Below are 80,948 nucleotides of genomic sequence, written 5' to 3' on the forward strand. Positions count from 1 at the left end.
TCTGCCATGAGCCAGCAGCGCCGTTTTTAAGGCAATCAACCAGAGTTGGGATATCCAAACCTGATTTTTCAGCAAGCACTAAGCCTTCAGATAAGCCATTCAACACTCCTGCAATGCAGATCTGGTTAACCATTTTCGCGCGTTGGCCTTGGCCGACTTTACCCATAAGAACTGACGACTTACCGTAAGCTTCGAACACAGGTTGAAGGTCGTTGAAAAGCGCTTGTTCGCCACCACACATGATGGTTAGCACACCATTTTCTGCGCCCGCTTGGCCACCAGATACAGGTGCATCCATAAAGCGAATACCGGCTTGCTTCGCTGCCACTTCAAGCTCTTCAGACAGAACTGCAGACGTTGTAGTGTGATCGACAAGAATCGCGTTTGGCTTCATCGCTGCCAATGCGCCTGTTTCGCTGGTTGTCATGCTGCGTACGTCGTCATCGTTGCCCACACAAACCAATACCACGTCAGCTTCCGCTACACATTCAGCCACAGATTCTGCCGCTTTACCTTGGTGTTTATCAGCCCAGTCTAGCGCTTTACTGTGAGTGCGGTTAAATACCGTTACTTCAAAACCGGCTTTGACTAGATGGCCTGCCATTGGGAAACCCATAACGCCTAGCCCGATAAAACTTACTTTCATTTCTTTCTCCTTTTATTTGACCAAACCATCGCTATGAAAAGATCGAACACTCTCAATCAGTGCATCAATAAGCAGGGTCAAAGCCTTTGGCTGATATTTTCTTTCTTTGTACACTAAATACGCTTGGCGATCACCCCGATGATACTCAGGGAGTACTTAAATCAGATTCATGTCGGGATAAGACGAACAATATAATGAAGTTCAGCGATAAATCGCGACCAGAGAACGCTTTGTCAGCCGTACATTATGGAACGATGATCAAGGAAAATCAGGTATAACGTTCATAAAAAAACCGAGCACTAGGCTCGGTTTTTTGTATTCTACATTTACTCACAAGAGCAAAGCTATCAATTATAGATTGATATTACAGCTCAGCGTTGTGGTAAACCTGCTGAACGTCATCACAGTCGTCAAGCATGTCTAAGAACTTCTGGAATTTCTCAGAATCTTCTTCAGCTACTGGCGTAGTTGTTTGAGGAACGAAAGTGATTTCCTCAACGTCTAGCGTTAGCTCTGGGAACGCAGTGTTTAGTGCAGTCTTCGTTTTGAAGAACTCAGTCGTTGGAGCGAATACAGTGATTACACCGTCTTCTAGCTCAACGTCAGTCACGTCTACGTCTTCCATCATAAGCGTTTCTAGGATGATCTCGTCATCTTCGCCTTTGAACTGGAATACAGCTTGGTGAGCGAACATGTGAGAAACAGTACCTTCAACACCGATTTTCGCGCCAGTCTTAACGAAACATTGGCGAACGTCTTGGAAAGTACGGTTGCCGTTGTCAGTTAGACAGTCAACGATTACGCTTGTGCCACCTGGGCCAAAACCTTCGTAGCGAGCTGGTTGGAAGTCTTCACCGCCGCCGCCGTTCGCTTTATCGATCGCTTTTTCGATAACGTGTGCTGGTACTTGGTCTTTCTTCGCTTTAGCAATCAGGTGCTTAAGAGGTAGGTTCATGTCTGGGTCAGAGCTGCCGTTCTTAGCCAGTACGTAAATCTCTTTACCGTATTTAGAATAAACTTTAATTTTTGCGCCTGCAGTTTTCGCCATTGAGGCCTTGCGCACTTCAAAACTTCTTCCCATCGGGATCTTCTCTCTGATTCAATTAACGGTGCAAATTCTAGCAAATTACTGTGTCATTTCAATTCTACAGCACTGCTGGGCAAGGTTTGTCTGCGTTTATGCGACACCCATTACCCGTTTGTATTTTTCTACAGACTGTTCAAACCACACCTTTTCATCTGGGTCACCTAGCTTCATTGCTTCTTCAACAATGGCTTCAGGGCCACATTTCGCTTGCTTCAGTTTCCATACAAGAAACGATGCTTGCTTATCCAGTTCGATTTTATTTTTCTCGCTGGGTGGAAGGAGTGAAAGGTTGATAGACATTGCTAGCCTTCGTCTGTAATACACTTGGCCGAGAAATATATCATAGAGCAGCCTCATAAAACCAATACTATGAGTAACAGAAAGGGTTTATGAGACCCGAAACCAAGCAAGTCACTGATGCAGGTCAAGCTAAGGGGAGTTGGGAAAAGTGTTACCGCGAGTTATTTGCCAATAAAAGGCTCACAGTAAGCCCCGGAACATTTTAAATACTGTATCAATTTATCAAATCTTTAAGCTCAACTTCCGAAAAATCTACTTTGTATTCAGTTTCAGACAAATCACCTAAATAAATTTTGCAATCTAAATTATTTGTTCTGATTGCGAGTTGAATTTTTCTCTTAATTTCGGAAGATGCTCTAGCTCCTATATAAACGCTATGAATTGCCTCAGGGGGGATTGGGTAGAGGTAGACGCTATTACCAAAATTGTCTTTATGTTCTGTCTTGAACTCATCATCCATTAGTGAAAGGAACAACCTTTCTTCCTGCTCATACGCCCAATCCAATGGCTTATGGCATAGAAGGTCAAGTTTATCACCACTGTGAACATTAAATTGCATTCGAGATTCCGAGTATTTTACAGGTGATGGCTTAGTCGGCTCTCCAAATAAAGTTGGCCTGTGGAAAAATTCGTGGCTTTCATCAAAACCAATGACGTAACCAGTCATGGCACTGGAATAATGTGACCACATCAAAAGATTTTGTTTAGTGCGAGACAAAGACAAGATACCAAACTTGTCTCCGAATAAGCCCATCAACTCAGTCCTTACTTCTGAAGAACCTAATCGATTCGTAATATGCGCCACTAATTCTTGTCTACCATTTGATAATATTTGCCAATTATCTTCAGTTTTTTCTTCATCGGCAGTCCGCTCCCATAATGAGTCTAAACGATCATTCACCTTCAATACTTCTTGCTCTCTCAAACTAGACAAATCGATTGATGGTAATGCTTCATATGGATCATTTAGAGAGTCTAACGGCGAAAATCGGATTCTTAAATCGCTTATAACATCTACTCTGTCATAGGGTAAGAACTTATAGAGCATGTGACCTCTGATGTAAGACATAAAATCAAAATACAGCCTACATATTAAAGTGATTGATGAAACATTCAAAGCAAGTTAAATAAAATCAATTAGTTAAACATCACCTCTATTGGGTTAATGGTTAAGTCTAATTACCTCTATGACTCACTGTATAAAATTATGAAATTGGAAACCTAAAAAGCTGTCAACATTCACTCTGAACGTTAGCAGCTTTTAAGTATAGAAATGAATATGGGTGTATAAACCCTACTCAGGCAACAGATAGCGCGTGCTTCTACCACCAGAACCAGATTTAACTAAGCAGCCATGCTCAATCAAAGCGTTCAAATGACGTGTTGCTGTGGCACTACTCACCTTTGCTACTTTCTGATATTGGCTGGCATTGATACCTTCTGAAAAATCACCATCGAGCATCCTATTCAGCACTTTTACTTGCTCTGCTGTAAGCTTGGTTTGGTCGATGCTGCGCCAATAGTTGGTCTTATATACAGTTTGGTCGACCTCAGCGAAAACCCCTGTAAACGTCTCGTCTAACGTATCTAAGAACCACATCAACCATTCGCTAATATCGAGTCCCCCTTTCTGGGTTCGCTCCAATATCTCGTAGTAATGCTTGCGGTTAGCGAGAATTCCCACCGACATCGCATAGAAGCGTACCGACTGCTGCTCGGCCTGTGCTAACGCCAAGTCGGTCAACAATCGAGTAATACGACCATTACCATCATCTAACGGGTGTAAGGTGATAAACCAAAGGTGAGTGATTGCGGCTCGCAATAGAGGATCGAGTGTGGCGTCGGTAAGTGAATCATTAAACCATTTGATAAATGTATCTAGCTCAGCATCAAGAATGTCTCGGCTAGGCGCTTCAAAGTGCACGGTTGGGCGGTCAATTCTTCCTGATACCACTTGCATCGGAGCGTCACCTCGTAGCTGACCTCCAACTACAGGGTTAAACATGGTGTAGCCTTGAGGAAACAGTCTATCGTGCCAATGTAAGATCCTATCAAGCGCTAGTGGCTCTGTTAGGTTCTGCACCGCATCCAACATAATTTCAGCTAGGCCATCGGTTTGTTCTGTCGTTGGAAAAGGTCGATCTTCACTGACACCGAGTTTATTGGCTAAAGAAGACCGGACCGAGAAAGCATTAAGCTTTTCTCCCTCAATCGCACTGGAATGGACTATGTTCGCTAATAAGGTGTCGAGCATGGTTTGGGATTGATCTGCCGACTGTGAGGTAATCTTGCCCAATAGAATGCCCTGATTAAGCCGTACTTCTCTTAACCTCACGCCTATTTTCTGATTATCCCAAACAAAGTTTGGCCAATTATCTTGCTGCCAAATCCACATATTACACCCCATGATGCGAAAGTATCACTTATTCAACTCATACTATGAGCTGTTTAAGGCAATTATTCAACTCACATTATGAGCCGAATAATGAGTTAATCGCATCACAGAGGTTGCAAGAGTAACTCCTAACCTACAAAACTATTCACTCACCGCGAACACATCGCAGCGTGAGGCGCAGATGAAGTCATTTTTGTGCAGGCCTTTGATTGAGTGGCTCCACCAAGTGACGGTGACTTTGCCCCACTCCAATAAGATCGAAGGATGGTGGAACTCTTCTTCTGCCAGTTCTGACACTATGTTGCTGAATGCCCATGCTTGCTTGTAGTTCTTAAACTTGAACACCTTCTCAAGCTGCGGGATGCCGTCTCTTTCGATGATCTGCCAGTCGGACAACTCCAACAGTAAAGATTGTTGTTCATCTTTACTTAGGGCAATCGCGTCGATACTGCAGGCTTCGCATTTTTGTTCATTCAACATGTGTTGGTTCCTTGGGTTCAAAAAGTGGTGGTAGTAACCCCGCGTCTATGGCGAGATCAGCTTGCTGTAATAGGTTTTCCTGACTGATTTTAAAGAGCTCAGATAGCTCGTCGATCACGTAATATTTCGGCTGCATGATGTCGATTCGATAAGGAGTTCTTAACACCGTCTGCAGATCGAACCGCTCGCGAACCGCCAAATCCCCTCCCAACGCATACATAGTTTCCGCTGGAGACGAAAGAATGCCACCGCCATAGATTTTCAGTTGTTGGCCTTCTTTTACTAAACCGAACTCAACCGTAAACCAATACAAACGGGCAAGATAAGCGCGCTGTTTAGATGTGGCGGCTTGGCCTAGTTTTCCATAATGCTCAGTGAAAGCCGCGAAATCGGCATTAGTGAGCATGGCACAATGGCCGAAAATTTCATGAAAGAAATCAGGTTCTTGTAAGTAATCGAACTCGTCTCGCGTTCTCAGAAATGTCGCAACTGGGAATTTCTTATTGGCGAGCAAATCAAAGAATCGGTCGAAATCGATCAATGCAGGCACAGGCTGAACTTGCCAACCGGTTGTTTCCATTAGCACTTTATTTATCTCTGGCAGCTGGGGAACTCTGTCTAATGGTAGATCCAGCAAGGTCAAACCGTGCAAATAAGCATCGCATGCGCGGTCATTAATCACGTCCAGTTGCCTTTTCACTAAGTCGTGCCAAATAGCGTCTTCTTCGAGGCTCCACTCAACCCATCCCTCTTGGCTCACGGGCTTAGAATGATATTGAGTCATTACACACCTCCTTTCGAATGTCTCACTTTAAGCCTATCTCCACTCCTTATAAGCGCCAATTTGCGCGATTTTTCGAAACGGGCGATCGTGTAACATTTTATTTACACAATTACGACAAACCCTTATTTTTCTGATCTTTTGACTTTGTAAAACCTAAATACCAGACTGAAATCGTTAACTTTTTGTTAAAGGTAAAGGAATGCACGAGAGCAATAAGCCAATTTGGCACCCTAGCGAGCAGCGTATCGCCGATGCCAACTTAACCCGATTTATCGATAGCCTTGAACAGTCTGGGTTAAACCTAGATAGGGACGTAAAAAGCTACACCGAACTCCATCAATGGTCTGTGGAACATCCGGAATCATTTTGGCAAAACGTATGGCAGTTTTGTGGAGTAGTCGGCTCACAAGACTCTATTAACAAGGCAGAAAGCGAGACCATCAAAGCTCAAGGTGGGAGCCGCTGGCAGCAGCCGAAATCGAATCGCGATGCGGTGTGGTTTCCGAATGCTCGAGTTAACTACGCCGAAAACTTACTGCATTCAGCAAAAACGTTGCCAAACGAGCTTGCGATTTGGTTTGAGAACGAACGTGGCGAACAACAGAGTTATACATGGGAAACCCTGTGTGAAGCTGTCTCTAGTGTTCAGCAATGGCTTGTCGATAGCGGAGTGAAACAAGGTGATATAGTTGCTGCGTATACTCCCTATCTGCCACAAACCGTGATAGCCATGCTAGCCGCCACCAGCTTAGGCGCGATTTGGACATCGACCTCGCCTGATTTTGGAGTAGAGAGTGTGATTGAGCGATTCGGACAGGTGAAACCTAAGGTGCTGTTCACCTGTGACGGTTACACCTTCAATGGCAAAACGTTCGATATGGCGGGCAAGAACCGTGAAATCATCGAACACTTAAACGAATTAAAACAGGTGTGTGAGATCGGTTATTTGAAACCGAGTAATGACTTAGAGAAGAGCGATTTAGAGAAGAGCGATTTAGAGAAGAGCGATTTAGAGAAGAAAAAAGTTGAACATGATGTGTCGATTCTAAGCTGGCACAGCATCATTAATCACTATCAGACAAAACCTCTTCGATTTACTCGTGTCGGCTTCAATGAACCGTTGTTCGTGCTCTATTCCTCCGGTACCACCGGAAAGCCAAAGTGTATTGTTCACTCGGTTGGTGGCACTACCATCAACCACCTAAAAGAGCATCAGCTTCATTGCGATATTAAACCGAGAGATCGCGTGTTCTACTACACCACTTGTGGTTGGATGATGTGGAACTGGCACGTATCTGCGCTCGCGAGCGGTGCTTGTTTGGTGATCTTTGATGGTAGCCCGGTTTATCCGCAACCCAATGTACTGTGGGACTTGGCACAGCGTGCAGACGTATCGACATTTGGCACCTCAGCCAAGTATCTAGAAGCGATTGAGAAGGCAGAACTCTCGCCGATCGACAGTCACTCTCTTCCTCACTTAAGAACACTGTGCTCGACCGGTTCTGTGCTTTATCCAGAACAGTTCGATTACGTCTACAAACACATCAAGCAAGACCTGCATTTAGCCTCAATTTCTGGAGGGACAGATATTTGTGGCTGCTTTGTTTTGGGTAACCCAATCTCGCCAGTGTATCGCGGTGAGTGCCAACAGGCCGGGCTCGGCGTCGACATCAAAGTGTTCAATTCGTCTGGCCACAAGGTTAATCATGAACGTGGCGAACTGGTGTGTACAAACTCCCTACCCAACTTCCCCGCTGGCTTTTGGAATGACACCGGAGAGCGCTATCACAGCACCTATTGGGATAGGTTCGATAATGTGTGGCATCACGGTGATGAAGTCGCACAGAGCGTGCATGGTGGCTACCTGTTCTACGGTCGAGGCGACACCACCCTCAACCCCGGTGGGGTAAGAATTGGGACTGCCGAGATCTACCAGCAAGTGAACACCATTGACGGCATCATCGATTCGATAGCAGTCGGTAAAAACATCGACCGCAATGAACAGGTATGGCTGTTTGTTCAGCTGCAGCAAGGTGTGAGTTTAGATGAAAAGTTACTGACAGCCATCAAAAGCAAACTCAAATCCTCTTGTTCGCCAAGACACGTGCCAAGCCAGATATTTGCGATCAGCGACGTGCCAAAAACACGCTCTGGCAAACTGGTGGAGTTGGCTGTGAAACAGGTGATCAATGGCAAAAATGTAGAAAACCTCGGGGCTATCGCTAACGCCGAGGTTTTGGAAGAGATAAAGAGTGTTGTTTCGCTTTAGTGTTCCTATCTCAAAAAATCCAAACTAGAAGAAAGTAAAGTAACCAGTTATCTATGCGAAACCTGACGAATATCTGAGTTGATGTCATCAATAAGCTGTCTTGCTGATTCATCTCTTTGCTTCACTAATGCAATGAACAGCAAATCAGTAATAATGTTTTGAGCTGTTCGGGATGCTATCGATGAACTTCGGTATTGGCTTTCATCAGCAATCGTATCAAAGGATAAATCCGCGATGCTTCGAAGTTTACTTTTACGAGCGGAGGTAAGAGCGATGACCTTAACACCTTGCTCCTTTGCTGTTTCTGCGGCGATTAACACATCTTTTCTTTCCCCTGAAAACGAAATAACAACTTGGACATCTTGCGGGGTAAGCGTACGGGCTATCGCTATCTGAACGTGACTGTCTTGTTCTGCTAAAGCGGTAATGCCTAATTTCAGCAATTTAAAGCTAAACTCTTTTGCCGTGAGTGCTGAGCCTCCAATACCCACGACTTGCACTCTATTGGCACCATCTAACAGTCGAATAGCTTCCGTGCAGGTATCAAGTGACAGCGCATTGGTTGTCTGGATCATCGCATCGGTTTTTTCTTGCACAAGCTTTTGAGAAATAACGCTGAATGGGTCATCGGCCAGAATATTACTGTGCAGTGGGGTGGTTTGAATGGCGTGCTTTCGACCTATATCCTCCGTCAGCGCTAACTTGAATTCACTGTAGCCTTTAAAACCAATTCGCTGCGTAAATTTCACGATACTTGATTGACTCACGTTGGTCGCTTGCGCCAGTTCTTGGCTTGTCAATGAGGCTGCCTGTTCCACATTTGATGTTATCCAATCCGCAATTTTTCTCGCATTGGCAGAGAGCTGAGTACGACGGCTGACAATTTTATTCACGACTGACACATTTCACCTCGATTATTTTAGAATAAAATATTCCCAATGAGGAATAATTAATATTCAGTTCAAACCGCCAATTAAGTCGGAATGCCTGGGATTTAGTATAAATTTATCACAATTATTCCACCTAAATCACCACTTCAGAATAACTCTAACTGTGATTTTTATCACTCAAACGGAATATTTTATTCTTTAGTATCGCCCTCAGTTTGTATTGGGTAAGAGAACAAGTAATGAAGATCGATTTGAACCGTTTGGTTACAGAGAGCCGCAATCCTGCAAGCGCAGACATTGATAAGCTATCAACAATTGACATGCTAGCCGTCATCAACAAAGAAGACCAACGTGTTGCGTTAGCCGTAGAAGAAGTCCTTCCTCACATTGCAAAAGCCGTTGACGCGATCACAAGTGCTTTTGCAAAAGGTGGCCGATTAATCTACATCGGCGCTGGCACTTCTGGGCGCTTAGGCATTTTAGATGCAAGCGAATGCCCACCGACTTATGGCACGAGCCCTGAACAAGTCATTGGCGTTATTGCTGGCGGGCACCAAGCCATCTTAAAAGCTGTAGAGAACGCGGAAGATGATCCTGCGCTCGCACAAGCAGATTTAAAATCGTTGGCGCTAACAGAGTCAGACGTAGTCGTCGGAATAGCCGCGAGCGGTCGAACTCCATATGTGTTGGGTGGCCTCACCTATGCTCGATTCATCGGAGCGACCACTGTGTCAATTTCATGTAACCCCGGATCTCCAATGGCAAATTCCGAAGACATTGCGATTACTCCAGTTGTCGGCCCTGAAGTGGTGACTGGGTCATCAAGAATGAAGGCCGGTACCGCTCAGAAATTGGTTCTCAATAAGTTGACCAGCGGCGCCATGATCCGCAGTGGGAAAGTGTTTGGAAATTTGATGGTTGATGTAGAGGCGACCAACGCCAAACTCGTCCAACGTCAAATCAACATTGTTATTGAAGCAACCGGAGTTGACAGCAAACACGCTGAATATGCGCTTAACGCTTGTAATAACAACTGCAAAACCGCAATTCTCATGATTTTGGCTGGCATCAGCGCCGAAGAAGCCTGTGCACGACTCAATAAAAGCGGTGGTTTCATCCGAACTGCACTCGCCGACGAATAATTAAATTCAGTTATAAAAGGTAATTCAAATGGCAAAAATAACGCCTACCATGATTGAAGCTTTACTGTTGGCCGTTGGCGGCAGTGGCAACATTCGTAAATGTGGGAACTGCATGACCCGCTTACGTTTAGCCCTCGTAGACATCAATCAAGCGTCTCTGGATACCATCAAGAAAACCCCAGGCGTTCTGGGTGTGGTAGAGAGTGACGAACAACTTCAGATCATTCTTGGGCCAGGTAAAGCGCAACAAGCTTCTGAGCTGATGAACAGCTTGATGCTTGAGCAGCCTGAAGCGACCGTAAAACAAACTAATGCAGAGGAAGATTTGTCTACGGTTGCGGCTGAACAAAAAAAGCAAATGAAGAGCAAGCAAACCAGTGGAGTACAGCGATTTCTTAGTAAGTTCGCTACCATCTTTACCCCCTTAATCCCTGGCTTTATCGCGGCGGGTCTGTTGCTTGGTTTTGCAACCTTACTTGAGCAGACCTACATTATCGATCAAGAACCAAGCAAGTCGCTGTTAGACCTTGTTGCCTACATGAAAGTATTTGGTACCGGCCTTTTTGCCTTTTTGAGCATTCTGATTGGCTATAACGCCCAGCAAGCCTTTGGCGGCTCTGGCGTTAACGGGGCGATTCTGGCTTCACTGTTCGTCTTGGGATATGACCCAACCGCCACGTCCGGCGTCTACTCAGGGATGAATGAGTTTTTCGGATTCTCTATCGACCCGCGTGGCAACATCATTGGGGTATTACTCGCGGCAATCACCGGTGCTTACGTAGAGAAACTGGTTCGAAAATACATGCCCGATGACCTCGATATGATCCTAACGTCTGTCGTCACGCTTCTCATTATGGGCGCGGTCACCTACTTGTTGATCATGCCGATTGGTGGCGAGTTGTTCAAAGGCATGTCTTGGTTATTCCTTAACTTAAACGACAACCCATTTGGTGCCGCTTTACTGGCTGGCCTATTTCTTATCTCTGTCGTGTTTGGTATTCACCAAGGGTTTGTTCCTGTCTATTTTGCACTTATGGAAGCGCAAGGCTTTAACTCTCTGTTCCCAATCTTGGCGATGGCGGGTGGCGGTCAGGTCGGCGCGTCAATGGCGTTGTACTTCAAAGCCCAAAAAGACTCTCTTCTTCGCACTCAAGTCAAAGGGGCTATTGTGCCTGGTTTGTTGGGTATAGGTGAGCCGCTGATTTACGGCGTCACACTTCCACGAGTAAAACCGTTTGTTACCGCTTGTATTGGCGGTGCAGCAGGCGGGTTCTTTATTGGATTGGTCTCTTACTTAGGGATGCCAGTCGGTTTAAATACAGTGTTTGGCCCATCGGGTATCGTCGCTGTGCCATTAATGACTTCCAACAGCGGTATTTTTGCAGGGATGGCGGTGTTTGTTATTGGTCTTCTTATTTCGTATGTCGTGGGTTTCTTTGCTACGTACATGTTTGGTTCCAAAAACGTTGATTTAACTTAGGTAAAAGCAGTGATGAAATTGAATAAGATCATTTTGAGTACAGTAGTATTGTCTGTTGTGGGTTGTTCGAGTGGCATGAATAAATTCAGTAATCAAGACCTAGAGCAGTACCAGCAACAACCAGAAAAATACGCTGAAAGCGTCGTAAGTACGATGAATAACAGAGAGTTAATCGGTCAAACATTGATGATGGATTTTCGCTCGTGGGGCAAAGACCCATACACCGATGAAGAGATCCCTGTAACTCGAATTAACCATGACATAAGCTCGATGATCACCGACTACCATATCGGCGGTGTAATTCTATTTCGCCAAAATCTAGTGAATTCGAATCAAATCGTCGAGTTCACTGATGCCTTGCAAGAGGCGAGCAGTAACCTACCTCTTCTCATCGCGACTGACCAAGAAGGCGGTTACGTCACTCGATTGCAGAATGGCACAGAGATGCCAGGAAACATGGCGCTAGCTGCCTCTGGTGACGCGAACAATGCTTACGTTGCTGGCAAGATTCACGGCTCAGAGCTGTCCGCTTTAGGCATTAACTACAACTTCGGCCCTGTGGTTGATGTCAATGTGAACCAGAACAACCCGATCATTGGTGTGCGCTCGTACAGCAGCAATGTTGATGTGATCAATGAAATGTCTACCGCCTACATGGATGGTATTCATGAAGCTGGCGTGATCAGTGCACTGAAGCACTTTCCTGGGCATGGCAACGTGAGCGTCGATTCACACTACGATTTACCAGAAGTCAGCTACTCACGAGAAGAGTGGGAAGCGATCGACCTCGCTCCATTTAAGTACGCGATTGAGCACGGTACCGATTCCATAATGTCAGCGCACGTGACGCTACCAAGCGTGGATGACACTATGATCCAAGCGACCTTAAGTGACAAAGAAATGCTAATCCCTGCAACGTTCTCCAAACCTATTTTGACTGGGGTTTTACGTGACAAAATTGGCTTTGATGGGCTAATTGTGACCGATGCGCTCGATATGGGGGCCATCGCTGACAACTTTGATCGCAACTACGCAGTTCACGCTTCACTTTACGCCGGTGCTGATATTGCTTTGATGCCGCTTCAAATTACCAACCGAGATGAAATCAAACAGTTGGAAAGCCTATTTGTCTACCTAGAAGACAAAATGGAAACCAATCCAGAGTTCCTTGAGCGTATGAAAGAAGCCGCAACTCGCGTTATAAAGAAAAAGCTTCAAATGGGTCTGATTTACCAAACCACAGACAAACAGTTTGCCATCGACTCAGTAGGCTCTGAAGCGAACAAACTTGAAGAGAAAAAGGTCGCTGATGCATCAATCACGCTTATTGAAAACCAAAATAATGTATTGCCTGTCGATCCAAGTGAAGCCAGCAATATCCTAGTTATTTCTGATGAAGATAGCCGCAATGCACTTGTAACCAAGTACCTGAACGTTGTGAAACAAGAGACAGGTAATCACCCAATGTTCATTAGCGAGCAGAAAGCGGCATTAATGGAAGATAACTTAAATGAAAATGAGCTTCGTAGCACCATTGTAAAGTCCGATCTGATTATCATGTCGACATACAACCTAATAGGCCACGCGGCAAATGCTCAGAAAATCGTAGATATCGCGAACGCTGAAGGCAAAAAACTGGTGATGATTTCAACGCGTAATCCTTACGACATTGCCCATGTAGACGGTGTACAAGCGAACATCGCTATTTACGGTATCACAGGGTTCGACGTGACCAACAATGACCGCAATTCACTTGAAGCAAACATTAGCTCTGGTATTCGCACCTTGTTTTTAAACCCTCAAACGGGACTGCCTCTGAACGCACCAACAGGAACTCTTCCAGTAGATGTAAAAAATGACAACGGTGACGTTATTTACCCATTCGGCCATTCAGTGAACTACCAATAATTCGTCCTAGGAATAATAAAAATGATAAATAAAAAGTCTGGAGCTACCCTACTAGCACTGCTTCTACCTAGTCTCGCGCTTGCGACTGAAGACAACGCCGTAAAAGTTGAAACGGAAGAGCTAACCCAAAACTTTACCTCTGAGTGGAACGTTGCGTCGAACATTTACATGGAAATGGAAAAGTTTGAAGGGCACAGAGACCCTGATGGCAATGCAGTGATAGACAAACTCACCCCAGTCGCACAGCTATTCATTAATAGCCCTAACTCCAAATGGAGCTATTTTCTTGAACATAAAGTGGCGCGCCGTTCGATCACTGAGGATCTAAATAACACAGATAACTCGTTTCAACGAAACCGTACTCAGATTGGTGCGACTCGTAACTTAGTTCGCAACGATGATGTGGTCTTTAATCTGAACGCTACATACCGAAAAGAATCTAACGACTCTGCACCGGGAACAGATGCTCGTGGCAGCCACAACCTGTACTGGATAATGCCTAGTGGTGAGTTTAAGATCACCGATAAACTCTCATTCTCTTACTGGGATGCGTTTTACTACTATGATCGCTTCGTAGGAGAGAACGATTACGAGTGGGAAGCGGAGCATGGTTTTGCGTATAAACACAGTGATAGTTTCACAGCAAAAGTCTACCTATACACCGATTGGACTTGGGATAACGACCAAAACAAGAACTGGGAACAAAACCAGATTCGTGGGTACTTCCCAACTAAAATTAATGACAAATGGAGCGTGATGCCTTATTTCCGCTACTTCATCAACGAGAAAATCTATGATGCGTCAAACAACTACAACGTCGTCAATGAGACAGACGACGGGCTGCGTTTAGGTTTGAATATCGACTATAAACTGAGCCCTAAATCAACGTTGTGGCTAGGTATGGCTTACGAAGAAACCAAGTGGGATGAGTCTAAGTCTGCGGGCCTAACCAGTGGTTCAGACAACAGCCAGAAATTCTATCTAGCTCAAGCGGGTTGGAAGTATAAGTGGTAACAGCTTGATTATATTTTCGATGTAACAACATACCAACCGGAGGCGCGTTCTCCGGTTGGTATACTAATGATCATGACTTCTCCCGTTTCATTGATACTAATCTGCACCAATAAAACTGCACACTCAATCAAGCGACTTTCCAATACGTGAAGATATTCGTATATTGCTAAATGAGCAATCAGGCTAGAACAGAATAGTCCAAAAACGGTTTTGGTAGCGTCAGGGAAAAGTATTTGCGTTTACATCAGTGAATCTACATGGAATCATTCGCATCCGCTTGATTCTCTGGCATCGCCTCAATAAAAGCAGGTAACTGATTGCACGCTTCGACAATTGAGTTAATCAGCGGATAAGGCGACATATCAACGCCAAAGCGCAGCGCATTATACACCTGTGGCACCAAGCAAATATCGACAATGCATGGTGAATCGGTGAGGCTATAAACTGAATCAGCGTATGTTTGACGATGCTTAGAAAGCTTCTCTTCTAATGCCGAAAAACCTTGGCTCATCCAATAGTGAAGCCAGTCTATTTTCGCCTCTTGCTCACACGACAACTCTCGCTCCAAATACTGCAACACACGAAGGTTATTGAGAGGGTGAATTTCTATCGCAATATCCTGCGCCATTGCCAACGCTTGATAGCGCAATGGTGTTTGCTCGGGAATCAACAAGGAGTCTGGGCTGCTCTCACATAAATATCTTTCATCCAAGTATTGCAAAATAGTCAGCGACTGATTGAGTTTAACTTCACCATCCACCAGCACCGGCACTAATTCACTGGCATTGAGCTCGCGATATTGTGGATCATGCTGCTCGCCGCCATTACGCACCAAATGCACCGATTTAGACTCATAGTTGAGTTGCTTTAGGTTCAATCCAATACGCACCCGATAGGCGGCCGAAGAGCGCCAGTAACCATAAAGTGTCATGTTCTGATTCATACAATGATCTCGCTCGAGCTGAATCTTTATAATATGGGCTATAACGCTCGATATTGGCTAACTTTTTGGTCAATCGCACCAAAAATGGAATCACCCGCCGTATCAAACATCTCTAGGCGAATCGAGTCGCCAAACGACATGAATTGAGTCGAAGGTTTGCCATCGCGAATCGTCTCAATCATGCGCACCTCGGCAATGCATGAATAGCCCACGCCGCCCTCGGCAATTGAGGTGCCGTGGTCAGTGCCTTGCTTATTCGATACCGTGCCTGAACCTATGATCGCGCCTGCCGATAATGGTCGAGTTTTAGCTGCATGCACAACTAGTTCGGCAAAATTGAAAGTCATATCTACACCGGCATTCGGACAACCAAAAGGCTGGTCGTTGTAGGTCGATATCAACGGTAAATGTACCTTACTGCCTTTCCATTGCTCGCCAAGCTCATCAGGTGTTACCGCAACCGGAGAGAACGCCGAAGAAGGCTTAGATTGGAAGAAGCCAAAGCCCTTGGCGAGCTCTGCCGGAATTAAGCCGCGCAGCGACACATCATTCACTAACATCAGCAGACGAATCGAATCATGCGCCTGCTTAGCACTAGCGCCCATAGGCACATCACCGGTGACAATCGCAACCTCACCTTCGAAATCGATGCCCCACTCGTCGCTGGCAAATTCGATATTGTCACAAGGGCCGATAAACGCATCTGAGCCGCCTTGATACATTAATGGATCAACCCAGAAGCTTTCTGGCATTTCAGCACCACGCGCCTTACGCACCAGTTCAACATGGTTTACATAAGCACTGCCATCCGCCCATTGATATGCGCGTGGCAGAGGTGATTCACAATACTGAGATGCAAACACTTCACTGCCAGTCACATGCCCGTTGTTTAACGAGGTGTATAACTCTTGTAACTGAGAAGCCACGCTGTCCCAGTTATCCAATGCTACCTGCATGGTTGGCGCTAGATGCATCGCATGGAAAATTTCGGTGGCAGCTACACATTGTTTAAGATCTTTACTTACGACCATCAATAGACCGTCGCGAGTGCCATTTTTCTTGGTTGCTAATTTCATCCTTGTCCCTTACTTCTTATCGTCAGCCATGGTTTGAGAACCTGTCTCTTGCAAACCCGTGTCTTGCCAACTGTAGACATATTCTTTGTTCTCAACGCTATCGAGTTCATCAGAGAACTGCAGCGCGTGGCGAGTATCGATCATCACCGCGACTTCATCAGTGAACTTTTTCTTATACGCTTGCCCTGCCTTAAAGGCTTTTGGGTGAGGCCCATGCGTGAAGCCTGCAGGGTGGAAGGTCACCATGCCCGCTTCAATGTTATCGCGGCTGAAGAAGTCACCAGCGTGATAGAAGAGTACTTCGTCGTAGTCGTCATTGTTATGGTAAAACGGCACTTTCAATGCACCTGGGTCGCTCTCAATCGGGCGTGGTACAAAGGTGCACACCACAAAGCCTGCGCCAACAAAGGTCGTGTGTGCAGACGGTGGCAAATGGTAGCGATGTGACATCAACGGTCTAATATCACGCCAATTCACTTTGACCACGGCTAAGTCGCCATGCCAGCCAATTGCATCCAATGGATTGAACGGATAGGTGATCACACTGACTTTGTCGTGGCGTTTCACCTGAACTTGGGTTTGTTCTTCGGAGTACTGAGCGCGAAACTGGTCGTTGATCGACGGGATATCAAGAACCGCCGGATCAAACACCGCGTGATTGCCGACCATGCCTTTCTCTGGCAGGGAGTAAGCCGCGTCTGTGTTCTCTATCATCAAGATGAACATCGGCTCCCTTGGCTCCAAGCGCCAATTGGTTGAGCGCGGGATCATCACGTAATCCCCTTCACTCACTTCTAAATGGCCATAGTCGCAATAGAGATCTGCCCTGCCTTGGTGAATGAACAGTAGCTCATCGCCATCGGAGTTACGTACCAAGAAATCCATCTTCTCATCCATGCGCCATACACGGATTTTGCAGTCCGCGTTATGCAAAAGATGAGGCACAGCCCAAGGGGTTATCTGGCTGGCTTTTTCCACCAGCGTAAAATCAAAAGCGCGAGGGCGTAAATCACCTTCCCACTCCGACCAACCTGTTGGGGCATGTTGGTGATGGAAGTGAGCGGCAGGGCCGAAGAAACCACTTCGACCCGCCTCTCGCTCATAGATTGCCTCTTCAGGGAAGTCGGCATGCGCTTGTTTAGAACACACCCCCTCCCGATGAGGAAACGAGATCCATTTATGCATCGTCTAATACTCCTCGACGAATCTGGTCCTCTTCAATCGATTCAAACAGCGCTTTGAAGTTACCTTCGCCAAAGCCTTCATTACCTTTACGCTGAATGATTTCAAAGAACACAGGCCCGATTACCGTCTGTGTGAAAATTTGCAGCAAGATGCCGTCTTTGGTCGGCGCACCATCAATCAGAACGCGTAGGTCACGCAACAGATCGGTATCTTCCCGGTGGCCTTTTACACGATCGTCAACTTTCTCATAGTAGGTATCTGGGGTTGGCATAAAGTCCATGCCGCGATCACGCAGGGTTTTCACCGTTTTGTAGATGTCATCCGTAGCAAGCGCGATGTGTTGGATACCTTCGCCGTTGTATTCACGAATGAACTCTTCAATTTGTGATTTGTCATCTGAAGACTCATTGATTGGAATACGGATCTTGCCACATGGTGAGGTCATGGCACGGCTCACAAGGCCTGTCAGCTTACCTTCAATGTCGAAGTAGCGAATCTCACGAAAGTTACCGATACGCTCATAAAAACCAGACCACAGATCCATATTGCCTTGTTTCACGTTGTGCGTGAGGTGATCGATCTCATAAAGGCCTACGTCGGCTTTCGCCATGCGCTCTTGCGCGTCATCATAGAATCGGAAATCAACGTCGTAGATGCTCTGCTTGCCGTAGCGATCCACAAAATAGAGCAGGCTTTCACCGATGCCGTAAATGGCAGGAATGCTAAGCTCCATCGGCCCTATTTCTGTCTTGTACTCTTCACCGCCACCCTTAAACGCTTGCTCCATTGCAGCTGTTGCTTCGTTGACACGAAACGCCATGCCACACACCGATGGGCCGTGAACTTTAGCGAACGCTTCCGCTTGGCTGTGAGGCTGTTCATTGACGATAAAATTGATATCACCTTGTCGATACAGCCAAGCCTCTTTTGAGCGATGCTTGGCGACCTCAGCAAAACCAAGTGACACAAACAGTGCTTTAAGTTGCTCAATTCCCTTGTGGTCAACGGCCGTGTATTCAACAAACTCGAATCCATCCGTGCCAAGCGGGTTGTATGTATCCACCATGAACTTTCTCCTTGTACCTATTGGTTTTGTATTACGTGTTTTTTGTCCTTAATTAAATTTGGCCCACAAGCGGAAAGATTGGAATGCATCGAAGGAAATGGGCAATAACGCTAAAAACCCGTCAAATTGTAAAATAATTGTTACACACAAACCCTCACAACAGGAAAGTGAGTGCTATCAAGGGATTGAAGAGTGGTGGTTTGATTTACAGCAAAGCAAGAGATGTTACTTAATTGTTACAAGTGATTTTTTTGGCTAAAGCAGAAAGAGATAAGTGTATGTTGAACGTAAAAAGAGCATCACAAAACAGGTGATGCTCTTTTAAAAAGCTTCATATCCCAGCGGTATTCTTATGGGACGAAGTATCAAACCTAACCCATTACTTTAATGGTTGACGGTCAAATAGAGGTTGTTTCTCTCGTGAGCACGTCATCAATTTAGGCAATCACAGAACGAGACTTTTTCAAGCGAACTGAAAGCACGGACATTAAACTGATAAGCACCAATAGCCCGGTACCGGCACCACTACGTTCAACATCTTCAGCGCTATCATCACTTCTTTCAGCAATGTCTTCACTTGTTGCTCCAGATATCGGGATAAGTTTTACAGCCACCACCCTCTCGTCACCTACTCCATCATTACAATAAGCAAAGTGTGCGGTTGAATCATAAGCCATAGAAGAGGAGCTACTTTCACTCGCAAAACATTGTATTGCCGTCCCTGAGATAACACCCGCGTCATTAATGTCGGTTGCGTCCAATATTCTAAAGTGGTTGTTGGCATCACTGTCGTCACCACCGTTAGTTAGGTCGTCTAACCACCAAGCTTGATCATTATATCTTGCACGTCTATCAGCATCGGTACCAGTGTCGTTATAAGGGAAAATGAAGCCGCGATGCCTTCTTTCATGTCCGTCTACTTCAGCGTGAGTTTCGGCGTCAACATAGCCAACGATTTCATTGTAGCTGTTGATCTCACTTGCTTTTCCCTCTGCACTGTCAAAGAAAATGTCTTCACCTAAACTTGCGAAGAATGTGGCTGTTGGCGTTGTGTCATTCGCATCAGCGACGAACATACGATTATCAGACACACGATCCGACGGATAATCACCATCTCTTTTTGCATAACCAATAACCATCATGTTTTCATTAATGTCTGTTGCGACAGAATTACTGTGAATGTATGAATCACTCACTTCTACCGTCGCATTAGCGATAAATGTAGTCGTCCAAGCATTTTCCGAAACGCTGAAATTTGACGTACTGCTTGGCCTAAACACAGCAGCCTGCATAAGAAAGTTATCTGAATCATCTAGTTCCGTATTGTAACCAACTAAAACAGGATAAGAGCTATATGTCCCTCTAGACGAAATCGTTGCAGCCCTCACACTCGCTTGTGCTGAAGCTTCATCATCGTTGTAAGAGTAATAGGTCGAACTGGTTTCCCAATCGGATACTGCAAAACGGTTTCCATCATCATTGGGACCATTCGCATCGGTTATATTCCAGACAAAAGCTCGATTAGCAAAAGCAAAGTTCTGACACTCTGGATATAAAGCAGGCTCAATATCTTCATCGATACAATTATCTAGATCCTCAGCATCACTGTCGGATGTGTACGGAGAGTCATAATCTTTGTATCCATCACTGTAATAAAAAGTCGCAACGGACGCGCTTCCGACCACATAGCTTTCCCCTCCATAACTGAAAGAGTCAAAAGCCATCGTTCTTCCCATTTGGGAGATTATATTCGCTTCGCCGTCAGCATCGCTGATCGTAATGCTGGTATCGGCTTCAGGTTGGAGAACCGTAAATTCAGTGCCTGTATCGTAGTAACCACGCTGCCTATACAACTGAATATATTGGTTGTTATAACTGTAGTAACCACTGCTGGTGTTACCAAGAACAAAACCATTCTCGTCAACTTTAGTGATCACCTTCTCCTCTGTTCCATCAACAAAGGAATAACTATAACTGCTCACATCAGGTGGGTTGCTGCCAACATCTGGGATCTCGCTTAGCGAAGAAGAATCATAAAAAGCCGTGGAATTGGTCTGATAGCTCAGCCCGTAATACGCATCACGCTCATTTTTCAAGCCTCCAATGCCCGCATCATCATCGCCATACCACAATAAAGAACTCCAAGCTTCACAAGTCGCGTAGCCAAGTTCGCTCGTGCAGTAGCTATAGATATCGTCATAATCCAAATAGTAGAACGTGTTATCGATACCAAAGGGGACCTCCTCTTTAAAGGAAAAACCTGGTTCTGCATTTTGAGCTTCCCCTGCGAATGCGTAGTCGGTGTCACCACAACTGGTACTAAAGCAATCCGTTGTACCAAGCTCTGGTTCAACTGCGACCCCATACACCGATTCAGTTTCTACTGGTGATTCATCCAAAACCACCCTATAAAGAGCAGCGTTACTATAAGAAGCAACCAACAACGTAGAAGAGACAACGACTGATTTTTTTACCATTGCCTTCATTCTACGGCTCCTAAAAAATAATCCATTTCAATACCAACGATAGCTTTCTGCCTTTATTGCTAAAGGCATTAAATTCATGAGTTCAATAGTGGACTAGGATAAAAATAGAAAATGTGGAAACTATGTAGAAACAATGGAGGTTTAAACAACCTGACTTGATGGGCTGATGATCTGATGCCCTATTAAAGTTAAACGCTAACTTTCATCTCCTAGATTTATCCATTTTCTCTGCTAATTTGATCGCTAACCTATTTGCGTCAAAGAAATACACTTATATTTGGTTACGAATAGGAATTAAATTATGAACAAAATCACGACAGCATTACTTTTACTGACATCGACATTCGCGCTTCAAGCGTGTGCTGAAAGCCGTGAAGGCCCAAGAGAAATGCCAAGCTTTGAAGAAATGGATGCAAACGGTGATGGCGAATTACAATTAGAAGAGCTCAGAGGTCCACTCGCCGATGACTTTGATAAACTAGACGCAGATGGAAGCGGTGGTCTATCGGAAGAGGAAGTTCCGCCACCACCACCAAGACGTCAATAATGGTTAGAGGGTTATCCTAAAATAGTGATAATTCAATGCGAGCTGATGGGGTATAGCACCCTGTCAGCTCGCTATTCATTTCTAACAAAAGAGTGCTTATACATGGCCTAAGATGAATAAAGAAATCAATGTCCATATTTCCCACACGATCGAGGGCTAATATTGGTTTATCTCATTTTATTGTCTTAACTCACTCTATCGTCTTAATTCACTTTAATTTCTGGAGAGAACGTGCGCATATCAATTTTCACCAAACTGTTTGTTTCAATACTAATGGTGTGCGTGACCATGCTCTTTGTACTGACCTATTTTATTAACTCCAGTTTTCAAAGAGGGCTCCAAGATTTCACAAATAATAATGAGATTGCCCTAGCTCAAGAACTCGCCAATAACTTAAAGCAATATTACTCACCTTCCGAAAAATGGAGGCGGCTAGAGCGTGAACCACATTTAATCGCCAGTAGCATTGGCGGCCCCTCACGACCACATCCTCGTGACAGACACCCATCGCCACCACCATTAAGAGAGCCGGAAGCGCCAGGCCTTCAACCTATTTGGCAACGACTCAACATTTTAGATCAAGACGGGCGAGCCATAATTGGACCGCCTGAAAACCTACATCACCTTGAAGATGGTCAGCATCAAGCGCTAGTCGAAATAACACTGGATGATCAAGTTATTGGGTATATCTCCATCGTCCAGATGGATGAAATATCAGGGCCTTTAGCAGAAAGCTTTTTCAAACAACAAACGACGCATGTAAGCACTATCGCATCGATTACCGTGTTGCTTTCATTCCTTATCTCTTTGTTTCTTGTTAGGCGATTTTTGAAACCATTGCGTGCTTTGTCGAAAGGTGCCAAATCTATCGAAAATGGCGATCTCGATTTCTACATTAAAAAAAGCGGCAATGATGAATTGTCCGATCTCATCGGAATATTCAACGGTGTTGTCGAGACACTAAGAAAACAGAAAACACTTAGAGAACAGTGGTTATCAGATATTTCACATGAACTTAGAACGCCTATCACCGTGCTTAGAAGTGAACTAGAGGCGCTACAAGACGGTATTCGATCACCTGAACCAAAATACATCGACTCGTTACATCAACAAATCATCACGTTGGGTCAACTCGTTGAGGATCTTCACCAACTCTCCCTGTATGACATCGGATTTAACCTCAATGTTAAAAACAACGTTGATATACATAAACTGATTGATTCTGTGATCGTTCAAAACTCGATCCGTTTAGAACAAAAAAACATCACATTAACAAAGCACTATGACCATTCAGCCCCACTGTTTACCTCGTGTGATGAGAGATTACTGACACAACTGTTTGTGAATCTGTTGGAAAATAGCGCACGATACACTAGCGATAATGGGCATGTATCGATAGATGTTACCGACATTAGTGATAGTATTATTATCAACGTTGAAGACAGTGATCCAGGTGTACCTGATGCATCACTTCCGCGTTTGTTTGAGAGGCTTTACCGCGTTGATAAATCGCGCAGTCGCTCAAGTGGCGGTTCTGGGCTTGGCTTATCTATCTGTAAAAATATCGTTGAAGCGCACCAAGGACACATTACTGCCGACCACTCAGAATTGGGTGGACTACGAATCATCATAGCGTTACCAAAGGAAATAAAATCGTGATTTTAGTCGTCGAAGATGAGCCTGCATTAGCAAGTGTACTGTGTGAGTACTTAGAGCACTCTGGCCTTGAAAGTCATCATATTATCGATGGTAACCTTGTCATTGACTGGGTAAAGCAAGCATCGCCTAAACTCATTATTCTCGACCTCATGCTACCCAATCGAGACGGGTTGGATATTTATCGAGAGCTGAGAACGTTCAGTGACATCCCAGTGGTTATGGCGACAGCCAAGGTCGAAGAGATTGATCGACTCGTTGGGCTTGAACTGGGTGCAGATGATTATATATGTAAGCCGTACAGCCCGAGAGAAGTGGTTGTGAGGGTGAAAAATATTTTGCGCCGTTCCAACAAGCCCCAAGCCACGTCAGCAACGAACGCCATTGATATTGATGAATTGAGTATGACCGCTGTCCTATGTGGTATTAAGCTAAGTTTAACGCCAGCTGAGTTTCGGCTTTTGCACCTTCTCTATCAAAATGTTGGCCGCATTTATAGTCGCGATCAATTGATTGATAAAATCTACGACGATAGAAGAGTGGTCAGTGATCGCACTATCGATAGCCATATTAAAAACTTACGCAAAAAAATGGTCTCGATAAATGAAAAATGTGACTACATCAAATCCATTTACGGGATAGGTTACAAACTAGAAATAGAATAATACGAATCAAAAAGCCGCTTTCATCAGCGGCTTTTTTCGTTCTAAAGCGAACATAATTCAAAGATGGGATCAGCGTTAATCCCAGTTGAGAATCGACCAATTCGGTTGATCGGCTAACGCTTTCAAACGCGGACATGGGTTTACTAGGTAAGCAAAATCAGCGTGTTCACACAAAGGTAAGTCGTTGATTGAATCGGTATAAAAGTGAATGTCTGAGTAGTTAGTTTCTTGATTGTCTAACCACTCTTTCAAACGCGTCACTTTGCCTTCACGGTAGCTTGGAACGCCTGATATTTGAGACGTGAAACGACCTTGGTTTTCAATCAAATCAATACCGAGGGCGTTCTCGATACCAATCTTGCGGCCGACCGCTTCTACTAGGAAAGTGACGCTGGCTGAGATGATCAACATGTCGATATCATCATTCTCAAGCTGCTCAATCAAAGGTTTCGACTGTTTGAACTGCTTAGGCAAAATATGCTGTTCAACACACTCTTCCACCAATGCGGTGACTTGCTCTGTTGGCATATCGGCCAAAGGCTGCATGGAAAACGTGAGGTAATCTTCCATGTTCAGTTTGCCTTCCGAATACAAGCCCATTAAGCGCTTATCTTCTTCAATAAAGTTGGGCGCTGTGGCAATGCCCTTTTCAACCAAGAACTCATTCCAGAGCATCGCTGCATCGGCATTGATCAGCGTTTCATCCATATCAAATACATACAAAGGTTTGAACATCTTAGGCTCTCACTGGTTGAATTTCGTTAAGGTTAAACAGGAGTTCAAGTTGGCTGCCGTTTGCCAACAGTCGTTCAGAGGAACGGTTCAATAGATCGACGGTTAATTCACATTCATCGACATCTACCTGGTAGCGAATCACGTTGCCCAAGAGCTGGTGGTTACGAATGGTGCCCGTTTTCGGCGCAGAGATATGTTCGCCATATTGTCGGCCTTGCTCTTTCACGTAGATAGATTCAGGTCGAATCGCCACTTTCCATTCTGTTTCAATATTGAAAAGTTGCTTGGCTTTGTTCGCTTGCACCAGATTGTAGTGTCCCATGAACCCAGCCACAAATTCATTGGCAGGTTGAGTGTAGATCTCTTCGGGTGTCCCCGCTTGTACGATCTCGCCTTTGTTCATCAAGAAGATACGGTCAGACATGATCATCGCTTCTTCCTGATCATGAGTCACGAAGATCGTGGTCAGATTCATCTCTTTTTGAATGTCTCGGATCTGTTGGCGTAGGTGTTTACGGATCTTCGCATCCAGCGCCGAAAGCGGCTCATCAAGTAGCAGAATACGCGGCTTCACTACCAAGGCTCTTGCCAAGGCGACACGCTGACGCTGACCGCCCGATAACTGATGCGGGTAGAACTTCTCTTTGCCCGTTAATTCCACCAGCCCAATCACTTTCGCGACTTCACGTTTAATCTCGTCAGCAGCAAGCTTTTTCATCTTGAGGCCAAACGCAATATTGCCTTCAACCGTCATGTTCGGGAACAGCGCATAAGATTGAAACACCATGCCGATGCCACGTTGTTGCGGCACTTGGTGAGTAATCTCTTCACCGTTGACCCAGATCTCGCCACCATCAACAGGATTCAGGCCAGCCAAGCTGCGCAGTAGAGTCGATTTACCACAGCCACTTGGGCCAAGCAGAGTAATGAATTCGCCCTTCTCGATGGAAAATTCAATATCTTCAAACACCGTGTTGTCACCAAAGCTCTTGGTGAGGTTTTTTGCATTTACATAGCTCATTATTTTGTTCCCTGGCTGAAACGACTTGCCAACCAAGTCAGTAAGAAAATAAACAGGAAGTACGTCATCACAAGGGCTGACGTGAAGTGGCCGCTGGTTTGACGCATGTTGTATAGGTAGATTTGCAGTGTCTCGTAACGTGTACCCACCAAGATATTGGCAAACACGAACTCGCCCAATAGGAACGAGAACGACAAGAACAGCGACGCCATTAAGCCTTTCTTAAGGTTTGGCAGAATAATCAACAAGAACGCCTTGGTGGTGCTTGCACCGAGCAGGTGTGCCGCGTCCATCAAATCGTGCAGGTTAATCGCTTCAAAGCTGTTGGCAATCGCGCGATACATGAATGGCAACGCGATGGTGAAGTAAGTACCAATCAAGATCCACGGTGTGCCTATCAAGGAAATTTCACTATCGGCATATAGCTGAAGCAAGCCAACCGACGACACCACGGGTGGCACAGCGAATGGCAATAAGATCAGGATATTCATCACCTTGTCGAGTTTCGGGAAATAGTAAAACACCACGAAAATCGCAGGCAAGACCAACACCACACTCAATGACAGTGCTGCCACACAGATAAACAGTGAACGACCAAAAGCTTGTAAGAAGCGAGGATCGGTCAGCAGGTTGATATACCAATCTAACGTGAAGCCATCCGGCAGGATCGTTGCGCCCCAACGAGAAGAGATCGAGTAAATAAAGGTCGCTAAGATCGGGATCATCATGATGCCGACAATCGAATAGACAACCGTTTTATGAAAACGAGTATTGACGGTGTTCATTACTTTCTCTTCCCTGCGTAGCTTTTGCTGATCAGCCATTGGTTAATCACGGTGATGAAGGCCAGCATCGCCATCAGAATCACTGAAATTGCCGCAGCTAGGTTTGGTTCTAAGAACAAGTCGCCCGATACCAAGCTCGCGATACGAATCGTAATCACGTTGTAGTTGCCCGAGGTCAACGCATACACACTTGCGTAGGCGCCAATCGCGTTAGCAATCAAGATGATAAAGGTGCCGAACAAAGCCGGAGATAACACAGGCAGCGCGATTTTGGTCCAGTATTGCCAAGTTTTCGCGCCAAGCAGTGCCGAAGCGGCTTGCCAGTCGTCACTCAGAGCATCAAACGCTGGATAGAGCAACAACACCGCCAATGGGATCTGGAAGTAGATGTAAATCGCCAGCAAGCCCCACTTGCCGTAAAGGTCGAAATCACCCAGCAATCCATACTGCTTGAGCAATAAGGTAATCGCACCATTGGTGCCCAAGATGATGATGAATGCGAACGACAGAGGCACACCAGAGAAGTTGCTGCTCATATTGGTAAACGCGATCACCGCATCGCGGATTTTAGAATCAACACGGCGCAATGAAGAGACCAACAGAGTTGCAATCGCCAAGCCAACAATGCTCGACCAAATCGACAACCATAAACTGTTGCCAAAAGCCTGCATCATGAAAGCAGAATCGAATATTTCAGAATAGTTTTCGAGAGAGAGTTCGTCGTCATAGAAGAAGCTGTTGATCAGCACCCAAACCATAGGTGCCAGTTGGAAAAGATAGAAAAACAGCGCGAAAGGCGCAAGCCACAAAGCGGGCTTGAAGCGTTGAAACAAAGATTTGGTTTTGGGTTTAAGCGCAGAGCCATCGCTCTGCATGATTACAGAACTGCTCATAGGGCCAACAATTCCTGAGTGTAAGATTTATCGTGTTCAAGGTTGAGTAACTGACAAACGCTGCCGCAGATGTCGGTCTGTTTCACTGAACATTCTTGGTGTGTGAACTTATCACCAATCACAAAGAAAGGTACTTCGCGCTCTTCAGGCAAAATGCCACCATGAGACAGGTCATTGTTCATGCCATGGTCACTGGTGATGATCACTTGATAACCATCGTCTACCCATTTCTCAAGGTAGTTCGACAGGTAGATATCCGCGCCACGTGCACTATTGCGATACTGGCGAGAGTCCAGCCCATGCTTATGTCCCATGTCGTCAATGTTCATTGGGTGAATCAGCAAAAAATCAGGCTGATGAGTGACGCGCAGGTGCTCAGCATCCAAGAACAAGGCTTCATCTGGGTAGTGGTCCCAGTGGTAGAAACAACCGTGTTGGATGTTCATGGTTTCATCGTTGGTGAAACGGTCACGTACTGCATCAAATGGCGCTCGGTTATATAACTCGCTCACCCAATGGTAAGCCGCAGCTGCCGTCACTTTGTTCTGCGACTTCGCCAAGCTAAATACCGACTCGTGATTCGACAAACGCACGATTTGGTTGTTGACGATGCCACTCTCAACAGGGCGAACACCGGTCAGGATGCACTCATACAGTGGACGTGACATAGATGGCAGCTCACACTGCACAGGGTAAAGCGTGGCGCGCAGCTTGTTTTTTTGCGTGCTCTGCGAAGTGCTCTGTTTATTACGCAAATCGCCCTGTTTCTCATACATATCACTTTGCTCTAGAAGACCGTTCAGGTAGCCCATGCAATCACGGGCTACCTGATAGTTCAGTCCATCTAGAACAACAAGGATAACCTTATTGCTCATGGTCTATTCTCTATTGCTTGTTTCTAAAAGCCACCTACTGAAGGTGGCGTGTTAAGCGGGGTTATTGCTGGTGAATCAATACGCTTTCTTGCCATTGACGTGGCAGGCGACGTGCTGATTTTTCCCATGCTGAGAAGTCAGTCACTGGGTGAACATTGCTGTATTGCTCGTTTGAGATCAGCTTGTCTTGAACTGATTGAGGTAGCGTAATGTTGCTACGGATTGGACGTGCGTAACCTTCTGCTAGGTTGATTTGGCCTTGGTCGCTGAAGATGTATTCACGAGCCAACTTCGCCGCGTTCGGGTTTTGTGCGTATTTATTAATGATGGTGGTGTAACCAGAAATCACTGAGCCATCTTGTGGAATGCTGACGGTAAAGCGCTCACGGTCAATCTTGTCGCGGTAGTTCAGTGCGTTGAAGTCCCACATGATTGCCACTTCCACTTCGCCTTTTTCAAGGTTAGCGATGCTTGGGTCGGTGTAAGACAGACGGCCTTGCTTCGCTAATTCACCAAAGAATTTAATCGCTGGTTTTAGGTTCGACTCGTCACCGCCATTAGCAAATGCAGCCGCTAAAATCGCGTTGTTTGCTTGCGCTGCTACGCCTACGTCACCGACTGTGACTTTGTAGTCACCTTCTAGTAAGTCACTCCAAGTTTTCGGCGCATCTTCAACAAGGTTGTTGTTGGAAATGAAAGAGATGGTGCCAGTGTAAGCCAGAGCCCAGTGACCATCTTTGTCTTTTGCCCAGTCTGGAATGTCATTCCAAGTGGTTGGTTTGTATGGCTGAGTGACGTTTTTCTTCACTGCCACACGTGCAAATGCGAAACCCACATCACCAATATCAGCGGTTGCGTTTTTCTTCTCTGCTTCAAATTTCGAGATCTCCTGAGCCGAGCTCATATCGGTATCCTGATGCTTCAAACCGTAGTTTGCTTTCAGGTCAGTCCATGTGCCTTTCCAGTTTGCCCAACTGTCTGGCATACCCACACTGTAAACTGCACCCTCTTTTTGAGCGGCTTCAATCAGTGACTCAAGATCAGCATCCTTCGCCATCGCTGGCATTGAAAGTGTTGCCGTTATTAGCGTTGCGCCGATTAATTTTGCAGGTGAACCGATTAATTTAGCTGGCGATACAGTTGAACGGCTAAGCAAAGTTTTCATTGTCTCTATCCTTCTGGACTAGGTCAGTAAGTTCGTTTTGTATGCTATAGCCGGAATGTGACGGTTTGCCGTAAGTTATTTGACAGTTCGAGTGCATTTACGTGGCAGTTATATTTCACTCATATGACAATAAGCCATTGTTTACTGTCACATTCCTGTTAACTCCATGGTTTACCTTATTAAGCACACGAACTTATGGACTAGATCAGTAATGAGAACATTGGGCACCGGGCAATCAGGGACACAGTTAGGAAGAATTAAGGCGAGTATTCGAGAGCAGCTTCAATCAGGTATCTTCATTGAAGGGCAAAAACTGCCATCCGAAAGAAACCTTAGCGAGCTGTTTTCCACCACACGAATCACGCTCAAAGATGCATTGGTGTCATTAGAAACCGAAGGTCTGATATACAGAGAAGAGCGTCGAGGCTGGTATGTGTCACCCGAACGAATTCGCTACAACCCGCTGTCTCGCTCTCACTTTCATCAAATGATTCGCGAACAACATCGTATTGCAGAAACAAGGCTGCTGAGCACCCGCACAGAGATGGCCGCGGGCGATTACGCCAAAGCATTAGAGATAGAACAGATAACGCCGATACACGTGATTGAGCGACTACGCTTTATTGATGGCCGAGCGGTGCTGTTTGTTGAAAACGTCTTAAAAGCGCCGTTGTTTGAGAAGGTGTTGTCAGAAAACCTCACCATGTCGCTGACAGGCATCTACCGAGAAAAATACGGCTACGAGACCCAACGCTCGCGTTTTGATGTAATTCCAACTTCTGCCCCTGCTCATGTCGCCAAGGCGCTGAATTTGGCTGAGGGGCAGCCTGTTCTTAAGATCTGTCGAGTGAACTACAAACAAGATGGCGAGTTGATGGACTGCGAACTGGAATACTGGCGACCAGACTCAGTAGTGATCCACATTGATAGCATTGGCTAGTACCACATCCTCTTAATGCGGTAGCAACACAAATACAAAAACTCCGACTGATTCAGTCGGAGTTTTTTAACAATCAAACATTAAGGTGCGCGAATCATCTAACTCATGAATCAAGCTTGAGGAACTTCCTTACCCTTGTTGAATCTGGGTTAGTGAAGAACTTCTCAGGGTTGGATTTCTCAATCAAGATGCCCTTCTCAAGGAATACCACCTGATCCGACACCTGACGCGCGAATTCCATCTCATGAGTCACCACCACCATGGTGTAACCCTCTTGCGATAGCTTCTTCATTACCAGTAACACCTCTTCGACCAATTCAGGGTCGAGCGCGGAGGTTGGCTCATCAAACAGCAATACATCCGGTTCCATCGCGAGAGCTCTGGCAATCGCGACACGTTGCTTTTGCCCACCCGATAACATGCTTGGGTAACTCTCTAGTTTGTGTGACATCCCAACCTTGTCGAGTTGCTTACGAGCCATCTCCTCGGCGTCTGATTTCGCTATCTTCTTAACATGAACCAGCGCTTCCATGACGTTTTGCAACACGGTGAGATGCGGCCATAAGTTGAAGCTTTGGAAAACCATTCCAAGACGCTCTCGAAGTTTCGCCAACTCTTTGTATTTGAGTGGCTTACCCGTTTCAGAGTTGATACCAATACGCTCATCACCCATAAAAATCGTGCCGCGCTCTGGCTGCTCTAACCAGTTCATGCAACGCAGTAGCGTCGATTTCCCCGAACCTGACGAGCCGAGAATACTCACCACATCGCCTTTGTTGATGTTGAGGTTGATGTCTCGCAGTACTTCGATGCCATCAAACTGTTTCGACAGGTTTTCAACCTTGATGATCGTCTCTCGTTCTTCCAATAGTGGCTCGCACTCAATCACTTCCAAATTCACGCCCAAAGAAGGGTTAATCGGTGCTTCCGTTTCAATAATCTCTGATTGTTTAAGCATGGCTAAGTCCTCTAAGTTCAACTTTGGTTTGGATTCGTTTGGTGATGGTTTCAAGTGCAATACTCACAACCCAGTAGAGCGCGATAGCAATGATGAACGCATTCAATGGGATGAAGTAGGTCGATTGAATGCTGTTGGCGGCCGCGGTAATTTCTGCGACGGTGATGATGCTAAGAAACGCAGTGTCTTTTAAGCAGATGATGAGTTGGTTAGTGATCAGAGGAACCGACTTACACAACACGTTGGGTGTGATGACTCGTGTGAAGGTTTTGAGTTTAGAAAAGCCATAAGCGTGCGCCGCTTCGATGTAACCAGGCTCTAATCCTTTACGAACACCTCGGAAAATCTCACAAAAATAGGTACCGTGATAGAGACTTAGCGCGATGATTCCCGCTGTAATCGCATCGAGTCGAATACCAACCTGCGGCAACCCGTAATAGAGCAGGTACGCTAAGATAAGAAACGGCAAGGTGCGCATCATGCCTATCAAACTATTGATGGTGTACTTCACACCAAGTTTTGAGTTTTCGAGGCAATACAACAAACCGATGCCAATGATGAAACTCAAGATTGAAGACGAAACAAAAAGATAAAATGTGGTCACAAACCCTGAAGCAAACAGCTCTTTTTGTTGCCAGATAATATTCCATTCTTCCATATTTACTCCTTAAACTTACCCGCTCAATAACGCATCACAAGCAGGTAAATGGTGTTTCTGACCAAGTAGCCATGACGGCTAAACTGTGGTTGTTGTTGATAGCTGTGACTGAGGTAGATTACTGATAGCCACACTTACTACTGCAGATAAGTAGCTCGGTTTTCAGCCACCGCTTGCAACTTCACCAACACGCCAATAATCAACATGTAAATGGCACCGGCACATAGAATCGGCCCAAGTGGTTCATAGGTAACCGCAGAGATTCGATTGGTGACACGAGTTAGGTCGACGATGCCGATCACCGCAATCGCTGGGCTGCCTTTGATTAAGAACGACATCTCATTGACTAGCGCTGGTAGGCTCATGATCACCATTTGCGGGAACATGATGCGGCGAAAATAAGTGATACGTCTCATACCAATGGCTTCTGCCGCTTCCATTTGTCCTTTTGAAAAGTTAAGAAAGGCATTGCGCCAAATCTCTGCATTGAATGCCGATGTATTGAGTGTGAGAGCTAAAATAGCAGAAACGTGTTTATCTAAATTGATGCCAAATGACGGAAAAGAAAGGAAAATAAACAGAGCCAGTGTCACCAAAGGCGTTGCTCGTGCCCAGCTGACATAGATACCCAACATTTGATCCACAAACGGGATTTTCATCATTCTAACTAAGGCAATCATTAGGCCGATGACGACACCTAATACAATCGATACTGCCGATATCCATGCCGTTGCCCACGCGCCCTGTAGCAACTGTTCCCAAGCGTAATAATCCATAAACGACCTCTTTGATCAGCGACTTCTTTCGATAGATTGTGCGCCAATGACTCATGGGTTAAACCGCTTTGAACCCATTGGCATGGACACAAACAGCCGTTAACTGTTTGTGTCAGCGCATGCTTATCCATCTATTGGACTGCTGTTAGCTTGTGATACTGCTCAACGGAAGTGATGGCCTCTGAAGGCAGTTGGTCGAACGACTCACCGAACCACTTCTTCTGCAACTCCGCCATTTTTCCTGTTTGCTCTAGGTGCAGGAAAAACTCCGTTAGGTATGCCAAAAGCTCAGGGTTCTCTTTAGGAACAGGCCAGCTCACGAAACCAGGACCAGACACCGCCTCGCCTTTTTTGAATACCTTTGACTTGGATTTCACTACCTCGTTAACTGAAACCACACTGTTGATCACATAGTCTATTCGGCCGATTGCCAAGTCGGAATACGCTTCTGGGTAGGATTGATACTGCACCACTTTACCCAAAGATTTGCCTTGTGCTTCGAGCATCACTTCGAGCTCTGGAAGCCTTTCTAGCAAAGCACTGCCCGCTTGTAAGCCCACTGTTTTTCCATCTAAATCGGCTACCGTATTAATATCTTCCGCGTCAGCTCTGGTTAAGAAGTAATGCTGCGCTGAAGCGATAGGTGGAGTGAAATCAAAGGCCTTCAAGCGAGCATCGGTAATGATCGCGCCAGTTAACGCCACATCATATTGACCCGCAGATACCGAAGCGAGTAGTCCTGTCCAAGGTAAGATCTCTTGTTCGATATCGAACTTCGAATATTCACGTAACTCATCAAGCAAATCTTTGTTAATCCCCGCAGGCTTACCGCGGTCGATATAGTTGAATGGAGAGTAGTTATCTTCTGTCGCCACTTTCATGAAGCCTTGCTTTTCGATGGCTGCAAGCTCCGATGCTTGTGCGACTCCAAAACAACCCAGTACAACGGTCGCTGCCGCTGTTGAAACCCATGCCTTCATCGTCATTCCCTGTTTCATACGCTTTCCTTATCGAGATTATTTGCCTGCCTTTACTTTATGAACGGAATGCATCGAAGACGTAGAGCCAATTTAATTTTCAGGTTGGGACAGAACGATTTTCTAGTTTGGGACAACGTAATTTTCGGGGTTGAGAGAGAGCAAAACACACTCTTAAAACATCAATATGAACTCTGGCGCATTTCTTGCTCTTTTATACAAATTGGACTGAGGTTCACTGAGAATAAGGACTGTATCTCATGGCGATAAATCACAATTGTTTCATCGAGTTTGATTCCAAAAGAAGCCTGCAAGAACAAGTACGTAGCTATTTGGTGACGGCGATATTGAATGGTATTTTTCCGGCTGAACAAGCGCTTCCGTCTTGTCGTAAGCTGTCTAGCCAATTGGGTGTTTCACGCAATACTGTCTCGTTGGTGTACGACAGTTTGCTCGACGATGGCTACCTCATCAGTAAGCCTCGCAGTGGTTATTACCTTTCAGAAAAGTATGAAAACCCGAGTGATACTATCGACGCGAGTTTGGATCATTTTGAATCAGCCGACAGCGACAATGCACCGGATTGGAGCAAACGCGTTAAGCTGCAATTGGGCCAATACCCACGCATCGTCAAACCCTCGCATTGGAGTTGTTACCAATACCCATTTATTTTTGGCCAACCCTCTATCAATGACTTCCCATTAGCTCAATGGCGAGAAGCGACAAGAAAGGTCACCTCAGACCCACATGATCACCGCTGGCTTTGCGACAAGGTCGATAAAGACGTCGACATGCTGGTCGAACAGATACGCACAAGGGTGCTCCCACAGCGCGGTATTCATGCCCAAAGTGATGAGGTCCTCATAACCTTAGGTTCGCAGAATGCGCTGTATTTGATTTCGACTTTGCTCATGAACCATCAGAGTCGAGTCGGAGTCGAGAACCCCGGCTACAAAGAAGCGAATCACATCTTCAATCTCTCTGGCGCGCAGTTACACCCGCATCAAGTGGATGAACAAGGATTGAGATTAAATGAGCACTCTTCACTGTGTGATCACTTCTATGTCACGCCTAGCCATCAAGCTCCAACCGGCGTCACCATGAGTGATGAGCGTCGAACTCAGTTACTTGAAATGGCCAAAGCCAATGACGCGGTAATTATCGAAGATGACTATGACGCCGAGTGCAACGTGGAGTGGAATCCTAAACCCGCGCTAAAAGCCAATGACAAGGAAGGGAGAGTCATCTACGTCAGCAGCTTCTCTAAGCTATTAGCACCCGGCTTGAGATTAGGCTACATCGTGGCACCTGAAGAGTTGATCTACGATCTTAGAATACTGCGTCGCTTGATGTATCGACACGCGCCAAGCCGTGTTCAGATGGAAGTAGCGCACTTTATTGAACAAGGCTACTACGACAGCTTTGTGAGGCGCTTTAGAGAAAACACTCGCCAGCGCTGGAAGCTGATCAACGATGCTGTCTTGAAGTACTTACCTGACTGCAAGCGACTGGCTCAAAGCGAGCAGGCCAACTCTCTGTGGCTACAAACGCCCAGCCACATCAATAGCCAGCGTTTAGCTTCACGAGCCGCCCAAAAGGGCATATTGATTGAGACAGGCTATTCACACTTTATGACGAATACCGAAACGGAATCGGGCTGTGAAGCATTGTCAGAATATGACCCCAATTCCTATTTTCGATTGGGCTTTCACGCCATCGACAAAGACTTGATCGCCCCCGGCATCAAAGAGCTGTCAGAGGTAATGAAGAGCTAGCATCACAAAGGGTTATGTAGACGTTGTTATTCAAGACAATGACGTAAAAAAGAGCATCAATCGATGCTCTTTTTCGACTATACCTAACCAATTGGAAGCTAGACACTCAAAAGCCAAGCACTCAGGAAAAATAAGCACTTTGAAAAGAACGGGGAATCCTTTGCCAAAGTGCCTGTGTTTCTGTGTCAGCTATATTTTGAAGAATTAAGAAGCAAGTTCAAACAACACTTCATCAATGATCTTAACGCCTTTCTTTATCTCGCTTGGCTGAATAACCAAAGGTGGCGCAACGTGAATGCGGTTATTCACAATGAAGGTCAACAGGCCTCGCTTGGTCAATTGCGCTTTCAATTGCCCCATTTTTTCATTGCTCAAAGGTGTTTTACTTTCACGATCTTCCACCAGCTCTACAGCCCAGAACATCCCTTTGCCGCGCACATCACCAATCATAGGGTGCAACTCTTGAAGGCTCAGTAGAAGCGGCCCTAAAACGCTGTTACCGACGTTATCAGCGTGTGTGACAATGCCCTCTTGCTCCATCACATCGAGCGTTGCAACGATAGAAGCCATCGCCAAAGGGTGACCTGAGTACGTTAAGCCGCCCATAAAGAAGTTTGACTTAAAGTACTCAACGATCGGTTCGCTGACCACCACGCCACCAGCCGGCACATAACCCGAGTTCACCCCTTTCGCGAAAGTAATCAGATCCGGCACTACATTAAAGTGCTCAAACGCAAACCACTTACCCGTTCGACCAAAACCGACCATGACTTCATCAAAGATCAATTGAATACCGTATTTAGTTGCAAGCTCACGCACGCCAATAAGGTAGCCTTTCGGTGGAATTAGGAAGCCAGCCGTTCCCGGAATCGTCTCTAGGATAATCGCCGCAATCGCCGTTGGTCCTTCGCATTCAATCACTCGCTCTAAATGCTGCAGGGCACGCTCACTCTCTTCTGCCTCAGTCGCCGCATTGAACTCGCTTCGATAGAGAAATGGATTGAAGAAGTGAACGTGCCCACGGCTATACTCGTTTGGAATTCGACGAAAGTCCCCCGTCGCAGCAATCGCAGTACCTGTATTGCCATGGTAAGAACGGTAAGCAGATAGCACCTTGTCGCGCCCTGTGAATTGTCGCGCCATGCGAATCGCGTTTTCGTTGGCGTCTGCGCCTGCATTGGTAAAGAACACCTTCTTAAACGAGCTTGGCGCTTTCGACAAGATGCGCTTGGCCGCCAAACCGCGAGTGAGGTTGGCGGTCGCAGGGGCAACGGTTACCAATGAGTTCGCTTGATCTTTAATCGCTTTGATCACTTGTGGATGCTGATGACCAATGTTGGTGTTAACCAGTTGGCTACTAAAATCAAGGTACTCTTTACCTTCGTAGTCCCACATTTTGCATCCTTGCCCACCCGCAATGGCGATAGGCTCCGCTGCTTCTTGAATCGACCAAGAATGAAATACGCTCTTGTCGAGGTCGATAATATCTTGGTTCACAAGCTGTTCTGTTGATACTTCCATTTCATCGTCTCCATTAACAACACTAGATTCACAGCCGCTCGTGCTTGGCTCGTCTTCGAGAATGAAAGACACAAAACACGACATTGAAAAGGCTGCGCTATCGGATGGAATAATCTTCATCCCAAACAGGGCGGAGGTCATAGTGTCAGTTTCAACAAAACATTGGGCCAGTACATCAGCCCAAGTCTCATCCCCGATCCAACAAACAGCCTGACCCAATCCAATCGTCGATCTGGCTCTATTCAAAACTCTTAGGTGTGAATAGATTGAAAGGCAGACGAGACAGGCCTCATCGAACGCTAATTAACGCAGCAGCAATATCAAAAGCAAAGAGGTGAGCAAGAGTGGAATTAGGATTAGCGATGACATTGATTCTGTTTGCAGGAGTAGTTCGAGGCTATTCAGGATTTGGGTTTGCGATTATCGTAGTGCTTTCCCTCAGCTTTATTGTTCCACCATTGCAAGCGGTAACCATCGCTATCTTGTTGGACTTTTTAAGTGCCTTTCCTCTGCTCAAGCGAAGTAAAACCACCATCAATATCCGGCTTATTGCGCCGCTGTGTATTGGCATGTTGGTTGCGGTGCCTTTCTCGCTGTATTTCATTAGCACGATATCGGAATCAGGCTTGAAGGCCTTTATCGCGATGATGTCTTTGGTCGCTGGCACGCTGATTATTTTGGACTTACGCCTCACTTGGTTGCACCAACGACACGCGTTTTGGGCGGGAGCCATTTCGGGGTTTAGCATGACCACCGCTTCTTCAGGAGGTCCGCCATTAGTGACGTATTTGATGAACCTGACCATTAAAACCAGTGAACAGAGAGCCACCGCGATTGTGTTTTTTCTGCTGAGTTCAGCGATTTCACTGATCGGCTTCATATGGATTGGCGCATTTAACCAAGAATCGTTCATCACAGGTTTATGGCTATTACCGGCAGCTTTGATTGGCAATGTACTAGGGCAAAAACTGTATCTATCAGTACCGAACTTGTCTGCAAAAACAACGACCGCGCCGATTTTGATCGGCATGGCACTACTTATGTTAATTTCAAATTAGAAGGATGTATTTATGGATAAGATAGCGTTCATTACAGGGGCAACCTCTGGTTTCGGCAAAGCGGCAGCAAAACGTTTCGCAGAAGATAACTGGTCGTTAGTGTTGTCTGGTCGTCGAATCGAAAGGCTACTCGACCTAAAGGAAGAATTAACGGTGCCTGTGCATGTAATTCAACTCGACGTTCGAGACGCAGACGCCGTAAAACAAGCCATTGATTCATTACCCGCTGAATTTTCATCGATTACCGCATTGGTCAATAATGCTGGGTTAGCTTTGGCACCAGAAGGCGCGCCTGATGTGGACTTGAAAGACTGGCACACTATGATCGATACCAATGTCAAAGGCTTGGTTAATGTTACTCATGCGCTGTTGCCTACGTTAATTAAAAAAGGCGCAGGAAGCTCAATCATCAATGTTGGGTCAATCGCCGGACAGTGGCCTTACCCAGGAAGCCATGTGTATGGTGCCAGCAAAGCGTTCGTAAAGCAGTTCAGTTACAACCTACGTTGTGACTTACAAGGCACAGGGGTACGAGTGACTGACCTCTCCCCTGGTATTGCAGAAACGGAATTTACTCTTGTAAGAACTAAAGGTAACCAGACGGCTTCAGACAACCTTTACCAAGGCACTACACCGTTGTCAGCAGAGGATATTGCCGAGCAGATGTTTTATATCGCAACCTTGCCAGATCACATCAACATTAACCGAGTCGAAGTGATGCCGACACGTCAAGCATGGTCTGCGTTCGCAATCGATAGAGATTAAGTTCAAACCGACACATACAAAAAAGGTGGTCTTTTCAGGCCACCTTTATCATTTCTTTCACACGATACTTCAAATATAACCAACGGCATAAAAGACTATGTCTAATTCGCCTCATTACTCTTTTAATAAAAGTAAGATTAGAGATACTCAACTAAACAATTTGCTGCTCATGTTCTTTGTTTGATTCCGTCTCTTTCGACAAGAAACTCGCTACGATCTCTCTCAGTTTGCCTTGGTTAACCGGTTTAGGTAAAAACTCATCCATGCCTACATCGAAGCACAAATGCTTGTCTCGCTGCACGACGTTGGCCGTCAGCGCAATGATTGGAATATGCTTTGCAGCCCCTTCTTCGAGCGCTCGGATCTGCTTGGTCGCTTCGAAGCCATCGAGAACCGGCATCTGACAATCCATAAAAATCATCTCGTATTCGTTGACTTTGAATTTCTCGACACCAATTTCACCGTTGTCGGCAATATCAACCTCAAAGCCAAGCTTCTTGAGCATCATCTTGGCGACTTGTTGGTTTACTCGCGAGTCTTCAACAACTAAAACTGTACCACTAAATTCTCCGGCAACTGCGACAGGTTTTGACTCTGCTTGAATTGGAGCTTGTTTATCGGCTGGTGTGGCGTTTACAGAGACAATGGGAGCATCTTTAACAACCGCTGCAGGTTTACTTAACGGCACAGGTTCATTGTCTTTAAACGCAACCTCTCCTCTGTTCGGATAGGTAAAGACTGAAGTATCAGCCGCTCTCGCGAGTACCTCACTGATGGTCCATTTAAGCTGATTATCTTGGTAAGGACGCGCAATGTAGGCAACAAAACCGACTTGTTTAGCACGAGCTTCATCTTGCTTTCTAGGGTCAGCAGAGATCATCACTAACTTGGGACACTCGCTACCAAAGCGTTCAACTAAGCTTCTCGCCAGTTGAAAGCCATCAACGGACGGCATTACTTTGTCTATCAGAACGAGATCATAAGGTGATGACTTAGCCACAGACTCTGAAACCAACTCTAACGCTTGATTTGCCGTTTCACAGCACTCAGACTTAACGCCAAAGGATTGAAGCTGTGTAGACGTTATACACATGTTCAGCTGGCTATCATCCACAAGCAGAACCGAAACCTTATTGAAATCGATATTGCTTTCATCGGCTTCTAAACACGGGTCAAAGTCAGCCGTAAAATAGAAGGTACTGCCTTTACCTTCAACACTGGTGAGTTCAAGCTTGCTGCCCATCAATGTCACTATCTTCTCGCATATTGTTAGACCAAGCCCTGTGCCTCCATAAATACGTGTGGTACTGCCGTCGGCTTGTTGAAACTTATCGAACACCGATTTCTGTTTGTCTTCTGCAATACCGATACCGCTGTCGACAACCTCGAACCTCACTCTGAGTTTTTGCTCAGGCTCAACCACCTCTTCCAAACGAAGCGAGAGCGTGACGTGGCCATGCTCGGTAAATTTAATCGCGTTGCCTACTAAGTTATTTAGGACTTGTCTTAGTTGTGTACCGTCGCCAATCACCATGGTTGGGATCTTAGGGTCGATCGCTAATTGGAATCGAAGCCCTTTCTGCTCCGCTTTCACTCGGAAGGTTGATTCAACGTCGGCCGCAATGCCCATCATTTTCATCGGCTCTTGCTGAAGCTCTAGTCGCCCCGCTTCGATCTTCGAGTAATCGAGAATGTCATTGATTAAGTCGAGCAAAGTAAGCGAAGAGGTGTTGAGCATGTTGATGTACTCTTTTTGCTCTTTCGGCATATCCATTTCAGAGAGCAAAGACGACAGCCCGATAATCCCATTCATTGGGGTACGGATTTCGTGACTCATATTGGCAAGGAATTCACTTTTATTGCGGTTGGCCACCTCAGCAATGTCTTTGGCTTTTTCCAGCTCTTGATATTGTTGACGAATACGTTCTACCGATCGGTTATAGCTACTCTCTAGAGTCGATATCTCATCTTTGTAAGTAGAGTGAGTTGGCGTTATAAAGCGCGGTTTGTTGTCTTCGACCTGTTGTTGGTTGATTTGGGAAGACATAGTCATCAAACGTTTTACGACAAGACGATAGACGATGGTTAAACATACGAGAGACAACAAGAAGATTTTAACGGCTTCGAAGGCGAGCAACAATAACACTCGTTCTTCAAAGTCATCTAGGATCATGCTCAAGTCTGATTGCACCGTGAGCGTCGCCAACGGGAAGTCTGTGCCGCCCATCTGGTGCACCATTTCCCAAGACTGAGAATAAGATTGGCCTTCGGTCTTTTGACCTAACTCTAGAATTTTTTCATCGGGACTTTCGATAAGAAGGTAACTGACCGAAGGGAGGCGAGAGATGCCTTCGGCTTGCACAAACAATTGCTCTCGATCTTCAACCCACAAACTTGCCGTTAAACCAGAAAGGTAGCCAGCCTTGACCTGCTCGATCTGAGAGCTGATAAAAGAAACTCGACTTTGGTACTCTACATACAACCCGAGACCTGTCACTATAACTGTGAATAAGGTACTGATCGCTATTATCATCCCGATCAACTGTCGGGAGAGTCCAACGTAGCGTTTTCCTTTTGTCAACATACACAAATTACCATTATTGTTATCCTAGCAAACTACAATTACTCAACTAGTATAATAGTAGTCATTCATCAAATAACTAGGGAAGGTTATGAAAAAACATCTTATCGTTGCATCCATAGTCAGTTTGTTTTCAAGCAGTTATGCTTCTGCAAACGAACCTCTTCACTACTACATTATTGCGAGCCAAGCGCAACCTTTTCAAATCGAAACTGACGGGGCATCTCACAGAGGAATTGTTTCAGATATTGTGGAAGCCGTGTTTGATGACAGCCGATATGAGATCAACTACCACACCTACCCTTTTAATCGAATGATCGACAAGCTCGATGCGAGAGAGAATCCAAACTGGGTTACCTATGGCAGCCCTAGTTGGGGGAATATTCAATCTGCGAACCTATCTGAAGACCCGATTTACAATGTAAAACACGTATTACTCAGCAGCGGTAAAAAGCCATTTGAGTTCAATACAATCGATGATCTCGATGGGAAAGCCGTGGTATTGCTGAAAGGATTTGAGTATCCGAACTTGGAACCTTATATCCAACAGGGCAAGCTCAACGAGATTCGAGTAAAAGATTACACTGCTGCGTTTCGTGTCCTGAACCGAGCACCTGGCGACACCGTGTTTGTGGAAATGGAATCACGAATCAAATACAACCTAAACGAGCAAAAACTGAGTATTGATGATTACCAGATGCATGAGTTTGGTTCTGTCATCAATAACTACCCTATCCATTTGGCGTTTGACCCTGAGATGGATCCTAAGCTGCAAAGCTTCATCAACCAACGCCTAGACCAAATGAAAGACGATGGACAGCTTGACGACATCGTACAGAGTTACTTATAGCACCAGCGTAACGTAGAACTTATCAACGGATAGCTTAGTCACGTACGTTAACTCTCGTTGATGCCTGACTCTCTAAAACCGAAAAGGCCGCCCTGCTTCATACTAGATAGCAGGGCGGCCTTTTAAATGCGTCTAAGGGGTAATCATAAGCATGCCGCTATCTGAATCGACGAATCAGTGCGAAGCAATCAAATGCAGTTGCTGAGTGCGAAGCTGGTGACGCACTACCATCAGAATCTTACCCAAATGGTTCTCGCCGGTTCCATCGCCACCATCGCCCCAGAAGTGGTCTTTGTGCGAATGTTCTTTGATCACCGAATCTCCGGTGTTGGTAAGAAACAGCGCAAACTGTGGATTCTGTCTGAACTTCTCCGTCACAATAAACTGCATCACTTCAACACGAATGTCATACCAATCGTCGCGAACTTGGTCTTCGTAGTCACGACTTAAAGAGAACGCTTCGGCAGGTGTACTGGCTTCCAAAATGATATTGCGTAGCGCTTCGGAGGCAAACTTCATCGCTTGATAATAATGTTCGCTGGTTGCCCAAACTTGATCACCCACCTTGATAGGACAAGCGGCAAAATTTGACAGGTATCCGTTCGGATCTTCGGGTTCGTAAAACAGCACTTCTTTAGCTTGAGCCACAGAATTAGACATAGCCTTCTCCTTACCAACGACATCGCATATTTTTGCTTTAACTTTAAAATTAGTGGCGTTGAATATGACTGTCAAACAACTTAGCTCAAGAGTATGCCATGTGCGTGTTTTTCATCTGAAAAGCGTAATATCAAAAGGGTTAGGCTAAACAGAACAGTGAGCCAAAGAATCAAGGAGTTGATTAAATCTGGATAGGAAGCATGAAAAAACACTTATAAATCAAAGGGTGACGTTGTGCCACCCTTCTAAATGCAATGGGGATTATTAGTGAATAAGACCTAGCTCCCTCGCTTCTTCCAGACTCAAACCGCTTTCTCTAATTTCTCTTATAGTCTCGATACGACGACGAGCTTCAGCAGACTTCATTTTCTTTTCTGGTTTGAAAGATACTTCTTCTTCAGCATCCCACTTGTTTGCAATATTTGTCATTTCATCATGGTTGATAGAATTAATGGACATGTTTTCCTCCGAAAAGCACCATGTAATGGACAGGTAATCTGTAGCAAATGCTTTTTCGCTTGTTAAGAAATTCTGTACTGAAGTGTGATGATTCCGACGCTTCACAAAGCTAATTAATAAATGCCTCATTTAAACTTTGCCAAAGCCATTTTCTGCAATTATATTTAAAAGATTCCCCATAAGAAATGTGGTTTGATCCAACTCTCATTTTCCCCTCTTTCAATGCAATCAAATCCGTTAGCTTTCACATAGGCTAAGGCGAGATTTTCGGCTTAGCCGGAGAATCAGGCTGCGGGAAAAGCACCTGCGCACGATTGATGACCAAGGTTTACCCTGCGACAGAGGGAGAGATACTGTTCAAAGGCAGAGACATCTCTACGCTGAAAAGCCGTAAAGATATCTTGGATTATCGCAGCCGTGTGCAAATGGTGTTTCAAGACCCCTTTGGTTCACTTAATCCCACTCACACCATTGAGCACCATTTAACGCGCCCACTTAAGATCCATAAACAGGTAGCCACTAAACAGGCTCTCACAGAACGCCTCAAAGAGTTATTAACGCTGGTGGAGTTACCCATCGAAACGCTCGCCAAATACCCGCACGAGCTCAGTGGAGGCCAAAGACAGAGGGTTAACCTAGCCAGAGCACTGGCCGTTGGCGCTGAGGTTATTCTTGCTGACGAACCCACCTCGATGTTGGACGTTTCGATTCGACTTGGCGTGTTGAACCTGATGCAAAAAATGAAGCAAGAGTTGGGGATTGGCTTTTTGTACATAACCCACGATCTTGCCACAGCACATTACATCGCAGAAGAGACAGCGGTTATGTACAAAGGACAGATCGTCGACTGGGGATCAACCCAGTCGATCTTAACCAATCCACGACACCCGTACACTAAGTTGTTGATCTCTGCCGTACCAGATCCCGATCTGCCATTTGGCGAACTCGTCAAAAATGAGCCAAACTATTCAATAGACGCTGATCGTATTCGAGAGCAGAGCAGTGAAATACAGCATGAAATCAAACAAGTTTCTGATAATCACTTTGTAAAACAGTGGGATAACGTTGCATGAATGAACTAGACACTTGGTTAGAGCGGATCGGAGATTGGTACAAAGACCGAAAGCATGATCAAGTGGACCGGTTAGAACCTTTGATCTTAACGCCTCCAGATGCGCTCTGGGGGCCATTGATCACGGATGAGCAGAGCAAAGGCATCGCATGTTGGCTAGACGGATGCCTGAGAATCTTTACTTTCTATCGCCACCTCGCGGATTCATCGAATCCGGAGTTGGCTTCGCAGGAGGCCAGCAGCTCAAGCCATCAAGATAAAGCCTACCAATACCTAATGTTTGCCTACAGTAAGCTGCAAGCGGTGTCATGTGACCCAAAATCAGAAGCAGGATTGCAAGAGTGGTGTACACAGCGGCTACAACACTTGTGTGTATTGGCTTTGGAGTTTACGAACCAACAGCAAGAACCACGTTGGAAAGCAGAGTCTGAAAAATTGATCGAGTCGCATGTACGCTTTATGGCAACCCATCCCCGAAACGATGATCAAGGCATTATTCAACGCCATCTCCACTGATCAAGCCCTTCTCGATCAAGCATCAAATCAGAATCTCACCAGAGCTAGATCCGTAGAAAGCATGATCGAGCCTTGATCATGCTTCGGCGTTTAACTCTGTAAGCTATTGAATTTTAATGATTGACTGAATTTTAGGCAAAAAAAAGCGAGTCCCTTGGGAACTCGCAAAAATCTATTCAGTATGATGTAACAAAATATGAGCCAATCTATTAATCACAAGAAAGGACAAAGGTTGTCTATTCGGGATAAATAATAATCAACTAGATGCGCTACTTTGTCATCACTTTGTCAGCGTTAGGTGCGATTTTAATCAGCACCTAATGTGTTCAAAACTATCCATTCAGCGACGGTAAAACAGGCTTATCGCGATAGGATAATGACTAGTGGCCAATCGCCATTTCATCGAGCGCAAGGAACACGTTTTCGTCTAAATGACCTTCATGAACTTGTTTACACACTTTACGACGCACCGCTAAACCAGAGATCAAACGTTCAATGGACAGATGTCGATTGCTGGTGCTATCTCGGTCGTTATATAGCTCAATCAAGCGACTCAGTGTTTCGTATGGGATAACGTCCTCCCCTACTCTCAACCAATCAAGCTTCTCAATGAGCTCTGAGCACTCTTCTTTGATTGAGGCATGTGAGTGCCCTGTCATAGCAGATAAAGCCGTTATGCTGCGTTCTAGAGCCTCTGCAGAGGTATATTTAGAGAGAGTAATCATGATCTCGTCAGCGTTGATCTCAACAGAGTGTTTACGCTGCTTAACTCGACGTCCCAATTTGCCTCTTGGCGACGGTGCTTTACGCTGAATGGGTTCAAACTCACCATCGATAATCTCAGACAGCTCTTCCAGTTTCTGCTTAGACACCATTTCGTTACGAAGTGGGTTCGGCAGCGTTGGTGCCATATTACGCTTACCTGCGTTAGTGGTACGCGCTCTTGAGTAACGTAATACTTCTTCCACATTACATTTGATATCTACCTGATAATCGGTCGTTTTCCCTTTTTCGATCAACGCGGTGATCGTCAAGTGATAACCCCATAGATTAACCAGGAAGGTATCTTCTTGATCCCCGACTTCACCCAATTTTCTGAGCTCGCGGATCAGATCCATCGAGAAACGACGCCAATCGATGTTACGCGCCAATTTCTGGTTGAGCTCACTGAGCAACATGCTATCTGAATGGCGACGTGCCATGCGGCTTCTAAAGTACGAATACATTTGGAAGACCAAGGTATGTTGCTTCAGGATTTCTGGCGGAAATAGGAAGAAATAGTCACGCGTCAGCAGCTCTTCGTAGAACGAAGGCTCCCAAACCAGGATGTATAGGTTCGGTTTAATGCGAATTTCGCCGTCAGAGCCTTCTGTAGGCGCTTCTTCCGATGCGGTAATGGTTCTAGCTAAGAATCGGAAACGATCACTCTTAAAGCCTTCTGGCATGTTCTCACTAAGCCAACGGCCTGTAAGCTCGTGCAGTTGGAAATCCGTGAATTCGATACGATCAATACTGTCGCGGATAGAATCACGTGCAGGGCCGCTGTCTTTCTTGCCACGTAAAGACAAAATATCAGTGATGTAGAGTGGTGTTTTGTTTGGCGTGTGTTTCGCGTCTAGATGGTAATCATCTTGGTGATGATCATGATATTGAACGGTGAGAGTGAATAACGCGAATAGCGTCATCAGATCGTCAACGGTCATGATATTTTTAGAAGATCGTGTCTCGATCACAGCGCGAGTGCCAGAGATCGAAACCATGGATTTCTGGTAGCTCTTACGAGTTCTAGGTGGCGCTAACGCTTGATCAATAATCCCCGCCCAATTGGTTGGCGAAACAATGAATTGATCCGCTTCATCTTTCATCGTTGGTGGGGTATTCAACCCATGTTCATTCAGTAAGCGCTTGTTTACTTTGGTTTGAGCTAGGGCTTTAGAGCGCTTTTGCTTTTCATTTTGCTTCACGCTTTCTGTCACTAAGCTGGTGGCACCCAGCACCGATATCAATTGGTTTGGGTTCACAAAGCGATGCAACATGGTTTTACCAGCAAGGCCTTCTTCAAAGCGAACGGGGATTTGTTTGAACAATCCGATATTAACTGCAGCTCTCAGCCTTTGCTGTAAGGCTGCGCGAGTGACTTGACCATCGGTTGATTCAATAATCTCAGTGGTGGAAACGTACCCGTCTTTACTGCTAAACCCACGAAGTGAAATTAGGTTAAGAAGCTCAACTATGCTTTTGGTGACACCTTTGAAGTGTTGATATTGTTCTATCCATTCAACGGCTGTTTCAGATACCTCAAATAAATGACCATCTTTGTGGCTTCGTGCCTTAATTAACAATTTCTCTTCTGGTTTCATTTTTGATCCGTATCACACTAACCGTAATTTCACTATAGTTCCTGAATGATAAAGAAAGAATGATCATAAATAAAGAGAATTTATTGGCTTTTAAATAACTGATCTTTTTGATTAATATGATCTTAAATGATTAAGTGATCTAATGATCTGGACGTAACTTTGCTTATAAGTGGCTGAATTTAAATAATTAAAATAAATCGCCTTGGAAAGCATGATCATAAAGGTTCCGAAACTATGATCATTAAACTTAAGAAAGCATGATCACAGAACATCAGAACGATGATCATTAAGTCATTGTAAGCATGATCATTATTGGTTCGAAAGCATGATCATTATACTTATACAGCTTATCCACAGATCGGAATTCAACATCGGTTTCTAAGTCGCTTTTGACTTGTCTAAGTGGACACTTGTGGTGGCCAATCTATCGGAACAATGATCAAGAGAGCATACTTTTTTATCGTTCCTACCCTATTGAGTGCAAAATTTAGTCTGTATCCGCTGGAAATGGATTGCTTTGATGTATTTAGAGCGGGTGGGTCTTAACTAGGAAGCATGATCATGAAATTGTCATGTTTGTGTATTCTTGGTCTGTGTCGATTGAATTTTCAATCATTGAGCCCTTATAGGCGTTGAATCCCCATTCCAAAGGCATTTGTCCGTAACTTAGTTCATAAATTACATGCTTCCGGAACTATGTTTACTTGATCATTTTTCCGGAGGTTGATCATTTTCAATGTGCAGTTGCTCGGATCAATATTGCTCAGTTTACGCCTTGATCATGCTTCATAATTTGGCGTTATCAATTATCTTACACTGGATGTGCTCCATGATCATTCTTCCGGTTAGGTTCCAATCCTCTGTTGTTTTTTGACACCCCATCTTCTCTTCTGTTTTGAATTTTTTGGTCATTGAGTGTTTTTTAATTTTTATTGGATTGAAAATCTATAAATTCGAATGCAAATCACACCAACCGTAATCTACGGTTGTATTTCAATCGTTCCGAAGGTTTTTCTTTGAAATTCCATTTACATTGTAAATAAGTGATGCTGTAACATTTAAAATGTAGACCAGAAATAGCATGGTGTTATACATGATAGAAACAGTCATTTTTGTGTTTGTCTAAGGCGATGTTTCATCAAATTGTAAAAACGCGGTCTATTTTATGTGATTTTACTCATAAATGTATGTTCATGTTTTTGTTGTGTTTGTTGTTAATCGCTGTACAATTTGTACTTAGTTAATCATTACGGAAACTGGCAATGAAAAGAGAACAAACGATTGATAAGCTCTATCAGCTAGCCGAACAAACTCAACAAGTTCAGGCTGACCGAATTGAGATTATTTTGGAAGAGCGAAGTGATGAACATTTCCCTCCAATGTCTAAAGCTATGATGGAGACTCGTTCTGGTTTAACGCGTCGTAAGCTCGATGAAGCGATCACTAAACTTGAAGCTGATGGCCATCAGTTCACAAAGAACAACGCTAATCATTACTCGATTTCATTGACAGAAGCTCACATGTTGATGGACGCGGCAGAAGTGCCGAAGTTCCATGAACGTAAGCAGCACGCTGACAATAAGCCATGGATTATCAACGTACAAAACCAGAAGGGTGGTACGGGTAAATCAATGACAGCAGTTCACTTAGCCGCTTGTTTGTCTCTGAATTTGGATAAGCGCTACCGTATCTGTCTGATTGACTTGGACCCACAGGGCTCTTTGCGTCTGTTCCTAAATCCACAAATTAGTGGGGCAGAGCACGACAGCATCTATTCTGCCGTCGATATCATGTTGGACAATGTGCCTGAAGACCAAGATGTCGATCTAGAGTTTCTTCGTAAGAACGTACTATTGCCAACTCAGTATCCAAACCTGAAGACAATTTCTGCTTTCCCAGAAGATGCGATGTTTAACGCTGAAGCGTGGCAAAGCCTTTCACAAGATCAGTCACTTGATATTGTTCGTCTGTTAAAAGAGAAGCTTATCGACAAAATCGCCGATGATTTCGATGTGATTATGATTGATACCGGCCCGCACGTTGACCCTCTAGTATGGAATGCAATGTACGCGTCGAACGCACTTCTGATTCCATGTGCAGCTAAGCGTTTGGATTGGGCTTCAACGGTTAACTTCTTCCAGCACTTACCAACGGTTTACGAAATGTTCCCGGATGATTGGAAAGGTCTCGAGTTTGTTCGTCTAATGCCAACCATGTTTGAAGACGACAACAAGAAACAGGTGTCAGTTCTGACGGAAATGAACTACCTGTTGAATGACCAAGTAATGATGGCAACCATTCCAAGAAGCCGTGCTTTTGAAACCTGTGCTGACACTTACAGCACGGTTTTCGATCTAACGGTGAGCGACTTTGAGGGCGGTAAGAAAACTCTAGCTGTTGCTCAAGACGCAGTACAAAAAAGTGCTCTAGAATTAGAGCGCGTATTACATAGCAACTGGCCTTCACTTAATCAGGGATAACAACAATGGCAATTAAAACATCTGACTTAAATGCAAAGCTATTTGGTAAAGCAAACAAACGTCGCGTAGCAACACCACAAGAAGCGCAAACAGCGGCAAAAGAACAGGCTCAAGTGATCGAGCTTTCTGTTGCTGGCGAAGATCTGGTTTCATTTGAATTGGTTCGAATTCCTGCGGCTGAAGTGGCAACTCGAACGGTTGTTTTTGAAGAGAACGCTCGTGAGCAATCTTTCTTAAATGAGCACGCGCTTTCTGATGTTCTTACAACATTGAAAGAACGTGGTCAGCAATACCCTGCGGTCGGTCGTAAGAACAAAGACGGTAAGATTGAAGTTCTTGATGGTAGCCGTCGTCGTATGTCATGTATTTTGGCTGACAAAGAGTTCCTAATCTATGTTGCTGAAAACATTAACGGCGAACACGCTAAGTTCCTATCAGACGTAGCTAACGCTCATAAACCGCTTTCTCTTTACGAGAAGGGCAAAGAGATGCAAGCGAAGCTGGACAAAGGCGAAGCTGAAGACCAGAAAGCACTGGCAAAAATGTTCCAGTGCAGTGAAGCTTTGGTGAGTGGTGCATTGAAAGCAGCCGCTTTGCCACTTGAATTGCTACAAGCTTACCCAAATGTGAGCGACCTTGGTCGTCCAACTATTGTTAAACTGCACAAGCAGTTTGGTGGATTGACGAGTGAACAGCAGCAAACACTGCTGACTAAGTGTGATGCTTCTGAAGGTTTTGTATGGCAGCGTAGCGAAGCTCAAGGCGTAACTCGTCTAACCAAAGACGTGACCGAAACATTGGAAGGTTGGATTCTTGAATTGGCGCCAGCGCCAGCGAAGAAAGCTTCTCCAAAAGTTGAGCTTATTAAGGGCCGCGTATCATACAGCCGCAAGGGTTCAAACTTGGCGTTGAACCTTAAGAAAGTTGATGACGCAACAATGGAAGAAATCCTCGCCTTCGTACAATCGAAGCTCGACTAAGTCGACGACTTTTCATTACTCCTCTAAAGCCGCTTTATGCGGCTTTTTATTTGGCTGTGATAAACTGTGTTTAGATGAATCTGGACGCTAACTATGACAAACCCAACCAACACTTTTCTACATACACTTTCTAATATTGCTCAGCATAACGATCACCGTTACGGCGTGGTCTTTGATGGCGATTTTGATTGGCAAAACTCTGCTGTTTTTACCTTCCTTCAAGATTCAAACACTCCGAGCATCTTCCAGGTTGGCGGTACGCCATTTGAAGGTGTGATTCATGCTCCAGTCAAAAAAGGCCAACAACTGCTTGGTCGTGAGTGCCAAGTTCTTGTTTGTGATTTTAGAGAGCAGTTCGATGCGAATGGTTTTAGTGCCGCGTTGGGTTCGTTAGTTGGTGGTGGGTTGTTGTTGGTGTTGCCGCCAAAAGTTAATGCCTCTGAAGATAGTGAAAGCTTTGGCCAACGTTGGTTAAAACGTCATTTCGATAAACTGATTTCTGTTTCACAACACAATGAAGCCGGCGATGTAGTTCAAGCAACTCACGCTCTTCCTCAGATGCAAAGCGCCCAAAACGGATTGGATAAATTTGAACAGCAAAACACGGCTGTTGAATTAGTCAAAAAAGTGGTGTCTGGACATCGTAAACGTCCTTTGATTCTCACTGCGGATAGAGGGCGTGGTAAAAGCTCGACATTGGGTATTGCCGCAGCGCAGCTGTTAGTTGAGCGTCACGGTTTTAATATTATTGTTACTGCACCTTCAGTGAAAGCGGTAGAGCCGGTATTTTCTCATGCTGGCCAAGGGTTGGAATCTTGCGAAGTGGTAAACGCTACTCACATTCGTCATCAAGGTGGCAGTTTAAGATTCGTCGCAACAGATGAATTACTTAAATCTAAGCCTGATTGCGATCTGTTATTGGTTGACGAAGCAGCTGCAATTCCAATTCCGATGCTTAAATCCATGGTCGACATCTATCACCGTATGGTCTTTTCAACCACGGTACATGGTTACGAAGGCAGTGGGCGAGGGTTCGGTATTAAGTTTGAGTCTTGGCTTTCTGAGCATCGTCCGGGGTGGAAAGGCTTTAAGCTCGAACAACCGATTCGTTGGAATAACAAAGATCCGCTAGAGGATTGGTTGTTTGATTGCTTTCTACTTGGTAATGACGCATCAGTCACTGAATCGGCGGTTGATGAACTCGATGGCTTTTCTGCTGACGCAATCAAAAAATTAAACTTAGTCGAGTTATCAAAAGCAGAATGCTTGGCTAATCCTGAGCAGCTACAACAATGTTTTTCTCTTCTTGTGGATGCGCACTATCAGACCTCGCCTAATGACTTAATGCAGTTTCTCAACAATCCAGCAATCCGTTTATACGCCGCTTGGCAGCAAGGTGAATGTTTAGGTTGTATGTTGGTGACGGAAGAGGGTGGTTTGGACAGCGAGTTGATTACTCAAATTCAACTTGGAAAACGCAGGCCTCAAGGTCACCTTGCTCCAGTATTACTGGCAAACCAACTTGGCTGTACTCATGCGGCGAGCAGTCGTTGCCTTCGAGTGATGCGCATTGCCGTTTCAGCGCGTCATCAAGGTTTGGGTATTGGCCGTTGGATGTTGGCTCAGTTATCACAGCAAACCAGCCAAGCAGATTATCTGGCGACAAGCTTTGGCGCGACCAGCGAATTGATTTCTTTTTGGCGGCGTAGTGAATTTGAAGCTGTGCACATCGGCCACCAGCGAGATCAGGCAAGTGGCTGTCACTCGGTTCTGATGGTTAAGGCGCTTAACTCAAACTCTCAAGGCTGGATAAACCAAGTTCAAAATCATTTCGAGCGTATCTACTGTTTTCTTGTTTCAGGTTCTTTGGTTTCACTTGAAACCGATATGGTGCGAGATCTGCTGCCAAAGAGTGTCCAAACCGTTAGCGAGTTTGAAACTCAGTTAGTTAGAAATTACGTGAACGGTGGCAACAGTTATGATGCGATCAGCTTCAGCGTACTGAACTTGATTCTACTCAGTAACGATCGAAACGTAGGTATTTCTGACTTACTCATCGCAAAGGTTGTTCAGCAGAAAGAGTGGGAGGCTTGTGTCGAACAGTTTAATCTGGTTGGTCGTAAACAAGCAGAGATTCAGTTTCGTAAAGATGTCGATGCTCTGTTAGCAAATTTACAGTGTAAATAGGCTAGCCATCATTTAAATAGACTGACCGCTACAAATTAGATTTACAGTGTAAATTAGAATCTTGGATTTACACTGTAAACTGAAGCTCCATATTCAAATCCGTTTTTACCCTGATTATCTGTTACATCACTTCTGTTTCATCTCTCCACTACAGCCTTTAATCTTCTAAAGCTATTCGCCTTTACTATCTAGCCCTACATCGAATCAACATTCAATCGCACGAAATATTCTGAAAAAATTTTCCTATGTATTTGTAAAGGCGAAGCAGATCATAAAATGTGTAAGTCTTATTTATGAGTCATGTTTGCAGAATCGAAAGTAAGTGATGTGACGCTGATTATTCTAATAATGTGATACTCAGCGCAGAATGAATTATATAGACTGAATAACAACTGAGTCATTAGGGATACTCAATTCGAATGTGGGATAACATCGTTACATTGTCGGAAGACAAGCAACAAGTAATGGCATGTCTGCCAACCGGGACTGTGGTTGACGCAAGCTTTGATAACAAGACGCTGCCACCAACCTTGGAAGCTTTGAATGCATCAAACTATTTTCTTTTCGAAGAAGAGGTGTTGCGTTTCGTTACTCTTGCTAAAGAAGGTAAGGGTGAAGCTTATGAAGGAATCTTGATTGCCGAAGTTCGAAATGCCACTGTTGCGGTCGAACTGTCTGATGATGAGATGTTGGCGAGTCTCGTGGTCACTGGTCCCTACAATGGACACCCGCTGCGTGGCAGCGACATCATTCAGTGTTTATCTCAAGCTCAAATAACAAAAGGAATAAATAAGTTAGCGCTCAGAAAGGTTCTGATGATGAGTAGCAAACTTAAGTCCGGTGAAAAGTTTACTCAGCCCGTAGCTAAAGGGACACAACCAGTAAAAGGTAAAGACGCTAAGTTTGCCGCTTTGGTTGAAGACATTACTCGCCAAGTCTTGAAGCCTCGCAGCAAAGACGAAGGCAAGATTGATATGCGAGACTTGGGACAAACCATTACCGTTGGTCAAAATGATCACTTAATGAAACGTACCCCCGCTACCAAAGGTATCGCTGGCTTTACCGTTCAAGGCCGAATTATCCCACCGCTTCCTGGACAAGACAGTTTAATCAAGCCTGGAAAGGGCACTTACATCTCCCCTGAAGATCCCAATTTACTACTCGCCTCACACCCTGGATTGCCCATCATTAAAGACCGAACCATCGAAGTGGATGACGCCTTATGTGTCAGCAACGTCGATGTCTCAACTGGGCACGTTAAATTTAAAGGTAATGTCTTTGTCTCTGGCAACATCGAGCCGGGGATGATCGTCAAGGCGACCGGAAGTGTTACGGTTGGTGGCTTTATCGAATCGGCCGAAGTGCAAGCTCAGGGGGATATCAAAGTCGCGAAAGGCATTATCGGCCACACGACCAAAGAGGGTGAGCCAAAAAGTTGTAAGGTATTCAGTAAAGGCTCTATCACAGCAAGCTACGCACAGAATGCCGAGCTACAAACGGCCAATGACCTTCGACTTGGTGTGCACAGTATGAGTAACGACATTCGCTGTGGTAACAACCTTATCGTGATGGACAGCTTGAAAAAACACGGCACGCTAAGCGGTGGTGAAGCCAAAGTTAGCGGAAAAGTAGAATGTGTCTTCTTAGGTGTTGAGGGAGACACCGCAACTAAGGTGCATGGTTTTGCGCGCTACGATGGTTACCGCCAAAAGATAGCTGAGCTGAAGGAAACTTATAAATACACTCAAGAGCAAACCATGGGTGTGATTCGCCAAGAGTTAGAATTTAAGAAGCGCCCGAAAGCAGAGAGAAGCGAAGAGCAAGCCCTAGAAATAGAGCAGCAACGTGAGAAGAACAACCTCGCAATTGAAAACACAAAGTCGCAGTTAGATACACTCGAAGCAGAGTTTGAAACCAATCTTGCTGAATGCACGGTAGAGGTACACGAAAAAGTGTATACCCGAGTGACGATTCAATTTGGTGATGAGACAGTCACAACCAAGCGGACCCACGGCGGAAGTGTTTTCTCATTCAACCAATACGAGATCCAATGTTCGTTTAAGATGGAGCAAGAGGATATTGCTTTGTAGACTTTTGTGCTGAACACAAAGTGACGTATTGTCTAGGTGTCGATACTGACAAATAGAAAAAGGGGAGTTGATGCTCCCCTTTTGCTTTCTACTGATAATGATTTATTTAGGTGGATTGCGCGTTTTAGCTAACCGCTCTCACTCGGCCTTGTTTAAGGTCTGAAAGAACCTGTGCTTTAGGACCATCTGCAATGATGCAGCCTTTCTCCATTACGATCACTCGATCGACAATGTCCAACATCGACGTTTTGTGTGTAATCAGAATTAACGTCTCGCTTGGTAGCAATTGGTTAAGTTGGTGTTTGATGTGCATCTCTGAACGGTTATCCATAGCACTGGTCGGCTCATCCATCAACAACACTGGCGGCCGGCCAAGGAAGGCTCTAGCAATGGCAATTGACTGACGTTGACCACCAGACAGCAAGGCACCACCTTCACCCACTTGGCGTTCCAAACCTGCAGGATCTTGTTGAGTAAACGCGGTTACCCCTGCACGGTTTGCTGCATCCATCACGTCACGGTCATCCACCAAAGGACGACCTAAAGTAATGTTGTCTCTTACTGAACCGTAGAACAGGTTACTGTCTTGCGGAACACAACCTATATTGCGTCGTACGTCGACATGATGCAGCTGCTCCATATCCGTGTCATCAATACGTACATGGCCTTCTGTGGGCTTGTAGAGGCCCATAATCAGACGTTCTAGTGTGGTTTTACCTGAACCAATACGACCAATGATTGCTACTTTCTCGCCTGGACTAATATTGAGGGTTAAGTCTCTAATTGAAGCAACGGGTGAATCTGGGTAGTGAAACGTCACTTTATCTAGCGCGATATGGCCCTGAATAATCGGACGGTGAATGTAGCGTTTACCTTCTTCTTGTTCATCAGGCATCGACATCACTTGCTCAATCAGAGTCATTGATGACTTCGCTTGGTTGTAACGAGTCGAAAGCAAAGATAACTGAACAAGAGGACCAATCGCTCGGCCGCTCAACATGGTTGCAGCGATCAAGCCACCCATCGTAAGTTCACCTTCTGCAATTAGATACACGCCAAAGATGATCATACCAACGTTAGTACTTTGCTGAACAAAGCCGGCGGTGTTTTGGATGCTGTCAGTGATGCGTCGGCTTTTGATATTCCAATTCGCCATGTGAGCAACAGCTTCTTCCCAACGGAATTGGAATTGGCTTTGCGCGCTGAACAGCTTAACCGTCTCTAACCCTGCCAAACTCTCAATCAAGTTTGCGTACTTCTGCGAAGCAAGACGAGAGCCTTCTTCAATGGTGCGGCGCAGTGGGCCTTGGATTAGCAATGCATAGACGATCAAAATGACCACGCCAGCAACGGGAACGAATACAAGGTTTCCAGCCATTAGCCAAATTAGCGCTAAGAACATCAGTGCGAACGGTAAGTCGATTAACGAGCCAATGGTTGCAGAGGTAAAGAATTCACGAATGGATTCGAACTCTTGCAAGTTTTTAGCGAAAGCACCGACGGAAGCAGGCTTCGCTTCCATACGAATCCCCAGTACTTTACTGAACAGCTTGGAGGAAATGAGAATATCGGATTTCTTACCGGCAACATCAATGAAGTAGCTTCGCATCAATTTGAGCAGCAAATCGAATAGGAACACGACAAAGATACCACTCGCTAGCACCCACAAAGTTTCAAAGGCGAGGTTAGGGACTACTTTGTCGTACACCAAGCGAGTGAACATCGGCGCGGCAATTGCGAAGATGTTGATCAGAATGGAGGCGATCAACACATCTCGGTAGATGTTTTTAGATTCCCAAATCGTGCTCCAAAACCAATGCCCTTTACGTGTTTTTAGAACCTCTGGTGAACGTTCATCATAGCGAAACTGCTTCTTTACCAAGAAGTAGCGGCCGATGAATTGTTCTTTCAGCTCTTCGACAGGAATGATGATTGGCACCATTCCGCTTTCCGCTGTAATGATTTCCGCTTCTTGCTTCTCTAAATCGATACTGTTGAGAACGCACGCCTCACCTTGTTTAAGCAGTAAAACGGCAGGCAGAATCAGGTGAGGAATCTTTTCTAAGTCGGAACGGTTTTCTTTCGCCACCAATCCTGCTCGCTCAGCAGAACGTGGGAATAGGAAAGGGGTTAGCTTTCCGTCTGATAGTGGTAGCCCATTGATCAACGCTTCGGGCGAGTTAGCTAACCCGTAATACCGGCTAACGTAGATCAGTGAGTTCAATAGTGGATCTTGCATGTGATATAACCCTTACAACTATTTATCAACAATGAAGCCTTGGAACACTTCTACGTAGTTATCAGACAGAATATCTAGCTGAGTCTGAGTTTCTATTCGAGACGCGATGGTGGTGACGCCTAGGTTGTGAGCGGTTCTAGAGATCGACGTTAAGGTGAACTTCTGTTTTTCGTCATCAAGGTTATGTGTGAACAGATAATCTAGTTTCACATAACTTGGACGGTATTCGTTGATGTAATCCAGTGATTGGAAGTTACGCCCATAGTTATCGACACCAAACACCGCTTCAGCGTTGCGAATGGTGTTACACAAGAGTGCCGTGTAGTGCGGAACGTTGATGAAGCAGTTTTCTGGAATCTCAAAGTGCAATAGGTGAGCGATTGAAGCATTCTGTTCAAGCGTCTTACCGATCCAACGGATGAAGCTTGGTTGAGATATACTGCTTGGCGAGAGATTAATAGCGACTGGGCTGGTTACTTCTTTTGCATTGAGCTTTTCAACCATCTTCTCAATAACGTATTGGTCGAGAATGTGGCTCATTTCAAGCTGTTCTAGCGCGTATAGATACTGGTTAGCACCGTAACGCACGCCATCTTTTTCAATCGCAGAGAACACCTCTTGGTGATACGTTTTACCAAAGGCATTGTTTGCAGCCTGCAAACGGAAGGTAATGAGGTCGTTGATGATCGCTTCTTCAACCAACATACGCCATTGTTGTTTGCCCATCACTGCGCCGTGATCGTCTGCGGTTACGTAGCCGTAAGCAAGTTCTCGATTCGCCTTGGCACTTGAGAGTGCGTTATCCACCAGCGACATGATTTCAGTACTGGTTTTACGCCTGTTGCTGTAGGTCACACCAAGAGCAATATGTGGATTCGCAGTGCCTGTTGGGTCTGAACCTAGGCTCTGGATACAGTTTACGATGCTGCTCGCGACAAGTTTCAGTTCGCTCTCATCAATGTTTGGCATGATGAAACCGAACTCGTCACTAGAAATACGAGCGATGGTGATATCTGGAGATGAAATTGAAGCTTGCAGCTGTTCAGCCAGTTGATGAACCAAGGCATCACCTTCTTGATAGCCCTTTTCATCGTACTCTTCACTGATAAACTCCGCTTTAAGTACCGCTAAACCACCTAAGCTCGACTCCTCTAACCATTGAGTTAACTGAGACATGTAGTAAGCACGGTTACCTAGCTGAGATACAGGGTCGATATATGCTCTTTCACGTAACTTCTGAGCTTCTTTCGCTTGGTTTTTAAATGCCAGTTCAACTTGAGTCGACATGTGGTTGATACCATCGACAACCAAGGTGAGATCTTTTGTCTTTGGACGAGCCAGAGGTTCGCCAAACTGATTCTTGGCGATCTGATCCATCTTCGTAATGATCAACGAGAGCGGGCGTAAAGCGCGCTTAAGGATCCAAGAGATAGACACCAAACCGAGCAAGAAGATCGTGCCAAATATGCTCAGTAAGCGGATGAATGCTTGCCAAAGTTGATCGTAGGCAGGGCCTGGGTGACTTACGATCTCGACCTCGGCCAATTGCATCCAGCCACTGGTGATCACGCGGCGGTCATGAACAGGCTCGAACAGGTTTAGGTTGGTAAACCACTCTGGTACGCCAGTTGGCTTTACAGGGTATGAGCGGAGAATGTCTTCACCGCTATCGAGAAAGATCAATCGAACGACTGAGTAAGAACTGCCATCAAACAGGGCGTTGATAACAGACTCCACTGCCACCTTGTCCTTTTCTTCTAGGTAAGGGGCGAGAGCCAGTCCAACAGTATTAATGGTATTACTTACCTCAGAGCGTTGCTGCTCCTCTAAGTATCCACGGGTGGTATTGAATTCGATCATAAAAACTGACGTCATCAGCAGTATGAACACTGCAACCATCCCGACCACAAGCTGTTTATATAAAGTCATTGTACCTACTCATCGTAATTGATAATGGGTTTGTTTAATTTTAGAGAGCGCTCACGTGAACGTAAGTCGTTCCATAAGCTCAATCTTGAAGATTTCCCTGCCAACTTGCCGCTGCCTGCTGCCGACTTGATCAACCAAAGGTTTTTACCGTTAAAACTGTAAATTGGTCTTAGATCTGGGCGTTTGGAACCGCGTTTAATTTCAGGGTTTAAGTTGTCCAAAATTAATGGCTCTGCACTCGGTGTTGAGTAGTAAGCTAACACCATGTGGAACTGGTTTAGTTCCAGTGCTTTTACGTACACTAATCGTAATTTCTTATCTGGGACGCCCAGTTCAAGCAAAGAGAAGTATTTTGCGATTGTGAAGTCTTCACAATCACCGGCGTTGCTGCCTAAAAATTCCAGTGGTGTTGCCCAGTAATCATTCTTTCCCCACAGTATGTTGTCATCGACAAAGTACATCTGGTTGAAGAACTGGTTCACCGACCTGAGCTTCTCTTTTTCACTTAATCCGTCGTATGACGTCATATTTGAGCGCCATGTTGCCACTCGCTTTCCGGCTCTATCGCCGTAGGTTTTGGTCACTGCATCTATCCACCGTTGGTCGCTCTTGTTGAGCGCAACAGAGGTGAAAGAGGTGAGGACCAGCAGCAATAGCGAAATCCGAGACTTCATAGCCTCTGCTCTTGTCTATTTGCTGTGTATTGAAAGGCGTTATCAAACATCAAACGTCATTACTCTTTTAATGCATTGTTTTGAGCGCTTAATAGTGGCTTCAACATGTACTCAAGCACGGTTCTTTTACCCGTGATGATATCGACAGAGGCGGTCATACCTGGAATGATTGGCAACTCTTCGTTCTGTCCAAAATTGTGTTTTTCGGTGCGCACGCGCACGATATAGAAGCTATTGCCTTCTTCATCTTGAGTGGTATCGGCACTGATGTGCTCTAACACGCCTTCTAGACCACCGTACTTAGTGAAGTCATAAGCACTGAATTTAACGATGGCAGTCAATTCTGGGCGTAGGAACGCGATATCTTGCGGGGCGATTTTCGCTTCAACCAATAGAGAGTCTTCTGTTGGTACAATCTCAACGATGTCCATACCCGGTTGGATAACCCCGCCGACAGTATTAATACCCAATGTTTTAACGGTGCCTGTTACAGGAGAAACCACCACGGTACGGTTTACTCTGTCTTCTAGGCCAACGGCAGATTCGGTCATTGCAGAGAGCTTATCTTGCGCTTGATTGAGCTTTTCTTGTTGTTCGGAGCGGAAGTTCAGTGCGGCATCAATACGGCTGAGCATGGATTCTTTGATTGCTGAGCGTAGCAGAGGGATTTTTAGCTCGCTTGAGGTCATTTCTCGGCGAGTGTCGTTCACTTGTCTTTGCAGTTTAAGTAATTCAATTCGTGGTACCACACCTTCATCGGCGAGGGGTTTGGTGATATCCAGTTCTTGGCGAGCAAACTGGTAACTCTGTTTTAGGTTGCGAACCCGCGCCTTAATCTCAACTAGGTCTTGCTGTTTCTGTTCAACTTGTTGATCAAAAACAGAAAGTTGGTTTTTTAGGTTATTGAGATCTTGACGATATTCGGCTTTTTGGCGATTAACCAGTTTAGGCTGAAGCTCGTAGAATTTTGGTGGAAAGGCGAGTTTACCGTAATCAAGCAACACGCTTTTTTTCCACTCTTCAACAGAGAACTCTTCGTTAATGACGACACTGGTTAATGAAGCGGATAGCATCAACACGTTGGCGGTTAAGTTCGCCACTTGTTGTTCACGTTCGCGGAAGTCCGAACGGAATCGAGTGTCATCGATCAACAGTAGCTGCTGACCTTTCTGAACACGTTGACCTTCTTTAACTAAGATCTCTTTAACTAAGCCACCTTCAAGGTTTTGCACCACTTGGATTTGAGAGGAAGGGATCACTTTGCCTTGGCCAACGGTAACTTTGTCGATCTCTGCCCATGCAGACCACCCAATAGCAGCAATAAAAAACAGAACGATCACCCACAACATAATTCGCGCACTGGTGGGCGTATTGAGGAGTAGTGCCGCTGTTTTATCATCGACATACTCAAGCTCGGTCTCGTTCAATTTGCTGAAATTTTTCTGACTCATAACAGTCCTTGTTCGCTAAATAAAAGTGCAAGCCTATTGAGTGTATTCTTACTTTTGATAAATGTTAAGATTTTGCTCATTTAAATCTTTGAATTTATATATTTTTTAAGACTTATCGGTTCTTGAAATCTGTTTTATCGAGTTGGTGCTTTCTTAGTTTGTCATACAGTGTTTTTCGCGATACCTGCAGCTCTTGTTGTACTTCTTTTAAACGACCTTGATGGCGATGTAGTGCCTCAATCAAGATAATTTGTTCAAAGCTATCGGTGCGTTGGTTTAACGACTGTTGTTGCTCTTCAATGCTCATATCGAGTTCATTTTGCTCATCAGTATCGCTGTCGAGCGACGGCTGCTTAATTTGAGTCAGCACTCTGAGTTCAGCATGTTGGCGAAGCTGACGAATGTTCTCCGTCCAATGCGTTGCAATGAGTCGCTGAATCTCTTTTTCTGTAATGACGGGGGGTGGCAGCTGATAGCGACTGGCCGCACCACGAGCAAAGTGTTTGAATAAAGAGCCAATATCTTCCGTTCTTTGCGCCAAGGGTAGTAAATTAAACCGGCGTAGTTCACCTGTAATTGTAGTAGGAACTACTGTAGTTGCGATAATGATACAAGTTGCATTGGTCTTGCATGAGTTTTCATGAAGTAGAGTGGGTTTTAGAGCGGCTAACCATAGCCATTGCTGCGAAGTTAACGCTTCTGTTTCATGGATATAGAGTGTTCCACCTTGATGCTTTAAGAACAGTTGCAAAACAAACTGATGGAATGTCGCTTCGTCACTGCGTGGCAAATTAAACGCCGCGACAGGGCAAAGCTCCGCGGTTTGATGACTGTGTAAATCATGGGTGTATTGTGCAGTGACCCTTTTCCCCGTCCCTAAATCACCAACAAACAATAGAAGTGGGTTAGTTTTGGTATCTAGGGTGATCAATTCTCGGCGCAATGCCTGCATTGATGGAGATTGACCAATCAGTTTTGGGCCAACCTGATTTTGCATTGCCAACTCTTTGCGCAATAGGTTGTTCTCTTCAACCAGTGCGAGTTTATCTGCGGCTTTTTTAACGGCAGTGAGTAGGGCATCGACCACAAATGGCTTTTCCAGAAAATCGTAAGCGCCGGCTTTCATTGCGGATACCGCGGTTTGCACGTCACCATGTCCGGTAAGTACGATGACCTGAAAATGAGGGTTTTGGCTCAGTAATTTTTGCGTTAATTGAATGCCATCCATCACTGGCATGTGAATATCGGTGATGACAATTCCGGCTTGCGTGGTATCTATTTTCTTTAATGCCTCAATAGCATTGGGAAAGCAGACGATATCGATGCCTTCAATGAGCATGGCTTGTTCTACGGAGTCTCGAATGGCGGGTTCATCGTCGACAAAATAGAGTTTAGGCATAGAGTGCAAAAGTCGAGTCCTTAGCTGTAGGTGAGATTAGCAGTATGTGAGATTCGTTTTCTAATCAGCGATAACAACGGCGAGTTAGCCCTTATCGTTATATAACGGGATGCTTAGCGAGAATACCATGCCTGAAGGCTCTAATCGGTTCGCGCTGATCGTGCCGTGATACGCTTCAATAATCCGTTTCGATATTGAAAGCCCTAGCCCTAAGCCTTCCGGTTTGGTGGTAAAAAACGGGTCGAACAGCTGTTCTAGCTTATCGTTCGGCATGCCAATTCCGTTATCCCAAATGATCAGCTGACAAGCGTCATGATGCAGTTGCCATTCGATGCCTATCTGTGGGCTAGCCTGTTGGTCAACGCTTTCCAGGTTTTGTTGCTCCTGCAAGATTTTGTGTTCAAGAACTTGTTGTTGCAGCGCTTGAGTCGCGTTGTGAATCAGGTTCACTAGTACTTGCTCGAGTTCGGTTGGATGAATCGCAATATTGATGTCATCTGGCACCGTGCTTAGCCTTAGCGTAATGCCTTGCTTGATCATCAGCGCACTGAGAATGCTAGTGGCGTTATTGACCGCTTGATGCAGGTTCGCCACATGATGTTCTTGTTTGGTGACCTTGCGAGTAAAGACTTTGAGTCGCGCGATGATGTCGGTAATGGTGTTGTTGAGGCCAATCATTTTCTCAAGATTGCTTTTCACTAAATCGGTTCGTTCCATTTCCAGTAGCTTTAAGCTGTTTTCACTGTAGGTTCGCAGTGCTGCAAGCGGTTGGTTGATTTCGTGGTTAATGCTAGCTGACAGCTCACCGAGTACCGCTAGTTTCGCGGTTTGTGTCAGCTCTTGTTCTGTCTGTTTCAACTTCGACTGCGACTCTTGGTATTGAAAAAGGGTTTGTTGCAGCTGCTGATTGGATTGCTTCAAGTAGTGGGTACGTTTATCAACGGTTTGCTCTAGGTTTTGGTTGAGTCGGGTCAACGCCACTTTCGCGAGATAAGTCTGGCGCCACGACCAAGCGATGAGCATCACCAAGCTGTAAATCACCACGAAGATGACATCGATCTGAAAGATTTTAATAAGTTCAGCTCTGGTCCCTTTTAGTGCGACAACTTGGTACTGGTTGTTGCTGATGGTAGCGGGGTAAAGATTAAAAGCACCAAGCTTGAATAACTGGTTGGCGGTGAGCTCTTTTCGGATTTCATTGGATTGAAGGTTGCTAGATTGATTGGCGTTGCTAGCTTCTGACTGAGATCTTGAAGAACGAAAGGCTTCGATGATCGAAATTTCGCTTTGACCGTATTGGCGTTGAAGTGCGATATCCGTTTGTTGTTGCTGAGTTAGTGGCAACAATGAATGGTAAAGCCATGGAGCTTGGCTTGATAGAAAGACCACTTGGTTAGAGTCGAGTACTACGATCTCAAAATCGTCGCTGGTTAGGATGTTTTCGAGATTTTCTAAGCTCACTTTTACGGTGATAACGCCAACAATTTCCTTGTCGATATACAGAGGTGAAGACAGAAAATAACCGCGTACGTTCGAACGAGCGCCTAGCGCGACATATTGTGTGTTGTTACCTTGAATGGCAGAAGCAAAGTAGGGACGAAACGAGAAGTTCTCACCCACAAAAGTGCGAGGCTTTTGGTAATTACTGGAAGCGACCACAGTACCGTTCGGATCGTGAATATAGATGGTGTCGGCTTGGCTTTGATTCGACCATTCAAATAGCAATTGATTGAGCTGCGCAGCGGAAATCTTGTCTGCTTGTGGTGATGAGTCAAAATAAGAGAGCAAGCGCGGGTCATGGCTGAGCAAATCCGGGATCTGTTTGAATTTATCCAATTCAGAGTCGATTTGTAGATTGGCTTTACTTGCTGCTTCATCGAGTTGCTGAGTGACGATTTTTTCTTGGAATTGCACTGCCATAAAGTGGGTTGCGGTCAGCCCTGCAGCTCCCAATAACAATGAGAATAAAACAAAGGGTGTCATTAGGTTAGGCAGTATTTTGGTCACTCGGATCTCAGCTTGTCATCGGTTTGTATAAAGATTATCAATATGATGGAGAGAGTACCGAGATCTTGTTAACACAGAGCACCTTCTGTGAGACAAAACCATGGCTTAGACTTGTGTTTCAAAGGATTACGGCGCAAAATCACAAAAAAATTTAAAGGAGCAAGCAAATGGAACTGACAGATATTCGTCGCGAATACGCTAAGGGTGGATTGAGACGTAAAGACTTGGCCGCAGACCCGATTGAGCAATTCAATTTATGGCTAGAGCAAGCCATTGAAGCGAAGTTGACGGACCCTACTGCCATGACAGTTGCTACGGTTGATGAAAATGGTCAGCCATTCCAACGCATTGTTCTGCTGAAGAATGTGGATAAAGACGGTTTCGTTTTTTACACCAACCTAGGTAGCCGTAAAGCGCACCAGCTTGAGCACAACAGCAAAATCAGTTTGCACTTTCCTTGGCATCCACTTGAGCGACAAGTTCATATTACGGGCACGGCTGAAAAGCTGACGGCTATGGAAAATATGAAGTACTTCTCGTCACGTCCAAAAGAGAGCCAATTGGCCGCGATTGCAAGTAAGCAGAGTAGCCGCATCTCAGCGCGTGGGATTTTAGAAGGTAAGTATCTAGAGCTTAAACAGAAGTTTGCCAAAGGCGAGATTCCCGTGCCTTCTTTCTGGGGTGGCTTCCGAGTTCGTGTTGATAGCATTGAGTTCTGGCAGGGTGGTGAACACCGCTTGCACGACCGTTTCTTGTTCTCTCGCCAAGACAACAGTTGGGATATTGATCGTCTAGCGCCTTAGGCTGCTTGATCGCTTAGCTGCTTAACAGATCCAAAAGTGCCGTTGATTAGACTGATCAAATCAACGGCATTTTTTTGTCTGGATTTTCAGCTGAACAGTCAATCAGTCACTGTGCAGAACAACGGAGATCTGTTTTTTGAGCAGAGTTTCTGGGATCACTGAGCCCAATCCTGAATCCAACGCATACTCAATCAATTGGCTTTTACTGCGTGCATCAAACTTCTGTTTCAATCTAGCGACATGACCTTCGACCGTTTTGATTGAAATGTTTAACGTCGACGCGATGTACTGTGGTTTCTTGCCGAAAAGCAGTAAGAACAGTACCTCTGATTCTCTCGAAGTCAGCCGCTTTTGCAGCTTAGACACGCGCGGCTCTGACCCCGCAAGCGATGCCTGATCGCCTTTTGTCCCTGTGGCCTGACAAACCCAATGACCAACCTCTAAGATCGCGGTATCGGTAAGCTCTTGGCCATAGAAGATGGTGCCTTGGACGTTGTCGTCATCATCAAGCCAAGGGGTTTTGGTAAAGACATGGGCGTGCCAGCGTCCGTCTGGATAGGGGTGAATATCGAGAATCTTAAGGGTACTGCGTGTATCCATCACATGTTTATCTTGAGCCCTGAAATCTTGTGCGCACTCCGTGGTTTGACTGGGCATGTCGAAGTCGGTCAAGCCAGTACAAGTCTCATTGGGTTTTAAGCCAATCAATTGGTTGTAAGCAAGGTTGGCGTACACGAAGACCGAGTCAGTATCTTTGCAGCCCCAGCAGCCTGGAAGTTGTTCGAATAAAGAACGATGTATGGAGTTGAGTGGATCTGGCAAGGTTTTATCTCGTGTGTTGCGATGTTGCAATAATATCAGTTTCTTATAGCGCTGCAATGGCAATTAGAGTTTGTACTCTGCTCGAAAAATAGGGGGTGAATGACAGTTAAACAGATTGTTGACTAACTGCTTCAATCACGGGGAATCGATGGGCAGAAAGGGTGATAAACAGGCAAAAAAAAGCCAGCCTGAAGAGGGGCTGGCTAAAGACAAGATATGCCTTGTCGACATGTAGAAGATTTTCAGTCTAATTTACGAGGGTCAGGTAAATTAAACTGAGGCATCAATTTGATACCCAGAGTGACTTACTACTCTATCGACGAATCTACTCCTAGGAGTGCTTATGCATAAGGGGGGAATTCCCCTATAAATGCTGCTCAATGTGATAATTGAGAACCTAGAGTAAATATTTGGGGTTCTGAGCCTATGACTGGGAGCCTACAGCTCTCGTACTACTCGGAATCCTAGATAGTTCGCTGCCGTTGAAGGCGGTACGTACAGTTCGTTAAACACTTTTGCTTCTTCAGGAGAGAAGCTCCACGCGCCACCTTTCGCTAGGCCTTTCTGAACGGTTGTCCATTCCCATACATTACCCACCATGTCGTAGAAGCCTGTAAAATGTTTTTCGTGTTCGTGTTCGTGTTCGTGTGATTGCTTGTGAAGTCCCTAAACTCGCCGGAACGATTGGTTTTACAATGCCCGTAGTTTGTACACTCTTGATCATCCTTCCGGAGGCATGATCAAGATGATCGCGATAATGATCTTTTCATTCTCGCGAGCAAATAACTCTCATGAGCATTTACAAATTCATCTTATGCGCATTTAAGAGTATTATTCTTACTATGTTGACCCGAGTATTTTTCTGTCATGTCTAAACCTTTACCCTTTCCTAACCTAGACCTTTCTCCGCTAGGCCTTACTGGCCCTCGTCCTGCTGAGATCATCACTTTGCCATCGCATATGGATTGCCACGATCACCACTATTCTCAGGTGGTGATTGGTTTAAAAGGTCAGGCGGAATTTGAAGTGAGTGGTAAGGGGAATCTTGTTGGCCCAGGACAAGGTTGTGTGGTGACAGCGAGCTCTGATCATGCTTTCGGTGGTGTGGTCGGTCAGTCCGACATTTTGGTGCTTAACATGCCCGTGCCGAGTGACGACGACCCGCTGATGCTAGAGAAGATTAATCAGCTCGAGTCTTCGAACGTCTACTTCCAATTAGATGCGCAAATTCAAAAGCTTATCCATATGTTGGTGCAAGAGATGCAGGCCAGTCCTGATGATCTATTGTTAAGCCGTGCCTGCAATGACACGGTGATCGCTCTGATGCAAAGGCACATATCGGCATTTGAAACCTCAATTAAAGATTCACGCTTTGATCTTGAAGCGTTGGATCGCTACATAGAACAGCATTTAGCAAACAAGATCTCCGTCGCGCAGCTTGCGGGTAGTGTGTTCTTGGGTGAAAGCCAGTTCCATATGTTATTCAAAGAGCAAATGGGCATTACCCCTCACCAGTACGTTCTTGGCAAGCGCATCGACCGTTCTCGTCGTTTAATTGAACAAGGTAATCTAAGCCTTGGTCAGGTCGCTGAACTGGCTGGTTTCTCCGGTCAATCTTCCTTTACTCACACCTTTTCACGCCTTCAAGGCATGTCACCATCCCAATACAAAAAGAAAATTTCTGTTAAATAGTGAAACAAAACGGCATATTATTTTAAAGTTTCATATGTGACCTTGTGTTTGTTTTGTTAATAAAGCGAGTTTTTAGCAAAAAACTCGGAGTTTTTGACAAGTAATCCTTATATACTCTAAATACACTGCAGCCATTGTAGAGATCCCGAACTCTTTTCGGGTGTGAGATTAAGGAAAACGCATGTTTACAGCTACTGATGTGTTAAAGCCAGAATTCAATGAGCAGTCGCTTGCTGATCTTTGGACGCTTATCTCACCATTATATATGGTGGATGAAACCCAATGGCTAGAGCAACTTCTGCCGCTAGCTACCCCTTCTGAGTCTGAAAAGCAGCAAATTACAGACAAAACGACGTCGTTGATTGAGTCTATTCGTGCGGATAAAACATCTATTCAGATGATCGACGCCTTGTTGCTTGAATACAGCTTAGATACTCAAGAGGGCATCTTGCTAATGTGTCTGGCGGAAGCCTTGATGCGTATTCCTGATTCGGCAACCGCTGATGCGTTGATTCGCGACAAACTTAGCGTTGCGGATTGGAAATCTCACCTAAAGAATTCTGACTCGGTTTTTGTTAACGCATCAACTTGGGGCCTAATGCTAACAGGCAAGGTGGTTGGACTTTCATCTAAAGAGCAGAGTGCAGGTCAAGCGGTTAACCGTTTAGTGAACAAGCTTTCTGAGCCGGTGATTCGTAAAGCGATGCACCAAGCGATGAAGGTGATGGGTCACCAATTCGTTCTTGGTCGCAGCATTGCTGAAGCGCAGAAGAACGGTAAGTCTATGCGTGACAAAGGTTTTACCTACTCATACGACATGCTAGGTGAAGCGGCACTGACCACTGCTGACGCAAACAAATACTTCAAAGATTACCTAATGGCGATTGAAGCCGTAGGTCGAGACACATACGTCTCTTCAAAATCTAGCCCAGCACCGTCTGTTTCTATCAAGCTTTCTGCGCTTCACCCACGTTATGAAGTGGCGAATGAAGACCGCGTACTGACTGAGCTATGCGACACGCTAGAGCAGTTACTGCGCCGTGCGATTGAGCTTGATGTTGCGATCACGATTGATGCAGAAGAAGCGGATCGCCTAGAGCTTTCGCTTAAGTTATTCGAAAAACTGTATCGCAGCGAGCTAGTGAAAGGCTGGGGCAAGTTTGGTCTGGTTATTCAAGCGTATTCAAAGCGTGCGTTACCGGTTCTAGTTTGGCTAAACCGCCTAGCAAAAGAGCAGGGTGACTTAATCCCACTTCGCCTAGTTAAAGGTGCTTACTGGGATAGTGAGATCAAATGGTCACAACAAGCTGGTTTCGATAACTACCCTGTTTACACTCGCAAAGAAGCGACTGATGTAGCCTACCTAGCGTGTGCGCGTTATCTATTGAGCCCAAGTGTTCGTGGCAATATCTTCCCGCAGTTTGCTAGCCACAATGCTCATACGGTTTCCGCTATTGCAGTGATGACCGACCATAAAGACTTTGAATTCCAACGCTTACACGGCATGGGTGATTCACTTTACAACCATGCAATGGAAGCTTACCAACAGTCGGTACGTATTTACGCGCCAGTTGGTAGCCATAAAGATCTACTGCCATACCTAGTACGTCGTCTGTTAGAGAATGGTGCAAACAGCTCGTTTGTACACCGTTTGGTTGATGCTCGTTGCCCTGTAGCAGAGCTAACACAGCATCCAGTCGACATGCTTTTGGCATTCGATACGTTGAACAACACTAAGATTCCTCTGCCGCCAGCGGTATTCCCTGAGCGTAAGAACTCATACGGTGTGAACATTGATATCGAGAGCGAAGCGCATCAGTTTGAAGAGCAAGTAAAAGGCTTTTTGAACAATCAATGGACTGCTGGACCTGTGATCAACGGCGAATCTCTTGCCGAAAGCATGATCAAGGCTGATCAGAATGTTGAACAAGTAACAGCACCTTACGATCGTCGTATTAGCGTGGGTCAGGTGGCTTTTGCAAACCTTGATCATGTTTCCGCAGCGATCACTGGTGCAGACGCTGCATTCGCTGATTGGAACGCAACATCGGTTGAAACCAAAGCCGCTGCGCTTGAGAAGTTGGCGGATCTGATGGAAGAAAACCTGGCTGAGCTGGTGGCAATTTGTCATCAAGAAGCGGGTAAGACAATTCACGACAGCATTGATGAAGTGCGTGAAGCGGTCGACTTCTGTCGTTACTACGCAAAACAAGCGAACAACCTACAAGGTTTTGAGCTAAAAGGCTTTGATGGTCTAACTCGAATCGCTTCGCGACAAGGTCGTGGTGTATTCGTTTGTATCAGCCCTTGGAACTTCCCATTGGCGATCTTCCTTGGCCAAATTACAGCTGCACTAGTGGCGGGTAACACGGTTGTGGCGAAACCTGCAGAGCAAACAAGCTTAATTGCAGCTCGCGCAGTGGAATTGATGAATGAAGCGGGTTTCCCTGCTGGCACGATTCAGTTACTACCGGGTCGTGGCGCTGAGATCGGTAGTGCGCTAACCAGTCATGATGCGATTGCGGGCGTTGCCTTTACGGGGTCAACACCAACAGCACAACGTATCAACGTGTCATTGGCGAGTCGTAACGCTAAGCCTGTTCCGTTTATCGCGGAAACCGGTGGTCAGAATGCGATGATCGTCGACAGTACCGCACTGCCTGAACAGGTAGTCCGTGATGTTATTCGTTCGGCATTCGCTTCTGCAGGTCAACGTTGTTCTGCGCTACGTGTGCTTTACATTCAAGAAGACATTGCAGATCGCGTGATTGGACTAATTCACGGTGCGATGGATGAGCTAAGCGTTGGTATTCCACATCTTCATAAAACGGATGTGGGCCCAGTTATCGACCAAAACGCGAAGCAGAAGTTGATGACGCACCTAGAAAATATGACTAAGACCCAGAAGAAAGTGGCTCAACTTTCTCTAGGAGCGGATTGTGAACATGGTGACTTTGTTCCACCAAGTGCATTTGAAATCGATGACATCAGCTGTTTGAAAGAAGAGCAGTTTGGTCCTGTACTGCATATCGTTCGCTTCAAAGCGAGTGAACTGGCGCAAGTGGTAGACCAAATTAACCAAACCGGTTTTGGCTTAACCATGGGCATCCACAGCCGTAACGAGACAACTTACCGTTGGATCGAAAAACACGTTCGTGTGGGTAACTGTTACATCAACCGTGACCAGGTCGGCGCTGTTGTTGGTGTACAACCATTTGGTGGTCAAGGCTTGTCTGGTACTGGCCCTAAAGCGGGTGGTCCTCACTACCTATACCGCTTTACTGATGTTCATTTCTCTCAATCACAAGACAAGGCATAAGGAGCAGTATCATGGTTCATCAAGTGACAGGTTTTTCTGATGCTTTCTTGGCGTGGGAACAATGGAATCTTACCGATTTTGATCATAAGAGTGCTCAGGTACTTTCATTCAAATCAGAGATCGAAAGCCAATCTGCGCCTTTGGCTGCTGTGGCGACTTATCATCTAGAGCAAGCGTCTGCACTGCTTTCTGAGCATCACCTCATGGCGGGGCCTACGGGCGAAACCAATGAGCTGTATGCTGCAGGTCGTGGCGTGGCTTTGGTGATTGTTGATGATTGCGAAGAGAAAGTGCCAGCACTGCAAACAGCAACCGCGATGATTACCGCAGCACTATTAGCGGGTAACAGCGTGCAACTGTGCAGTGATGACGTGCAGTTCAATACCTTAATTGCTGACGCCGCGAAACAAGCGAATCTACCAACTAACTTGGTACAGGTTGCCTCGTACGACGCTGCTCAACAGCTGCTGTCTTGCGATGTACGAAGTGCGGGTTACGTGGGTAATTCACAAACGGCTCAAGCTATCAATTTACAACTTGCTAAGCGTGACGGTGCCATCGTCAGTTTAGTAGCTGAAACGGATCTAACGGCAATGCATGTTGCTAATGATCCACACCTATCGCTGCGCTTCATTACCGAGCGTACGCGAACTATAAATATAACAGCCGTGGGCGGTAACGCGACCTTGCTCGAACTTGGAAGCGAAGCTCACTAACCTTCAGTAATACTGGCTCTAAACACTTTTGTTTTTTTCCATTTTGGTTTTCTCCATCTTTGGATTTAACTCATAGTGCTTTGGAGCCTGAATACCTAACTCAATGCATTTGCTTGCCTTTACGGTGAGTGCTTTGCATTGAATTAGGCATGGAAGGCTTTCTACAAAATGAGGACTATCAAATGATAGAAAACAGTTTTGCAATAACGACGACGTTCATTGCGTATCTAATTATGATGCTAGCGATCGGTGTTATTGCTTACAAACGTACTTCTAGCTCGACAGACTACTTCCTAGGTGGTCGTTCGCTAGGCCCATGGCCTGCTGCACTTTCTGCTGGTGCATCAGACATGAGTGGTTGGCTGCTACTTGGTCTACCGGGTTACGCTTATGCTGCTGGTTTTGAAGCATTCTGGCTTGCTGGTGGCCTGCTAGTTGGTACTTGGGCGAACTGGTTAATCAGTGCTAAGCGTCTGCGTACTTACAGCATTACAACAGAGTCACTGACGCTACCTGAGTTCCTATCTCGTCGTTTCAATGATAATTCTAAGCTGATCCAAACAATTTCTGCTTTCTTTATCCTTTTATTCTTCCTTTTCTACACAAGTTCTGGCTTGGTAGCAGGTGGTAAATTGTTTGAAACAGTATTCGGCCTAGATTACACAACAGCGGTAATCATCGGTACAGTATGTGTGGTTTCTTACACGCTATTTGGTGGTTTCCTTGCGGTATCTTGGACGGATTTGGTTCAAGGTCTGCTGATGTCTGCTGCGCTATTGATTGTACCAATCGCAGCGATGAACGGTGGTCTTGGTCAGCTATCGACTGATCTTCACAACATCAACCCAGAGCTTCTCACGCTATGGAATGATGTGAAAGGTGAGCCACTTTCTGCTATCGCGATCATCTCGCTAGCGGCATGGGGTCTAGGTTACTTCGGTCAGCCACACATCCTTGCTCGTTTCAAAGCAACACGTAGCAACAAAGACCTAACAACAGCGCGTCGTATCGCGGTGGTATGGTCTGCTCTGTCTATGGTTGGTGCAATGCTAGTAGGTCTGGTTGGTCTAATCTACGTGACTAACTCTGGCGCGCCTAAGCTAGACGATGGCGAGAAGATCTTCATGCTTCTTGTGAACGCGATGTTCCACCCAGTAATCGCAGGTATCTTACTTGCTGCAATCCTAGCGGCAATCATGAGTACTGCGGATTCACAGCTACTTGTATCTTCATCTGCACTAGCAGAAGATCTGTATAAGCAAGTACTTAAGAAAGATGCGACGTCTGAAGAGATTGTTCGTGTAGGCCGCTTCGCGGTAATCCTAATCTCTCTAATTGCACTTGTGCTAGCGATGACGCCAGACAGTTCAGTTCTTGGCCTTGTATCTTATGCATGGGCTGGTTTCGGTGCTGCATTTGGTCCAGCTATCGTGTTGAGCCTATACTGGTCTCGTATGAACCGTAACGGCGCTCTAGCGGGTATCGTTGTTGGTGGTGTTACGATTGTACTTTGGAAACAGTTCACGGGCGGTTGGTTCGATGTGTACGAAATCGTACCGGGAATCATCCTATCAACTATCTCTATCGTTATCGTGAGCCTAATCACTGGCGAGCCAGAAGACGAAGTTAAGAAGCAACACGCTGAGTTCGAGAAGAACCTTGTTGAGCTAGACTAATTTACATTGTAAAAATACCAATGAATTAGCAAAAGACATGAACAATAGAGTCACTTCGGTGGCTCTATTTTTTTATGTGAGTACGACCTTTGTCTTATTTCAAATTAAGTTTATTCGAGGTTTTCTGATATTGAAATGGGGGTTTACAATGTAAATCGAAAGCGAAGGATCTTGAGCGAGAAATGAAAGGTCTGTCTTGTTGGTGGCGTTTGATGTCAAAAAATAAAATAGAAAAATGGCTATTTTTTGAACTTGGCGCTCACTTTTGTCATTAGCTCGGTGAATTGTGGAACCGAATTGGACATGATGTGTCAATTGTCAGTAACCACTAAAGACCTATAGGACAAAGGTATGCCTGATCTCTATTGCAAAGGATGTAAAAAAACAACACTACATAAGTCTATAATGAAACGTTGTGAATCAGAGCCCGAGACAGCTTCTGGCCGTATGATGCAATGGACGTCAAAACTATTTAGTGGAAACCTGTACTACGATATGGAAACTCAGCACTTCTGCCGCACGTGCAATTGTCGTTGCGAAACAGGAAGTACTGTACCCCAAATTGGTTTAGCTTAACTTACAGTAAGCGCTCACTAACTTAGATCAAAAAACCTCCGTTTTAGGAGGTTTTTGCGTTTCTATGCGGCTTTGAGTGCTAGCTCGGCAACAATGGCGTCGCCATCAATCTTCACATCCCAACCATAGTTTGAGTATTCATTTGCTAGTGCCTGAGCAACATCTTTTGATACCGTTACGTGTGTCCATGAACCAATACCGTAAGGTTTATATGCGAGTTCTTGCGTTTTCATAATAGAGTCATCCTTTCTCTTTGATAATTATATTATTCACTTTGGCCTATATCCTTTCTTTCGTTTCCGGCTCAACTTATTTGTTAATCGGGTCATTTCTATAATAATTTGTTAATAACCAGAGTTTGATTTATAAGGGTTCTTATCTATTTGTATGTGTTTATATCTTGCGTGAATATCATCCGTGCATTTAGTTTTTAAATGTGTGAGCGAGGTTTTCTTCGATTGCACTTGGTATGGAATATACTGAGCGGAATTTAGAATGTTTAAGGAATGTTATGTCTCAGCATCAGCTCGATCGTATCGATAAAGAGATACTAAGAATTCTGCATATGAAAGGGCGTTTACCTGTTGTTGAACTGGCAAAACAGGTCAACCTTACGACGTCACCTTGCTCTGATAGACTCAAGCGATTGGAGAAAGAGGGCTACATCACGGGCTATCATGCTGAGCTTTGTTCAGAAAAGCTGGGACTCGATGTTCAAGTCTTTATCCATATCCGTCTCGATCAGACTAGCTTTTCGATCTTCGACAAATTTGCCCAAGCCGTGGAAATGATGCCTGAGGTGGAAGAGTGCTACTCACTGTCGGGTGACTTTGACACCATGATCAAGGTTCGAGTGAAAGACATGAAGGCGTACCAAGCGTTTATGGCCACCAAGCTGGGCACCTTGCCTGGTGTGATTCAGACACGTAGTGAAGTGGTGATTGAAGAGCATAAAAAGGGCTTCGGCGTGAACCCTGAGTTGTTGGCAACTCTAAAATAGTGGCCTAATTTCGCTTACCAACGTGATTTAGATATAAAAAATGGAAGCAATAAGCTTCCATTTTTTGTTGAGCGTCAGATAAAGAGCAATCCGATAAACTTGTTCGCCTTAAAGCGTAATGGCCGCAGAGATTAAGCCAATCACACCACCGAATACACCGCCCCAAACCACAAGCCAGCCAAGGTGTTTCTTGATCATGGTCTGAACCATCTCTTTAACCAGCTTAGGTGTTAGTTCATTCAAGCGCTGATCGATGATCGCCTCAATGTTTTCTTTGATTTCATCCATCATCGCAGGCGATTCTAGCTCGTCTTTGATGGCATTTTTTACAGAATCACTCTTGCTGATTTCAATCACAGATTCTTGCATCTTCTCAACAAACGGCGCTTTCATTGGCTCTAGTGCTTCTGTGCCACCAAACATTGCCAACATACCGCCAAACTGAGAGTTCTCGATAACATGCACCAGTGAGTCGAATGCAGGGTTAAAGTCGATCTTCTGAATCACAGGCTCTAGATTGAGCGACTTTCCTGTCATCTCGCTGCTTAGGAAGCGGTCGATGTTACTTTCTGTAAAGAATTGCTCCATCATCAGTTGCTTGATGGCTGCCTTGAACTCTTCAAAGCGTGCTGGAATAACGCCTGAACCGTATAGGCCGGGTACTTTCTCGAACAACATGTGAATCGCAAGCCAGTTGGTGATGGCACCAGAAAAGGCGAATAGGCCTGCGTAAAGCAAGTATTGGTTTGCTGTCGCATAGCCGCCAGCAAGCAGTGCTAACGCAATAACGTTAGTTAAGACACTTTTGTTCATGGTTGATCTCTAGAAAGAATATTGCGCGCATTTTAAGAAAAAAACGCCAAGAAAAAAACAAAAGGATCGATGAAGTTTATTGGACAGGTAGCAAAGAGCGCCAAATAGCAGGCATAAAAAGGCTAGCCTCCCCCCGAAGTCTAGCCTTATTCCAGAACGCGCAAGCGAGGCGTCTTTGGTGTTAATGTCATTATATAATTACGACATAACATTCTGCCATGTGTAATTTACCGCTAATAAACAAATTGGTGTGAATCACATCGCACTTTTAAAATAGCACAAAAATTAAGCGTTCGTAGCTTGCTCAAGATCATCGGCAATAAAGCCACCTGTCTGGTGATTCCACAATTGAGCATAGATGCCATTTTGTGTAATCAGCTCTTGGTGCGTGCCTTCTTCAACGATATTGCCTTGGTCGAGTACGATCAGGCGATCCATCGCTGCAATGGTCGACAGGCGGTGTGCAATCGCAATAACCGTTTTGCCTTCCATTAGCTCAATTAAGCTCTCTTGGATGGCCGCTTCTACCTCAGAATCGAGTGCAGAAGTTGCTTCATCGAGAACCAATAGTGGTGCATTTTTCAAAAGAACACGTGAGATAGCGACACGTTGACGCTGACCACCAGAAAGCTTAACGCCACGTTCACCTACTTGAGCATCGTAACCAATGTTGCCAAACGGGTCGGTTAGCGTTTCGATAAACTCATGCGCGTGTGCTTGTTTAGTTGCCGCGTATACTTCTTCGTCTGATGCCTCTGGTCGACCGTAAAGAATGTTGTCTTTGATCGAACGGTGCAGCAGTGAGGTATCTTGGGTCACCATACCTATGTTGCTACGCAGAGAATCTTGAGTAACGCTCGAGATCTCTTGGTCATCAATCAGGATGCGACCACTTTCTACATCGTGGAAACGCAGTAGTAAGTTAACTAGGGTCGATTTACCTGCACCTGAACGGCCAACCAAACCCACTTTTTCACCCGGTTTGATGTTGAGGTTTAGGTTGTTGATCACCCCCTTATTCTCACCGTAGTTAAAGCTTACATTGTCGAAGTTGATACCGCCTTGTGGAACCTCCAGAGGCTTCGCGTCTTTCTTGTCTTCAATAGCAATAGGCTTAGACAGAGTTTTAATGCCGTCAATCACGGTACCAAGGTTCTCAAACAGACCACCAATTTCCCACATGATCCATTTCGACATGCCGTTAATACGCAGAGCCAAGCTGACCGCAATCGCGATTGCACCCACGGTGATTGCGCTATCTAGCCATAGGTAGATAGAGATACCCGCAATGCTGAACACCAATAGATAGTTAGCGAATTCCACGCAGATGTTGAAGCCGGTTACCAAGCGCATTTGGCGGTGCACAGTATCTAGGAAGCCTTCCATGCCTTCTTCGGCGTATTCGGTTTCTCTTTTACTGTGTGAGAACAATTTCACCGTCGCGATGTTGGTGTAACTATCGACAATACGACCTGTCATTAACGATCGCGCATCCGCTTGCTCTGAAGACACGTCTTTTAGCTTTGGCACGAAGTGCAGTTGAATACCGATGTAAACGAATAGCCAAATCAGCATCGGAGCCATCAAGCGCCAATCTGATTCAGCAAGCATGAACAGCATCGCCGTGAAGTAAACCGTCACGTAGACAAACACATCGACCATCTTGGTCACAGTTTCGCGCACTGCAAGCGAGGTTTGCATCACTTTGGTCGCGACACGTCCGGCGAAGTCATCTTGATAGAAGGACAGGCTTTGCTTCAAAAGGTAGCGGTGTGCTAACCAACGAATCGACATTGGGTAGTTGCCCAGCAAAGTTTGGTGAAGCAATAGCGAGTAAACACTGATCAAGATTGGCATCACAACCAACAGCAGAATACCGAGCCCCATCAATGTCGATTCGTTGTCTGCTAAGAAAGTGTCTGGGTTGCTTGTTGATAGCCAGTCGACCAATTGCCCCATGTAACCGAACAGCGCGACTTCGATGATCGCGATGGTCATGCTCATCAACCCGAGCAAAATCAATGGTTTTTCGAAACCTCGAGTGTAATGGCGGCAGAATGCCAGTATGCCAGTAGGAGGTTGTATCGGCTCTCCCTTTGGAAAGGCTTCAGTAAAGCCTTCAAATTTCTTGTACATAGATTTCCCTTTATAAGCTAGTGCATCTATAAGCGACTGCATCGTTGGTGCAGCTTTGTTTTTATAGTCTTGATTTGAAATTTAACTGTCTTAGTTTGAAATTATATAAGCGCCCATGGGTTCTTATCAGTATTAAATCATTCGATGGATTTTGTTCTAGCGCCTATTTAGGTACTTGGCTTTAAAACACTAAAACTTTGTCTAAGCGATGCAGGAAAGGTCCAAAGAGTGTCTTTCATGACGCTTATTTTAGATTGAATTAGACAGGAAAAGTTAAGCTGATTTCAAACGTAATTGATTGTTATGCAACGGTGATAATCCTAACGCTAAATGGATTAAATTGTAATCAAAACTCGTGATGGGCGAGAAAATGGAATCGGAATATTTATCCATAAAGTGACTTAACGAATATGCATACAGTTGGTTCTTTCTGATGTGCTGTTATCTTGCAGTAAAAATTACCGATTAATCTAAGATCTGCAGTAATTGTTTGGGATAAATATTCAAATCAATATTCTTTTCAGTGAATCTTATCGTAACAAGTTGTTTACAATTCTGAAGTAAATAAAAGATAGGGACGGTTGAAATGTTAAACCTACACAAAAAATCACTTCATATTACTAATGTTCAAAACGCCAATTGCGTTGTTATGGTGCCGCCAAAAGAGTTTAAATTTAACGAAGAAACAGCACGTGATAACGAATTTCAGCACAGAGTGAATCTGACCGAAGCTGAGGTGAAGGTAGAAACGATGGCCGAATTTAAGGCTATGGTCGCTTCGTTGCGTAAAGAAGGTGTGCAAGTTGTAGAGTTTGATTACCCAGAATTGGGCGTTGAAACGCCGGATGCTGTTTTCCCAAACAACTGGTTCAGTACTTGTAGTGATGGAAGTTTATTCACTTTCCCTATGGCCTGTGAAAACCGTCAGAATGAAGTTAAGCCAAATGCTCTTATTGAAGCGTTAGAAGCGTCGGGTCGCATTGTTAACCATATCGAGTCTCTAGAGTCTTACATCGCGCAAGGTTCTTATCTAGAGAGCACGGGCGTTATGGTTATCGACCATATCAACAAGACCATCTACGCTGCGCTTTCTCAGCGTTGTGACCGCGAAGTGTTAGAAGATTATGCGAAGCGCATTGGTTATTCTCGCGTGGTCTCGTTCCAAACGGCATTACCGTCTGGCCAACCGATTTACCATACCAATGTGATGATGGCGATTGGCGATAACTTCTGCGTGATCTGTGATGAAGTGATTCCTGAGTTTGAACGCCGCTTTGTGGTGAAGTCGCTTGCTAAAGATAAGCAGGTTATCTCTATCTCAATTGATCAGATGAACCGATTCTGCGGTAATATTCTGCAATTGGAAACCGTGAATGGCGACAAGGTGATCGCGATGTCTCAATCGGCTTACGATGCGTTTTCTCCAGCCCAACTAGCTCAGCTTTCGACACACGGCAAGCTGCTACCATTTAACGTGAAAACGATTGAAGACATTGGTGGTGGTTCGGTGCGATGCATGTTGGGTGAGGTGTTCCTACCAACACGAGTTAATCGCTTGTAACAAGTATAGAAAGTATAACAAGCACTCACTTTCAGTAATGAATCTTTGAATACCACTCTTATCGCAGAGTGGTATTTTTGTTTTTGTCTTTCACATATAAGAGAACAGAGCTCGATACAGGAGTCAACGCGCAAAAGCTAATGGAAATAAGCTATGAAGCATCCTTAAAAGCTCTGTGTTCGATGAACTGAGCCGACAGTGTTACGACTTCTTTGGAGTAGACGAGCGCCGTGTGGTTGAGTTTGAGGGCGTAAGTATCCGTTGCTCCTCTCAGGTTGGCGTCTTCGAGTGTGACTGTGCCATCGCCCGGGTTTCTTCCCAGAACAATACGTCCGACTCCGGCGTCGTAGGTACCTGTAATCACGCCAATCGGCACATCAATATCATAATCACCCAGGCCATCGCTTAAGATCATTTTGCTCGAACCAAATATAAAACCAAGCCCATGATTCGACAGTGTTTTGGCGATAGTTGCCCCATTGTGCGGCGTCCCTGCGGTAATAATGCAGGTGTCGGCAAAATTGGGCTGATAAAACTTAAAGTAGTGACGAATGAGTAAGCCACCGAGTGAGTGACCAAAGAAATAGACCTCATCGTATTCATTAAAGCGAGCATTCACGAAGCGATTGAGGCGTTTGGCTGCAGAAGGGAAACGCAGCGAGTTGTAGGCAAACTTGTGCGTTGTAAAGCCGCGTTTTTTGAAGTTTCTATCCAGATACTGCATGATCAACGCAGGCATATATAGACCATGAATTAAAACTATATGTTTGTTTTTATTATTCATTTTTGTCCTCCGTCTGATGATGTCCCCAGTATATTTAGTCGCAATTCTAAACTCAATAAAACTTGCTACGAATGAGACACAAAAGGCAGAGGTGTAAGTTATAAACAGTGCGTTCGTCATAGAGAAAAGGTGGGTTAGTCTGTAGTGGTACGCTGAATTTGGTCACTTAGTTAGAGGTGATATCATCACCTCATA

General features: G+C 45.2%; 64 protein-coding genes and 3 pseudogenes (1 of these 67 only partly in view). 26 read left to right on the forward strand and 41 right to left on the reverse strand.

All coding sequences use genetic code 11. The features are described from left to right. The 8 genes and pseudogenes from AB6E30_RS03625 to phhA form a co-directional block, all read right to left on the reverse strand. Positions 1-646 carry the 5' portion of an NAD(P)-dependent oxidoreductase gene (locus tag AB6E30_RS03625; RefSeq protein WP_372102629.1) on the reverse strand. Its footprint begins 230 nt before the window's first position, so the window shows 646 of its 876 coding nt (coding positions 1-646); the start codon lies at positions 644-646; its stop codon lies beyond the left edge, outside the window. A gap of 12 nt (positions 647-658) precedes the next feature. Continuing rightward, positions 659-823 (reverse strand): annotated as a pseudogene (locus AB6E30_RS03630) (LysR family transcriptional regulator); the annotation flags it as partial. 187 nt (positions 824-1,010) lie between these two features. Further along, complete coding sequence (locus tag AB6E30_RS03635; protein ID WP_010432326.1) at positions 1,011-1,727, reverse strand: YebC/PmpR family DNA-binding transcriptional regulator; 717 nt, start codon at positions 1,725-1,727, stop codon at positions 1,011-1,013. A gap of 96 nt (positions 1,728-1,823) precedes the next feature. Next, on the reverse strand, positions 1,824-2,033 hold the full coding sequence (locus tag AB6E30_RS03640; RefSeq protein WP_008216860.1) for a DUF3283 family protein: 210 nt from the start codon (positions 2,031-2,033) through the stop codon (positions 1,824-1,826). A gap of 214 nt (positions 2,034-2,247) precedes the next feature. Then, a complete protein-coding gene (locus tag AB6E30_RS03645; RefSeq protein ID WP_050620226.1) occupies positions 2,248-3,081 on the reverse strand; it encodes a DUF2971 domain-containing protein in 834 nt (277 codons plus the stop codon). 246 nt (positions 3,082-3,327) lie between these two features. Further along, positions 3,328-4,428 (reverse strand): Fic family protein, encoded by a 1,101-nt coding sequence (locus tag AB6E30_RS03650; protein WP_017065111.1) that lies wholly within the window; start codon positions 4,426-4,428, stop codon positions 3,328-3,330. A 141-nt stretch (positions 4,429-4,569) separates the two neighbouring features. After that, positions 4,570-4,908 carry a 4a-hydroxytetrahydrobiopterin dehydratase gene (locus AB6E30_RS03655; protein ID WP_371725521.1) on the reverse strand — a complete coding sequence of 113 codons (339 nt, stop codon included), beginning with the start codon at positions 4,906-4,908 and terminating at the stop codon, positions 4,570-4,572. Beyond that, entirely contained in the window at positions 4,898-5,692 is a 795-nt protein-coding gene (phhA, locus tag AB6E30_RS03660; protein WP_017065113.1) for a phenylalanine 4-monooxygenase, read from the reverse strand. Before phhA ends, AB6E30_RS03655 begins: the two co-directional genes overlap by 11 nt. A gap of 199 nt (positions 5,693-5,891) precedes the next feature. Here phhA and AB6E30_RS03665 point away from each other — a divergent pair, with 199 nt between their 5' ends. Continuing rightward, positions 5,892-7,961 carry an acetoacetate--CoA ligase gene (locus AB6E30_RS03665; protein WP_372102631.1) on the forward strand — a complete coding sequence of 690 codons (2,070 nt, stop codon included), beginning with the start codon at positions 5,892-5,894 and terminating at the stop codon, positions 7,959-7,961. 47 nt (positions 7,962-8,008) lie between these two features. On the opposite strand, the gene AB6E30_RS03670 is transcribed toward AB6E30_RS03665, so the two are convergent. Next, positions 8,009-8,863, reverse strand: coding sequence for an SIS domain-containing protein (locus AB6E30_RS03670; protein ID WP_017065115.1), 855 nt, complete (start codon positions 8,861-8,863; stop codon positions 8,009-8,011). A gap of 227 nt (positions 8,864-9,090) precedes the next feature. Between AB6E30_RS03670 and murQ the strand changes: the two genes are divergently transcribed. From murQ to AB6E30_RS03690, 4 genes are read left to right on the forward strand one after another with little or no spacing between them, the layout of a single operon-like run. Continuing rightward, positions 9,091-9,993: an N-acetylmuramic acid 6-phosphate etherase gene (gene murQ, locus AB6E30_RS03675; protein WP_136982536.1), complete on the forward strand. Its 903-nt coding sequence runs from the start codon at positions 9,091-9,093 to the stop codon at positions 9,991-9,993. Between the two features lie 28 nt (positions 9,994-10,021). Further along, on the forward strand, positions 10,022-11,473 hold the full coding sequence (gene murP, locus AB6E30_RS03680; protein WP_017065117.1) for a PTS N-acetylmuramic acid transporter subunit IIBC: 1,452 nt from the start codon (positions 10,022-10,024) through the stop codon (positions 11,471-11,473). 12 nt (positions 11,474-11,485) lie between these two features. Continuing rightward, positions 11,486-13,381, forward strand: a complete 1,896-nt coding sequence (locus tag AB6E30_RS03685; RefSeq protein WP_372102675.1) for a glycoside hydrolase family 3 protein — start codon at positions 11,486-11,488, stop codon at positions 13,379-13,381. 21 nt (positions 13,382-13,402) lie between these two features. Beyond that, positions 13,403-14,395: a hypothetical protein gene (locus tag AB6E30_RS03690; protein ID WP_372102633.1), complete on the forward strand. Its 993-nt coding sequence runs from the start codon at positions 13,403-13,405 to the stop codon at positions 14,393-14,395. 253 nt (positions 14,396-14,648) lie between these two features. Here AB6E30_RS03690 and maiA read toward each other — a convergent pair whose 3' ends face one another. From maiA to AB6E30_RS03715, 5 genes are all read right to left on the reverse strand, one after another. Then, positions 14,649-15,338: a maleylacetoacetate isomerase gene (gene maiA / locus AB6E30_RS03695; protein WP_372102635.1), complete on the reverse strand. Its 690-nt coding sequence runs from the start codon at positions 15,336-15,338 to the stop codon at positions 14,649-14,651. 38 nt (positions 15,339-15,376) lie between these two features. Continuing rightward, positions 15,377-16,414, reverse strand: coding sequence for a fumarylacetoacetate hydrolase family protein (locus AB6E30_RS03700; protein WP_372102637.1), 1,038 nt, complete (start codon positions 16,412-16,414; stop codon positions 15,377-15,379). 9 nt (positions 16,415-16,423) lie between these two features. Further along, the gene (locus tag AB6E30_RS03705) at positions 16,424-17,599 is read right to left on the reverse strand and encodes a homogentisate 1,2-dioxygenase (RefSeq protein ID WP_372102639.1); all 1,176 of its coding nucleotides are present in this window, start codon (positions 17,597-17,599) and stop codon (positions 16,424-16,426) included. Beyond that, positions 17,592-18,665, reverse strand: coding sequence for a 4-hydroxyphenylpyruvate dioxygenase (gene hppD, locus AB6E30_RS03710; RefSeq protein WP_372098834.1), 1,074 nt, complete (start codon positions 18,663-18,665; stop codon positions 17,592-17,594). Before hppD ends, AB6E30_RS03705 begins: the two co-directional genes overlap by 8 nt. A gap of 437 nt (positions 18,666-19,102) precedes the next feature. Next, entirely contained in the window at positions 19,103-21,151 is a 2,049-nt protein-coding gene (locus AB6E30_RS03715; RefSeq protein ID WP_372102641.1) for a DUF3466 family protein, read from the reverse strand. A 301-nt stretch (positions 21,152-21,452) separates the two neighbouring features. On the opposite strand from AB6E30_RS03715, the gene AB6E30_RS03720 reads away from it, so the two are divergent. The 3 genes from AB6E30_RS03720 (at position 21,453) to AB6E30_RS03730 (ending at position 24,019) form a co-directional block, all read left to right on the forward strand. Beyond that, positions 21,453-21,698 carry a hypothetical protein gene (locus tag AB6E30_RS03720; protein ID WP_017072318.1) on the forward strand — a complete coding sequence of 82 codons (246 nt, stop codon included), beginning with the start codon at positions 21,453-21,455 and terminating at the stop codon, positions 21,696-21,698. Between the two features lie 288 nt (positions 21,699-21,986). Beyond that, positions 21,987-23,357: an ATP-binding protein gene (locus AB6E30_RS03725; protein ID WP_017061238.1), complete on the forward strand. Its 1,371-nt coding sequence runs from the start codon at positions 21,987-21,989 to the stop codon at positions 23,355-23,357. Beyond that, complete coding sequence (locus tag AB6E30_RS03730; protein ID WP_010432275.1) at positions 23,354-24,019, forward strand: response regulator; 666 nt, start codon at positions 23,354-23,356, stop codon at positions 24,017-24,019. The genes AB6E30_RS03725 and AB6E30_RS03730 overlap by 4 nt, the downstream gene beginning before the upstream one ends. A 75-nt stretch (positions 24,020-24,094) precedes the next feature. Here the strand turns inward: AB6E30_RS03730 and AB6E30_RS03735 are convergent, their stop codons facing one another. The 6 genes from AB6E30_RS03735 to AB6E30_RS03760 form a co-directional block, all read right to left on the reverse strand. Beyond that, the gene (locus AB6E30_RS03735) at positions 24,095-24,754 is read right to left on the reverse strand and encodes an HAD family phosphatase (RefSeq protein ID WP_017091954.1); all 660 of its coding nucleotides are present in this window, start codon (positions 24,752-24,754) and stop codon (positions 24,095-24,097) included. A gap of 1 nt (position 24,755) precedes the next feature. Further along, a complete protein-coding gene (locus AB6E30_RS03740; RefSeq protein WP_372083245.1) occupies positions 24,756-25,775 on the reverse strand; it encodes an ABC transporter ATP-binding protein in 1,020 nt (339 codons plus the stop codon). Then, positions 25,775-26,560, reverse strand: coding sequence for an ABC transporter permease (locus AB6E30_RS03745; protein ID WP_004732591.1), 786 nt, complete (start codon positions 26,558-26,560; stop codon positions 25,775-25,777). Before AB6E30_RS03745 ends, AB6E30_RS03740 begins: the two co-directional genes overlap by 1 nt. Beyond that, complete coding sequence (locus tag AB6E30_RS03750) at positions 26,560-27,453, reverse strand: ABC transporter permease (RefSeq protein ID WP_372102643.1); 894 nt, start codon at positions 27,451-27,453, stop codon at positions 26,560-26,562. The genes AB6E30_RS03745 and AB6E30_RS03750 overlap by 1 nt, the downstream gene beginning before the upstream one ends. Beyond that, positions 27,450-28,328 carry an alkaline phosphatase family protein gene (locus AB6E30_RS03755; protein WP_372102645.1) on the reverse strand — a complete coding sequence of 293 codons (879 nt, stop codon included), beginning with the start codon at positions 28,326-28,328 and terminating at the stop codon, positions 27,450-27,452. The genes AB6E30_RS03750 and AB6E30_RS03755 overlap by 4 nt, the downstream gene beginning before the upstream one ends. 61 nt (positions 28,329-28,389) lie before the next feature. Continuing rightward, positions 28,390-29,493 carry an ABC transporter substrate-binding protein gene (locus AB6E30_RS03760; RefSeq protein WP_371690469.1) on the reverse strand — a complete coding sequence of 368 codons (1,104 nt, stop codon included), beginning with the start codon at positions 29,491-29,493 and terminating at the stop codon, positions 28,390-28,392. A 211-nt stretch (positions 29,494-29,704) separates the two neighbouring features. Here AB6E30_RS03760 and AB6E30_RS03765 point away from each other — a divergent pair, with 211 nt between their 5' ends. Beyond that, positions 29,705-30,433: a UTRA domain-containing protein gene (locus AB6E30_RS03765; protein WP_004732583.1), complete on the forward strand. Its 729-nt coding sequence runs from the start codon at positions 29,705-29,707 to the stop codon at positions 30,431-30,433. A gap of 103 nt (positions 30,434-30,536) precedes the next feature. On the opposite strand, the gene AB6E30_RS03770 is transcribed toward AB6E30_RS03765, so the two are convergent. From AB6E30_RS03770 to AB6E30_RS03785, 4 genes are all read right to left on the reverse strand, one after another. Then, complete coding sequence (locus AB6E30_RS03770) at positions 30,537-31,391, reverse strand: amino acid ABC transporter ATP-binding protein (RefSeq protein WP_017065130.1); 855 nt, start codon at positions 31,389-31,391, stop codon at positions 30,537-30,539. Beyond that, complete coding sequence (locus tag AB6E30_RS03775; RefSeq protein ID WP_372102647.1) at positions 31,384-32,049, reverse strand: amino acid ABC transporter permease; 666 nt, start codon at positions 32,047-32,049, stop codon at positions 31,384-31,386. The genes AB6E30_RS03770 and AB6E30_RS03775 overlap by 8 nt, the downstream gene beginning before the upstream one ends. A gap of 137 nt (positions 32,050-32,186) precedes the next feature. Next, complete coding sequence (locus tag AB6E30_RS03780; protein WP_017061227.1) at positions 32,187-32,825, reverse strand: amino acid ABC transporter permease; 639 nt, start codon at positions 32,823-32,825, stop codon at positions 32,187-32,189. Between the two features lie 131 nt (positions 32,826-32,956). Beyond that, entirely contained in the window at positions 32,957-33,823 is an 867-nt protein-coding gene (locus AB6E30_RS03785; protein WP_017061226.1) for a transporter substrate-binding domain-containing protein, read from the reverse strand. Positions 33,824-34,062: 239 nt separating this feature from the next. Between AB6E30_RS03785 and AB6E30_RS03790 the strand changes: the two genes are divergently transcribed. Next, positions 34,063-35,577 carry a PLP-dependent aminotransferase family protein gene (locus AB6E30_RS03790; protein ID WP_372102649.1) on the forward strand — a complete coding sequence of 505 codons (1,515 nt, stop codon included), beginning with the start codon at positions 34,063-34,065 and terminating at the stop codon, positions 35,575-35,577. Positions 35,578-35,781: 204 nt separating this feature from the next. Here AB6E30_RS03790 and AB6E30_RS03795 read toward each other — a convergent pair whose 3' ends face one another. Then, positions 35,782-37,098 carry an aspartate aminotransferase family protein gene (locus tag AB6E30_RS03795; protein ID WP_372102651.1) on the reverse strand — a complete coding sequence of 439 codons (1,317 nt, stop codon included), beginning with the start codon at positions 37,096-37,098 and terminating at the stop codon, positions 35,782-35,784. 362 nt (positions 37,099-37,460) lie between these two features. Here AB6E30_RS03795 and AB6E30_RS03800 point away from each other — a divergent pair, with 362 nt between their 5' ends. Next, positions 37,461-38,156: a sulfite exporter TauE/SafE family protein gene (locus AB6E30_RS03800; protein ID WP_372102677.1), complete on the forward strand. Its 696-nt coding sequence runs from the start codon at positions 37,461-37,463 to the stop codon at positions 38,154-38,156. A 12-nt stretch (positions 38,157-38,168) separates the two neighbouring features. Further along, positions 38,169-38,921: an SDR family NAD(P)-dependent oxidoreductase gene (locus AB6E30_RS03805; RefSeq protein ID WP_372102653.1), complete on the forward strand. Its 753-nt coding sequence runs from the start codon at positions 38,169-38,171 to the stop codon at positions 38,919-38,921. Between the two features lie 151 nt (positions 38,922-39,072). Here AB6E30_RS03805 and AB6E30_RS03810 read toward each other — a convergent pair whose 3' ends face one another. Beyond that, complete coding sequence (locus tag AB6E30_RS03810) at positions 39,073-41,505, reverse strand: response regulator (protein ID WP_372102655.1); 2,433 nt, start codon at positions 41,503-41,505, stop codon at positions 39,073-39,075. 88 nt (positions 41,506-41,593) lie between these two features. On the opposite strand from AB6E30_RS03810, the gene AB6E30_RS03815 reads away from it, so the two are divergent. After that, positions 41,594-42,352, forward strand: coding sequence for a substrate-binding periplasmic protein (locus AB6E30_RS03815; RefSeq protein ID WP_372102657.1), 759 nt, complete (start codon positions 41,594-41,596; stop codon positions 42,350-42,352). 174 nt (positions 42,353-42,526) lie between these two features. Here the strand turns inward: AB6E30_RS03815 and AB6E30_RS03820 are convergent, their stop codons facing one another. Further along, positions 42,527-43,087 (reverse strand): NADAR family protein, encoded by a 561-nt coding sequence (locus AB6E30_RS03820; protein ID WP_372102659.1) that lies wholly within the window; start codon positions 43,085-43,087, stop codon positions 42,527-42,529. Positions 43,088-43,276: 189 nt separating this feature from the next. Then, positions 43,277-43,471, reverse strand: coding sequence for a hypothetical protein (locus AB6E30_RS03825; protein ID WP_372102661.1), 195 nt, complete (start codon positions 43,469-43,471; stop codon positions 43,277-43,279). Positions 43,472-43,656: 185 nt separating this feature from the next. On the opposite strand from AB6E30_RS03825, the pseudogene AB6E30_RS03830 reads away from it, so the two are divergent. Further along, positions 43,657-44,544: pseudogene (locus AB6E30_RS03830) on the forward strand (ABC transporter ATP-binding protein). Next, on the forward strand, positions 44,541-45,059 hold the full coding sequence (locus AB6E30_RS03835) for a hypothetical protein (protein WP_017061216.1): 519 nt from the start codon (positions 44,541-44,543) through the stop codon (positions 45,057-45,059). The pseudogene AB6E30_RS03830 and the gene AB6E30_RS03835 overlap by 4 nt, the downstream one beginning before the upstream one ends. A 380-nt stretch (positions 45,060-45,439) precedes the next feature. Here the strand turns inward: AB6E30_RS03835 and AB6E30_RS03840 are convergent, their stop codons facing one another. Continuing rightward, positions 45,440-47,419 (reverse strand): replication initiator protein RctB domain-containing protein, encoded by a 1,980-nt coding sequence (locus AB6E30_RS03840; protein WP_017071247.1) that lies wholly within the window; start codon positions 47,417-47,419, stop codon positions 45,440-45,442. A gap of 1,262 nt (positions 47,420-48,681) precedes the next feature. Here AB6E30_RS03840 and AB6E30_RS03845 point away from each other — a divergent pair. From AB6E30_RS03845 to AB6E30_RS03860, 4 genes are all read left to right on the forward strand, one after another. Further along, positions 48,682-49,899 carry a ParA family protein gene (locus AB6E30_RS03845; protein ID WP_081229176.1) on the forward strand — a complete coding sequence of 406 codons (1,218 nt, stop codon included), beginning with the start codon at positions 48,682-48,684 and terminating at the stop codon, positions 49,897-49,899. Positions 49,900-49,904: 5 nt separating this feature from the next. Beyond that, the gene (locus AB6E30_RS03850) at positions 49,905-50,879 is read left to right on the forward strand and encodes a ParB/RepB/Spo0J family partition protein (protein WP_017061212.1); all 975 of its coding nucleotides are present in this window, start codon (positions 49,905-49,907) and stop codon (positions 50,877-50,879) included. A gap of 93 nt (positions 50,880-50,972) precedes the next feature. Next, entirely contained in the window at positions 50,973-53,066 is a 2,094-nt protein-coding gene (locus AB6E30_RS03855; protein WP_372102663.1) for a GNAT family N-acetyltransferase, read from the forward strand. A 419-nt stretch (positions 53,067-53,485) separates the two neighbouring features. Beyond that, entirely contained in the window at positions 53,486-55,156 is a 1,671-nt protein-coding gene (locus AB6E30_RS03860; RefSeq protein ID WP_372102665.1) for a FapA family protein, read from the forward strand. Positions 55,157-55,280: 124 nt separating this feature from the next. On the opposite strand, the gene AB6E30_RS03865 is transcribed toward AB6E30_RS03860, so the two are convergent. The 6 genes from AB6E30_RS03865 to AB6E30_RS03890 form a co-directional block, all read right to left on the reverse strand. Continuing rightward, a complete protein-coding gene (locus AB6E30_RS03865; protein WP_017061209.1) occupies positions 55,281-57,395 on the reverse strand; it encodes a type I secretion system permease/ATPase in 2,115 nt (704 codons plus the stop codon). Between the two features lie 18 nt (positions 57,396-57,413). Then, positions 57,414-59,324 carry a LapD/MoxY N-terminal periplasmic domain-containing protein gene (locus tag AB6E30_RS03870; protein WP_372102667.1) on the reverse strand — a complete coding sequence of 637 codons (1,911 nt, stop codon included), beginning with the start codon at positions 59,322-59,324 and terminating at the stop codon, positions 57,414-57,416. A gap of 5 nt (positions 59,325-59,329) precedes the next feature. Then, positions 59,330-59,998, reverse strand: coding sequence for a transglutaminase-like cysteine peptidase (locus tag AB6E30_RS03875; RefSeq protein WP_019823329.1), 669 nt, complete (start codon positions 59,996-59,998; stop codon positions 59,330-59,332). A 59-nt stretch (positions 59,999-60,057) separates the two neighbouring features. Beyond that, the gene (locus AB6E30_RS03880) at positions 60,058-61,449 is read right to left on the reverse strand and encodes an HlyD family type I secretion periplasmic adaptor subunit (protein ID WP_048660519.1); all 1,392 of its coding nucleotides are present in this window, start codon (positions 61,447-61,449) and stop codon (positions 60,058-60,060) included. A 112-nt stretch (positions 61,450-61,561) separates the two neighbouring features. Beyond that, positions 61,562-62,848 (reverse strand): sigma-54 dependent transcriptional regulator, encoded by a 1,287-nt coding sequence (locus AB6E30_RS03885; RefSeq protein ID WP_017061205.1) that lies wholly within the window; start codon positions 62,846-62,848, stop codon positions 61,562-61,564. 84 nt (positions 62,849-62,932) lie between these two features. Beyond that, positions 62,933-64,855: an ATP-binding protein gene (locus AB6E30_RS03890; protein ID WP_136982550.1), complete on the reverse strand. Its 1,923-nt coding sequence runs from the start codon at positions 64,853-64,855 to the stop codon at positions 62,933-62,935. A 167-nt stretch (positions 64,856-65,022) separates the two neighbouring features. On the opposite strand from AB6E30_RS03890, the gene pdxH reads away from it, so the two are divergent. Beyond that, the gene (pdxH, locus tag AB6E30_RS03895) at positions 65,023-65,658 is read left to right on the forward strand and encodes a pyridoxamine 5'-phosphate oxidase (protein ID WP_017061203.1); all 636 of its coding nucleotides are present in this window, start codon (positions 65,023-65,025) and stop codon (positions 65,656-65,658) included. A gap of 102 nt (positions 65,659-65,760) precedes the next feature. On the opposite strand, the gene AB6E30_RS03900 is transcribed toward pdxH, so the two are convergent. Both AB6E30_RS03900 and AB6E30_RS03905 read right to left on the reverse strand, forming a co-directional pair. Next, entirely contained in the window at positions 65,761-66,543 is a 783-nt protein-coding gene (locus AB6E30_RS03900) for a helix-turn-helix transcriptional regulator (protein ID WP_136982551.1), read from the reverse strand. Positions 66,544-66,918: 375 nt separating this feature from the next. Then, positions 66,919-67,095: pseudogene (locus tag AB6E30_RS03905) on the reverse strand (SUMF1/EgtB/PvdO family nonheme iron enzyme); the annotation flags it as partial. Between the two features lie 252 nt (positions 67,096-67,347). Here AB6E30_RS03905 and AB6E30_RS03910 point away from each other — a divergent pair. From AB6E30_RS03910 to putP, 4 genes are all read left to right on the forward strand, one after another. Then, entirely contained in the window at positions 67,348-68,172 is an 825-nt protein-coding gene (locus AB6E30_RS03910; protein ID WP_060980807.1) for an AraC family transcriptional regulator, read from the forward strand. 181 nt (positions 68,173-68,353) lie between these two features. Continuing rightward, on the forward strand, positions 68,354-71,491 hold the full coding sequence (gene putA, locus AB6E30_RS03915; RefSeq protein WP_372102668.1) for a bifunctional proline dehydrogenase/L-glutamate gamma-semialdehyde dehydrogenase PutA: 3,138 nt from the start codon (positions 68,354-68,356) through the stop codon (positions 71,489-71,491). A gap of 11 nt (positions 71,492-71,502) precedes the next feature. After that, complete coding sequence (locus AB6E30_RS03920; protein WP_372102669.1) at positions 71,503-72,207, forward strand: 1-pyrroline-5-carboxylate dehydrogenase; 705 nt, start codon at positions 71,503-71,505, stop codon at positions 72,205-72,207. 149 nt (positions 72,208-72,356) lie between these two features. Continuing rightward, positions 72,357-73,883, forward strand: a complete 1,527-nt coding sequence (gene putP, locus AB6E30_RS03925; protein WP_372102670.1) for a sodium/proline symporter PutP — start codon at positions 72,357-72,359, stop codon at positions 73,881-73,883. Between the two features lie 638 nt (positions 73,884-74,521). Here putP and AB6E30_RS03930 read toward each other — a convergent pair. Next, positions 74,522-74,692, reverse strand: a complete 171-nt coding sequence (locus tag AB6E30_RS03930; protein WP_017061196.1) for a hypothetical protein — start codon at positions 74,690-74,692, stop codon at positions 74,522-74,524. Between the two features lie 278 nt (positions 74,693-74,970). Here AB6E30_RS03930 and AB6E30_RS03935 point away from each other — a divergent pair, with 278 nt between their 5' ends. Then, positions 74,971-75,459: an Lrp/AsnC family transcriptional regulator gene (locus AB6E30_RS03935; protein WP_004732526.1), complete on the forward strand. Its 489-nt coding sequence runs from the start codon at positions 74,971-74,973 to the stop codon at positions 75,457-75,459. A gap of 108 nt (positions 75,460-75,567) precedes the next feature. Here the strand turns inward: AB6E30_RS03935 and AB6E30_RS03940 are convergent, their stop codons facing one another. Both AB6E30_RS03940 and AB6E30_RS03945 read right to left on the reverse strand, forming a co-directional pair. Beyond that, positions 75,568-76,272: a hypothetical protein gene (locus AB6E30_RS03940; RefSeq protein WP_017065155.1), complete on the reverse strand. Its 705-nt coding sequence runs from the start codon at positions 76,270-76,272 to the stop codon at positions 75,568-75,570. 285 nt (positions 76,273-76,557) lie between these two features. After that, complete coding sequence (locus AB6E30_RS03945; RefSeq protein ID WP_017065156.1) at positions 76,558-78,408, reverse strand: ABC transporter ATP-binding protein; 1,851 nt, start codon at positions 78,406-78,408, stop codon at positions 76,558-76,560. A gap of 586 nt (positions 78,409-78,994) precedes the next feature. Here AB6E30_RS03945 and AB6E30_RS03950 point away from each other — a divergent pair. Further along, positions 78,995-79,969: an arginine deiminase-related protein gene (locus AB6E30_RS03950; RefSeq protein ID WP_372102671.1), complete on the forward strand. Its 975-nt coding sequence runs from the start codon at positions 78,995-78,997 to the stop codon at positions 79,967-79,969. Positions 79,970-80,120: 151 nt separating this feature from the next. Here AB6E30_RS03950 and AB6E30_RS03955 read toward each other — a convergent pair whose 3' ends face one another. Continuing rightward, positions 80,121-80,753, reverse strand: a complete 633-nt coding sequence (locus AB6E30_RS03955; RefSeq protein ID WP_050647609.1) for a triacylglycerol lipase — start codon at positions 80,751-80,753, stop codon at positions 80,121-80,123. Between the last annotated feature and the right edge of the window lie 195 nt (positions 80,754-80,948).

Source organism: Vibrio sp. 10N.247.311.12 (genome assembly GCF_041467515.1).
Classification (GTDB): Bacteria; Pseudomonadota; Gammaproteobacteria; order Enterobacterales; family Vibrionaceae; genus Vibrio; species Vibrio crassostreae_C.

Coding starts and splice junctions, on each gene's coding strand:
- AB6E30_RS03745 (WP_004732591.1), bottom strand. CDS start 26,560: ATGAACACCGTCAATACTCGTTTTCATAAAACGGTTGTCTATTCGATT.
- AB6E30_RS03785 (WP_017061226.1), bottom strand. CDS start 33,823: ATGAAACAGGGAATGACGATGAAGGCATGGGTTTCAACAGCGGCAGCG.
- AB6E30_RS03760 (WP_371690469.1), bottom strand. CDS start 29,493: ATGAAAACTTTGCTTAGCCGTTCAACTGTATCGCCAGCTAAATTAATC.
- AB6E30_RS03795 (WP_372102651.1), bottom strand. CDS start 37,098: ATGGAAGTATCAACAGAACAGCTTGTGAACCAAGATATTATCGACCTC.
- AB6E30_RS03790 (WP_372102649.1), top strand. CDS start 34,063: ATGGCGATAAATCACAATTGTTTCATCGAGTTTGATTCCAAAAGAAGC.
- AB6E30_RS03945 (WP_017065156.1), bottom strand. CDS start 78,408: ATGTACAAGAAATTTGAAGGCTTTACTGAAGCCTTTCCAAAGGGAGAG.
- AB6E30_RS03665 (WP_372102631.1), top strand. CDS start 5,892: ATGCACGAGAGCAATAAGCCAATTTGGCACCCTAGCGAGCAGCGTATC.
- AB6E30_RS03845 (WP_081229176.1), top strand. CDS start 48,682: ATGAAAAGAGAACAAACGATTGATAAGCTCTATCAGCTAGCCGAACAA.
- AB6E30_RS03655 (WP_371725521.1), bottom strand. CDS start 4,908: ATGTTGAATGAACAAAAATGCGAAGCCTGCAGTATCGACGCGATTGCC.
- AB6E30_RS03640 (WP_008216860.1), bottom strand. CDS start 2,033: ATGTCTATCAACCTTTCACTCCTTCCACCCAGCGAGAAAAATAAAATC.
- AB6E30_RS03850 (WP_017061212.1), top strand. CDS start 49,905: ATGGCAATTAAAACATCTGACTTAAATGCAAAGCTATTTGGTAAAGCA.
- AB6E30_RS03855 (WP_372102663.1), top strand. CDS start 50,973: ATGACAAACCCAACCAACACTTTTCTACATACACTTTCTAATATTGCT.
- AB6E30_RS03755 (WP_372102645.1), bottom strand. CDS start 28,328: ATGAGCAATAAGGTTATCCTTGTTGTTCTAGATGGACTGAACTATCAG.
- AB6E30_RS03910 (WP_060980807.1), top strand. CDS start 67,348: ATGTCTAAACCTTTACCCTTTCCTAACCTAGACCTTTCTCCGCTAGGC.
- AB6E30_RS03700 (WP_372102637.1), bottom strand. CDS start 16,414: ATGAAATTAGCAACCAAGAAAAATGGCACTCGCGACGGTCTATTGATG.
- AB6E30_RS03875 (WP_019823329.1), bottom strand. CDS start 59,998: ATGAAGTCTCGGATTTCGCTATTGCTGCTGGTCCTCACCTCTTTCACC.
- AB6E30_RS03725 (WP_017061238.1), top strand. CDS start 21,987: ATGCTCTTTGTACTGACCTATTTTATTAACTCCAGTTTTCAAAGAGGG.
- AB6E30_RS03650 (WP_017065111.1), bottom strand. CDS start 4,428: ATGTGGATTTGGCAGCAAGATAATTGGCCAAACTTTGTTTGGGATAAT.
- AB6E30_RS03950 (WP_372102671.1), top strand. CDS start 78,995: ATGTTAAACCTACACAAAAAATCACTTCATATTACTAATGTTCAAAAC.
- AB6E30_RS03780 (WP_017061227.1), bottom strand. CDS start 32,825: ATGGATTATTACGCTTGGGAACAGTTGCTACAGGGCGCGTGGGCAACG.
- AB6E30_RS03825 (WP_372102661.1), bottom strand. CDS start 43,471: ATGTCCATTAATTCTATCAACCATGATGAAATGACAAATATTGCAAAC.
- AB6E30_RS03810 (WP_372102655.1), bottom strand. CDS start 41,505: ATGTTGACAAAAGGAAAACGCTACGTTGGACTCTCCCGACAGTTGATC.
- AB6E30_RS03735 (WP_017091954.1), bottom strand. CDS start 24,754: ATGTTCAAACCTTTGTATGTATTTGATATGGATGAAACGCTGATCAAT.
- AB6E30_RS03880 (WP_048660519.1), bottom strand. CDS start 61,449: ATGAGTCAGAAAAATTTCAGCAAATTGAACGAGACCGAGCTTGAGTAT.
- AB6E30_RS03940 (WP_017065155.1), bottom strand. CDS start 76,272: ATGAACAAAAGTGTCTTAACTAACGTTATTGCGTTAGCACTGCTTGCT.
- phhA (WP_017065113.1), bottom strand. CDS start 5,692: ATGACTCAATATCATTCTAAGCCCGTGAGCCAAGAGGGATGGGTTGAG.
- AB6E30_RS03840 (WP_017071247.1), bottom strand. CDS start 47,419: ATGAAACCAGAAGAGAAATTGTTAATTAAGGCACGAAGCCACAAAGAT.
- AB6E30_RS03705 (WP_372102639.1), bottom strand. CDS start 17,599: ATGCATAAATGGATCTCGTTTCCTCATCGGGAGGGGGTGTGTTCTAAA.
- AB6E30_RS03920 (WP_372102669.1), top strand. CDS start 71,503: ATGGTTCATCAAGTGACAGGTTTTTCTGATGCTTTCTTGGCGTGGGAA.
- murQ (WP_136982536.1), top strand. CDS start 9,091: ATGAAGATCGATTTGAACCGTTTGGTTACAGAGAGCCGCAATCCTGCA.
- AB6E30_RS03685 (WP_372102675.1), top strand. CDS start 11,486: ATGAAATTGAATAAGATCATTTTGAGTACAGTAGTATTGTCTGTTGTG.
- AB6E30_RS03690 (WP_372102633.1), top strand. CDS start 13,403: ATGATAAATAAAAAGTCTGGAGCTACCCTACTAGCACTGCTTCTACCT.
- AB6E30_RS03635 (WP_010432326.1), bottom strand. CDS start 1,727: ATGGGAAGAAGTTTTGAAGTGCGCAAGGCCTCAATGGCGAAAACTGCA.
- AB6E30_RS03770 (WP_017065130.1), bottom strand. CDS start 31,391: ATGCTTAAACAATCAGAGATTATTGAAACGGAAGCACCGATTAACCCT.
- AB6E30_RS03775 (WP_372102647.1), bottom strand. CDS start 32,049: ATGGAAGAATGGAATATTATCTGGCAACAAAAAGAGCTGTTTGCTTCA.
- putP (WP_372102670.1), top strand. CDS start 72,357: ATGGAAGGCTTTCTACAAAATGAGGACTATCAAATGATAGAAAACAGT.
- AB6E30_RS03865 (WP_017061209.1), bottom strand. CDS start 57,395: ATGCAAGATCCACTATTGAACTCACTGATCTACGTTAGCCGGTATTAC.
- AB6E30_RS03715 (WP_372102641.1), bottom strand. CDS start 21,151: ATGAAGGCAATGGTAAAAAAATCAGTCGTTGTCTCTTCTACGTTGTTG.
- AB6E30_RS03955 (WP_050647609.1), bottom strand. CDS start 80,753: ATGAATAATAAAAACAAACATATAGTTTTAATTCATGGTCTATATATG.
- AB6E30_RS03860 (WP_372102665.1), top strand. CDS start 53,486: ATGTGGGATAACATCGTTACATTGTCGGAAGACAAGCAACAAGTAATG.
- putA (WP_372102668.1), top strand. CDS start 68,354: ATGTTTACAGCTACTGATGTGTTAAAGCCAGAATTCAATGAGCAGTCG.
- hppD (WP_372098834.1), bottom strand. CDS start 18,665: ATGGTGGATACATACAACCCGCTTGGCACGGATGGATTCGAGTTTGTT.
- AB6E30_RS03815 (WP_372102657.1), top strand. CDS start 41,594: ATGAAAAAACATCTTATCGTTGCATCCATAGTCAGTTTGTTTTCAAGC.
- AB6E30_RS03930 (WP_017061196.1), bottom strand. CDS start 74,692: ATGAAAACGCAAGAACTCGCATATAAACCTTACGGTATTGGTTCATGG.
- AB6E30_RS03750 (WP_372102643.1), bottom strand. CDS start 27,453: ATGAGCAGTTCTGTAATCATGCAGAGCGATGGCTCTGCGCTTAAACCC.
- maiA (WP_372102635.1), bottom strand. CDS start 15,338: ATGAATCAGAACATGACACTTTATGGTTACTGGCGCTCTTCGGCCGCC.
- AB6E30_RS03935 (WP_004732526.1), top strand. CDS start 74,971: ATGTCTCAGCATCAGCTCGATCGTATCGATAAAGAGATACTAAGAATT.
- AB6E30_RS03800 (WP_372102677.1), top strand. CDS start 37,461: ATGACATTGATTCTGTTTGCAGGAGTAGTTCGAGGCTATTCAGGATTT.
- pdxH (WP_017061203.1), top strand. CDS start 65,023: ATGGAACTGACAGATATTCGTCGCGAATACGCTAAGGGTGGATTGAGA.
- AB6E30_RS03740 (WP_372083245.1), bottom strand. CDS start 25,775: ATGAGCTATGTAAATGCAAAAAACCTCACCAAGAGCTTTGGTGACAAC.
- AB6E30_RS03835 (WP_017061216.1), top strand. CDS start 44,541: ATGAATGAACTAGACACTTGGTTAGAGCGGATCGGAGATTGGTACAAA.
- AB6E30_RS03720 (WP_017072318.1), top strand. CDS start 21,453: ATGAACAAAATCACGACAGCATTACTTTTACTGACATCGACATTCGCG.
- murP (WP_017065117.1), top strand. CDS start 10,022: ATGGCAAAAATAACGCCTACCATGATTGAAGCTTTACTGTTGGCCGTT.
- AB6E30_RS03765 (WP_004732583.1), top strand. CDS start 29,705: ATGAGAACATTGGGCACCGGGCAATCAGGGACACAGTTAGGAAGAATT.
- AB6E30_RS03870 (WP_372102667.1), bottom strand. CDS start 59,324: ATGACTTTATATAAACAGCTTGTGGTCGGGATGGTTGCAGTGTTCATA.
- AB6E30_RS03645 (WP_050620226.1), bottom strand. CDS start 3,081: ATGCTCTATAAGTTCTTACCCTATGACAGAGTAGATGTTATAAGCGAT.
- AB6E30_RS03805 (WP_372102653.1), top strand. CDS start 38,169: ATGGATAAGATAGCGTTCATTACAGGGGCAACCTCTGGTTTCGGCAAA.
- AB6E30_RS03885 (WP_017061205.1), bottom strand. CDS start 62,848: ATGCCTAAACTCTATTTTGTCGACGATGAACCCGCCATTCGAGACTCC.